Genomic DNA, 87,253 nt, shown 5'->3' on the forward strand with positions numbered 1-87,253 from the left:
GCTCCAGCCGAGCAGCGGGTACAGCGCGGACACCACGGCGTCCTCGGGGCCCGTCGCCCAGCCGCTCTGCTCGACCGGGGTGCCGGGCGGTGCGCCCACGACGCGGTGCAGCCGCAACTCGTGCCGCCCCCGTACGACGGTCACGCTCTCCACCCGCAGTCCGGGCACCATCGGCGGACCGGACGGGAAGACCGGCCGGTGCCAGGAGGCGGCCCAGCCCCAGCCCTCGCCGCCTCCGGCCCCCAGGGGGCGCACGCGCCGGCGCGTGCTGCGCACGCCGCCGGCCAGCACGCTCAGATGGTTGTCCGCGGCATTGGCGGCGGAGGTCGGACCCGTGCGCGTGGAGTAGGCCAGACGGCCGTAGAGCGGATCGGTGCCGGCCTCCGACTCGCCCTCGTGCGGGCGGACATGGTCGCTGCCGTGGTTGTGCAGCCGCACGATGCCGTCGGCGCCGGTGCTGTGGAGCAGCAGTCCCGGCGCGGGCAGCGCCAGCACCCGGTCGGGGCCCTCGCTCGGCGCGGCCTCCTCACGGGCTGTCCACAGCGGGTGGTCCGCCGGGGCGAGCAGGCAGACGAACGCCTTCGACGCCCAGTAGGGGGAGGCCGGGCCCGAGTAGCGCTGGAGCGTCGCCTCGTGCGGGCCGTGCCAGCCGAGGCCGAGCAGGCCGTCGTCACCGGCCGCGCCACGGTCCAGGAAGTAGCGCAGGCACCCGCTCAGCAGCCGCCGTGACACGCCCGGCGCGAGCGGGGTGTGACCGGTGACGGCCCCCAGTCCGACGGCCGCGCCGGCCGCGAAGCGGTAGGTGAGCGACCGGCCGAAGTACATCGGCGCGCCGTCGCCGCCGAACATCAGCGAGCCGCTCTCCAGGTGCTCCCGCAGCCGGGCGCCGTACGGGGTGTCCGGCGCCGTCACCCCCGTCGCCCCCGCCGGGCCCCGGAGCCCGTCGTCCCCGCCGGCCGGACCCCGGTCCCCGCCGGCGCCCGCCAGGTGCGCGTCCAGCACCGGATACAGGTGCAGGGCCCAGCCGTTGTAGTGGTCGAACGCGCGGCCGTCGCCGTCCGCGTACCAGCCCTGGCCGCGGTACCAGCTCTCCATCAGGTCGAGTGCGCGGCGGCGGGCGCGCGCCGTCTCCGCGTCGCCGCGGCCCACGGATTCCAGGAAACCGGCCACGGTGTACGGGAACAGGTACCAGTTGTTCGGCGAGGGGACGTGCCGCAGTGCTCCCCGCAGCCACTCCTCCGCCCGGTCCCGCACCCCGGCGTCCAGCCGGTCCCACAGCCAGGGGCGGGTGAGCCGCAGACCGAGCGCTACCGAGGCGGACTCCACCATGGGCTGGCCCCGCACGTCGTGCCCGAGGATCAGGGGCCACGACTCGGCGTCGTCGCGGCCGGGGGTGCGGGTGCCCGCCGCCAGCCCGTCCGCGTACCGGCCGAGCCAGCCGGCCGGGTCCTCGCCGCCCGCTCCCGCGGTGCGGAAGGCGGCGGCCAGGAACGTCCGCGCGTAGCCCTCCAGGCCGTCGGAGCGGACTCCGGACGCGGAGGGGCGGCCGGGCGGTCCAGCAGGGCGCCGTGCGGTCCGGCGTGACGCCAGGCGGCCCGCAGCAGCCCGTCCGCCGCGGCCTCCCAGTGGGCGCGGGTGTATCCGGTGCGGGGGCTGAGCTCACGGTCGTCCGGGGGCAGCCGGAGCGGTGCGGGCCGTGCGGACGACCCGGACTCTCCGGGAGGTACGGGCCGTGCGGACGGTCCGGGGCGGACGGGCGCGCTCATGCGAGGTGGGCCAGCCTTTCGCGTCGTACGGGATGGGCGAAGCCGTCGCCCGCGGCCCACCGCGCGACCTCACTCACGGCGAGTTCGGCCAGGCGGTCCCACTCGTTGCCCTGTGATCCGGCGAGGTGAGGGGTGATCAGGACGTTGTCGCAGTCCCACAGCGGATGCCCGGGGGGCAGGACCTCGGGGTCGGTGACGTCGAGGACGGCCCGCAGACGGCCTCCCACGACGGCCTCGGTGAGGGCCTCCTGATCCACCACCGCTCCCCGCGCGGTGTTGACGAGCAGGGCGTCCGGCCGCATCGCGGCGATCAGCCGGCGGCCGACCAGTCCACGGGTCGCGGGCAGCAGCGGGGTGTGGACGCTGACGACGTCGCAGCGGCCGAACAACGTGGCGAGGCCGACCGCCTCGACGCCCAGCGCGGCGGCCTCCTCGGGCGTGACGTACGGGTCGTGCAGGAGGACGTCCAGGTCGTGGGGGCGCAGGAGTTCGATGACGCGCCGGCCGATCAGCGAGGCGGAGAGGATGCCCACGGTGCGCCGGTAATTGCCGACGTCGTGGGAGGTGAGGAGCCAGTCGTCGCGGTGGCGCGTGGTCCGGTAGGCGCGGGCACGCTCCAGGGTCCGCTTCCCGGCCAGCAGGATCATGGCCACGGTGTACTCGGCGACGGGCAGCGCGTTGGCCGCGGCGGCGGAGGAGACCCGCACACCGCGGTCCCAGCAGGCCCGCGTGACGTGTCCGCGCACCGATCCGGCGGAGTGCACGACGGCGGCGAGCCGCGGCGCGCTCTCCAGCACGGACGCGGTGAGGGCGGGGCAGCCCCAGCCGGTCACCAGCACCTCCACGTCGCGCAGGACGGCCCGCGCGGGTGCGGTGCCGAGGTCGTGGAGCACGGGGGAGGGGACCAGGTCGCAGACGCGGCCGAGCGCTTCGAGGGCGGCCGGGGTGAACACGGCCGCTGCCGCGTCCGGTGCCATGGCCAGTGCGGTCCGCGGGAGAGTGCGGTCACCGGGGGAGACGTGCATGTCCCTCCAGACGGATGTCACCAGTGGACCGGCCCGCTGCCGCGGGGGCCTCACCGCCATCCTGATCGAGTGAGCGAGAGACGGTCAAGAGAGCGATCAGAGGAACACCAAACGCTCAAACGCTCATTCGGGCTTGCGTGGAGCCCCGCACCTTCAGCTCGGGCAGCAGTTCGACCCGGCGCGGCCGGCCCGCCCCGTGGACCGGCGGGACGGCGAGCCGGTCCAGCAGCAGCTCCGCCGCCACCCGTCCCACCTCGGCCTTCGGCGGGGCGACGGCGGTCAGCGGGGTGCTGCCGAGGCCCGCCACCACATCGTCGTACGCCACCACCGAGCAGTCCTGAGGAACCCTCAGCCCGCTGTCGGCCAACTGCTGCACCAGCATCAAGGCGTCCGCGTCCCCGTGCAGCACGGCGGCCGTGGCCCGGTGCGCCCGCAGGAGCGCGGCGAACGAGGCGGGCGCCCGCACCTCCTCCCTGCCGTCCGCGCCCGCGCCCGCGTCCGGCGAGCTGAGCACGACCGCGGAGTCCTCGATCTCGGGACGGGCGGCGACGATCCCGGCGAACGCCGCGCGCAGGACACGCGCCGTGGGGCTGTCGTTCCTCGCGGCCAGCACGATGCGCCGGTGCCCGAGCGAGGTCAGGTGCTCCACCGCCAGGTGCATGCCGTACCAGTGGTCGGAGCAGACCGAGTCGAGCGCGTACGCGGGGCCGCCCCGGCCGGGCCTGCGCTCCACGAGTACGGTGGGCACGCCCGTCGCGGCCAGCCAGCCGTGGTCGGCCTCCTCCTCGGCGGCGGTGCGCCAGCGCGGCGCGACGAGCAGAGCCCGCGCGCCGTCCGCCAGGGCGCGCCGCACGATACGGCGTTCGGCGCCGGGGGAACGGGGCGCGATGTGCAGGGTGACGCGGACGCCCGCCCGCTCCAGGGCGGTACGCGCGCCGTGCATGGCCTCGTGCAGATAGGCGTGCCGGTCGGGCACCACGAGCGCCACCGGTCCGCCGCTCGGGCCGGGCGGCCCCGGCGGGGGAGCGGCGGGCTCCTCGGCGGCCGTGACCGGGCGGGCCACGCCGTGTCCGCGCCGCAGTCTGCCGGCGCGGGCCAGTTCCTCGACGTCGCGCCGTGCGGTCACGACCGAGACGCCCAGTTCGGCGGCGAGGTCGTTGACCCGGACCGACCCCCGCGACTCCACCGCCGCGAGGATGCGCTGCCGTCTGGCGTCGCCTGGTTCCCGCATCCCTTGGTCCCCTCGCGGCGTGATCGCCTCATGTTCGTTTGACCGTTCGAGGGTGAGCCTATCGGGGGCGGGCGGCAGGCCGGGGGGGGGGGGGGGGGGGGGGGGGGGGGGGGGGGGGGGGGGGCGCCCCCCCCCCCCACGCCCGCCGGCGGTCTCAGCTGAACGGGTCGAGCGTGATGTACGCCTGCTGCGGGTTGCCCTCGTGGACGAGGGACTCGTGGTTGCCGACGTCGTCGAAGGCGAAGGCGTAGGCCTTGCCGTCCGCCATCTGCGCGTGGATCTTCCGCGCGTACTGGTTGGTCACGGCGTCCTGGTAGAAGCCCGCGGAGCTGGTGTCCGGCTGGTGAGGGTTGGTCAGCAGCGTGGAGCGGTTGAAGCCCGCGCACAGGGTGCGGGAGATGGGTCCGCGCACCAGGTCGTTCGGGGCGTCCAGACGTTTGTAGCAGCCGAAGACGCTGTCCGAGTCGGGCTTCTGGAAGCTGGTGACGACCGCGCCCGCGCCGTTGGTGAAGTTCATGACGCCGCCCGAGACGCGCCCGTAGTACTTGGTGCCGGGCTGGTCGCCGAACGGGGTCACCGTCAGCGTCTGCGAACCGTACTTCTGCCACACGCGGTTGATGTAGTCGTCCATGACGCCCGAGGGCAGCGCCCCTGCCTCGATGCCGTGGCCGGGGGCGAGCGCCCGCAGGACAGTGCCGTCGGAGCGGGTCTGGATCAGGTTGGCCCAGCCGCCCGGCTGCGCCCGCAGAGCGTTGAAGAAGCCGTTGTAGCCGCCCGGCTTGAGGTGCCCGGTGCTTCGCGTGGTGCCGTCGGGGAGCTTGACCCCGACGGCGTACGGGGCGGAGAACATGTCGACCTGCGTGCTGTTGATCCACAGCCCGGAGCCGTCGAGCGTGTACTCGGACCAGTTGAAGAGGATGTTGCGGTTCGGGTCGCTCGGGTTCTGCACGGCCGGCTGCACCAGGCCGCCCGTCGTCAGCCGGAAGTCGAGCTTCTGGCCGTACGAGAAGTAGAGGCGGCCGGAGAACTTGGGGATCCGGATCGTCTTCGTCTGGCCGTTCGCCGGTCCGACGATGGACGCGTCGGGCGCGGGGGTGGGCGGGTTGCCTCCCGCGGGCCAGGCGTGGAAGGTGCCGCTCGCGTCGGCCCAGCCCTGCCTGCCCGTCGACAGCTGGGTGCCGAGGTCGTAGATGTAGACCGTGTCGCCGCGGCCGGAGTTGTTGGTGAAGGTCAGCGGGACGGTGTCCGGGACGGCGGCGTCGGCCGGGGGCGGGGCGCCGAACGTCAGCAGGGCGGCGGCGAGGGTGGCGCCTGCCACGGTCAGGGCGCGCCATCTGATTCTCAGGAGCACTCTCTTCCTCCTTACGGGGGCCGTGCGTGGGGGGATGTGGGGGGTGCGGGGATGTGGGTGGGGAGTCGGCTGAGAGCGCTCTCAGAATCCCGCTAGGTTGCGTACATGTCAACCAATCGGCCATGTCGCAAGGCCCGCGGCACCTCGCGGCCACCGCCGGCGCCCGGATGCCGGGCCCTCCATTCGGCCCGGCGCCGCTCGCGGGTCCCCCCGGCCGCGCGGAGCATGAGGGCGAGCCGACACGAAGGGGACGAGACTCCATGAGCGGACACAGGAACGCCCGGCGCGGACGGGCACGACGGCGCACCCGCGGAGGTCTCCTCCTCGTGGCCCTGCTCGGCGCGGTCACGCTCGTCGCGTGCGGCTCGGACGACGACGGCGGCGGTTCCTCCGCCAGTCCGCGGCCCACCGCACCCGACACCTCCTCCTTCTCGGGCACGCCTCCGTCCGGCCTGGAGTCGGCGGCCTCCTCCGCCGTCGGGTCCGCCCGCGCCTCGGCCTCCGCCGCGGCCTCCTCGGCGTCCGCCGCCGCGTCGTCCTTCGCCGCGTCGGTCTCGGCCGACACGGCACGCGCCGCGGCTGCCGCGGAGGCGGAACTGAAGAAGGTCGAGGGCCGGGGAAACGCCGTCTCGGACGTCTCCATGACGGGCCTGCCCAGGGAGAAGACCGGCGGACTGCTCGCGGTGCTCGTCACCATCACCAACAGGACCGACAGCAAGGCCTCCTACGCCGTGCAGGTCGACTTCGAGGACTCCGACGGCAAGGTGGTGGACACCCGCTTCCTCGGAGCACCCGGTCTCGCGCCGGGCAAGCGCGCCCAGCCGGTCGCCGTGAGCCGGGAGCCCGCCGGCTCCGACCTGACCCCGCGCCTGACCAAGGCCCAGCGCTACTGACACCGGGCGCCCCGGCAGGGATCCAGCCGGCCCACCCCCTCGGGGGCGGACCGGCCGGGCCGGGGCACCTCAGGACTGCCGGGGCGCCTCAGGACTGGTCGGCCACGAAGGACGCCATCCACGCGAGCGCCGCGTTCCAGTTGATCGCGGTCTCGTTGGTGGAGTACGACTGGATGTCGTCGATGTAGCAGAACTGGCCCACGCAGCCCTGCAGTTTCCCCTGGGCGAACGGGTCCTCCAGACCCGAGTTGGCGCCGCCGGCCAGGGTCCCCTTCGGCGGGTTCGGCAGCCCGGGGTCCAGCTCGTGGGCGTACCAGCGGCTGTGCTGGTTGTGCGAACCGACCTCGCCGTAACCGGTGACGTACGACTGGTTCAGCGCGTTGCGGCCCAGGATGTAGTCGATGCTCTCCACCGCGGCGTCGCGGTAGGCGCGCCTGCCGGTGATGTCGAAGGCGCTCGCGACGACCACGGCGTTGTCGAGGATCTGGCTGTTGGAGCCCCAGTCGTACCTGTTCCCGGGCTGGGCGTAGGGGATGGCGTACGGGTGCGCCTCGGCGGTGGCGAGGTAGGCGTCGGCGGCCTCGACGACGGAGGCGCGGACCTTGTCGCGGCCCGGCAGCCTGTTCGGCACGGTCGCGAGGTCCAGGCGGCCCAGGGCCGCGGTGCTGGCCCAGTCGAAGCCGACGCCGCCGAAGACGTCCGCGGTGTGCAGCGGCGAGGCGAGCAGGTGGTCGGCGTACCGCTTCTGTCCGGTGGTGAGGTACAGCTCGGCGGCCGCCCAGTAGAACTCGTCGGTCGCCTTGTCGTCGGCGTAGGCACCACCTCCGATCGCGTCGTCCGGGGACGGGTAGGTGTCCGGGTGGGCCACCGCCGCCGACCAGGCCGCCTCGGCGGCCTTCAGGGCCTTGTCGGCGAACTCGGCGTCGTAGTGCCGGTACACGCGGGCCGCCTGGGCCGCCGTCGCGGCCAGGTTGAGCGTCGCCTGAGTGGTGGGAGCGTGCAACTCGCGCTTCTCGGAGTCCAGTTGAGGCAGCAGCGGAAGGCCCGTCCACTTCGCGTCGTGGACCTTGCTGTGTGCCATTCCGGCGAGCGGCTCGCCCGCGGGTACCTGCATCCTCAGCAGGAACTCCAGCTCCCAGCGCGCCTCGTCGAGGATGTCCGGCACGCCGTTGGCGCTCTCCGGGATGGCCAGGGTGCCGTCACCGAGCGCGGACGGATGTCCGGTCCGCGCGTGCCGCGAACGCTCGTACTCGCTGAGCAGCTGCCAGGTCGAGATGCCGCCGTTGACGACGTACTTGCCGTGGTCGCCCGCGTCGTACCAGCCGCCGGTGACGTCGAGGGTGTAGTCGCACACCCCGGGCACGCACGGCACGTCGTCGTCGCCGGTGTTCGGCGCGACGTTCAGATGCCCGGCCGGGCGCGCGTACCCGGGACGCAGCGAGTCGAGGATCTCGATGCCGCTGCGCTGCGTGTAGTAGTACTTCAGCGAGTCGGTCCGCAGCGAGGCGTAGGCGTCCGCGCCGATGTCGAACGGGTGGCTCGTCTCCCCGTCGGCGACCAGCGTGAAGTCCTTGCCGTGCCGGTGGTAGGCGCCGAAGTCGATCGAGTGGACGTTCTGTCCGGAGGACGCGTCGAGCCCGCGCGGCAGCGACCGGCCGTGGGCGACCGTTCTGCCCCGGGCGTCCCTCAGCCGCCAGGGCAGCGGGCCGGTCGCGTCGGTGACCAGGGTCGCGTTCTTCGGCCCGCGCGGCAGATACCCGACCTGGTTCACGCGGACCCGGGGGCCCGTGTCCGGCTCGTACACCTCAGGCGGCACCCCGCCGAGCAGGGAGACGTCGTCGACGCAGAAGCGCCACGGGTCGGCGCTGCCGCCGAGCTGGAAGGCCACCTGCCCCTGCGTGGTGTCGACCGGGGAGGTGAAGGTGTACGAGTAGGTGTTGCCGGAGACGCTCATCTCCGGACTCACCTCGAAGTAGGTGTCGTACGGCTCCACCGACAGGCCGACGACGGCGCGCAGCACGTGGCCCCCGGGGTTGCCCGACGCGGTGAAGCCGAGCCGGTACGACTCGCCCTTGACCAGGGTGATGTCGTTCTGTCCGATCGCGGCGTCCCACCGGTTGACGGTGCCTCCGGGCACGTCCCCGCAGAGTTTGCCCTCGGACACGCCCGACGTCACGCCGGCGCTCGACCACCACGGCTCGCTGCCGGTGTCGAACGTGCCGTTCCTGACCTGTTCCACCTCGTCGGCGGCCGCCGGACCGGCCGGCAGTGCGGTCAGCGTCGCCGCGGCGAGCACCGCCACGAGTAATTCGCTGATTCGGCGTCTGATCACGTTCGGGCTCCTCGGGGGTGCGTCGGACGAGCAGAAGGGCGAGCGGGTGAGCGGGGACGAGCGGTCGGGCGGGGACGAGCGGGCGAGCCGGGGGCGGAGCGGGAGCCGGCGTGGTGGAGCGCCCCGCGCGGGGGGAGAACGCGCCCCGCGCGGGGGGGTACGGGGCCGGAGGGGCGCGAATGGGAGCGCTCCCAACCGACGGCAAGTCAGTGTTGTGGCACGAGTGACGACCTGTCAACGGTGCGGCCGCCGGACGCGGTGCGCCGATCGCGCGTCGCCGGGGAAGAGGCGTCGAGGTGTGAGCACCGCTCACAAGCGAGACCGCTGCTCACGCAAGGGCCCGCCCGGCTCGTCCCGTGACACCCGCCCCGTTCACCCCGCCCCCGCCCCTGACATGCCGGAAAGTGTGGACTGCCGCAGCCTGGATACGCGGGTCGTCGAAGCACGCCCCGTCCGACGCCAGAGCACCCGCCTCCGCCCCACGCCCCTTCCGGGAGGTCACCGTGGACCCCGCACCCGCGAGCGGCACCGCCACGTCACCCGATCGCCATCACTCCGAGGTGACGCTCCAGGTGAACGGGAAGCCGCACACCCTCACCCTCGACAACCGTTCCGCGCTCCTCGACGTGCTGCGCGAACAGCTCGGCCTCACCGGCGCCAAGAAGGGCTGCGACCACGGCCAGTGCGGAGCCTGCACGGTCCTGGTCGACGGACGCAGGGCCAACAGCTGCCTCCTGCCCGCCGTGGCCCTCGACGGCAGCGACATCACCACCGTCGAAGGGCTCCAGGGCGCCGACGGCGAGGAACTCCACCACCTCCAGCAGGCCTTCCTGGAGCGCGACGCCTTCCAGTGCGGCTACTGCACCCCGGGGCAGATCTGCAGCGCGGTCGGTGCCCTCGCCGAGGCCGCCGCCGGCCACCCCTCCCACGTCACCGACCCGGACACGCCCTCCGGACAGCCGGTGCCGCTGGGCCGGGAGGAGATCAAGGAACGGCTGAGCGGCAACCTCTGCCGCTGCGGCGCCTATCCGCACATCGTCGAGGCCGTCGAGGACGTGATCCGGTGAAACCCTTCGCCTACCTGCGCGCCGACAGCGTCGACCAGGCCACCGCCGCGTACGCGTCCCGGCCCGGTCCCCGCTACCTGGGCGGCGGCACCAACCTCATGGACCTGATGAAGCTCGGCGTCGAGCGGCCCGCCACCCTCATCGACGTCAGCCGGCTGCCCCTGGACGGGGTCGAGGAACAGCCCGACGGCTCCCTGCGCGTCGGGGCCACCGTGCGCAACAGCGACCTCGCGGCCCACCCGCTGGTCCGCGACCGCTACCCGGTGCTCTCCCAGGCCCTCCTGGCCGGGGCCTCCGGTCAGCTCCGCAACATCGCCACCACCGGCGGCAACCTGCTCCAGCGCACCCGCTGCCCCTACTTCCAGGACGTCCACAAACCCTGCAACAAGCGGGAGCCCGGCAGCGGCTGCGGCGCCAGGGACGGCGTCCACCGCGACCACGCGGTGCTAGGACACTCCGAGCAGTGCATCGCCACGAACCCCTCCGACATGTCCGTGGCGCTCGCCGCCCTCGACGCGCGGGTCGAACTGCGCGGCACGGACGGCGAACGCACCGTCCCCGCGGCCGAGTTCCACCGCCTGCCCGGCGACCGTCCGGAACAGGACACGCACATCCGCCCCGGCGAGCTCATCACCGGCGTGCTGCTCCCGGCCGCCACCGCCGGGCTGCCGTCCCTGTACCGCAAGGCCCGCGACCGCGCCTCGTACACCTTCGCGCTCGCCTCCGTGGCCGTCGTGCTGAGGACCGGCGAGGGCGTCGTCCAGCACGCGGGGATCGCTTTCGGCGGGCTGGCCCACCGGCCCTGGAGGGCCCTGCGAGCGGAAGAGGCGCTGCGCGGCGCCGCCCCCACCACGGCGGCCTTCGAGCACGCCCTCGACCTCGAACTGGCCGCCGCCCGCCCCCTGCGCGACAACGCCTACAAAGTGCCCCTGGCCCGCAATCTGGCCCTCGACGTACTGGGCCGGCTGGCACCGCCGCACGCGGACTGAACCGGCACCGATCATCAGGAGGACCCACTCCATGGCAGCCACCGAAACCGCCGTGGGCGCACCCGCCGAGCGCCGTGAGGGCCGGGACAAGGTCTCCGGCACCGCCCGCTACGCCGCCGAGTACCACGCACCCGGCCGCGCCCACGCCTGGCCCGTCGCCGCCACCGTCGCCCGCGGAACCGTCCGTGCCGTCGACGCCGGCGCGGCCCTCGCCGTGCCGGGCGTCGCCGCGGTCCTCACCCACGAGAACGCGCCCCGTCTCGCGGAGCCGGACGACCCGACGCTGGCCCTGCTGCAGAACGGCCGGGTGCCGCACCGCGGCTGGATCGTCGCCCTCGTCGTCGCCGACACCCTGGAGGCCGCCCGCGCCGGGGCCGCCGCAGTCCGCGTCGACTACGAGACCGAGGACCACGACGTCACGCTGACCGCGGCACACCCCGGCGCGTACGTCCCCGAGAAGGCCAACGGGGGATACCCGGCGCACCAGGAGAAGGGCGCCCCGGACGAGGCGTTCGCCTCCGCGGCCGTACGCGTCGACGTCGGATACCGGATCCCGCCGCTGCACAACCACCCGATGGAACCGCACACGTCCACCGCCCGCTGGGAGGGGGACCGGCTCGTCGTGCAGACCTCGTCCCAGGGCGCCACGACGGTGCGGGGTGTCCTGGCCGCGCTGTTCGGGACGCCGGAGGACCGGGTCACCGTCGTCGCCGAACACGTCGGCGGCGGGTTCGGGTCGAAGGGCACGCCCCGGCCCGACGTGGTGCTCGCCGCGATGGCCGCCAGGGTGACCGGCCGGCCCGTCACGCTCGCGCTGCCCCGGCGCCTTCTGCCCGCCACCGTCGGCCATCGCGCGCCCACCCTGCACCGGCTGCGACTGGGTGCCGGGGCGGACGGCACGCTCGGCTCCGTCATTCACGAGGTCACCACGCACACCTCACGCGTCAAGGAGTTCGTCGAGCAGGCGGCCACGCCCGCGCGGGTCATGTACGGGACACCGCACCTGCGGACCAGCCACCGGGTGGTGCCGCTGGACGTGCCCAGCCCGTCCTGGATGCGCGCGCCCGGGGAGGCGCCGGGCATGTACGCGCTGGAGTCGGCCATGGACGAACTCGCCTTCGAACTCGGCATGGACCCGGTCGAGTTGAGGATCCTCAACGACCCGGACGCCGAACCGGAGAGCGGGAAGCCCTTCAGCAGCCGGCACCTGGCCGAGTGCCTGCGGGACGGCGCCCGCCGGTTCGGCTGGGAGCGCCGCGATCCCCGGCCGCGCTCCCGCCGGGCGGGTCCCCTGCTGATCGGGACGGGCGTGGCGGCCGCCACCTACCCCGTCCTGGTCGTCCCGTCCACCGCGACCGCGCAGGCCCTGCCCGACGGGACCTTCGTCGTGCGGATCAACGCGACGGACATCGGCACCGGGGCCCGTACGGTCCTCGCGCAGGTCGCCGCCGACGCGCTCGGCGTCCCGCTGGAGCGGGTCCGCAGCGAGGTGGGAAACAGCGATCTGCCGGCAGCCCCGCTGGCCGGCGGTTCCTCGGGCAGCGCCTCCTGGGGCTGGGCGGTCCACGAGGCGTGCGCGCGGCTGGCCGCCGTCCTCGCCCGGCACACCGGGGCGCTCCCGGCCGACGGGATCACCGCGAGCGCCGACACGGCGGGGACCGCCGACGCCGAGAGTGCCTACGCCCGGCACGCGTTCGGCGCGCACTTCGCCGAGGTGACCGTCGACACCGTCACCGGAGAGGTACGGGCCGCCCGCCTCCTCGGCGTCTTCGCGGCGGGCCGCATCCTCAACGCACGGACAGCGCGCTCCCAGTTCATCGGCGGCATGACGATGGGGCTCGGCATGGCACTCACCGAGGGCAGCACCATGGACGCCGCGTTCGGCGACTTCACCGAGTGCGACCTGGCGTCCTACCACGTCCCCGCGCACGCCGACGTCCCCGCGGCCGAGGCCCACTGGATCGACGAGGAGGACCCGCACCTCAACCCGATGGGCAGCAAGGGCATCGGGGAGATCGGCATCGTCGGTACGGCCGCCGCCGTCGGAAACGCCGTCCACCACGCCACGGGCGTACGGCTGCGTGAACTGCCGCTGACCCCGGACCGGGTACTCACCGCGCTGGCCGGCTGACGGACCGCCCGTGCCGCGCGGTCAGCCAAGGCCCCGGCCGCCGCGGCGGGTGGTGAGCAGCAGCGCGATGTCGTCGGGGCGGTCGCCGGTGTGCCGGGCCGTCGCGGTCAGCCGGTCCGCGACCCCCGCGAGTGAACGGCCGCCCGGACGGCTGGCGAGGGAACCGGCCTTGGCGAGTGCCACCCGCAGGGCGGTGATGCCGTCGTCGATGTCGATGCCCGGCCGCTCGACCAGCCCGTCCGTGTACAGGGCCAGGATGGCGCCGGGCTCCAGCTCCAGCTCCGTCACCGGGTACTCGGCCTCGGGGTCCACCCCGAGCACCACCCCGCCGGGCAGGTGGAGGATGTGGGTGCGGCCGTCCGGATACCGCATGAGCGGCGGCGGGTGGCCCGCGCGTGCCGCCCGGGCCACGCCGGTCACGGGATCCAGCCGGATGTAGCAGCAGCTGGCGAACTGGCCCGGGTCGAGGCCGATCAGCAGACGGTTGGTGAGGCTCATCACCTCGTCGGGCGGATGGTCTCCGAGCGTGAACGCCCGCACCGCGCTGCGCAGCTGCCCCATGGTGGCGGCGGCCTGGACGCCGTGGCCCTGGACGTCGCCGATGACCAGGGCCAGACCGTCGCCCGCCTCGACGACGTCGTACCAGTCGCCGCCGACCTCCATCCCCTGGGTGCCCGACAGATAGCGCCCCGCCGTGTCCACCTGCGGGTGCGCCGACAGCCGGTGCGGCAGCAGCGCCTCCTGCAGTCCCCGCGCCAGGGCCGCCTCGGTGTCGTAGCGCTGGGCCCGTTCCAGAGCCTGGGCGATCAGTCCGGCGAGCGCGGTGAGCGCGGTGCGTTCCTCCTGGCTGAAGTCGCGGGGCCGGTCGAAGCCGAGGATGCAGGAGCCGACCGGGCGTCCGGAGGCGATCAGCGGCAGGAAGGCGCGGGCCCCCGTCGTCGCGTCCAGCGCGATGCCCGGGTACTCGGTCTCCAGCTGCTGCATCGACTCGAAGAACAGGGGCCGGCCGCGGGTGAGGGTCTCGACACCCGGGATGTGGGCGTCGAGACCCACCCCGTCGAAGGGCGCGAGGAACCCCGGCGGGAAACCGGTCTCCCACGCCAGGTAGAGATGCCGCTCCTGGAGGAGGTAGATGGCCAGTTGCCGTCCGCCGAACGCGGGCAGCAGCTCGCGCATCACGACCGCCGAGACCTGCTGAGCGGTGACCGCCTCGGTCAGCGCGATGGCGAGGACGATGGGCCGGTACAGCGGCGACGTCGACGCGATGCTGCTCGTGTCGTCCTCGCCCGCGGCCGGAAGCGCACGAAGGAGAGCCGGGTCCGTCGGCGGGGCCTCGGCCGTCGTGTCCACGACCCGGCCCACGGGGGCGACCTTGCAGGTCAGCAGGTCGGGGCCGGGGTACACGGAGAGGGTGAGACCCCCGCTGTCGCGCCGGCCCCGCGTGTCCTCGGCGCCCGCGCGCGGGTCCTCCAGCTGGAAGTGCACCGGGTCCGCGGAGAGCATGGCGCCGCGCAGATGGTCCTCGTAGCCCGTCCCGACCAGCCACGGCACGGCCTCCCACAGGGCGCGTCCCACCAGCCGGTCGGGTGTGCTGCCGAGCAGCCGGGCGGCGCACGGGTTCACATAGGTGACCGTCCCCATCCGGTCGAGGCCGAACACACCCTCCGGGAGCAGATCCGCGGCCGCCTCCGCGGAGACACCGGGGCCCGGATCGAGGACCACCCCGCTCACCGGGTGGGCCTCGGGCCGGGGCGCGGGCGCCGCGTTGGCCGTCCAGAAGTCCATCAGACGCATACCGCCGTCGGCGGCACGCACCTGCAGCGGCTTGGGCGGCGGGCGTCCCGCCGCCGTGTCCCGCAGCGCCCGGACGACCTGATGGGCGTCCCCGGGGGCCACGGCCGCCGCGAGACTCTCCGGGCTCCGGCCGAACTCGTCCGGCGCCATGCCCAGCAGACCGCACAGGCCGTTGTCGGCGATGACGGTGGCCGATATCGGGTCCCAGGTGAAGCGGCCGATGCGGCCCGACGGCGGCGGCCCCACGGCCACCGGGCGCACACAGAGCGGCTCGGCGTCCCAGCGGACGGCGGGCCCACCGTCGCCCGCCGACTCCTCCAGCTCCAGCAGGGCGCTCCCGAGGTCCTCCGCGAGCTGCGTCATCCGGTCACGGTCGGGCAGCACCTCGGTGGCGTCCGTGACCGCCGGACGCAGCACCGTGAGCACCCCGAACGTCGTCGTCCCGCCCACCACCGGGATGTACATCGAACCGAACCGGAACGGCAGTCCCGCGGCGAGCTGCGGATAGCGGCGCATCGTCTCCGTGGCGTCGGCGAGCACCACCGGAACACCGAGCCGGTAGGAGTCCGCGACGGGGAACGGATGCTCCATGTGCAGCCGCCACCAGGGGCGGAACAGGGGCCCGGGCAGTCCGGAGAGCACCGCGAGCCGCAGCATCCCGGGCGCGCTGGAGCGCAGGTAGACACCTCCCGCGTAGCCGTCGGCCTCGCGAATCGCGTTCGTCGCGGCCTCGGCCAGCAGGGCGTCCAGCCGTCCGGGAGACGACGTCTCGCGTTCGGCGCTCCCAGTCATCGGTCTGTCCTCGTCGCACGCCGCCAGGTCGGGTAACACAGCAAGAATGCGCCACCAAGCCACCTGACCGCACCCGGACGGCATGGAATTTCTCGCCGCGGGGTCCCTCGGCGCCACCGCGCCCGCAGGCCTCGGGGCGCGTGGACCCGAGGCGGTGCGACCGCCCGTGCGTCCATCGGCGATAGTGGCTCCCTTGCCGAAAGATGTACCGAGCACTCAGGACGACGGTGGACACGAGCGAGAACAGCACCGACAGCGGCGTCGAGCCAAAGAAGGAGACACCGGGCCCGGCGCGGCCCGGCGGCGGATGGCGCCGGTGGACCATGGACACCCGCCCGCTGCGCCGCCCCGCCTACCGGCGCCTGTGGTCCTCCACCATCGTCACGGCCGTCGGCAGCCAGTTCACCGCCGTCGCCGTGCCCAAGCAGATCTACGACATCACCGGCTCCTCGGCCTGGGTCGGCTACGCGAGCCTCGCCGGACTGCTGCCGCTGGTCGTCTTCGCCCTGTGGGGCGGCGCCGTCGCCGACAGCGTGGACCGCCGCAGGCTGCTGCTGATCACCAACACCGGGATCGCCGTCACCTCGCTGCTCTTCTGGGCCCAGGCCGTCACCGGCCTCGGCTCGGTCTGGGTGCTGATGCTGCTGCTCGCCCTCCAGCAGGCGTTCTTCGGCCTGAACTCCCCGGCCCGCAACGCCTCCATCGCCCGGCTCGTCCCGGCGGAGGAACTCGCCGCGGCCAACGCGCTCGGCTCGACCGTCATGCAGACCGGCCTGGTGGCCGGGCCGCTGCTCGCCGGCGCGCTGATACCCGTCATCGGCCTGCCGGAGCTCTACCTCGTCGACGCCGTCGCCCTCTGCGTCACCGTGTGGGCGGTCTTCCGGCTGCCCGCGCTGCCGCCCCTGACGGCCGCGCCGTCCGGGCGGCGGGCCGGCCTGCGCGAGGTCGCGGCCGGGTTCCGCTACATGTCGACGCACAAGGTGCTGCTGCTGTCCTTCCTCGCCGACATCATCGCGATGGTCTTCGGCATGCCCCGCGCCCTGTTCCCGGAGCTCGCCTCGCGGACGTACGGCGCGTACGGCGAGGGACTCGCCCTGGGACTGCTGTTCGCGGCGATCCCCGTAGGCGCCATGCTCGGCGGGCTGCTGTCGGGCACGTTCTCCCGGGCCCGCCGCCATGGGCTGATGGTCATCGCCTCGGTGATCGCCTGGGGCGTCGCCGTCACGGGGTTCGGGCTGAGCGACAGCCTGTGGGTGGCGGTCGCGTTCCTCGCCGCCGCCGGAGTCGCCGACATGGTGTCCATGGTCTTCCGCGGGGCGATCCTGCTGTCCGCGGCCACGGACGACATGCGCGGCCGTATGCAGGGCGTGTTCACCGTGGTCGTCGCCGGCGGGCCGCGGCTCGCCGACGTCCTGCACGGCACGGCCGGTTCCGTCGTCGGCTCCCGCGTGGCCGTCGCGGGCGGCGGCCTGCTGGTCGTCGCCGGCACCCTCGTCCTGGCCGCCGCGACCCCGGCGCTGCGCGGCTACCGCACCTGACGCCGCCCCCCGGCGCCCGGCGTGCGGTGGTGTCACCGTGTGCCCGTGCGCTCCGGGGACTTCGGGCGCGAGGCCACGGTGACGCCGAGAGGACGCGCGAGCCCCACGACCTGCTCGTCCAGACGCTGCAGATGACGCAGCACGCGGTGGGTGATGCTGCCGTGGCGCACCTCCCGGGAACCGCCGGCCTCCAGCATGGAGGCGATGCTGGCGCCCGTCTCCAGCGCGCTGACGGCATCCTCGTCCTGGACGTGCGCGACGAGCACGCCGATGTTGTGGGCGATGCGCCTGCCCGCGGCCCGCAGCCGGGGGTCGGCGGCGATGGTCCTGCTGTACGGGACCAGCTCCGCGGTCGCCGCCAGGGAACGGGCGTGGTACGCGCACGTCTCCAGCAGCGCCACCACGTAGCGGGCGGTCTGCCGCCGGGCACGCAGCGGAGTGATCGGATGCGTCAGCGGCTTCGTCGAGGACCGTAGATCGTCCAGCGCCGTGTCGAGGTCGCGCGCCTTGTCCAGCAGATCGGCCGCCGGGCCGCCGCTGAGCTGCTCCACCGCCGCCGCCGTGACGTCGGACAACCGCATCAGCACCGTGGCGAGCAGCTCGTCCGTGCGGCGGTCCGTGTGCACGGGCAGGACCACGGCCGCGGCGATGATGCCGCACACCGCGCCGAGGGCGGTCTCCTCCACACGCAAAACCAGCACCGAGAAGCTGTAGGTGTTGAGCAGCGTGTACAGCAGTCCCAGCATCGCCGTGACGAAGAACGACATCAGGGCGTACGACAGCGGCGCGGTGAAGAACATCGCGAAGATGAACACCAGGACCAGGCCGAACGCGGTCCACGTGTGGTTGCCGACGACTCCCGCCAGGGCGACACCGGCGACGACACCGAGGACCGTGCCGAGCAGCCGCCGGTAGCCCTTGACGAGGATCTCGCCGGTGGACGACGTGTTCAGGAAGACCACCCAGCAGGTCAGCACCGCCCAGTACCAGCGCTGGCTGGACAGGAACTCGCCGCCGACGATGGCCAGCGCCGACCCCACCGACACCTGGACCGCCGCCCGGGTCGTGGGCCGTTCCAGCCCCGTACGGTCCTCCTCGGGCTCGTCCTCCTCCGCGCCGGCGATGGCGATGTCCTCGGCGTCCAGCTCCTCGCGGGAGCGGGTCGTCGCGGGCGTGTCGTCGGACTCGTCCTGCGGGCCGTCCAGGGCGAGGCGCAGTCCGAGGACGGCGCGCGCGGCCTCGCCGATACCGCGGAAGACGTCCTGCACGGCCATCGAGGCCTGCGGCAGATTGTCCTCGTCGCGGTAGCCGAGCAGCCGGTTGCGCACGTGGGCGACCGCCGTGCCCCCGCCGTCGGCGACCGGCCGGGACACGAGCAGCCGCAGTGCCGTCAGGTCGCGGCGCAGCGTGGCGGTGATGTCGTCGTGGGCGCGGAGCCTGCCGCCCGCCGGGGGCACCGGAGCGTTGGGCAGGTGCAGGGTCAGCGTGTCGGCCCGCTCGGCGCTGCGGGCGTTGAGCAGCAGGACGCCGAGCCGTTCGGCGGCGATCTCGGCGTCGGCGATGCGCCGCTGCACCAGCGCCGCCGTGGCGCTGTCCCGGGTTCCCTCCTCCAGCCTGTTCTGGATCATCAGGGCCGTCTCGTGCAGGCGGGCGGTGCGCCGCCGCACGTCCTCCAGCACCTTCTCCAGCTGCTCGGGTTCCGCGTCCAGCAGTTTCGTGTACACGGACACCAGCTGGGCCATCCGTACCCTGAAGGCCCCGCGCAGCCGCCCCAGCAGCCGTTCCGGGGTGTCCGGGACGGCGGCGAAGCGCACCACGGCGCTCGCGGCGAACGCCACGGCCAGGGTTCCGTACATCGGCGGCAGCCCGGACACGGAGGCGCCGACGAACAGTGAGACGAAGTAGACCTGGAACCCGATCAGTCCCAGGGCGGTGCCCCGGTCGCCGAAGCGGCGGCTGTAGACGGCGGCGAAGATCAGCGCGATGAAGAACAGGTCGCCCGCGACGACATGGCTGTGCAGCAGGGCGCCGAGCGACATGGCGACGAGAGCGACGGGAAACCCGCAGGCGAGGGTGACGGCCTGCGGGCGCCGCTCCTTCTCCCTGATCGCGAACGTGGCGACCATGGCCGTCATGGCACCGGCCACCAGACGGGTCACGCCGACGCCCAGGCTTCCGAGCACGACCAGGGTCAGCGCGATCGCGCCCACGGTCCGCAGCCCGGCCATGAGCCGCAGCAGCCCCGGATCGGAGGCCGCGAAACGGTCCCAGGTCATGGACCGGCCCGGCCGTTTCGCTGTCCTCACTCCGCCGTGCACCCCTGTTCGATCATGGTCCGTCCACCCAGCATGGCACGTCCCGTGGCTCCGCCGGGATCGGGTGCGGCGCCGGGGTCAGAACTCCTCGTGGCGCTCCGGGTCGCCGCCGATGCGCCGCTTCGGGCGGTCGGAGATGACCGCGAGCTCTCCGGGAGTCAGCTCGAAGTCGAAGACGGACAGGTTCTGGCGCTGGCGGCCGGCGTCGGACGACTTGGGGATCGGTACCGCGCCGAGCTGGGTGTGCCAGCGCAGGACCACCTGGCCGGGCGTCACGCCGTGGGCGTCGGCGATGGTCGCGAGATCGGGGTCGTCGAGCAGCCCGGAGCCGCCTCCCAGCGGGCTCCAGCTCTCCGTGACGATGCCCTTGCCGGCGTGGTAGGCCCGCAACTCGTCCTGCGGGAAGTCCGGATGGAGCTCGACCTGGTTGACGGCGGGCAGGACCCCGGTCTCCTTCTCCAGCCGCTCGATGTGTCCGGGGGTGAAGTTCGAGACGCCGATGGACCGGACGAGGCCGTCCTCGCGCAGCTTGATCATCGCCTTCCAGGAGTCGACGTACCTGTCGACGCGCGGCAGCGGCCAGTGGATGAGGTAGAGGTCCACGTGGTCGAGCCCCAGCCGCCGCCGGGACTCCTCGAAGGAGGCCAGCGTCTCCTCGTACCCGTGGTGCCGGCCCGGCAGCTTCGTCGTGACGACGACCTCGTGGCGGGGCACGCCGCTGCGGGCGATGCCCCGGCCCGTACCCGTCTCGTCGCGGTAGTTGGTGGCCGTGTCGACCAGCCGGTAGCCGAGTTCGAGGGCCCGGGAGACGGAGCGCTCCGCCTCGGCGTCGTCCATCGGGTAGGTGCCCAGGCCGAGGGCGGGGATCGTCGTGTCGTCGTTGAGTCCGTGCGTCGGGGTGCCGGTCACGGTCGCCTCTCTTCACTCGTCGTACGCCGAGCCCATTATGTCCATGAATGCCCGAACGGGGGACTGTGTGGGCGCGGGGGCCGGGCGCGGCGGGCGTGTCAGTCGGAGCCGTGCTCCCGATGGTGCGCGGCCGGCCGGAAGCAGGCGGTGACGGTCTTCCCGTGCCGCTGGCAGTACGTGTCCCAACTGTCCGCGAGCGAGCGCACGATGTTGATGCCACGCCCCGAGACGGCTCCGCTCGCCGGGCTCTTGGGCGTCGGCAGCGACGGGTCCTCGTCGTGGACGCTCACATGCAGGCAGTGCCCGTCCCAGGTCAGCATCAGACGGGCGTCGCTGCGGGCGTGCAGATGGGCGTTGGTCAGCAGCTCGGACACCGCGAGGACGATCGAGTCCACCGTCTCCGGCTCCTCGGCCGTCCACGGCAGGGACGACAACTGGCGGCGCGTCCACTCTCTGCCCGCCCGCACGCCGCCCGACATGGGGAACGAATGGGCCCACCCCATCGCGCTGACAGGCACTGTCACCCTCCGATGCCGTCGTCCGTGATCCGTCGGTCGCCGGACGGACGGCCGTGCAGCCGTCCGTCGCCGACAGCAGCCGGGTACCCGGCGAGACGCCCGGCAGACCCGAGGACGCCGGTCAGCCGAAGACGCTGTCCGACTCCTCCCACAGCGAGGGGTCCTGAGGCGGATACGATTTCGAGGCCCGCGGGGACGACTGGTACATGGCGTCGATCTCGACGGCGAACCGCTCGGCGATGGCGTCCCTGCGCAGCTTCATCGAGGGCGTCAGCAGGCCGCCCGCCAGATCGAAGGGCTCCGGCAGCACCCGGAACACCCGGATCGACTCGGAGCGCGACACCGTGCTGTTGGCCGCGGCGACCCCCCGTGCGATCTCCTCCCGCAGCGCGTTCTCCTCACGCGCCGCCCGGGCCGGCGTGTCCCCCTGCAGCGCGCGGGCGGTACGCCAGTGGGCGAGGAAGTCGGGGTCCAGGGTGATCAGCGCGCCCACGCAGGGACGGTTGTCGCCCACCACCACCGCCTGATGGACCAGTGGATGGACCCGCAGACGCTCTTCCAGGGCGGCGGGGTCCACACTCTTGCCGCCGCTCGTGACGATGATGTCCTTCTTGCGGCCCGTGATGGTCAGATAGCCCTCGGAGTCGAGCCGGCCGAGGTCTCCGGTGGCCAGCCAGCCGTTGCGCAGCGAAGCCTCGGTGGCCCGGCGGTCGTTGATGTACCCCTGGAAGACGGACGGCCCGCGCACCAGGATCTCGTCGTCCTCGGCGACGCGTACCTCCGTGCCCGGCAGCGGGCGGCCGACCGTGCCGAACTTCTCCCGCCCCACCGGCTGCGCCGTGATACCGCCGCCCGTCTCGGTCAGCCCGTACCCGTCGTGCAGCGGGATCCCGATCCCCGAGTAGAAGAGCGCGAGTTGACGGTTGAGCGGCGAGCCGCCCGATCCCGCGCCGCAGATCCTTCCGCCCAGGGCGGAGCGCAGCCTGCGGTACACCGCCTTCTCGTACAGGGCGTGCTGCAGCCGCAGATCGAGGCCGGGCCCCGGCCCCGCACCGAGCCGCTGTCGCTCCACGGCCGCGGCGAAGTCCCGTGCCGTACCGACGGCCCGCTCGAACAGGGCGCCTCGGCCCGCCTGTTGGGCCGCACGGAGGAAGTTCTTGTAGAGCCTCTCGAAGACGGACGGCACGGCGTACAGGTACGTCGGGCGGAACGACAGCAGGGACTCGGCGAGGGCCTCCGTGCGGAGTTCGGGTTCGTGCCCCAGCAGCATTCCGCCGCGCAGGCAGAGTTGCTGGATCATGAGGCCGTACACGTGCGAGAACGGCAGGAAGGCGAGGATGGCCGGCTGCTCACCGGGCGGCGCGGCCGTCTGCCGCCACCCCGCGAGCAGCGTGTCGCAGGGGCTCGCCAGGCCGCGGTGGGAGAGCGCGCAGCCCCGGGGGTGGCCGGTCGTGCCCGACGTGTAGGCGACGACCGCGGTGGAGTCCGGCAGCACGATCCGGCGCAGCGAGTCGACGGCCGCCTCCGGCACCGCCCGGCCGCGCTCGGCCAGTTGGGTCAGGGAACCCGAGTCCAGCTGCCAGACGTGGCGCATGCGCGGCAGCGACGCGCAGGCCGAGCCGACCGTCATGATGCCTTCCTCGTCCTCCACCACGACGCCCACGCAGTCGGCGTCGGAGAGGATCCAGGCGACCTGCTCGTGCGAGGACGTGGGGTAGATCGGGACGATCTCGGCGCCCACCGACCAGAGCGCCAGACTGAGCGCGGTCCACTCGGGGCTGGTGCGCGCCATGACGGCCACGCGGTTGCCCGGCTGGATGCCGGAGGCGACGAGCCCGCGGGCGAGGCCGACCACCTCGTCGCGCAACTCGGCCGCGGTCACCGGGGTCCAGGCCGTGCCCGCGCCCGTGGAGCGCCGGGCGATCTGCGGCAGGCCGGGGTCACGGCGCGCCGTGTCGAAGAGAGCGTCGGCGAGTCCTCCCTGCGTCGAGGGCACGCCGGGGAGAGAAACGTCGTACCGGTGCATGCGCCGCTCCAGACATCACCTCAACGTGAACCTCGCCGGGAATCACGGGAATCGAGAGATCTCGAATCTAGCCGACCCCGGTGCGGAGCGGGGGCGAAGTCCGTGCGCGGTCCGGCCCGTTTCCGATCCGTTGTCCGGGGCGATGCCAGGGCGATGTCCGGGCCGTTGTCCGGGGCGCGGCCGGCCCGGGCCGCTCCGCGTCCGTGAGGATCACGCGCGGGGCGTCACGCGGGGACGCGGGCATACGGAGGCCCGGGAACGGGGCGCTGCCGTTCCCGGGAGAAGGGACGGGGCGGGGCGTGGAGCGGTCAGCCGCCCTGCCCGTCCGGCGGGCGGGAGCCCGGGGCCACGATCTCGTCCAGCACCCTGCGCACGGTCTCGAAGGCGCATCCCCGTACCGAGGCCTCCTGCGCCCCGCCCGGATCGCCCTCCCCCAGCTCGTCGCTGCGGGCCCGCCACGCCCTCTCCTCCCGCACGGCGAAGGCCCGGGCGCGCTGGATGCGCCGCAACAGCTCATCGGAGTCCACGACGTCGGTCATACCGGCCGGGTACCCGGTCCGGACGCTTCGATGGCCCGCGGGCACGGCTTTCGGCCCGCCGTGCGGGACGCGTCGACCGCCGCCGACAGGGCACCCGCTTCCACGGGCGCCATCGCCCGACGCACGAAGAGGCACGAAGACGTAGGAAGACCGACCGGGGGCGGACGAAGGAGGAGATCCGGGCCGTGAGCACACTCACCGACTGGGAGCGAGCGCTGGAGGACTTCGGAAAGGGGCTGCTGGCACAGGTCAGGAACAAGGAACCGGTCGAGATCGTCGAAGCCCTGAGGCAGGAGTGCGACCGCCACGCCGTGGTGTGCAGCGAGAGCCGCGTCGTGGTCCCCAACGCCTACGACGTCGAGCTGGCCGAGTCCGTCCACGACGAACTCGGCCGCAGCCGCGGCCACGTCGGCCAGGTGCTCGCCGACAGCCTGGTGCGGCACGGGGAGCGCCACGACTACGAGTGGGCGGGGCCCCTCACGGTGCACGTCACCAAGGGCGACCGGGTGCCGAACGGCCGCTACCGGGTGGCGAGCAGCGTGATGCCGCACGTACGCGCCGATGCCTTCTGACCGGCGCACAGCGCCCCGGCGGGCCGGCTGCGCCATGCCCGGCAGGGCCGCACCGGCGCCGGGGAGCGGACCGGCACCGTCGTGCGACGGAGGGTGACCCGCATGTGCTGGAGTGCGCAGGCCGATCTGGTAGCGGGCGCCGCCGTGACCGCCGCGGGCGTGGCCTGTGTCGCCCGGGCCCGTGACCGCCGCGACGTTCCGCTCGCCGCGCTGCCCGTGCTGCTCGGCGCGCACCAGTTGGTGGAGGCGGCCGTCTGGCACGCGGGAGGCGGCCGCGGGCCCGCCACACTCCTGTGGACGGTGATCGCGCTGCCCCTGCTCGCCCTGTGGGTGCCGGCCGCCGTGATGTGCGCGGCACCCCGGCACGCCCGCCGCCGCCTGGCGGTGCCGCTCGCGGCCGGGGCGGCGACCGCGACGCTGCTCACCTGGGGACTCTCCACCCGCCCGGTGACCGCCGAGATCCGCGGGCACACCGTCGGCTACGCCATCGACGTGCCGTACGCGCAGGCGGCGATCGCCGGCTATCTCCTGGCCACGATCGGCTCGCTGCTGCTGGCCGGTGACCGCCGGCTGGTGCTGCTCGGCGTCCTGCTCGGCGTGGGCGCGCTGATCTGCTGGGCCCTGTGGCGTCTGGAGTTCGTCTCGACCTGGTGCGCGGTCGCGGCGCTGTGCTCGGTGGTCCTGTACGGCTGGACGCGCCGGGCCGACGACGGGCGGGGCAGCGGGCCCCGCCGGACCGACGCGCCCGCACACGCGGGCCGTTGACCCGGACGGCGCCGCCGCCGCGTCAGCCGCGAGGGCGTTCGAAGGTGATCAGCAGTCCCTCGACGGCGCCGGGGCCGATCCGGCCCTTCACGTCGGCGGAGGTGATCGCCTTGAGCGCCCAGCCGTCCTCGGCGTGCTTGTTGAGCAGCTTCTCCAGCTTTCCGCTGTCCAGGGCGTCACCGACCAGCGACTCCCGGAAGGTGACGACCTTGTACTCGTAGGTGGGGACAGTGCTCATGGCTGAAACGCTCCCGTTGCCGGATCGGACGGACGGGCACAGCCAATCACCGATCGGCGCCCGCGACCAGGGGCGGACGGGCTGGACGACCGGTCGTGGGCGCGGGTCAGCGGACGCCGGAGGCGACGGTTTCGGCCGATGAGGCAAGGAGACCGAAAAAACCTGTGTTCCGGCAGGCATGGGTTCCCCGAAGGGGGGCACCAGCACTTCCAAGCAGCTCGAGGGAGCCCTCCCCCCCCCCGGCACCCCCGAGCCCACAGCCCCGCCGCGGTCCAACCCCCCCCGAGACCGCCGGCGGGGCTGCTTTCTGCCCGGCGGCCCCGGCCGCCCGTGGACGCGTACGCCCGCTGACCGCGCGGAGACCGCGCGGAGCAGGCCGCCGACCATGCGGAGCGGCCCGCCGACCGGCCGGTGGACCGGCGGGGGAGCGGGACTCAGGACTCCTCGTCCGCCTGCGACAGACGCAGCGCGAGGTTCTGGAGGAGTTCGGCCGTCGTGATGTCGGTCCGTCCGGCGTCGTGCACCTCGGCGAGCTCGGAGAACAGGAACGCGAAGGCGCCGACGAGGGAGATGGTGGCCGGGAGGTAGGCGTCCGCGACGGCCTGCCCGGCCTCGGCGGGGCCGGCGTCCGCGGGCACCTCCACGGACGGGAAGACCTCCGTCACGAGCGAGCCGAGCTGGCTCTCGCCCGTGTCGATGTCGGAGCTCTCCTCCCGGGCGATCCTGCGTGTCATCGCGTTCGTCTCGGTCAGCACACCGATGGCTCGCAGAATGATCTCCGTGTGTTCCATGCCGAGAGCCTAATCCGGTCGATCAAGTCGCCGACGGGTGACCGGCGGCAACGCCGCGGACGCGCGTGATCCGGTAACGATCAGGCTGTACACCTTGTGCGACGGGGTGTCACTCATAGCATTCGGCCCATGCCCTTCCTCTCCAGCCGCCGCAACAAGGCACGCCTCGCCCCGGAGCTCGACGACGGGGAGCTGGGCAAAGTGCTGAAGTCCCTGCGGAGGACGGTCGGGTCGGGCCCGGTCGCCCCGACGGACGCGCGCGTGAGCGAACTCGCCCGGTTCATGGAGGCGCACCCCGCGGACTGGGACCGCCGCGCGCACCGCCTGTCCGTACTGGCCGACCAGCTGTCGGGGTCCCGGCTGCCGGCCGCCTGGGCGTCGCGCGACCCGCGGGACGCGACCGCGCTGGTCCTCGACGCCTGGTCCGCGCTGGTCCGGGGCCGTGCCGAGGGGGCGATGGAGGACGCCTCGTCCACGGCCAAGCAGTGCGTGCTCGCGGCGGAGCTGGCACCGGAGGACCCCGCGCCGTGGGTGGTCCTGCTCGGTGTGGCCCGCGTGGAGCGCTACCGGCAGTCCGACGTCTTCGGCCTGTGGAACGAGATCCTGGCGCGGGACCGCTGGCACCGCGAGGCGTACCTCGGCATGCTCGGCTACCTCTCGCCCGAGGAGGCCGGATCGCGCGTGCAGGTCCTCGACTTCGTCGACTCCGTACGCGCCCGGATGCCCGCGAACGCGCCGTGCGCGGCGGTCGAACTCACCGCCCAGGTGCGCCAGTACCACGCACTGATGACCCGGGGCGGCGTGGAGCCCATGGTCGCCCGCAACCACTGGACCGGAGCGCCGGCCACCGAGGCACTCGACCGGGTCTGGCACACCTGGCCGCAGCAGGCGTTCTTCCATCACGCGGGCGCCCTCGCCGACCTGAACCTGCTGGCCTACGCCCTGACCGCCGCCGACCGGCGCCAGCAGGCCGTCCCCGCCTTCGAGGCGCTCGGCAACACCGTCACCGCATGGCCCTGGAACCACGACGGTCCGGCCCTGACCGAGTTCGAGAGCGCCCGGGGCCGCCCGGCGATCTGACCCGGCCCCGGCCGCGCGGGCGCCTCAGGACACCCGGATGCCGACGATGCAGGTGTCGTCGTCGGTGTCCGACCGGCTGTACGTGAGCAGCCGGTCCAGATGGTGGTCCAGGGTCGAGGGAGCCGAGCGCGCGGTGGTCAGCAGCTGGGCCAGCGACTCCTCCACCGAACGGTCACGGCGCTCGATCAGGCCGTCCGTGTACATCAACAGGGTGTCGTCGGCCGCCAGCTGGACCTCGTCCTCCTCGTACGCGGCCTCGGGCACCGCCCCCAGCAGCATCCCCTTGACCAGCGGCAGCGCGCTCGCCTCCGCGTCGCGCACCAGGACCGGCGGCAGATGGCCGGCCCTCGCCCAGCGCAGCGTGCGCAGCTGAGGGTCGTACAGCCCGCAGACCGCCGTCGCGGTGACCGCGCCCGTCAGATGGTGCGCCACGATGTTGAGCCAGGACAGCAGCTGCCCGGGGCCCGCACCGGTCACCGCGAGACCCCGCAGCGCGTTGCGCAGGACGACCATGCTGGTCGCCGCCTCTATCCCGTGACCGGCCACGTCACCCACGCACAGCAGGACCAGACCGGACGGCAGGACCACGGCGTCGTACCAGTCGCCGCCGACCAGCTGCTCGGTCTCCGCCGGACGGTAGCGGACGGCCACCTCCAGGCGGGGGGCCTCCAGCGGAGCCCGCGTCGGGGGCATGATCGCGTGCTGCAACTGCAGGGTCAGCCGGGCCCGTTCATGGGCCTGCTGCTCGGTGTGGGCGAGCTGGTCGCGCGTGGCCGCCAGCGCGACCTCCGTCCAGTGCTGGGAGGAGATGTCCTGGCACGCACCGCGCACGGCGAACAGCCGGCTGTCCGCGTCGAGCACCGGTTCGGCGACGACACGGATGTGCCGGGTCACGCCGTCCGGGCGCAGCAGCCGGAAGGCGGCCGTGGCCGGACGGCGCTGGTGCAGCACCGTCCGCAGGAACCGGCCGATCATGACCGCGTCGTCCGGGTGGGCGTGCGCGGCCAGCTCCTCCAGCGGGACCGGGGCGCTGGACTGCGGACGCCCGTAGAGGCTGAACAGGGTGTCGTTCCAGGTGATCTCGCCGGTGAGGAGGTTCTCCTCGAAGCCGCCGACCCTGCCGAGCCGCTGTGCGTGCTGCAGCAGACTGGCGAGCCGGGCTGTCTCGTCCTCGATCCGCCAGATCAGCAGGACACTGTCGCCGTGCCGGCTGACGTTGATGTCGGCGACCGCAGCCACGGGCACCTGGTCGATCAGCGCCGTCAGGTCCATCCGGTGCGCCCGGAACGGCTCCCCGGTGGCGTAGACCCGTTCGACGCTCGAGAAGAGGTCGCCCTGCCCGGCCGCCATCGGGTACGCCTCCAGCAGCAGCGCCCCCTGGACGATGCCGCGCGGCCGGCCCGCCGGATCGAGGAACCGGCTGTTGACGTGGTGGATGCGGAAGTCGGCGAGCTGACCGTCGGCGGACAGGTGCGGCACGAGCACCAGTGCCGGATCGTGCAGCCCGTCGACGAGGTCGACCAGTTCCGAGACGTCGGCCGTGACCCGCGGTGTGCCCGTGTACGGGCCGTCGGCGGGCAGCGTGTGCGTCTCCAGGGTGTGCGCGCACAGCTCGGCCAGCGCCTCCACCTGGCGGACGACCTGCGGCGACTGCGGCTCCAGCGGGGAGGGCCAGGCGATCTCCAGGACGCCGTGCACGCGGCCGCCGGTCCCGGCGGGGACGGCGACCCGTCCGCCGTCGCGGTGCTGACCGTGGCCGATGGACGGGATGCCCGCGTCCGCCATCGAGCGGGTCCACTGCACGGCACGGCCGGACAGCGCGCGCCGCGCGACGGTGGCCACCCCCGGCGGCACATATCGCCAGCGTCCGGCCTCCGCCGCGGGGAAACCGGCGCTGCCCGCCAGGGTCAGCGAACCGTCCGCCCCCGCCGCCCAGATGGCCACCGCCACCGCCCCGAGCGGGGTGAGGGCGTGCTGCAGCAGGGAGTCGGCCACGGACTGGGTGTCGTCGGCGGCCAGGGCCCCGCTCTCGGCCTCCCGCAGACGCACGGCGGACGAGCCGTCCGAGCCGTCCTCGGAGCTCTCCGGCCGGCTGGTCGCGGCCAGGAAGGCCGTGGTCACCTCGGACAGCCGGTCGCGCGCCGCCTGGTTGATGACCTCGACGGCGAACTCGAGCGGAGTGACCTTCGACTGTTCCGCCAGTTCGGCGAGCTGGCGGGCCGCCTGTACGGGCCCGCAGTGCAGCCGCTCGATCAGGATGCCCTTGGCCAGTTCGACCAGGGCGCGCCCGTCGGCCTCGGCCTGGGCGGCCCTCACCTCGTTGCGCAGCCGCTCCACGGTGGCCGCGAGCCGGCCCACCGCCGACGTCGCCGCGGCGTCGGTGTCGGTATCGGTGTCCGTGCCGTCACCGTCCACGCCCGCGTCCGTGGCGCTCGGGCCGGCCGCGCCGGCCGGCGGATCGACGGCGGGCTGCTCACCGGGCTGCTCGGGAGTACTCACTGTGCGGTTGCTCCTCGGCTGGTACGCCCGAAGGCGCGGGGGAGAAGGGGCGGTGCCGAAGGGCGCCCGGCCGGCTGCTGGAACCGGCGGGCACCGTCCGTCCTCACGCGCCCAGCCAGCGGCGGACACAGGCGATCAGATCGTCCGTGTCGACCGGCTTCGTCACGTAGTCGCTGGCTCCCGACACCAGACTCTTCTCCCGGTCGCCCGGCATCGCCTTCGCGGTGACCGCGATGATGGGCAGCTGTGCGTACTGGGGCATCTTGCGGATCTCGGCCGTGGCCGTGTACCCGTCCATCTCCGGCATCATCACGTCCATCAGGATCAGCGCGATCTCCGGCCGGGCGATCAGCGTCTCGATGCCCTTCCTGCCGTTCTCCGCGTGCAGGACGTGGAAGCCGTGCAGCTCCAGGATCCCGCTGAGCGCGAAGAGGTTGCGGGCGTCGTCGTCGACCACGAGCACCGTGCGGCCGCGGAAGGCGTCGTCGACGACCGGTGGCGTCTGCCCCAGCGGCTCGTCGGCCCGGACCAGCGGAAGCACGTCGCCCGGCTCCTCCGCCGACAGGTGCAGCACGATGCGCTCGCGCAGCTCGTCCAGGCTCGACAGAAATTCCAGCGACCTGACGCCCGACCGGGACTGCAGCGCCTGCTCCTGCGCCAGATCGGCGCGGTTGCCGTTGTGGACGAGCACGGGCACGGTCGCCAGCGCCGAATCACCCTCCACGGCCTCCAGGAAACGGGCCGCCTGCCCGTCGGGCATACCGAGTTCGAGCACCACGCAGTGCGAGGGGTCGGCGGCCAGCGCACTCGCCGCCTCCTGCGCCCCGACGACCGTGATGACGTCCACGGCCTGCCGGGGGTCGCCCTCGTCCCGCCCGCGCGCGACGTCGGCCACCGCGCTCTCGGCGACCAGGGTCAGCAGGCCGCGCGGACGCTCCTCGACCACCAGCAGCCGGCGCCGGCGCTGCTGGGACCCGCCCGCCGGGACGGGCTCCGGGTGCTGGACCGCGACCAGTTCGGCGGCCTGCTTGTGCGGGGCGCTCTCCAGCGGACGGCCGCTGCTGAGCAGTTCCTCGAAGTCGGCGCGGGCCACCGGAAGGAAGAGCGTGAACGTGCTGCCCTGCTCGGGTGTGCTGTCCACGGTGACCGCGCCGCCCAGCAGATGGGCGATCTCCCGGGTGATCGACAGACCGAGCCCCGTGCCTCCGTACTTGCGGCTCGTGGTGCCGTCGGCCTGCTGGAACGCCCCGAAGATCGTCTCCAGCTGCTGTTCCGGGATGCCGATGCCGGAGTCCTTCACACGGAACGCGACGACGGTGCCGCCGCGCAGTACGCCCTCGGGCACCTCCGCGTCGGCCGCCGGTTCGATGCGCAGCTCGACACTGCCGCGCTCGGTGAACTTCACCGCGTTCGACAGCAGGTTGCGCAGCACCTGCCGCAGCCGGGAGTCGTCGGTGAGCAGGTCGGCGGGCGCCCCCGGGGCCGTACTGACGGTGAAGTCGAGGCTCTTCTGCGACGTCATGGGCCGGAACGTCGCCTCGACGTACTCCAGCAGCCGGCGCAGCGGCACCCGCTCCGGGGACACGTCCATCTTGCCCGCCTCGACCTTCGACAGGTCGAGGATGTCGTTGATCAGCTGCAGCAGGTCCGAGCCCGCCGAGTGGATGATGCCCGCGTACTCGACCTGCTTCGGCGTCAGGTTGCGCGAGGGGTTCTGCGCGAGCAGCTGGGCGAGGATGAGCAGGCTGTTGAGCGGGGTCCGCAGTTCGTGGCTCATGTTGGCCAGGAACTCCGACTTGTACTTCGAGGCCAGCGACAACTGCTGGGCGCGGGCCTCCAGTTCCTGCCGGGCCTGCTCGATCTGCAGGTTCTTCGCCTCGATGTCGCGGTTCTGCGTGGCCAGCAGCGACGCCTTGTCCTCCAGCTCCGCGTTGGAACGCTGGAGTTCGTCCTGCTGGACCTGCAGCTCCTCGGAGCGGGCCTGGAGTTCGGCGGTCAGACGCTGCGACTCGCCGAGCAGCTCGTCGGTGCGGGCATTGGCCACGATGGTGCTGACGTTGACCCCGATGGTCTCCATCAGCTGCTCGAGGAACGCCTGGTGGGCGTGGGTGAAGCGGGTGACCGAGGCCAGCTCGATGACACCGAGCACCTGCTCCTCGACCACGATGGGGAGGACGACCAGGGTCGCGGGGACCACGCTGCCCAGCCCCGAGGAGATGGTCACGTAGCCCGGCGGCAGCTCGTCGACCGTGATGGCGCGGCGGCTGCGCGCGACCTGCCCGACGAGCGAGCGGCCCATCGGGATACGGGCGGGCCGGCCGGTGTCGTCCGGGTACCCGTAGGAGCCGACGAGCCTGAGGACGGTCCCGCTCGCCGTGTCCTCCGCCAGGTAGAACGCGCCGTACTGCGCGCCGACCAGCGGAGCCAGCTCGTCCATGATCAGCTCGGCCACGATGTCCAGGTCGCGGTAGCCCTGCATCAGCCCCGAGACCCGGGCCAGGTTGGTCTTCAGCCAGTCCTGCTCCTGGTTGGCCCGCGTCGTCTCGCGCAGGGACTCGACCATGGAGTTGATGTTGTCCTTGAGCTCGGAGACCTCGCCGGAGGCCTCCACGGTGATCGAGCGCGTCAGGTCGCCCTCGGCCACGGCGCTCGCCACCTCGGCGATGGCCCGCACCTGGCGGGTCAGGTTGCCGGCGAGCTCGTTCACGTTCTCCGTGAGGCGCTTCCACGTGCCGGAGACGCCCTCGACCTCGGCCTGTCCGCCGAGGCGGCCCTCGCTGCCGACCTCGCGGGCGACGCGGGTGACCTCGGCGGCGAAGGCGGAGAGCTGGTCGACCATCGTGTTGATGGTCGTCTTGAGCTCCAGGATCTCCCCGCGCGCGTCCACGTCGATCTTCTTCGACAGGTCGCCCTTGGCCACGGCCGTCGTGACCAGGGCGATGTTGCGCACCTGGCCGGTGAGGTTGTTGGCCATCGAGTTGACGTTGTCGGTGAGGTCCTTCCAGGTGCCCGCCACGCCCGGCACGTGCGCCTGTCCGCCGAGGCGCCCCTCGGTGCCGACCTCGCGGGCCACACGGGTGACCTCGTCGGCGAACGCGGAGAGGGTGTCGACCATCGTGTTGATGACATCGGCGAGGGCGGCGACCTCGCCCTCGGCCTCGACCGTGATCTTCTGGGACAGGTCACCGCGCGCCACGGCCGTCGCCACCTGTGCGATCGAGCGGACCTGCCCGGTCAGGTTCGACGCCATGACGTTGACGTTGTCGGTGAGGTCCTTCCAGGTGCCCGAGACCCCGCGCACGGTGGCCTGGCCGCCCAGGTTGCCCGCCGTGCCCACCTCGCGGGCGACGCGGGTGACCTCGTCGGCGAAGGCGGACAGCTGCTCGACCATCGTGTTGATGGTCTCCTTGAGCTCCAGGATCTCGCCGCGGGCGTCCACGGTGATCTTCTGGGAGAGGTCGCCCTTCGCCACCGCTGTGGCCACCTGGGCGATGGAGCGGACCTGGGCGGTGAGGTTGCCCGCCATGAAGTTGACGGAGTCCGTGAGGTCGCGCCAGGTGCCCTTGACACCCTTGACGTCCGCCTGGCCGCCGAGCCGCCCGTCGGTGCCGACCTCGCGGGCGACGCGGGTGACCTCGTCGGCGAAGGCGGACAGCTGGTCGACCATCGTGTTGATCGTGTTCTTGAGTTCCAGGATCTCGCCGCGGGCGTCCACGGTGATCTTTTGGGAGAGGTCGCCGCGGGCCACCGCCGTGGTGACCTGCGCCACGTTGCGGACCTGGGCGGTGAGATTGCCGGCCATCAGGTTGACCGAGTCCGTCAGATCGCGCCACACGCCGCCGACGCCGGGCACCTGGGCCTGGCCGCCGAGGCGGCCCTCGCTGCCGACCTCGCGGGCGACGCGGGTGACCTCGTCGGCGAAGGCGGACAGCTGGTCGACCATCGTGTTGACGGTCTCCTTGAGCTGCAGGATCTCGCCGCGCGCCGGTACGTCGATCTTCTGGGAGAGGTCGCCCTTCGCCACGGCCGTGGCGACCTGGGCGATGTCGCGGACCTGCGTGGTGAGGTTGCCCGCCATGGCGTTGACGGAGTCGGTCAGATCGGCCCAGGTGCCGGAGACCCCGGGGACCTCCGCCTGCCCGCCGAGGGTCCCCTCCGTGCCCACCTCGCGCGCCACGCGCGTGACCTCGGAGGTGAAGACCGACAGCTGGTCGACCATGCCGTTGAACACGGTGGCGATGTCGCCGAGGAGGCCACCGGCCTCGTCGGGCAGTCGTGTGCCGAAGTCGCCGTCCCGAACGGCGGTCAGTCCGGCCAGCAGCTGCCGCAGCTCCTGCTCGCCCGGCGTGGCCCCGGAAGGCGCTTTCTTGGTCGTGGTCATGCCAACCCTCGTTCCGCTCCCCACGAGTCCCGGGAAAGGGACTCGGAACCCCGCCGGACATGCGAACGATCCCCCCGGCGTTCGCGGCGTTCCCGCAGATCAGGATCTGCCCGATGAGAAAAATACGTCGAAGGCTAACCCAGAATCGCGGCGGCCGACAAAGCCGTCGGCCGAATCACGGGTGAGGCGAAAAAAGTCGCGGAGAACAGGCATGACCGCGCCGAAGCTGGATACTCAGCAGGGTTTCGCCTGGTCGCGGACAGGCCCGGCGGGCAAAGCGAACCGCCCTGTCGCCGGCCGGTGAGCCGGTGACAGGGCGGTGGGGCGCGCGGTGTGCGGGCGAGGGGAGCGTCAGGCGACGGCCGGATCGAGAAGACCGGTACGCAGACGCTTGATGATCCGGCTGATCAGGCGGGAGACGTGCATCTGGGAGACGCCGAGCTCCTCGCCGATCTGGGCCTGGGTGCGCTCCTCGACGAAGCGGAGATGGATGATCAGCCGCTCGCGGTCGTCGAGCTGGGCGATGAGGGGTGCGAGCGAGTGGAAGTCGTCGACCAGTTCGAGAGCGGTGTCGTCCTCGCCGATGAAGTCCGCGAGGGCCGACTCGCCGTCGGAGTCGGGGTTGCCGGTGAGGGCGGCGTCGAGGGACGAGGAGGTGTAGGCGTTGGAGGCCTTGCGGGCCTCGATGACCTCTTCCTCGGAGAGCGACATGAGCTCCGAGAGCTCACGCGTCGTGGGCGTGCGGCCCAGACGGGTGCGCAGCTCCTCGGTGGCCTTGGCCAGCTCGACGCGGGCCTCCTGCAGACGCCGCGGAACGTGGACCGCCCAGCTGGTGTCGCGGAAGAAGCGCTTGATCTCGCCGACGATGTAGGGGACGGCGAACGAGGTGAACTCCACCTCGCGGGTGAGCTCGAACCGGTCGATGGCCTTGATCAGACCGATCGTGCCGACCTGGACGATGTCCTCCATCTCGCTGTTGCTGCGGCTGCGGAAGCGCGCGGCGGCGTAACGGACGAGTGAGAGGTTCATCTCGATCAGGGTGTTGCGGACGTACTGGTACTCGTGGGTGCCCTCTTCGAGGCTTCCCAGGCGGTCGAAGAACTGCCGGGAGAGGTCCCGGGCGTCCCTCGGCTTCACCTTCGACGGGTCCCCGATCTCCGGAAGCTCGGTCCAGCCGGTCGTCGCCTCCGCCGCCGCGACGGTCTCGTGCGCCTTGGCCGTTGCCCGCGCTGACGTCACGGTCGTCATGCCGCCCACCCCAATCGTCGAAAGTCGTGCTGACAAAGCCCGCATGCCCCGGCTCGAACCGCTCACTCCTCCCGATCCAGAAAAAATTTCGCGACGCCACTCCACCGGGGGCCGCGGCGGCGCCGTCGAACACGCGATCGGTACCGGTACCCTGGGCCGCGAGATGAGACGGGTGGACAGGGCGCACGGGGGCGGCGGGGCGTCGCGGCCGCGCCCGGCCGGGAGACGCCGGGGTACCGGGAATCCCGCTGGAAGCGATCCGTCCGCACCGACGCACGAGGGGGCGGCATGACCGGTACGGCACCCCCGGGCGAGCCCTTCGTCCATCCGGCTCTGTTCTACCGCGGCGACCGGGAGTACCTGGAGGGGACCGTGTGTTTCCTGCGGGACGGCATGGCCGCGGCGGAGCCGGTGGCGGTGGCCGCACCCCCCGCACGCCTGGAACTGATCCGGGCGGCGCTCGGCACGGACGCCGCCGAAGTCCACTTCGTCGACATGACGCGGGCCGGCCGCAACCCCGGCCGCATCATCTCCTCGGTGCTGCGCGCCTTCGCCGACCGCCGGACCGACCGCCATGTGCGGATCGTCGGCGAGCCGGTGTGGCCCGGCCGCACCGCGACGGAGTATCCGGCCTGCGTCCAGCACGAGGCGCTGATCAACACCGCGTTCCGCGGCCGGGACCTGACGATCCTCTGCCCCTACGACGCGGCCTCGCTGCCCCCGAACGCCATCACCGACGCCCACGCCACCCACCCCGTCGTCGTCGACGGGCAGGGCCCCCGGGCCAGCGCGGCCTACGACCCCGACCGCGTGCTGGCCCGCTGCAACGCACCGCTGCGGCACCCGCCCGGGGCGGCGACGGCCCGCTTCGGGGCCGAGAGCCTGCCGACCGTCCGCGACTTCGCCCTCCGCGAGTCCCGGGCTCTGGGCATGTCGGGAGTACGGCTGCAGGACCTCGGACTCGTCGTCGCGGAGCTGACGACCAACAGCGTGGTGCACGCGGGGGGCTCCGGGACGCTGCGGGTCTGGGCGGAGAGCGAGCAGATCGTGTGCGAGGTGCGGGACGAGGGGCACCTGACCGACCCGCTGGCCGGACGCCGCCCCGCGCGCCCCGAACAGATCGGAGGCCGCGGCCTCCTCCTCGTCCACCACGTCTCGGACCTCGTCCGCGTCCACACCGGCGAGGGCGGCACGACGATCCGCTGCTATCTGGACCGCGACTGACCCGCCGGAAAGCCGCGGCGGGAGCGGGCACGCGCGCGCACGGGCGGGGCCCGGACTCCGTGGGAGTCCGGGCCCCGCCCGTGCGTGACGACGGCGACCGACTACTCGCCGCCGTCCCCCGCGGACTCGGCCGCCTGGCGCTCGGTGTGCGCGTGCGCCGTGGCGAGCGTGCCACCGGAGCTCTCCAGGTGCGCGCGGACGAACCACTGGAACTGCTCCAGCGAGCGCAGATGCTCGATGAGAAGGTCCTCCGTCACCGGGTCGACCTTGCCGACCTCGGCTACCGCCGCACGGTGCTCCTCGATGATCCCGGTGTAGACGAGGTCGAGAGCGCCGAGGTGGGCGATGGCGTCGGCCCGGCCGACGCTGTAGTCGTCCCAGGTCCGCTGGGCGACCAGGGCGCCCGGGGTCCCCTCCGGCACCCCGCCCAGGGCGGAGATCCGCTCGGCGGCGTCGTCCGCCATGTCCCGTACGCGGTCCACCTGCGGGTCGAGCATCTCGTGCACGGCGATGAAATGCGGGCCGACCACGTTCCAGTGAATGTGCTTCAGCGTCAGCGAAAGGTCGTTGAGAGCGTGCAGGCGCATCCGGAGCAGATCGATCACCCTGCCGCCGTCCTGCGTGCTCAGGCCGGGAACGGTGTACTTCGGGCGGGCGGAAGACGACATCATCTCTCTCCTTCGTGCTTCGGATTCATAAAGCGAAGAGGTCCGGCGTGCCGGGGGAGAACACACCGCGGCCGCCGCCGGCCTCCAGGCCCTCAGGTGCCCCGCTTTCCGCGGACGATGCGGAGACGCGGGGTGGGAACGGGGGGGTGGGAACGCCCCCGCCGGCCGAGGAAACGGCCGGACGGCCCGAGTGACGGGGCGCGTCTCACGCATCGCCGCGGACGCCCTGCTCCTCCTGCTGCCGCTCCCGCTCCTGCTCCTCCTGCAACGTGTCCACCAGGGCGAGCGCCTCCTCGACGGTCTCCGACGTCGGCACCGTGAGGCTCACACCGGTCAGGTCCAGGACCCGCCGCACCGCGGGAGTCGGAGCGACGACATGCAGGCTCCCGGCCGTCCGCCGGGTCTCCTGATAGCCGCGCAGGACGATGTTCATACCGGACGAGTCCATGAAAGGCACGGCCGACAGGTCCAGAAGGAACCGTCGGCGCCCGTGGTGCAGCTGGTTCGCCAGGTGGTGCTGCAGTTCGGTCGCTGTATCGATGTCCAGGTAGCCCTCGACGGTGATGAGCGCGACGTCGTCCCGGGGCAGGGTCACCTCGACGGACAACGGATTCTGGACTCCGGACACAAGAACCTCCCATAAAAAACCACTGGTGGCAGGCCGGTTACCCCGGTGTCGGGCGTCGATGCACGGTCGATCCACGACGCGACGGACGTCACGTCGGCCCCCGTCGGCGAATCGGGTGAGAAAGCGGTGGACCGGGCCGTTTGCGGTTACTCGGTACCCATGAAACGGCTACCGAACGACGGGCGGACACAGGGCACGGACGGCGCCGGGCCGGCTCCCGAGGTGGAGGAGGAGGCCCCGGACACACCGACGGAGCTGCCCAAGAAGTCCTGGTCCGCGATTTTGCGCCGGACGCTCAAGGAGTTCAAGGACGACGAGCTCACCGACCGGGCGGCCGCGCTCACCTACTACGGGGTGCTGTCGCTCTTCCCCGCGCTCCTGGTCCTGGTCTCCCTCCTCGGTGTCGCCGGCGCGTCCACGACGACGAAGGTCCTGGACAATCTGAAGCAGCTCACCCCGGGCCCCGCCCGCGACGTGGTGACGGACGCGGTGCGGCAGCTGCAGGGAAACGGCGGAACCGGCTCCTTCCTGGCGGTGGTCGGACTGCTGGCCGCGGTGTGGTCGGCCTCCGGCTACGTCGCCGCGTTCATCCGCGCCGCCAACGCCGTCTACGACATCGAGGAGGGGCGGCCCGTCTGGAAGGTGCTGCCCGTCCGGCTGGGCGTGACGGTCCTGCTGATGCTGCTCGCGGTCGCCAGCGCGCTCATCGTCGTGTTCACCGGCGGCCTGGCCCGGCAGACCGGAAGGATCCTCGGCATCGGCGACAGCGTCGTCACGGTGTGGTCGTTCGCGAAATGGCCGGTCCTCGTGATTCTCGTGACCGCGATGATCGCCCTGCTGTACTGGGCCACGCCGAATGCCAAGGGCCGGGGGCTGCGCTGGATCTCGCCGGGCAGTTTCCTCGCCCTGGTGATCTGGATGGTCGCCTCCGTCGGCTTCGCCTTCTACGTGGCGAACTTCGGGTCGTACAACAAGACGTACGGAACCGTCGCGGGCGTCATCATCTTCCTGGTGTGGCTGTATCTCAGTAATCTCGCCATTCTGCTCGGCCTGGAATTCGACGCGGAAATGGCCCGGGAGCGCGCCATCCGGGGCGGACTCCCCGCCGACGAGGAGCCCTACGTCGAACCCCGCGACACCCGGGCCTGGGACGAGGAGGAGCGGGAGGAGGGCGAGCACCCCGACAGCGGCTGACCGGGCCCGGTCCGGCGGCGCGGGGCGCGGCCGGACCGGTGAGGCCCGGCTCGGCGGGGGGAGCGACACGGTGACAGGAATCGAACCATGGCACGTCCGAAGAACAGCGCGGTCGTCGTGATCGACATGATCAACACCTACGAGCACGAGGACGCCGAGCTCCTGCTGCCCGCGGTGACCGGCACGGTCCCGGTGATCGCCCGGCTGATCGAACGCGCGAGGCGGAGCGACGTCCCCGTCATCTACGTCAACGACAACTTCGGCGTGTGGAGGTCGCACCACGGCGAGGTGGTCGACACGGCGCTCGCGGGCCCGCACGCGGACCTCGTCGAGCCCCTGCGGCCGGACGAGGATTCCCTGTTCGTGCTGAAGGCACGCCACTCGATCTTCTTCGAGACGCCCCTGAACTACCTGCTGTCCCAACTGGACGTCCAGCACCTCGTCCTGTGCGGGCAGGTCACGGAGCAGTGCGTGCTGTACTCGGCGCTCGACGCGCACATCCGCCACCTCGGCATCTCGGTGCCGCGCGACGCCGTCGCCCACATCCACGCCGGCCTCGCGGAGGCGGCACTGGAGATGATGCGGCGCAACATGGGTGCCGTCATCTGCGACGCGGACGCCGTCGAATTCTGACCGTCGGCCGCCGGACACGCCGGCGCCCCACCTCGTTCCGGTGAGGTGGGGCGCCGGACGCTCAGGGGGAGCGGTGGACCGCCGGGCCCGAGGGCCCGTGGGCTCAGCCGGCTTCCCTGGCCTGCTTCGCCTCCCTGGCCTGCCGCAGGCTCACGCGGCGCTTGATCGCACGCCGCTCGTTCTCACTCGTACCGCCCCACACCCCCGTGGTCTGCCCCGTGGCCAGCGCCCATCGCAGGCACTCCTCCTGGACCGGGCAGCCGCGGCAGACGGCCTTCGCCTCCTGGATCTGCAGAAGCGAGGGGCCGGTGCTGCCGACGGGGAAGAACAGTTCGGGATCCTCGGTGCGGCATGCGGCAGAGTCCCGCCAGTCATCCATCAGAGCCTCCTGCGATCGACGTCGTTCTGCCGTGTGTCCTGTTCGTCCGTTCTCCGTTCGGTCTGCGGGTCACCATCAACGCCCCGCCGAAACAGGCGAGTCGTGAGGGAACGGGGGAGGGAATGAGAGGGACGGCGTGAGGGGAAGGTGCCCGGGCCGAGCCCCCGCGCGCGGGCGCACACGACCTGACCACAGAGGTGGGGCCCGACCGGATCCGGTCGGGCCCCACCCAGTGCCGATGCGGCTACCAGCGGTACCACCGGCCGCGCCGGCCGCCTCCGGCCGCGGGGCGGATGAGGAAACCGAGCAGCCACACGGCGAGCACGATCACGGCTATCCACCACAGTGCCTTCAGTGCGAATCCGGCGCCGAAAAGGATCAGCGCGAGAAGCAGAACGAGAATCAGGGGAACCATGGTTATCAACCTCCAGGACATCGGATTCCCCTGAGTTCCTGATGTATGTCCTCGAGTTCTCCACGGCTTTTCCCGGTTTTTCGCACGCATTCCTGTGTTCCCTCTCCGGCCCCCGGGAAAGAGGGCCTGTCTCCCGGCGGTGGCCGTGTTCGCCCGCGGAGATCGCGGCTCGGGTTTACGGAGGGACGCAGGGGTCATTCGAAGAGGTGAGCACGTGTTGTCGAGACGGCTTGGAGTGAGTTGCTGTGGCTGGGGACGAGAAGGCCAAGGCCAAGACCGAGCAGGCCAAGGGCAAGCTGAAGGAGGCCGCCGGCCGTGCGGTGGGCAACGAGCGGATGACCGCCGAGGGCCGCGCCGAGCAGACGAAGGGTGACGCGCGCCAGACGAAGGAGAAGGCGAAGGACACCTTCCGTCACTGAGAGAAGACCCGGCGTCACGCGTGACGCTCGTACCGGGGCCCGCCGCACGTGATTCCGTGCGGCGGGCCCCGCGTCTTTGTGTCGGCGGCAGCGGACCGTACCCGGCCGTCACCAGGCGTCACGCCTGCTGCTCAGAGGGAAGCAATTGCCCTGAAAGGGGTATATGTAGGACATGAACGCCATGAGCTATGAACTGGCTGCGTCACACACGGGACTCAATGTCGCCCTCGCCTTCATCGGCGGGCTCATCATCGTCGCCGCGCTCGTCTGGGCGGTCCGTCTCGGGATGTCCGTACGGAGCAGGGAGCCGGGCCCGCCGTCACCGGAGGAACAGCCCCATCTGCCGGCCGAGGGGGCGGTGCACGAGATACGGGAGGTGCGGGAACCCGACGAGATGCCGCACGCGACGCAGGAGAGTGAACGGCTCATGCCGTACGGCCTGCACCCCACCGGCACCAAGCGGAGCGAGGACCAGCGTCGCCACCGCTGGAGCGAGGGGTCGAGCGGCTCCTTCGGCGGCGGTGGCCCGGGCCGGACCTGACCGCCCGTACGGCTGCGGGCGTCCCGGCGCGGGCGGTGCGGCGGAAGGCGCGGAACGGGACGGGGGCGAGCGGTTCACACGGGGTGTGCCGCGCGTCCTCGAAGTGTTCCGCCGCACTCCCTGCCGGCGGACCGCCGAAGAGCACAGGATGAGCCGGGGGTGAGCAGGTTCCGTCCACCATCCGCACCGGGAGGGGGCCTGCTCACCTGCTCGGGTGCCTTCGGCGCACCGGCCGCCGGCCGTATCAGCCGTCGGCCGGGGCGGGCGTCCGGGCCTCCTTCTCGTGAGTGGCCACGTAGAACACGGAGCTGCCCTGCTTGCCGCGCTCCACGAGTCCCTTGGCGACCAGCCCCTCGACCGTGGTGCGGACGACGGTGGCCTTGACGGTCCGGTCCGGGTGGGCGCGGTCGAGAGCGGTGGCGATCTCGGCGGCGGAGCGGGGCTCGGACTGGCTGCGGAGATGGTCGTGGACCAGGGACACGAGCGTGGGCCGGTCGGCCGCGACGGCGTCCGGCTGCCGAGCGGCGTTCCGCGTCCCGGCCTCCTTCTTCGACTTGCCGCCGGCGCTGCGGCCGTTCTTCGCGGCGGCGGGCTGAGCGGCGGTGGGCTTCGTGTCAGCGGTCTTCGTGTCAGCGGCCTTCGCGACGGTGGTCTTCGCGACGGTGGGCGTCGTGGCGGGGCTCTTCGCTGCGGCGGGTTCCGCCGCGGCGGGCTTCGCCTCCGTCCTGGCGGCCGGCGCCGCGCCCGCCTTCCGGCCCGTCCTGGTCCCGGACGACGTGGCCGCCTTCGTGCCCGCCTTCTTCGCCCCGGCCGTCCGGCCCGTCTTCGCCCGCGTCCTCGGCTTCGCGCCGGCGGACTTCTTCCGCGCGGGCTTCGCCGCGGGTGCGGTGTCACCCGCGGCCTCGTCACCGGCCCGCCGGGGCGACGGCACCTCGGCGGCGCCCTTTCCGTCGTCCGCGCCCGACTCCGCCGCCGCTTGCGCCTCTTCGGCGTCCAGCGTCTGCCGGATGCTGAGCAGCAGTTCCCTGTCGTGCCGCAGCGCGTCCAACCGCTCCTGCAGTGCCGCCACTTCGGCGCCGAGGCGCTCCTGTTCACTGGCATTGCGCTCGAGGTCGGCCGTCACCTGAGTGGCGTACTGCGCCTTGAGCCCTGATGTCTCCAGCTGAGTTTCGGACATGACAGCCGCCTTCCTCACCGCTGCGAGATGTGGTGTTGGCGGCGAATGCTACCCCTACTCGCCGGTCATGATCCCCCCGCTGCCGGGCGGTGACCGAGCCTAGGGTTTGCGGGCGACGCCTCCGTGGACGTCGGTGGGCACCGGGGAGGTGCCCGGCGCGGGCCGCCACAGGGGGCAGGAGACGATGCCCGGGTCCAGCAGCTCCAGGCCCTCGTAGTAGGCGCTGATCTGCCCGGGACTGCGCAGGACGTACGGGACGGCGCCGGTGTCGTCGTATCCCTGCTGGGCCTGCTTGAGCGCGGCGTCGGTGTCGGTGCTGTCGTAGTGCACGAAGTAACTCCCGGAGGGGAGGGCGGCGTGCAGACGGCGGACGATCGACTTGGCTTCCTCGTAGTCCTGGACGTGGCCGAGAATGCCCATCAGCATCAGGGCGACCGGCCGGTCGAAGTCCAGGACGCGGCTCGCCGCTTCGACAATCTTTTCGGGGTCGTGCAGGTCCGCGTCGATGTAGTCCGTCACCCCTTCGGGGGTGCTGGTGAGCAGCGCCTGGGCGTGCCGGAGCACCAGAGGGTCGTTGTCGACGTAGACGATGCGGGACTCGGGGGCCACGCGCTGGGCGACCTGGTGCGTGTTGTCGTACGTGGGAAGGCCGGTGCCGATGTCGAGGAACTGCCGGATGCCCCGTTCCCCGGCGACGAGGGTCACCGTGCGGATCAGGTAGTCGCGGGAGGCGCGGGCCATGGTCTCGATGTTCGGCGCGACCTGGCGGTAGGCGTCACCGGCCTCCCGGTCGACCTCGTAGTTGTCCTTTCCGCCCATCCAGTAGTTCCAGATGCGGGCCGAGTGCGGCACCGTGGTGTCGATCTTGGCCAACGCTTCCTGGTCGGGGGTGGGCCGGCCGTCCGTCATGGTGAGTCTCCTGCCGTGCGTCACTCGGTCGACGTCCAAGCTACCGTCAACTCCCGTTTGACGTACGGAAGTCGGGACGGTCGCCGGTCACGCGGGGGCGGGGCCGGGCGAAGGGCGCCCGGTCGCGTCCGCCGGCTCAGTCGACGAGGAAGTCGGCCTGGCCGGACTTGGCGCCATCGAGGAACGAGATCATCTCGGCGCGGGTGTAGATGAGTGCGGGTCCGTCCGGGTCGGTGGACTGCCGCAGGGCGACGCTGCCGTCGGGCAGCCGCTTCGCCTCGACGCAGCTCCCGCCGTTGGTACCGCTCCAGGGCTTGTGCCAGCCCTCGGTGCCCAGGCCGGTGGCGGACATCCCGCTGTGGACGGGTCCGTTGGTCTCCATGGCTCACAACTCCTTGCGCAGTTCGCTCAGGATGGTCCTGGTCCGTGCGACCGGCTCCGCCTGTACGGACATCCGGTCCAGTACTTCGAGATAGGTGACGACGTCGGCCGGCTGGTCCACGTAGACCGCGCCGGCCAGGCTCTCGGTGTAGACGACGTCGGGGAGTTCGGAGAATCCGAAGCGGAAGTAGTGGAAGGGGCCGAAGGCGCCCGGGTGCGCACCGGCGCCGAAACGCATGATCTGGATGGTGACCTTCGGCAGGTCCAGCACGTCGTGCAGCCGGTCTATCTGGGCCCGCATCACCTCGGCCCCGCCGACCGGGCGGCGCAGCACCGTCTCGTCCAGAATGGCCCACAGGGCGGGGGAGTCCGGCTTGCCGAACAGGTCCTGGCGCCGGACGCGCAGCGAGACGCGGCGGGCGATGTCCTCCTCGGACGCGTTGGGAAATCCGACGCGCATGAGTGCGGTGACGTAGTCGGGCGTCTGCAACAGGCCGGGCACGTAGTGGGGTTCGTAGAGGCGGATGACGCTCGCCTCGCTCTCCAGGCTCACGTAGGCACGGAACCAGTCGGGCAGGACGTCGCGGTACTTGTACCACCACCCCGGCTTGTTGGCCTCCTTGGCCATGCCGAGGAAGTCGGTGACCTCCTCCGCCGGGACCCCGTAGGCGCGCAGCAGCTCCTTCACGTACGGGATGCGCAGCCCCACCTCGGCCTTCTCGATCCGGCGGACGGTCAGCGGGGTCACGTCGATGACCTGAGCCGCCTCCTCGAACGAGATTCCGGCCCGCTCCCGCAGGAACCTGAGCCGCTTGCCGAGAACCATCCGGAGAACGGTGGGTGCGCTGCCGCCGGAGCGGTTGTCGCTCACCTGCTACCTCCCACGACGACCGTCACGAGAAGCAGTGTGCCACGTGGCCGACGGCACGGGCAGAGTGATGCACGGCGTTCTGAAATTATCAGAACGCCGGTTGCGGGCTGAGTGTGTCGGACGCCATAGTGATCGAGTGACCTACCGCACAACCGAGGGTGACGACCAGTCAACTGCGGACGCCCGTACCGGAATCCGTCTCCCGGCCGGTACGGCGAAGGAGAACCGATGACGGTTTCCGGAGCGCCTCACCGTCTGCCGCCCCCTCTACCGGCCCACGGCGTCCACGGGCCGGACGGCCCGGCGCCGGCCCGGCGGGCGGGGGCCGCGGAGCCCGCCGGAGTCACCCCGGGCGAACCCCGCTTGCTGCGGGCCACCGTGCCCGCGCACCCCTCGCGTGCCGCGGGCGTGCGCCGTGACGTCGCCGCCTGCCTGGACCGTCTCCGGATGCCGCCCGACCGCCTGGACAGCGCCGTCCTCGTGACGGACGAACTCTTCGCCAACGCCGTCGGCCACGGCAGCGCCGGTCCCGACGACACCGTCACGCTCACCGTCGAGTGCTCCGGGCGGGTACTGCGCGTGACGGTCGCCGACCGCTCGCCCGTGCGGCCGCGGTCCCGGACCGCCGACCCGGCCGAGGAGTCGGGCCGCGGACTGGCCATCGTGGCCGCCCTGGCCGACGACTGGGGCGTCGGGCCGCCCGACACCGGCGTCACCGGCAAGCGCGTGTGGTTCACCCTGACCCTGCGGGAGAGCCCGTGAACGAGACCACCGGTACGACGCGGGCGAAGACCGCCCCGCCTCCCCCCACCGCGGCGACGAGACCCCTTCCCGCGCTCGCGGCCGCGCTCGGCCGCGAACTCACGCGCAGGGCCGACGACGAACGCCGGCTGATGAGACAGGAGCGGACCGATCCCGCCCCGCACCACCGGCACCGGCTCGCCGAGTGCAGGGCGGACAACGCGGCCGCCCTCGAAGCAGTCGTCCGCCGCCACTCCTGGCCGGACGCCGAACTGGTCGGACTGCCCGCGGCCACCGCCGCCCTGATGATCCTGCTCCACACCCCCGACCTGGACTTCCAGCTCCTGTGCCGCGATCTCATCGCCCAGGCCACGGCGGACGGGCGCTGCCCGGCCCTGCACCACGCCTACATCGCCGACCACTGCGCGGTCGAGCTCGGCGAACCGCAGTTCTACGCGACCCGCGTCGACCCCGTGACGCTGTGCCCGTACCCCGTCAGATGCCCGTCGACCCTCGACGAGCGCCGCCGCGACGTCGGTCTGGCCCCCCTCGACGAACAGCTGCACTCCCTGCGCCGGCTCTGAGCGGACCGGTCAGAGGCGGGTGCGGACCAGCAGCAGGGCCACGTCGTCGTCGGGTTCGGGGCGCAACGCGCTGAGCAGGGTGTCGCCGGTCTTCTCCAGCGTCTGCCGGCTGCCCCTCAGCAGTCTGGTCATCGTCTCCAGCCCGGTGTCGATCGGGTCGTTGCGGTTCTCGACCAGCCCGTCCGTGTAGAGCGCGAGCAGCGTGCCCGGAGCCAGCTCCCGCTCCATGGTGCCGAATTCCACGCCGCCGACCCCGAGGGGCACCCCGCCGGGGGCCTGGAGGAGTTCCGCACCGCCGTCGGGCCGGAGCATCACGGGCGGCAGATGACCGGCGCTGGAGATCTCGCAGCGGCCCCGGTTCAGGTCGCACACCGCGTACACACAGGTGGCGATCGCGTCCCCGAGCGACCCCGCGATGTCGTCGAGGTGGTGCAGCAGCTCGGCCGGAGGCAGGTCGAGACGGGCCAGCGCCCGGGTGGCGGTGCTCAGCTGCCCCATGATCGCGGCGGCCTGGACACCCTTTCCCATGACGTCACCCACGACCAGACCGGTCCGTCCCGGCCCCAGCGGCAGCACGTCGTACCAGTCGCCGCCGACCTCGCTCAGCGCCGGCAGATAGCGGGCGGCGATCTCCAGGCCCTCGTGCTCGGCGGGCGCGGCCGGCAGCAGACTGCGCTGCAGGGTCAGGGCCGCGGAACGCTCGCGCCCGTACAGCCGGGCGTTGTCCACGCAGATCGCGGCGCGCGCGGCCAGCTCCGTGGCCAGCAGACGGTCCTGCTGGTCGAACGGGTGGACGTTGATGGTCCGGTACAGGCTGAGCGTGCCCAGCACCTCGCCCCTGGCGACGAGGGGAACGGCCAGATAGGAGTGGACGCCCGCCTTGCGCAGGGCCTGGGCCGCGTGCCCGTCCCTGGCGATGCGCCGCATCATCGCCGGGTCCACGTGCTCCACGAGAACCGGCCGGGCCTCCCGTACGCACTCGGTGATGATGCGCGACGAGCCGTACGTGGCCAGCTCGCCCACCGGGTCCGCCGCGTGGATCGCGTCGGTGAGGTACCCGGCGGCGACCGCCAGGGCCCGGAACTCCGCGTAGCCGTTCGCGGCGATGTCGGCGGTCGTGCCGTGGGCGACCACCGTCTCCAGCACGTCGACGGCGGCCAGGTCGGACAGATACGGCACCGCCACCTCGGCCAGCTCGTGCGCGGTCTGCTGCAGGTCCAGCGTCGTACCGATGCGCACGCTGGCGTCCGCGATCACGGACAGCCGCTCGCGGGCCTGGGCGACCTCGGAGGCCGCCTGCTGCCGCTCGGTCACGTCCAGGACCGACATCGCGAGGCCCAGCACCCGGCCCTCGGCGTCGTCGATGCGGTGATAGGACTCCGAGTACGCACGGTCCTGGGCCTGCGCCGGCGTCCGGCCGACGCTCTGCTGGTCCAGCAGCGGCCTGCCGCTCGCCAGGACGTGCCGCGCGCGGGACTCGATGGCCTCCACGTCGAGGTCGGGAAGGACCTCGCCGAGCCTGCGCCCCCGGACCGCCTCCTCGGACAGGCCGTTGAGCCGCTGCAGGGCCGGATTGACGCTCACCCACCGCAGGTCGGTGTCGAGGACTCCTATGCCCACCGGCGTCTGGTTGACCAGGCTGTGGGAAAGCGCCAGATCGCGTTCCACCCCGCGCACCGTCGTGGCGTCCGCGGCCAGGCCCAGCAGGTGGATCCGCCCCTCCCGGTCGTGCAGGCGCATCGTGCGGAACTCGACCGGGACCTCCGTGCCGTCCCGGTGCAGCATGGGGAAGACCCCCGCCCAGCGGGCGCCCGACCGCACCTGTGCGAAGAGCTCACGGGCCTGGTGCATGTGGTCGAGGGAGACCAGCAGCCGGTCGGCGCCGCGGTCCAGGGCCTCGTCCGCCCGGTATCCGAGGAGAGCCTCCGCCTCCGGGCTCCACAGCACGATGCGTCCGTCGCCGTCCACCACCATGGCCGACACCTGCAGCAGATCGAGCAGGCCGCCCGGCGCCGCGGTGGCGCCCTCGTCGTCCTCGCCCGGGTGCGCTCGCATATCGGCCGCTCCTTCCGGCGCGGCGTCGACAGGATCCGCTCTGCGGCCCTTCGATTACGGCACGCCCCGGCCGGGCGGGCAACACGACAGCCGCCGGACAGGTACCGGTGGCCGCCACCGGATCCGGGCGTGCCGCGGTGCCGACCGGTCCCCCGCCCCGGTCGCGCCCCGGGCGGACGGAGGGGCGGAGGCGTCCGTCACCGGCCGCGCCCCCGCCCGGGTCCTGGCTCGCGGCGCGTCCGGGGCCGGTGTCCGGGGCTCAGTTCGAGCCCTCCGCCGTCGCCTTCTTCTCCTTGACGCGGGCCGCCTCCTTGCGGACCTCGGCCTGGGTGGCGCGTTCCTTGCGCAGCCACGCGGGCTCGTCCCGCTTCAGCGCGTCGATCTGCTCGGTGGTGAGGGGCTCGGTGACTCCGCCGCGGGCGAGACCCGCGATGGAGACGCCCAGCTTCGCGGCGACGACCGGGCGGGGGTGCGGGCCGTTGCGCCGCAGCTCCACCAGCCACGCGGGCGGGTCGGCCTGCAGCGCGTTGAACTCGCTGCGCGAGACGGAACCCTCCTGGAACTCGGCGGGGGTGGCCTCGAGGTACACACCCAGTTTCTTCGCCGCGGTGGCGGGCTTCATGGTCTGGGTGGTCTGGTGCGACGTCATGGGGTCCAGGGTATCGAGCGTGTGCGCGACCGCCGACCACGACCGGTAGCCTTGCGGCGTGACAGGCTCGGATGCAACCCCTTCGTTCCGGCTCGCCTACGTACCCGGGGTGACGCCCGGCAAGTGGGTGCGGATCTGGAACGAGCGGCTGCCCGGCGTTCCCCTCGCCCTTCTCACGGTGTCCGCCGCACAGGCCCCCGGCCTGCTGCGGGACAAGGGCGCCGACGCGGGACTCGTCCGGCTGCCGATCGACCGTACGGATCTCAGCGCTATCCCCCTCTACACCGAGACGACGGTCGTGGTGGTCCCGAAGGACCACGTGGTCGCGGCGGTCGACGAGGTCTGTGCCGACGACCTGGCCGACGACATCGTGCTGCACCCCCTGGACGACGCCCTCGGCTGGGACAACCCGCCGGGACGCCCCGCGATCGAGCGCCCCGCCACCACGGCCGACGCCGTCGACCTGGTCGCGGCCGGAGTGGGGCTCCTTGTGGTGCCCCAGTCGCTCGCGCGCCTCCACCACCGCAAGGACCTCACCTACCGCACCGTCACGGACGCCCCTCAGTCGCGGATCGCGCTGTCGTGGCGGGAGGACGGGACGACCGACCTGGTGGAGGACTTCATCGGGATCGTCCGCGGCCGGACCGTCAACAGCTCCCGCGGGCGCGCGGCGGCACCGGCCGCCGCGGAGCCGTCCGGGCGGGGGCGCTCCGGCGCCGGCGGCGCTTCGGGCAGGAAGCCGGCGGCCGGCGGTGCCAAGACCGGGGGCCGCAACCCCCGGAGCGGTTCCGGCGGCGCCAAGGGCACCACGGGGTCGAAGGGGGCCAAGGGGGCCAAGGGGCCGAGGGGCGCGAAGCGGGGGAAGCCGGGCCGCCGCTCATAGAGGGTGTCCGGGACATGCCCGCGGCGTCGCGGTGCCGGGTACACCCTGGCCGTGTCCGGCGGGTGACCGCCCGGCCCTGACGGAGGCGGCCCGTGCCGTGGCGCGCTGCGGGCGTTCCCGGGCACGCGGCCGGGACTCCGGGCCCCGTCCGGAGCGGAGACGGGGGCCGGCGGGACAGCGCGGGCGTACCCGGAGGTGTCGCACAGCCCACGCACAGGTGTGCATAGGGATAACCCTCGACTCACCTCTCCAACGGTGACATGTCACGGTCACGGTGTCACGCTTCGTGCACCTGAGCGCAGGGCCTCCCGAGGTCTGGCCACAGTAGCGGTCCCCACACCGCTCAGCTCTTCCCCGGACAGCACACCCCGTCTGCCCGGTCTGTCACCGGCCGCCGATCCGCGGTCGCAGCAGTAGGAGTACGAGTGAGACGAACCCCCCGGAGAGCGGCAGCAGCCGGAGCCCTTGTGGCCGGCGCCGCTCTGCTCACCGTAGGCATACAGCCCGTCCAGGCCGCCGAGGCCTCCTCCCACCCCAGCCCCCTGCGGAAGGGAGGAGTGGAGGCCGAACTCACCCCGGCCCAGCACACCTCCCTGATCAAGAGTGCGGAGAAGAAGACCGCGACGACGGCCGGCTCCCTCGGCCTCGGCGCCAAGGAGAAGCTGGTCGTCAAGGACGTCGTCAAGGACCGTGACGGCACCCTGCACACCCGCTACGAGCGCACCTACGCCGGACTGCCGGTGCTCGGTGGCGACCTGGTCGTGCACACCCCGCCGGCCTCCCAGGCCTCCGGCACGGTGAGCACCACCTTCAACAACAAGCACGCCATCAAGGTCGCCTCCACGACCGCGACCGCCTCCAAGGAGTCCGCGCGGACCAAGGCGCTGAAGGCCGCCAAGGCCCTCGACGCCGAGAAGCCGTCGGTCGGCAGCGCCCGCAAGGTGATCTGGGCCGGCACCGGCACTCCGAAGCTCGCCTGGGAGACCGTGGTCAGCGGCCTCCAGGACGACGGCACCCCCAGCAGGCTGCACGTCGTCACGGACGCCCGCACCGGCGAGAAGCTCCACGAGTACCAGGACATCAAGACCGGTACCGGCAACACCCAGTACAGCGGCACGGTCACCCTGGGCACCACCAAGTCCGGGACGACGTACCAGCTGTACGACACCACGCGCGGCGGCCACAAGACGTACAGCCTCAACGGCAGCACGTCCGGCACCGGCAGCCTGATGACGGACGCCGACGACGTCTGGGGCAACGGGTCGGGCTCCAACACCCAGACGGCCGGCGCCGACGCCGCCTACGGGGCCCAGGAGACCTGGGACTTCTACAAGAACACCTTCAACCGCAGCGGCATCAGGAACGACGGGGTCGCGGCCTACTCCCGCGTCCACTACAGCAGCGGCTACGTCAACGCCTTCTGGGACGACAGCTGCTTCTGCATGACCTACGGGGACGGCACCAGCAACACCCACGCGCTGACCTCCCTGGACGTCGCCGGCCACGAGATGAGCCACGGCGTCACGTCCAACACCGCGGGCCTCGAGTACTCGGGCGAGTCCGGCGGTCTGAACGAGGCGACCTCCGACATCTTCGGCACGGGCGTCGAGTTCTACTCGAACAACTCCTCCGACGTCGGTGACTACCTCATCGGCGAAGAGATCAACATCAACGGCGACGGCTCCCCGCTGCGCTACATGGACAAGCCGAGCAAGGACGGCGGGTCGAAGGACAGCTGGTACTCCGGTATCGGCAACCTGGACGTGCACTACTCCTCGGGTCCGGCGAACCACATGTTCTACCTGCTCTCCGAGGGCAGCGGCTCCAAGGTCATCAACGGCGTCACCTACAACAGCCCGACCTCCGACGGCGTGGCCGTCGCGGGCATCGGCCGGTCCGCCGCCCTGCAGATCTGGTACAAGGCGCTGACGTCGTACATGACGTCCAGCACCAACTACGCCGGAGCCCGCACCGCCGCGCTCAACGCCGCCGCGTCGCTGTACGGCACCAACTCCGCCCAGTACGCCGGGGTCGGCAACGCGTTCGCCGGCATCAACGTCGGCGGGCACATCAGCGTGCCGAGCGACGGCGTGACGGTCACCAACCCGGGCAGCCAGGCCTCCACGGTCAACTCCCCGGTCAGCCTGCAGATCTCCGCGTCCAGCAGCAACAGCGGCGCGCTGAGCTACTCGGCGACCGGCCTGCCCACCGGCCTGTCGATCAACAGCTCCACCGGCGTCATCTCCGGCACCCCGACGGCGGCCGGCACCTACAGCACCACCGTGACCGTGACCGACAGCGCCGGCAAGAAGGGCACCGCGTCCTTCAGCTGGACCGTCAGCACCGGTGGCGGCGGCGGCTGCACCTCGAGCCAGCTGCTGGGTAACAAGGGCTTCGAGTCGGGCAACACGAGCTGGACCGCCTCCAGCGGCGTCATCACCACCGACAGCGGCCAGGCCGCCCACAGCGGCTCCTACAAGGCCTGGCTGGACGGCTACGGCTCCAGCCACACCGACACCCTGTCCCAGTCGGTGAGCATCCCCAGCGGCTGCCACGCCACGCTCTCCTTCTACCTGCACGTCGACTCGGACGAGAGCACGACGAGCAGCCAGTACGACACGCTGAAGGTCACCGCCGGTTCGACCGCGCTGGCGACCTACTCCAACCTCAACGCCGCCTCCGGCTACGTGAAGAAGTCCTTCGACCTCTCCTCGTTCGCCGGTTCCACCGTCACCCTCAAGTTCAGCGGCACCGAGGACAGCTCGCTCCAGACCAGCTTCGTCATCGACGACACCGACCTGACGACCAGCTGATCCGCACCACCACGAACGCGGGGGCCGTCCATGGCGACGGCCCCCGCTTCGTCACGCCGTCACCGCACCCGTCCGCCCACCGCCGTCACCAGTGCCCCGGCCGCGTGCCCACGACCGGCGTCGAGGGCCTGCCGTCCACCCCCACCGGTACCTCCCCGGCGAGCATCACACGGTGCATGATCCGGGGGTGGCCGAGACCGGCGGTGTCGCCGGGCGCCAGATGGATGGTGGCCCGGTTGTCCCAGAACGCCACGCTGCCCGGCTCCCACCGGAAGCGGACGGTGTACTCGGGCCGGGTGGCCTGCCCCAGCAGCATCTCCAGCAGCGCGTCGCTCTCCGCGCGGGACACGTCCGCGATCTGCTCGACGTAGTAGCCGTTGACGAACAGCACCCGCTCGCCCGTCTCGGGATGCACCCGCACCAGCGGATGCTCGGATGCCGTCTGATGGTCCAGCAGATGGCGTACGTACGCGTCGTCGCCGGGCCGCGCCTGGTAGCCGACGCCCAGCCGGTGCTCGGCGCGCAGACCGTCGACGAAGTCCCGTACGGGACGTGACAGACCCGCGTAGGCGGCCGCCAGGTTGGACCAGGTCGTGTCACCGCCGTAGGGCGGCACGGTCTCGGCGCGCAGGATGGTCGCAGCCGGCGGGTCGACGCGGGCACCGTGGTCGCAGTGCCAGCCCCGCAGCAGCGAGTGACGGCGCCGGCGCAGCCACTCGTCGTGGTCCATGCCGTAGCGTCCGCCCAGTTCCAGCCGGTCGGCTGTCGTCTCGACCTCGGGGAAGTCCGGGGGCGAGGCGCTGCCGCGCGACTTGAGGCGCACCGGTTCGCCGAACCGCCGCGCGAGGGCGACGTGCGAGCCGTGGTCCAGCCGCTGCCCCCGGAAGAACACCACCTTCCAGCGCAGCACGGCGGCCCGGATCGCGGCGACCACCGCGTCGTCCAGGTCTCCGGCCAGGTCGACTCCGCCGATCTCGGCGCCGATGTGGCCGGCGGCCGGCCGCACGTCGACCGCCCCGGGACTCTCTGCCGTCATGGGACTCCGTCCGTGGCTCGTCGGGGTGCTCGCCGGCGCTGCCGACGGGCTCAGCATGACCGCTCACGGTCCTGTGCGGAAGATCGCCCCGCCAGCCCTCACCCGGTGCCGCGCGGGACGGCCAGACCGGTGTCGTAGGCCAGTGGTCAACTACCTCGTCGTCGGCGTGATCATCGCCTGCACCGCGGTCACCGTCGTCAACACCCTGGCGATGGCCACGGCCGCCCGGCGCCGCGAGTTCGCCCTGCTGCGGCTGACCGGGACGGCCCGCCGTCAGGCGGCGGGCATGATGCGCCGGGAGGCCCTCACCGTCATCGTGGCCGGAGTCGGCCTCGACACCCTGCTCGCCGCGTTCCCGCTCGCCCTGGTCTCCCTGGCGCTGAGCGGTGTGCCCTGGCCCGCCGTGCCCGCCACCGGCTACCTGGCGATCGCCGGCACCACGGCGGTGCTGGCCGCGGCGGGCGTGATGATCCCGACCCGGCTCCTGCCGCGCATCCCCCCGGTCGAGGCGATCGGCGCCCGCGAGTGAGCGCCGGACCTCCCACCGCCCCGCCCCGGGGCACCGGCGTCAGGACAGCGGGATGACGACCTCGTCCTCGACCGGCGGGTTCAGCTCCTGCTCGCGGTTGCCGGTGGCGGCGTAGCAGCGCAGGCGGACCGCGTCCGGGGTCACGTCGACGCGCAGGAAGCTCTTGAAGAAGGGCGGACTGTAGGTCGCCGAGCCGGGGGAGAAGAGCTGCGTGTACGTCTTGCGGACGGGCAGCCGCACTCGCGCGGTGCGGTCCGGACGGCGCGCCGCGCCGAGCAGGGTCGCGACGAGTCGCCCGCGCCGGGTGACCGGCGTGGGCGGGCCCCCGGTACGGGTGAGCGGGATGCCGAGGCGGCGTGCGACGACCGCGGCCGCCTCGGCCTCGGTGAGCCGGAACAGCCGGCGCAGCCGCGTGCGGCGCGCGTACAGCCCGCTGTAGAACGCGAGGGAGTCGCCGCGCAGCGGGTAGCAGCGGAAGTCGGCCTCGGTGACCCCGGCGACGTCGACACGGGGGATGGTGTGGGTGGCGTGCATGAACGCGCCGCCGCCGCCGCAGACCACGTACTGGACGGTGCGGCCGTCCACGTCCACCGGGTAGCGCTGGTAGTTGTGGATGTCCCCGCCGATCGCGGCGACGTAGTGGTTCTCCGGGTCGCGGACCACGTCGTCGACCGTGCCGCCGCCCTCGATGGGGCAGGGGTGGTGCTCCGCGTCCACGTACAGCGGTGAACCGGTGACCAGGATCTTGGGGACCGGCCCCTTGGAGACCTCACGCAGCCAGCGGCCCTGCGCGGCGTCGACGGTGCCCAGCAGCCCCGTGTCGATGCCGACGATCCGCACCGGGCCGGCGTCGATCGCCCAGTACGGGCCCGGCTGTACGCCCTGCTGGGCGGGGGAGGAGCGCAGCTCGCGCGCCTCGGCGAGGCCCTGCTCGTCGGGGGTGCGCGGGCGGTGCCACAGCAGCGTCCGCAGCCAGGCGCGGGTCAGCGGCCGGGGCCGCGGCGCGGGGGCGGGCGGCGCGGCGCCGCCGAAGGCCCGCATGAAGCCGTGCAGGTCGTCGTACCAGTCGTGGTTGCCGGGTATCGCGTATATGGGCGCCGGATAGTCCTGGTACGGGCGGTAGAACTTCGTCCCGTAGCCGTCGGCGCTGCCGACCGGGTAGACGACGTCGCTGGCCAGTACGGCGAAGTCCGTGTCCTTGGACATCTGGAGGAAGCCGGGCACGACCGCGTACTGGGGGCCGTCGCCCTCGCCGGTGTCACCGATCACCATGAAGGAGAAGCTGTCCGGCCCGTCGCGCCGGATGACCTTGTCGGCGGGCGCGCCCGCGGCCCGGGCCGTCTCGACCCAGCGGTCCCGTGTGGCGCCCGTGGGGTCCCCGAACCAGGAGGCGAGCACGCCGTTGCGGGCGGCCCAGAGCGTTCTCGGGTTGAGCCACGACAACTTCTCGACCTGACCCGGCATCAACTCCCGGTAGCTGCCCGGCTCTTTGCCGCCCCAGCCGGCGCCCTCGGCGGTATCGCGTGAAGAAGGTGACATCGCCGAACCGTAACAACGTCCCCTCCGGCGACGCGACGGGGGCTCGCGTCTCCTGTGCCGGTTCGGTGCGGAAGACGGATGACATCGGTTAAAGCGGGCACGCGGAATAACTGTTGTGGGATCACCGGCGGACGGCACGGCACCGTCCGCCTCCTCCGGTAGCCGCTCGTCAGGGGAGAGCAGATGTCAGTCCTCCAGGGGCCGTCGCGTGCGGACACCCGTCTTACGACCGTCGCGCTCTCCGGCCGCTACCGGCTGGACGCGCTGCTCGGCCGGGGCGGCGCCGCAGACGTCTACCGGGGTGTCGACCTGCGGCTGAGAAGGCCGGTGGCGGTGAAGGTGTTCCGGCCGGGAGGCGACGCGCAGACGGAGGACCGCTTCACCGAGGAGGCCGTCCTGGTGGCCGGGCTGCACCACCCGGGCCTGGTCACGGTGTACGACTCCGGACAGGCGGAGGAGGGCCCGTACCTCGTCATGCAGCTCATAGAGGGACGGACGCTGCGGCAGCGCATCGCCGCGACCCGTCTGGACCCCGCCGAGGCCTGCGCGCTGGCCACCGCGCTGGCCCACGCCCTCGCCCACGTCCACGAGGCGGGGATCGTGCACCGCGACGTCAAGCCCGGGAACATCCTCCTCGACGCGGAAGGCACCCCCTACCTGACGGACTTCGGCATCTCCCGGCTCATCGACAACGCCGCGCAGACCCGGACCGAGGCACTCGTGGGGACCGCCGCCTATCTGGCACCGGAGCAGGTCCTGGGCCGCCCGGCGGGCCCGGCGGCCGACATCTACGCCCTCGGCCTGGTCGTCCTGGAGTGCCTGAAGGGCGAACTCGAGTACGACGGCGCTCCGTTGGAGGCGGCGATCGCCCGGCTGCACCGGCCCCCCGCCCTTCCGGACACCGTCTCCGACGACCTGGCCCGGCTCCTGCGGGCCATGACCGCGCTGAAGGAGGGCGAGCGGCCGGACGCGCACACCTGCGCCGAGGCGTTCACCGCCCTGGCGGCGCACGCGGCCGCGGACGACGCCACCCGCACCGCCGTCCACGCCGTCCCCGCCGCTTCACGCGTCCCGGCTCCGCGCCGCCCCCGGGGACGGGCGCTCGCCTCCGCAGGCGCCGCGGTCGCCGCGCTCCTCGGCCTCACACTGACCGGGTCGGTCGGCGGCCCGTCCACGGGCGGCGCGCAGGCCGCCGGCCCCGCACGGGACACCCAGGGAGCGCCCGACGCGGACCCGCCGGTCACCGGGACCCAGCCGCCGGGCACGGGCGGCTCACGGACCGCCACGGCCACCACGGCCGGTACCGGGCACGGAGACCGTGCGGAGACGGTCGCCCGGGCTCGGACAGCCGTCGACCGAACCACTCCCGCGACACACGGGAGCGGCCCGGCGGGGACGAACGCGGACCACGCGGCGAAGGACGGGCCGCGGGGCCGCGCGAAGGGCGGGGCGGACGGCGACGCGGCGGGCAACCCCGCTTCCGAAGGGAAGCCCGCGCGCCACAGGGCCCCCGGGAAGCAGGGCAAGCACCGCTGAGCCCGGCACGATCCGAGCGCGAGGCCCGGGTTCAGTCCTTCAGCCGGTCGATCTGCCGGATCTTGTTCGTGGCGTCGAGTGCGGCGACCTTGTAGGACTCGGCGAGGGTCGGGTAGTTGAACACCGCGTCCACCAGGTAGTCGACGGTGCCGCCGCACCCCATGACGGACTGCCCGATGTGGATCAGCTCGGTGGCACCCGTGCCGAAGCAGTGCACGCCGAGGAGGGTGCGGTCGTCCGGCGAGACCAGCAGCTTCAGCATGCCGTGCGAGTCGCCGATGATCTGCCCTCGCGCCAGTTCGCGGTAGCGGGAGACGCCGACCTCGAACGGCACGCGGTCCTCGGTGAGCTGGTCCTCGGTCCGGCCGATGAAGCTGATCTCCGGGATGGTGTAGATGCCGATCGGCTGGAGGTCGTGCATCCGGTGCACCGGTTCCCCGCAGGCGTGGTACGCCGCCGTACGGCCCTGCTCCATGGACGTGGCGGCCAGCGCCGGGAATCCGATGACGTCGCCCACGGCGTAGATGTGCGGCACGGCGGTGCGGTAGTGCTCGTCGACCGTGATGCGGCCGCGCCGGTCGGCGGAGAGACCGGCCTTGTCCAGATCGAGTTCGTCGGTCAGGCCCTGCCGCCCCGCCGAGTACATGACGGCGTCCGCCGGGATCTTCTTGCCGCTCTCCAGGACGGTGAGGGTGCCCCGGGCGTGGCGCTCGACCGCGGCGACGGTCTCGCCGAAACGGAACGTGACCGCCAGCTCGCGCAGGTGGTACTTGAGCGACTCGATCACCTCGACGTCGCAGAAGTCGAGTATCCCGGCCCGCTGCTCCACCACCGTGACCTTGCTGCCGAGCGCGGCGAACATGGAGGCGTACTCCATGCCGATGACCCCGGCGCCGACGATGACCATGGACCGGGGGACGCGCTCCAGATCGAGGACGTTGTCGGAGTCCATGATCGTCCGCTCGTCGAACTCCACGCTCGCGGGCCGGGCGGGGCGCGTGCCGGTCGCGATCACGATGTGCTCGGCGCTCAGCAGCTTCTCGTGGCCGTTCGGCTCGGTGAGGGCGACGGTGTGGTCGTCGACGAAGCGGCCGGTGCCGGCGAAGAGGGAGACGTGGTTGCGGGAGAGCTGACTGCGGATGACGTCGACCTCCCGGCCGACCACGTGCTGGGTGCGCGCGATCAGGTCGGCGACGGTGATGTCCTCCTTGAGGCGGTAGCTCTGGCCGTAGAGATCGCGCTGGGTGAGGCCGGTGAGGTAGAGGACCGCCTCACGCAGCGTCTTGGAGGGGACGGTCCCGGTGTGCAGGGAGACCCCGCCCACCATGTCGGGACGGTCCACGACGGCGACCCGGCGGCCGAGCTTGGCCGCGGCGATGGCGGCCTTCTGTCCCCCGGGACCTGATCCGATGACGAGCATGTCGAAGTCGGGCACCACCGGAGTCTGTCATCAGGAGCCGTCCCCCGGAAGGGTGAACGGGAGATCGCCGCCCAGCCTGAACGCCGGGCGGCCTATTCATGTGCCGGTCCGCCGGCCGACGGGCTACTGTGGCGTCCGTTCAGGTGCGAAGGTTGCGGCTCCTTCTCCTCTCAAGAGAGCAACACGGGTTCGAATCCCGTCGCCGGCTCCGGCCGGTGTCGTCCAGCGGCCCAGGACATACGCCGCCACCGGTCTTGATCTCTGAACACCGACGCGCGGGCCGTCCGCCCGGGGGAACCGGGCGGACGGCCTCGTCGCGCCGACAGCCCGGTCCGCTCGTAGGCTGGCCTTCTCGGGGCACGTAGTGAAGGACTGCCATGCCCCGAACCATCTGGTCAGGTGCCATCAGCTTCGGCCTGGTCAACGTGCCGATCCACGTGCTCGGCGCCACCGAGGACCACTCCATCCACTTCCACCAGTTCCACCTGGAGGACATGGGCCGGGTCAGGGTGCGCAAGTACTGCGAGATCGAGGACCGGGAGGTCACCCAGGACGAGATCGGCAAGGGGTACGAGGTCGCCCGGGACCAGGTCGTCGCCGTGCTCGACGAGGAACTGCGGGAACTGCCCCTGCCGACGGCGAAGGCGATCGAGATCGAGGCGTTCGTGCCGGCCGACAGCATCGACCCCATCCGGGTGGGCGAGGGCTACTACCTCCAGCCCGACGGCCAGGTCGCGGCCAAGCCGTACACCCTGCTGCGCAAGGCCCTGGAGCGGAACGCCAAGGTCGCCGTCGCCAAGTTCGCCTGGAGCGGCCGCGAGCGGCTGGGGCTGCTGCGTGTGGTGGACGACGTGATCGTGCTGCACGCGATGAAGTGGCCCGACGAGATCCGCGACCCCGTCGAACTGGCGCCGCCCGAGGTGGAGTTGTCCGACTCGGAGATCGAGGAGGCGCAGCACCTCATCGACCGGATGACGCGCGACGACCTCGCGGGCGACGAGTTCACCGACCAGTACACCGAGGCCGTCGCGAAAATCATCGAGGCGAAGCGTACGGGGGAGCGGCCGCCGGAGACGGCCGAGGAGCCGGCACCGGAGGGCGGTCAGGTGGTCGACCTGATGGCGGCCCTGCAGGAGAGCGTCGCCAAGGCGCGGACCTCGCGGGGCGAGGATGCCGAGGCGCCGGAAGGAGCCTCCGCGAAGAGCGCGGCCGGGGAGACGGCGGCGAAGAAGACCGCGGCGAGGCCGGGCGCGGCGAAGAAGGACGGGGCGAAGAAGGCCGCGGGCAAGAAGGCGGCGGCCAAGAAGACGGCGGCGAAGAAGACCCGGCGCAGCGCCTGAGCGGTCCCGGCCCGCCGTCCTCCGTGTCTTGGCTTAAGAGCGGTTTAAAGATGCATTAAGTGATCCGGCCATTCCGTGTCGTGGTGCAATCACCGCAGGTCAGAGGCGAGTTGAGTACATCTCGGACACTTGGCCCGGCCATCCGTCGTGCGTAGCATCAGGGCCCTTCGGCGGAGACCGACGCAAGCGAGAGAGCGCTCTCAACGGATGCGCTCGGGGGTGTCGCCTGCCGGTCCCGTCGACGCAGAGCCCTGAAACTCCCCACAGACAAGGTGTGTTCAGCCCATGGCCGCTCATCGCGCACGCCGGTGGTCACTAGGCGGACTGGTGTTCCTGGTCACCGCCGCCGTGGTCACCGCGGTTCTCCTCACCACGTCCGGTCCCGGCACCCCCCGGGCCGACGCCGCCACCACCGCGCAGTCCTGGTCCGACGACTTCGACGGAGCCGCCGGCAGCGCCCCCGACTCCTCCAAGTGGACCCTGGAGACCGGCGGTTCGGGCAACGGGAACCATGAACTGCAGTACTACACGAAGAGTTCCGACGACGTTGCCCTCGACGGTGACGGGCACTTGGTGATCACCGCCCGGAAGAACGGCGACTCCGGCCTGAAGTGCTGGTACGGCACGTGCCAGTACACCTCGGCCCGCCTCAACACGGCCCGGACCTTCACCCAGGCACACGGCCACTTCGAGGCCAGGATCAAGATCCCGCGCGGGCAGGGCATGTGGCCGGCGTTCTGGATGCTGGGCGACGACCTCGGCAGCACCGGATGGCCGGGCAGCGGCGAGATCGACATCATGGAGAACGTCGGCAAGGAACCCGGCACCGTCCACGGCACGATCCACGGCCCCGGCTACTCCGGGGCGGGCGGCATCGGCGCGGCCCACACGCTTCCCGGTGGCAAGGCGTTCGCCGACGACTTCCATGTCTTCGCCGTCGACTGGAGCCCGTCCGCGATCAAGTGGTCGGTGGACGGCACGACCTACGAGACCCGCACGCCCGCCGACGTGAACGGCAACAAGTGGGTCTACGACCACCCCTTCTTCATGATCCTCAATCTGGCGGTCGGCGGTGACTGGCCCGGCAGCCCGGACTCGGCCACCTCCTTCCCGCAGAAGATGATCGTCGACTACGTCCACGTCTCCGGCTCGGACGGCACCGCGGGCTCCGGGAGCGGCACCGCAAGGAGCGGAGCCATCAAGGGGATCGGCGGGATGTGCGTCGACGTCGCCAACGCGTCGAGCGCCGACGGCACCCCGGTCCAGCTGCACGGCTGCAACCAGGCCGACGCCCAGAAGTGGACGTTCGCCGCCGACGGCACCGTACGCGCGCTCGGCAAGTGCCTTGACGTGAAGGGCGGCTCCACCGCCGACGGCGCCGCCGTCCAGCTCTACACGTGCAACGGGACCAAGGCCCAGCAGTGGGTCCACACCGACGCCCACGACCTGACGAACACCGGCGCGGACAAGTGCCTGGACGCCAAGGACAAGTCCTCGGCCGACGGGACCCGGCTGCAGATCTGGTCGTGCGGCGGCGGCGCCGACCAGAAGTGGACCGTCGGCTGATCCCACCCGGCCCGCACGCCTCCCCCTCACCGGCCCACCCCCACCCCATCCCTCTCCACCTCCCCCCATCCCCACCTCCCTCCATCCCCACCTCCCTCCATCCCCACCTCCCTCCATCCCCACCTCCGGCCCTGCCCCGCTGGTCCGGAGGACGAGCACCGAGGAGCATCCGCACATGACGCCCCGTCACCAGCGCAAACTGACCCGCCGCAAGGTCCTCACCGCCCTCGGCGGGGTGGCCGTCGCCGCCCCCGCCATCGCCGTGATCGCCCCGCACGCCCTGGCCGGGACCACGTCCGACAGCGACTCCACCAGGGCCGCCGGCTCGCTCCCGCTGACGATCGCCAACCACACCGGCTCGTTCGGCAACGGCTCGGTCCACCTGTACATCGTCGGCAACCAGGACGGGAAGCAGGTCCGGGTCACGCCGGACGGCACCCTGGCCCCGATCGCGCTCTCCGACAACGGCGCGGACGGATTCACCGACTACGCGATACCGCTGTCCGGCAGCGGCGACACCACGCTGTCGCTGCCGCGGATGTCGGGCCGCATCTACGTGGCGCTCGGCGAGAAGCTGAAGTTCAAGGCCGTCGCGGACGGCAACGGCAACCCGGCCCTGCAGTACCCGGCGGGCTGGGTGAAGTCGGACCCCAACTACTCCGTCCTGCACGACTGCGCCGAGTTCACCCACAACGCGGCGGGCATGTTCTGCAACACCACCATGGTCGACATGTTCAGCGTGCCGATGAACATCCGGCTCACCGGAGCCAAGGACCAGACCACGGGCACGGTGCGCGACGGCGGGCGCGCGGCCGCGTTCGCCGCGGTCAAGGCGGTCGCCGAGTTCGCCCCCCTCGTCGTGGACGACGTGCGGATCATCGCCCCGGGCCACGGCCTGGACGCCGGCCTCTTCGCCAAGGACTACTTCGCCCCGTACATCGACGAGGTGTGGAGCACCTACACCGGCAAGGACCTCAAGGTCACCACCAACGCCGGTACGTTCACCGGGCGGGTCCGCGGGGAGAAGCTCACCTTCACCGGCCCGGCCTCCGTGTCCTTCAGCAAGCCGTCCACCCGGGACGTGCTCTTCTGCGACGGCAACCTCGCCGCGCCCAACGACGGCACCACCGGTCCCGTCGCCGCCGTCCTCGGCGCCGGTTTCAACCGCTCCACGCTGATCAGCAACCCCGCCCAGCCGACCACCGAGGCCGCGGACTTCTACCGCGGCGCCCTGACCAACCACTACTCCAAGGCGATCCACGCGGCCACGAAGGACGGCAAGGCGTACGGCTTCGCCTTCGACGACGTCGCCGACTTCGCCTCGTACATCCAGGACACCGCGCCCACCGGCATCACGCTCACCTTGTCCGCGTTCTGAGCGGTCCGTCCCGGCAGCCCGCCCCCGGGCCCCGGTTCCCCGGCACACCCACGGGGCCAGGTCCGGGGGCGGGCCCGGGCCCGGGGAGGCGGTGGCGGACCGTCACCGGAGCTCGCCGTCCGTGCCCGCGTGCGCGTCACGCCGCCCCCACTGATCGATTCGCGCCGCCGTGGAGCCGGGCATAACGTCGACACAGTGACGCCGACGCCCAGACCGGCCGTCGAGCACACGCACAGCCCTCCGGGCGAATCCCATGACGGACGCGCACACGACATCCACCAAGACTGCCGAGTCCCCGCAGCGGAGCCGAGGCAGCGGTATCGCGCTCCTCGTCATCGCCTCCTGTCAGCTGATGGTGGTCCTCGACATCACCATCGTGAACATCGCCCTGCCGCACATCCAGAAGTCGCTCGGCTTCTCGACCGAGAACCTGTCGTGGGTGATCAACGCCTACACGCTGACCTTCGGCGGTCTGCTGCTGCTCGGCGGGCGGCTCGGCGACATCCTCGGCCGCCGCCGCGTGTTCATGTTCGGCGTGCTGCTCTTCGTGTTCGCCTCGCTGCTCGGCGGACTCTCCCAGGAGGCCTGGCAGTTGCTCGCCGCGCGCTCCCTGCAGGGGGTCGGCGGCGCCATCGCGTCCCCCACGGCGCTCTCGCTGATCACCACGACGTTCCGCGAGGGACCCGAACGCAACAGGGCGTTCGGTGTGTTCGCGGCCGTCTCGGCGGGCGGCAGCGCGATCGGTCTGCTGGCCGGCGGACTGCTCGTGGAATGGCTCGACTGGCGCTGGGTCCTGTTCGTCAACATCCCCATCGGCCTGATGATCGTGCTCGCGACCCCCCGCCACATCCGCGAGTCGGAGCGGCACCCCGGCCACTTCGACCTCCTCGGAGCGCTCACGTCGACGCTCGGCATGGTGCTGCTCGTCTACGGGTTCATCCGCGCCTCCAAGGACGGCTGGAGCGACCGCTGGACCGTCGCCGCCTTCGTGGCGGCCGTCGTCCTGCTCGCCCTCTTCATCGCCGTCGAGCGACGGTCCCGGCAGCCCATCACGCCCCTGTGGATGTTCCGCGACCGCAACCGCGCCGGTGTCTACGCGATGATGCTGAGCCTCGCGGCGGCGATGTTCGGGATGTTCTTCTTCCTGACCCTCTTCGTGCAGAACATCCTCGGCTTCAGCCCGCTGCGCGCCGGTCTCGGCTTCCTGCCGGTCAGCGCGATCATCGCGGTCACCGCGGGATTCGCCTCCCAGATGCTGCCCAAATGGGGCCCCAAACCGTTCATGGTGACGGGTGCCGTACTGGCCGCGGCCGGACTCGGCTGGCTGACCCTGACCGACGTCGACAGCACCTACCTGGGCAGCATCCTCGGACCGATCCTGGTCTTCGGCTCCGGCATGGGCATGCAGTTCGTGTCGCTGACGCTGATGGCCGTCTCCGGTGTCCGGCCGCAGGAGTCGGGCGCCGCCTCCGGAATCCTCAACACCACCCAGCAGGTGGGCGGATCGCTCGGACTCTCCGTCCTGGTCACCATGTTCGGCACGGCCAGCCGCAACGAGGCCACCGACCTTCTGCCCCGGTTCATGGCCGAGGCGACCCCCGCCGAGCGCCTCCAGTTCCGCAGGACCGGACAGCTGCCCGGCCACTGGGGCGACCAGGTGCTGACCTCCGGCATCTCGAGCGCGTTCGTCGTCGCCGCGCTGTTCGCCGTCGTGGCGGCGCTGGTCGCCGTGCTGGTCATCCAGGTGCGCCCCAGCGACCTGGAGCGCCTCCAGGGCGGAGGGGGCCTCGCCCCCGTACCGGCGGGTGCCGCTGAGGACGCGGGCGGTACCACAAGCGGCGGGGGCGGCGGGAAGTCTCCCGGCGCGCCACCGGGCCGGGCGTCGCGGGCCCGCGAGGGGCCGGGCGCGGACGACGGCTGAGCGGCGCGGGCCGTCACATCCCGGACGGCCTCAGTTCGGCCAGCAGCAGGGTCCGGTCGTCCGCGGTGTCCCCGCCCCGCACCTGGTGCAGCAGCAGGTCGCACAGGGACTGCAGGGAGTCCTGGTCGGCGCGGCACGTCAGCTTCTCGGAGCCCGCGTCGAGCGCCCCGGCGAGGCGGGCGATCCCCTCGTCGATGTCGAAGCCGCGCGTCTCCACCAGACCGTCGCTGTAGAGCAGCAGAAGCGTCGGCTCCCGCACGTCGAGCACGGTCGGCTCGCAGTTCCAGGAGCCGAGCCCGAGCGGCAGACCCGCACCGCGCAGCGCCACCGGCGCGCCCGGCGCGTTCGGGCCGCGGACGAGCGGTGGTGGGTGGCCCGCGCCGACGAGCGTGCAGGTGTGCCGCTCCGCGTCCCACTCCGCGTACATGCACGTGGCGAAGGAGGCTCCGGGGGTGTCGGCGGCCAGCGCGTCGAGACGCCGGATGAGATCGACCGGCCCGATGTCGAGCCCGGCGAGGGTCCGCACGGCCGTCCGCAGCTGGATCATGGCCACGGCCGACTCCGGGCCGTGACCCATGGCGTCGCCGACGATCAGCCCGACCCGCCGGCCCGGCCGCCGCAGGACGTCGAACCAGTCACCGCCGATGATGTTGTCCTCGCCCGCCGGAAGATAGCTGTGGGCGATCCGGCACCCCGCGAAGGACGCGCCGGTCGTGGGCAGCAGGCTCCGCCGGATCGCCAGCGCCGTACGCCGCTCGCGTTCGTAGCGGCGGGCGTTGTCCAGCGCGACACAGGACCGGACGGCGAGCGACTCGACGGCGGCGACGTCCCCGGGTGCGAACGGCGGCCGCTCAGGGCCCCGGGTGCAGGCGATGAACCCCACGGGGGTGCCCTGCAGCCGCATCGGGACGATCAGGAAGGAGGCCGAACGGAGCAGGGCGCCGATGCGGACGTCCTCGGCGGCCGTGGCGGCGAGCCGGTCGGAGGTGTGCGAGTCGACCGCGTCCAGGAGCTGACTGCCCCCGGTGGCCAGGGCGCGCGCGTACGGGGTGTCACGGGGGAAGACGACCACCTGGCCGACGGGTAAGGCGCCCTCCCCGTCCTCGTGGCCGTGCGCCCCCACGCGCAGGGCCAGCCGCCGCGCCTCTATCTGCGGAGGGTCGGCCGAGACGTGCGCGTTCTCCTCGACGAGCCACCGCTCCAGCAGATACACCGAGGCCGCGTCGGCGAAGTCGGGGGCGAGCGCGCGCACGACATGGCCGCCGGTCAGGGTCAGGTCGAGCTGCGAACCGATGGCGTCGGCGGCCAGGGAGGCCGGCCCGTCGCGCCGGGGCGCGTCCGCCGGGCCGTCCCCGCTCTCTTCGTGGGCGTCGCTGCGCAGGGTCGTGCCTTTCACTGGTCCGGTGCGGCTTTTCGGCCCGCATCCTGCCATCCGGAGGAGGCGCTCTCCGTCGTGTCCAAGTGCGCGGGATTATATGATGTTGTATCAAGTGCCTTTCAAGTGTGGGGAGTTGGGATGACGGAACCCGAGGCTGTCGAGCGGGGTGCCGATCCGGACAAGGCGAGCGTCGCCCGGATCTACGACGCGGCACTGGGCGGAGAGCACAATTTCGCCATAGACCGGGAGGCGCTGGCCGCCGTCACCGCGATCGACCCCCAGGTGCGCACCCTGGCCCGCGCCAACCGCGCCTTCCTCGGCCGTGCCGTCCAGCACCTCGTCCGCGCCGGCGTACGGCAGTTCATCGACCTCGGGTCGGGCATCCCCACCCAGGGCAACGTCCACGAGGTGGCCCGGACCGCCGCGCCCGGCTCACGGGTCGTCTACGTCGACAACGACCCGGTGGCCGTGGCGCACAGCTCGTCCCTGCTCGCCGACAACCCCGACGCCGCCATCGTCGGCGCCGACATCCGCCGGCCCGCCGACGTGCTCGGCTCGCCCCAGGTGCGGCGGCTGATCGACTTCGACCGGCCCGTCGCCCTCCTGATGATCACCATCCTGCACTTCATCACCCCCCAGGAAAACCCGGCCGGCCTGGTGGCCACCTTCCGCGACGCGCTCCCCGGGGGCAGCTGGCTCGCCCTCTCCCATGCCACGGACGAGGACCGCCCCGACACGGCCGCCGCCGTGAGCCAGCTGTACCGGTCGAAGGCGACCTCCCCGGTCACCCCGCGTTCCCGCGAGGAGATCACCGGCTTCTTCGACGGCTTCGAACTGCAGGAGCCGGGCCTGGTCCACCTGCCCCTGTGGCGCCCCGGCCCGGACGACGAGGTCCCGGACAACCCCTCCGAGTACTGGGCGTACGCGGGACTGGGCCGCAAGATGTCGTAGCCCGCCCTGCCGCCCTGCCGCCCTGCCGCCCTGCCGCCCTGTCGCCCTGCCGTCGGTCGGGCCGCCCTCCGCGTCCGGACCGGCCACAACCGCGCGCCGTCCGCCCCACCCGGCTGGAACCGGCCCGTCGCGGGATGTGAGGCTGAACCGCATGACGTCCCGTCCCGCGCTGCCCGTACGCCTCCTCTGCGCCGCCTGCGCCCTCCTCGTCCCGCTCACCGGATGCGGCGGCGGGGAGAGCGGTCACCGGCCGGTTCCCTCCCGTGCGGGCACCTCCGCGGCGCCGGAGCCCGGCGACCCCGCCGCGAGCCGCGCGCCCGCCCCGGGAAAGGGGTCGAGGGACCCCGACGACATCAACGGCGACGGGCACCGGGACCTCGTCGTGCCCGTCTTCGACGGCACCGACCCCGACTACCTCGCGGGCGACCAGCGGATCGCCGTGATCTACGGCTCGGCGAAGGGACTCGACCCCTCCACCCGCACGGTCCTGGGACGCCGTGACCTGGGCCTTCCCGAGCCGCCGAAGGACGTGGCGGGGCGGAGCCGCGACAGCGTCTCCGCGTACGCGCTGGAGACCGCCGACCTGGACGGCGACGGCTACCCCGACTTCGTCGACACCGTCACCGGCGAGGTCGCCCAGGACCGGCAGGTCTCCGCGCGGCGCACCGTCCCCTACGTGACCTGGGGCAGCGCGGAGGCGCCCACGGGCGAGACCCCCGCGACCCCGGTGACCCTGCCCTTCGGCGTCTCGGCTCTCGGTCTGGACTCCCTCGTACGGGGCGACTTCGACGGGGACGGCCACCACGACCTCGCGGGCCTCGCGCTCAACCGGTCGTCCATGGTGGTCCTCTACGGTCCCTTCACCCGATCAGGGGACCCCGCCCGCACCGACACCAGCCTTCCGTGGACGGACGGCCACCTCACGGCCGACGCCGTCGACCCCTCCGGGAAGACCCGTGCGACCTCCCTGCTGGTGCACCGGGCGAGCGACGGGGAGCAGTCCGGCAACACCCTCTACCGGGCGCGCCCGGGCTCCCCTCTCCCGGCCCACGGCACGGAACTGCGCCGCGGCGGCGCGCACGCCTTCGGTGACTTCGACGGCGACGGCCGGCGTGACGTGGCCGTGGGGGACGACGGCAGCCGCAACGACGAGCCCGGGTACGAGACGGAGCCCCCCGAGGTCGACGGATCGCTCGCCGTCTACCCGGGCAGCGGCGCCGAAGCGGTCACCCACCGGCTGCCGCGGGCACCGAAGGGCGCCGCCACCGACTACGGCCCCGGCGGGTTCGTGGCCGCCGACCCGGACGGCGACGGACGCGACGGCATCCTGGTCGCCACGTACGAGGGCGCCACCCTCATCGACGGGGACCGGCGCACCGACGTGCGGCGTGAGGGGCCGGCCCGCGCCGACGGCGGGAAGATCCGCGCGAGGTGGCGGCGCGCCCGCCCCGTGGACGCGGCCGACTTCGACGGCGACGGCCACGACGAACTGGTCCTCGCCTGGGCCGCCGACGCACTGTTCGGCTTCTACGGCGAGAACCCCACCCACTGGTGGATCACCGACGGCACGACGGACCGGGACCGGACGTCCTTCCGGACGACCGGATTCGCCGGGCCCGCGGGCTGAGCGCCGACCCGCCCGGGCGGAACCCGCCCGGGCATTGCCGCGCCCTCGGTCAGGGCTTCACCGCGACCGCGCCGAACTGCGGCACAACCACGGGGGAGGACTCCTCGGCACGCCACTGGGAGCACGCCACCAGACCGGGGTCCAGGAGGTCGAGGCCGTCGAGGAAGGAGGCGACCTCCGCCCGGCCGCGAGCGGTGATCGGCGGAGTGGCGTTCTCGTTCCAGAACCTCATCGCCTCGACGTTGCCCTCGCCGCCCAGATCGGCGTCCGTGGTGGGGTGGGTCAGCACGAGGTGACTGCCCGAGGGGACCGCCGCCATGACACGGCGGACGATGTCGCGGGCACGGTCGGTGTCCAGGACGAAGTTGAGGATGCCCAGCATCATCACGGCGACCGGCCGGCCGAAGTCCAGGGTCGTGGCCGCCTCCCGGACGATGGCGTCCGGGTCGTGCGCGTCGGCGTCGATGTAGTCGGTGGACCCCTCGGCGGTACTGGTCAGCAGGGTGCGGGCGTGCGCGAGCACGATGGGGTCGTTGTCCACGTACACGATCCGGGACTCGGGCGCGACCCGCTGGGCGATCTCGTGCGTGTTGTCCACGGTCGGCAGCCCCGTGCCGATGTCCAGGAACTGGCGGATCCCGCGCTCGTCGGCCAGCAGCCGCACCGCGCGCCCCAGGAAGTCCCGGTCGGCGCGGGCCACGTCCCGGATCACCGGGAACATCGACGCGACCTGCTCGCCGACCCGCTCGTCGACCTCGTAGTGGTCCTTGCCGCCCACCCAGAAGTTCCAGACCCGGGCGTTGTGCGCCACCGAGGTGTTCAGTCTCCCCGCCACGCCCGACGGCTGGTTGTCACTCACGTCTTTCCCCTCCCCGCGCCCCGGAGGGCGTCGTGGGTACAGCGGCCGCCGCGGCGGCACCGGATCATCCCCGTGATTCTGTCGGATCATCGTCACGGCCGCCGCCGATACGGCGTGATCCGGCGCCGCCGTTCCACCGCTGGAACGTCTGTGTCAGCCGGCGCAGCGGAGAACCCTCGCGTCCGGCGGCCCCGCCCAGCGCCGGGAGCGCCGCGCCGCCGCCCGACCTGCTCTCGGCCAGGGCGGCATGGGCGAGCTCCGCCGCCTCCCGGTAGAGGTCGCGCGACCTGGTCATGGCCTCCAGCGCCTCGGCGTACGCCTCCACCTGGGCGCGGGCGTGCGCCAGTTGCTCCTCCACCGTCCACAGATGCCAGTTGTCCCGCAGCGCCGTGACCGGCTCGCGGGCCCGGTCCGGCAGAGGACGGGGCAGCGCCGCGTACTCCACGATCTTGCCGAGCAGCTCCGCCGGCTCGGAGCCGTCCAGGAACACACTGCGTACGGTGAAGTCCTGCACGTCGAACCCGGACGGGGCGGGCGCGCACGGCAGGATGACGGCGCCACCGCGCGGCACCCGCACCCCCAGGTCGTACAGCGCCCAGTTGACGGCCTGGAAGCGCTCGGGGGCGGCCCGGTGCTCCACGACGCGGTGGCGGAGCCCCGGCGGCAGCAGCCGGGCCAGGGGGAGACGGCCGCGTTCGTCCGGAGTCATCGCCTCGTGGACGACGACGTTGATGCTCCAGCTCTGCTGGGCGCACTCCTTGAGCAGCCGGCGCAGTACCTTGTCGTCCTGCGGCAGCGCGTTGGTGTCGCGCAGCCGCAGACCGGCGACGGCGTCGTGGTCCCAGGACACGTCGGCCCTGTCGGGCCAGAAGACGGTGGCAGGCGAGGGCCACGACGGGTCCCAGGGCAGGTCCGCCTCGGCGGCCAGCACCCAGTCCCACTCGGCGTCCGCGCCGTCGTGCGCGTCGAGCGTGAGCCGGGCGCGCACCGTGATGCCGTCGACCGCCCGCCAGCGGGCCTCGAAGACATGGGCGTGCCGGTGGGTGGAGGGCTCCACCTCCAGGAAGCTCTCGATCGTCTCGCCGGCCCGCAGCGCCCGCAGGTGCTCCCTGAGGATGTCCTGCGGGGCGGGCCCGACGTGGCGCCCGCGCGTCAGCCAGACCGAGTCCGGGATCGTGTCGGGGGCGGTGGGGGGCTTGGCCATGGGTCACTCTGTCGGTGGGAGGCGGTGGACGTCGTCACCCCAGTATGGACAGTGCAGGTCGCGACCCGTGAACCGAGGTCGCCCGCGCGCCGCCGGGCGCCCCTCCCGCCCGGCCCGCGCCGGGCCGCGGTCATACCCCCGTGCGGCCGCCCGGGTTGACGCGAGCCGTCCGCCCAGAGGGCCGGGGAGCCCGCGCGACGCCGGGCCCCGTCAGCCGGCCGCCGGCGCTTGGCAGGTCGAGCCCGGCGGGCAGAACCAGAGCGCCGCCGTGTCCACGAGCTCCCGCTCGTCGTCGCCGCCGTCGTCGTCCGCGCCGTAGGCCACCAGCGCGTACCGCTCGCCGTCCGCGGCCTCGAAGCGGTGGTCGATCACGTGCCGGGTGGTGCCGGCGTTCTGCTCGCCCGCGACCTCGTCGGCCCGGTACTCGTGCTCGGCGGCCTGCCCAGGGTCGCCCGGCACCTCCTGGAGCGAGATCATCGCGTACCCGTCGAGCCGCTTCGCCTCCTTCTGCGCCGCCTGCAGCGAGGCGTAGGGGGAGGTCTCCATCAACTGGAACACCTGCAGCCGCCGGATGCCGCCCGGGTCGCGGTAGGAGACCACCCTGATGCCGTACTGCGACTTCAGGCTGTCGCGCTCCCAGCCGTCGGGCAGTGCGATACGGAAGCCCTCGGGGTCCTGGTACTCGTGGTAGCCGTCGGGGAGCGCGGCGGCCGACTCCCCCGACGTGTCCTCGTCGGCGCCGTCGGACATGTCGTCGGACGCGTCGCCCGACGGTGTCCCGCCGGGTGTGGCCGCCTCCCCGCCGCCGCCGTCGGCCGACGCGTCCTGCCCGCTGGTGGCCGGTTCGCGGTAGGGCTCCGGCTCGTCCTTCCAGCCCAGCGCCCAGACACCGAAGCAGAGACCGGCCGCGGCGAGCACCGCCGCCGCCCGCAGCCGGATGTCCCGCTGGCGCCGGACGTCGAGGTACTGGTCGACGGGGAAGACCCGCTCGTGCGGCGACCCGGCCCACTCCTGCCGCTCGCTGTCGAACACCTTCATGGCCGCGGGCCTCCGTGTCGCCGTACTGCGCTCGTCATCGACTGGTCGTTCCGTCCCTCGTCACAGAAGCTGGGCGATGCCCTGGACGACGGCCGTGGCCGAGGCGACCGCCCCCGCCGCCGCGGCCTGCGAACCGAGCCACCGCCGCACCCCTGCCAGCAGCCGGGTCAGCCGCGCCGGGGCCACGGCCCCGGCCCGGACGATCTCGGCCTCGGTGTCGGCCAGTTCACCGTCGAGAGCGGTGTCCTCGGTGCTGCGGTCCGCCGAGGGCAACTGCCCGCGCAGCGCGCGGATGGCCTCCAGCAGCTCGCGGTGCGCCGCGTCGGGTCCGGTCGAGGTGGTGTTGACGGAGTTCGCGACGCCGTGGTCACCGGTGGCGACGGAGCCGCCGCTCATCGAGCCGATGCTCACCCCGCCGTGTCCGGTGCCACCCCGGCCCTCGGTCTCGTGGCCGTCGTGTTCCGCGCTGCCGCTCATGGTGAGAAGCCCTTCGTGTCGGGTGCCGGATGGCCGGTGTCTAGTGGGAACCCGCGTGCGGGGGCCCGGGGTTGGTCGTGTGCGAGGCACTGCCGTGGCTGCCGGTGGAGACCGCGCCGCCCGACATGTCGTTGATGAACACGCCGCCCCCGCTGACCTGGTAGACGTGCTGCTCGAACTCGTCCGTCCGGTAGCCGTGTTCCTTGAGGGCCTGGCGCACGCCGTTGACGATGCGTTCCTCGACCGTCTTGATGTAGCGGTCGGCGTCCATGTTCTGGAACGGCGACAGGGCGGTCCCGGCGGCCAGTTGCCGCAGTGACATGCGGGGCACGTCCGGCGTCCGTTCGTCGGCGGCGTTCGCGGTGAAGGCGCTCGCGACCGTGGCCAGCGCGCCGATCCCCGTGCTCAGCCCGATGGCCGGTCCGTCGCGCAGGGCGCGCAGGGCGCCGCGGCCCCAGGTCTCGGGAAGCTTCTCCACCATGGCGTCGACGGCCTTGAAGTCCGCCCGGACAGGGCCGAGTACATGCGGCGCCACCTCCAGCACCAGCATTCCGCCCTGGGTGTGGACGCGGACCAGCACGGTCACCACGACCTGCTCGTGCCAGGCGCCGATCCTGATCCGCAGGAAGACGCGGCGGCCCTCGCCGCCCTCGTCGACGGCCTCCCGGAGGTGGGCGTCGACCTGGACGGGGTCGTACACGCAGGTGCCCGGGCCCGGGGGCGCGCTGCCCGGCGGCAGGGCCGGCGCGGAGTCCGCGCCGACGTGCAGTTCCTCGCCGCGGCCGACCCCGCCCGGCAGGTACACGAACCGGTCGGTCTCCAGCCGGCTGAGCCGGTCCTTGCCGGTGAGCGCGGCGGACTCGCGCAGCCGCATCAACTGCGGCTCGATCATGGCGAGGACGCCCGAGGCGGTGAGCTGCCCGGTCTTCTGACGTGGCAGCGGAGCGCCGTTCGCGTCCGGGCCGGGGGAGGGGACGCCGGGCTTCCCCGGGGGCAGCCTGCGCAGCTCCATCGCGAAGGACCAGGACTTGCGTCGGGTGCCCATCCCGACGAACGGGCTGTCCACGTCGTACAGGGTGAGCGCCGCCTCCTGCTCGCGGCGGATGTCACGGATCAGATCCTCGTACAGCGGTCCCGGCGGCAGGGCGGGCTGGGTGGCCTCGGGGAAGGTCCAGCGGGCCAGCCAGCGGCACAGCGCGCGCCGCTGCGTGGTCTGGTGCCACCAGGCGATCATGGCGATGAGCAGCGGGAAGATCAGGGGGTACGGGGTCTGCACATCGCCCCGGACGCCGCCGACCACGAACCAGTACCAGTACATCAGGGCGAACACCGTGGCGCCGAGGACGGCCATCCGGCCGACGCCGTCCGCCGCCTTCGCCACCGGGTCGGGCAGTCCCGCCTGCCATCCCCCGGAACCCGCGCCGCGCAGCGCGTTCGCGAACCAGAGGCAGAGGGTGACCAGGGCGTAGAGCAGCGACGGCGGCAGGGGCAGTCCGGCGGCGAGCTTCTCGTCGCCCTGGAAGAACGCGGTGAACACGTCGCCGAAGCCGACGTCCGCGCCGTCGCCCCAGCGGTCCGCGACGCCGTCCCAGAACATGACCACGTCGGACAGCACGAAACCGCACCAGGCGGCGAGCATCAGTGCGGCGGTCCGCGACTCCTGCCGGGTGACGCGCAGCGCGTGCGCGAGCACGGGCAGTACGTCGAAACCCAGCGGAGGGGCCACGGGCCGCTCCCTGTGCTCGACCAGTTCGTCGACGACCCGGCGCCGGAAGGCGGCGTCCTGGTAGACACCGGCGCACAGCAGCCGGGTCGCCTCCGTGAGGCTGAAGCGGTGCTCGGGGAGGCTCGAATCGGCCACGTCGCTCCCGTGTGTCGAAGTAGGGACACGGAAACTAACGGACCGTCAAACACTTGCGCTGGTTAAAACAGATCTGTCGCCCGAAAGGGTGAATTTATGGGCTTCACCGCCCTGCCGGGCTCCTCATGAAAGACAGCCGATGTGCGCGAGGGCCTGCTTGAGGAGCACGCCCCGCCCGCCGGGCATCTCGTTCTGGACCATCGGTGACGCGGCCTCCTGAGGGGTGACCCAGACCAGGTCGAGCGCGTCCTGCCGGGGACGGCAGTCACCGGCGACCGGCACGATGTAGGCGAGCGACACGGCGTGCTGGCGCGGGTCGTGGAACGGGGTGACGCCCTGCGTCGGGAAGTACTCGGCGATCGTGAACGGCTGCAGCGAGGCGGGCACCCGGGGCAGCGCCACCGGGCCCAGGTCCTTCTCCAGATGGCGCAGCAGGGCGTCCCTGACCCGCTCGTGGTGGAGCACACGGCCCGAGACGAGGGTCCGGCTGACCGTTCCGTCGGGCCCGATGCGGAGCAGCAGGCCGATACCGGTGACTTCGCCGGCGTCGTCGACACGCACGGGCACGGCTTCTACGTACAGGATCGGCAGGCGCGCGCGGCTCGACTCGAGTTCGTCGGAAGTCAGCCAGCCGGGCGTGGTTTCGGTCGCGTCAGACATTTGTTGATCGTACTTTCCGGCCCGGGCCGGCGGGAGCGGTGACCGGATGTCTGCCCCGTACGGGTCACCGTCCCCGCCCCGCCGCGCCCCGGGCCGTCCGGCATCAGCCCTTGTCAAGAACCGCCGAGAGCGCCTCCCGCAGCGCCGCCTCCGGGTCCTCCCGGGCACCCTCGGACCGCCACGCCACGAAGCCGTCGGGGCGCACCAGCACCGCGCCGTCCGCGGTCACACCGTGCGCCGCCGCCCAGTCCGCGCCGCCCTCGGGGGACAGCTCCGCGTCGGGGCCGCCGCCGATCCGGTACGCGTCGAGCGGTACCCGCATCCCGCGCGCGGCGCTCCGCGCGGCGGCGTGCCAGCCGCCCGCGCCGTCCGCCGAACTCAGCAGGACCATGGACCGCTCGTACAGGTCCAGCGTGGAGATCCGCGCGCCGGAGCTCTCCACCCACAGGTGGGGCGCCCTGCTCCCCGGTTCCCCGGTCAGCCGCATCGCGTCCGGCACCACCGGTGTCCGCGGGTCGGCCCCCACCACCGCGCCCCGCGGATACCGGTAGCCCAGCGCCACGTTCAGGATGCCGCCCCGCCGGCCCCCCGGGGTGAGCGCCGAAGGACCGGGCTCGTACCCGGGGTGACTGTGCTCGACCGACCGCGACGAGGCGCGGGCGCTGGTCGCCTCCGCCACGGGACGCCGTTCCGCGTCGTAGGAGTCCAGCAGTCCCGGGCCGGCCCAGCCGCCCAGCACGGCCGCCAGCTTCCACGCCAGGTTGTGCGCGTCCTGGATACCGGTGTTGGAGCCGAAAGCCCCCGTGGGGGACATCTCGTGGGCCGAGTCACCGGCGAGGAAGACCCTGCCGTCCGCGTACCGCTCGGCCACCCGCTCGGCGGCGTGCCAGGCGGCCCGGCCGGTGATCTCCACGTCCAGGTCCTCCACCCCCGTGGCCCGCCGGATGTGCTCGGCGCACCGCTCGTCGGTGAACTCCTCCAGCGTCTCGCCCCGCTCGGGGTGCCAGGGGGCGTGGAACACCCAGTGCTCCCGGTTGTCGACCGGCAGCAGGGCGCCGTCGGCGCCCTCACGTGTCAGATAGCAGACGATGAAGCGCCGGTCCCCGACCGTGTCCGCGAGCCTGCGGGAGGTGAAGGTGACGCTCACGTTGTGGAACAGGTCCCCGGGACCGGTCTGCCCGATGCCGAGCTGCTCGCGGACCGGGCTGCGCGGGCCGTCCGCCGCGACCAGGTAGTCCGCGCGCAGTGTCGTGTGCTCGCCGGTCTCGCGGCTCTTGACCCGGGCGGTGACCCCGTCCCGGTCCTGTTCGAACGACATCAGCTCCGTCGCGTAGCGCAGGTCCCCGCCCAGGGCGCGGGCGCTCTCCAGCAGCACCGGTTCCAGGTCGTTCTGGCTGCACAGGCACCACCCGCCCGGGCTGAACCGCGCCAGCCCGCCGCCCGGGTCGATCTCCTTGAACAGCCACTCGCCGGCGTCGCCCACCAGGCTCGGCGTCTGCAGGATGCCGTGGTTGTCCGCCAGGACCGAGGCGGCCTCCTCGATCCGCCGCCGGACCCCCGCCACCCGGAACAGCTCCATCGTGCGGACGTTGTTGCCGCGTCCCCGCGGATGGATCGACGTGCCCGCGTGTCGCTCGACGAGGACGTGCGGCACGCCGAGACGTCCGAGGAACAACGAGGTGGCCAGGCCCACCAGCGAGCCGCCGACGACGAGGACCGGCGTGTGGTGACCGGTCTCCTCGGCCTCTTCCGATCGGTTCATTGAATGCCTCCAGCGTCACCTGCGACGCGAGTCAGGGTCGGGATTCACATTGCATTCCCTTCGCGGACGGTTCGCGCGCCCGCGCACCCGAATGGCGCAGTTCACTCGTCCGCTCCACGGAACTCGCGGTCCCCGGCGCCCGCGTCGACGATCGGCTCATGGCGGCCCCCGGACCATCGGACTCGGCCCTCGCGCCCGCCTTCCCGTGAACGCGCAGTCAAGAAGAGGAGAGGTGCGCCGGATGACCACTTCGGGACGCATATCGCAGTCGGTGTTCGACGGCTCCAGGCTCCGGGTGATCCTGCTGCTCGACCTGTACGAAGGAGCCCAGCAGCAGTTCCTCGACGCCTACGAGCACATGCGCAACCAGGTCGCCTCCGTCCCCGGCCACATCAGCGACCAGCTGTGCCAGTCCATCGAGAACCCCTCGCAGTGGCTCATCACCAGCGAATGGGAGAGCGCCCCGCCCTTCCTCGCCTGGGTCAACAGCGAGGAGCACGTCGAGACCGTCAGGCCCATGCACAGCTGCGTCAGGGACACCCGGTCGATGCGCTACAGCATCCTGCGGGAGACCAGCCCCACCCATCCGCACACCGCCACGACCGCCCCCGAGGTGCCCGCCCGGGTCGGCGACGGCGTGGCGCGCCACGCCCTGACGTTCACCGTCAAGCCGGGCTCCGAGTCGAAGGTCGCGGAGCACCTGTCGAAGTACAAGTCGCCCGAGGCCCGCGTCGACGACAACACTCGGCTGCGCCGGACCTCGCTGTTCATGCACGGCAACCGTGTCGTACGGGCCGTGGAGGTGGAGGGCGACCTGCTCGCCGCGCTGCGCCACGTCGCGCGCCAGCCCGGGGTACGGGCGGTCGAGGAGGCCATCAACCCCTACCTCGAACAGGACCGGGACCTCACCGACCCGGACTCGGCGCGCGTCTTCTTCACCCGGGCCGCGCTGCCCGCGGTGCACCACGTGGTCGCCGACCGGCCCGAACCCGCCGGCCTGCGGCGTCACGCGCTGTACTTCCCGGCGAAGACGGGCCACGGGATGGAACTGGCCCGCTTCCTCGCCGACCAGGACGAGGCCGCGGCGGAGGACCCCGACAGCCCCGTGTACCGCAGCACCGTCTTCCAGCGCGACGACACCGTGATGCGGCTCATCGACCTGACGGGCGAGCTGGACACCGACCCGTTCGCCTCCCTCGGCATCAAGGGCCCGCGCAAGGCCGCCGAACTGGAGCGCCTCCTGGACGGCGCCGCGATCGGCGTCGAGGGCTCCCTGGAGACGGAACGCAACGTCAACCGTCTCCTGTCCCACACCGACATGATGCCCGTCACCGACCGCACCTCGGCGGACTCCTGACCGGCACCGGCGGCCCGCGCACACGGCCGCCGACCGGACGTCCCCGCCACCCTCGGAGGTAAACCAACCATGGCCAATCAGCAGCCACGCATCGTGGACCTGAGCGAGACGGAACCCAACCGCAGACGCGGAGGTGACCTGCGGGCCATGCTCACGCCCGCCACGGTGGGCTCCACCAGCGGATTCATGGGCCTGGCCATCGTCCAGCCCGGCGAGCGGATCGGTGAGCACTACCACCCGTACTCCGAGGAGTTCGTGTACGTGGTCACCGGCGCGCTCGAAGTGGACCTGGACGGCGAGACCCGCCGGCTCGGGACCGACCAGGGCCTGATGATCCCGAAGCACATGCGCCACCGCTTCCGCAACGTCGGCGACGCGGAGGCCCGCATGGTCTTCCACCTCGGCCCGCTCGCGCCCCGTCCGAGCCTCGGCCACGTCGACACGGAGGTCACCGACGGCGAGGAGTCGCTGAGCGGCACCGAACTGGCCGTCGGCGGACCCGGCACGTCCGTCGCGGACCACGGACGGTCGTCCGAGCGAAGTGGGGCCATAAAGTGACCCGGCGGGTGGCCGTCACCGGTATCGGTGTGGTCGCACCGGGCGGCATCGGCGCACCGGCGTTCTGGGACCTTCTCTCGAACGGCCGTACCGCGACCCGCGGCATCACCCTGTTCGACCCCGAGGGCCTGCGCTCGCGCATCGCCGCCGAATGCGACTTCGAGCCGCTCGCACACGGCCTGGACGCCGAGCTGAGCCTGCACGCCGACCGCTACATCCAGTTCGCCGTGGTCGCCGCCGGCGAGGCCGTGCGCGACTCGGGACTCGACACCGCCGCGGAGAACCCCTGGCGGATCGCGGTCTCCCTGGGCAGCGCGGTCGGCGGCACCACACGCCTGGAGCACGACTACGTCCTGGTCAGCGAGGGCGGGAAGCGCTGGGACGTCGACCACCGGGCCGCCGAGCCGCAGCTGCACATGGCGTTCGCGCCCAGCACCCTCGCCTCGGTCGTCGCCGAACGCTTCGGCGCGCAGGGACCGGTGCAGACCGTCTCCACGGGCTGCACCTCCGGGCTCGACGCGATCGGTTACGCCTTCCACGCCGTCGAGGAGGGCCGCGCCGACATCTGCATAGCCGGAGCGTCGGACTCGCCCATATCCCCGATCACCATGGCCTGCTTCGACGCCATCAAGGCGACCTCACCCAACAACGACGACCCCGCGCACGCCTCACGGCCCTTCGACGCCGACCGCAACGGCTTCGTGATGGGCGAGGGCGCGGCGGTGCTCGTCCTGGAGGAGTACGAGCACGCCCGTGCCCGCGGGGCCCACGTGTACTGCGAGATCAGCGGCTACGCCACCTACGGGAACGCCTACCACATGACCGGTCTGACCAGTGAGGGCCTGGAGATGGCCCGCGCCATCGACACGGCCCTGGACCAGGCGCGCCTCGACCCCGCGCTGATCGACTACGTCAACGCGCACGGCAGCGGCACCCGGCAGAACGACCGGCACGAGACCGCGGCGGTCAAGCGGTCCCTGGGCACCCACGCCTACGAGACGCCCATGAGCTCCATCAAGTCCATGGTGGGGCACTCCCTCGGCGCGATCGGCGCGATCGAGGTCGTCGCCTGCGTCCTCGCGCTCACCCACCAGGTGGTGCCGCCCACGGCGAACTACGAGACCCCCGACCCCGAGTGCGACCTGGACTACGTGCCCCGCACCGCCCGCCCGCGGAAGCTGGACAACGTGCTGTCCGTCGGCAGCGGATTCGGCGGCTTCCAGTCCGCGGTCCTGCTGACCGGGCCGGGCGGGAGGACACCATGAGTACACAGCGCCCCCGACGCGCGGCCGTCACCGGCATGGGCGTCGTCGCTCCCAACGGCCTTCGGGTCGACGCCTACTGGAAGTCGGTCCGGGAAGGCCTCGGCGTCCTGGACCGCATCACCCGCGAGGGCTGCGACCACCTGCCGTTGCGGGTCGCGGGCGAGGTCCGCGGCTTCGACGCCTCGGATCTCATCGAGGAACGCTTCCTCGTGCAGACCGACCGGTTCAGCCACTTCGCGATGGCGGCCGCCGCCCTCGCCCTCGACGACGCGGGCCTCGGAAACGGCGACCCCGCGGATCCGTACGCGATCGGCGTCGTCACCGCCGCCGGATCCGGCGGCGGCGAGTTCGGCCAGCGCGAACTGCAGAAACTCTGGGGCCAGGGCTCCAAGTACGTCGGCCCCTACCAGTCCATCGCCTGGTTCTACGCCGCCAGCACCGGCCAGATCTCCATCCGAGGCGGCTTCAAGGGACCCTGCGGGGTGGTCGCCAGCGACGAGGCGGGCGGCCTTGACTCCCTCGCGCACGCCGCCGGCGCCGTCCGGCGCGGCACCGGCGCGGTGGTCGTCGGCTCCGCCGAGGCGCCGCTCGCCCCGTACTCGATGGTCTGCCAGCTCGGCTACCCCGAGCTCAGCACCGTCGACGACCCCGACCGGGCCTACCGGCCCTTCACCGAGGCGGCCTGCGGCTTCGTACCCGCCGAGGGCGGCGCCATGCTCGTCGTCGAGGACGAGACCCGTGCCCGCGACCGCGGAGCCGCCGTGCGCGCCACCATCGCCGGCCACGGCGCCACGTTCACCGGGGCCTCCCGGTGGGAGCGGTCCAGGGAGGGGCTCGCCGAGGCGATCCGCCACGCCCTCGACGAGGCCGGCTGCGCCCCGGAGGAGATCGACGTCGTCTTCGCCGACGCCCTCGGCGTCCCGGAGGCCGACCGCGCCGAGGCCCTGGCCCTCGCCGACGCCCTCGGGGCCCACGGCACCCGGGTGCCCGTCACCGCGCCCAAGACCGGTACCGGACGCGCCTACTGCGGGGCGCCCGTCCTGGACACCGTCGCCGCCGTCCTCGCGATGGAACACGGCGTGGTCCCCCCCACCCCCAACGTGTTCGACATCTGCCACGACCTCGACCTGGTGAGAACGCAGGCTCGCCCCGCCGAGCTGCGCACGGCCCTGGTCCTCAGCAGGGGACTCATGGGCTCCAACGCGGCGCTGGTCCTGCGCCGCGGCGCCGACCACGCCCGGTAGCACCGGGCGGTAAGGAGAAGAACCGCATGATCACCACCGAAGTGACGCTCACCGAACTGGCCGCCCTCATGAAGAAGGCCGCCGGGATCACCGTCGACGCGGCGGAGCTGGAACGCTCGCCCGAGACGCCGTTCGAGAAGCTCGGCCTCGACTCCCTCGCGCTGCTCGGCATCGTCGGCGAGCTGGAGAACCGGTACAGCCGGCCGCTTCCCCCCGACTCGGAGCGCTGCAAGACCCCCCGCGAGTTCCTCGACCTCATCAACAGCACCCTCACGTCTGGAGCCTGAAGTGGCAGGACACACCGACAACAGCGTCACCATCGACGCTCCCCTCGACCTCGTCTGGGACATCACCAACGACATCGAGAACTGGCCGCGGCTGTTCAGCGAGTACGCGTCCCTCGAAGTCCTCTCCCGCGACGGCGACTCGACGACGTTCCGGCTCACCATGCACCCGGACGACAACGGCAAGGTCTGGAGCTGGGTGTCCGAGCGGACCATGGACCGCGACGCGCTCACCGTCAGGGCCCGCCGGGTCGAGACGGGTCCCTTCGCGCACATGGACATCCGGTGGGAGTACGCGGAGACACCCGACGGCACGCTGATGCGGTGGGTGCAGGACTTCGCGATGAAGCCCGACGCGCCGGTCGACGACGACTGGATGACGGACAACATCAACCGCAACTCCCGCACCCAGATGGCCCTCATCCGGGACCGGATCGAGCAGCTCGCCCGCGACCGTGCCACCGCGCCCGTCACGCCCGGCTGACCGCCGGCTCAGGAAGGACACCCATGCACCACGCCCTGATCGTCGCCCGCATGGCACCGCACGCGGCGCCCGCGATCGCCGACGTGTTCGCCGCCTCCGACAGCGGTGAACTCCCGCACCTGGTCGGTGTCACCCGGCGCAGCCTCTTCCAGTTCGGCGACGTCTACCTGCACTTCATGGAGGCGGAGCGGGATCCCGCGCCCGCCATCGCCAAGGTGGCCGGGCACCCCGAGTTCCGCGACGTCAGCGAGAGGCTGTCGGCGTACGTCAGCGCGTACGACCCCCAGACCTGGCGCAGCCCCAAGGACGCGATGGCACACTGCTTCTACCGCTGGGACCGGGACGCCGGCAGCTGACCGGACGAGCGCCCCACGAACGAGCCGCCGGCCCCGCGAATCCTCTCGCGGGGCCGGCGGCTCGTCGGTGTCCCGGTCAGCCCGGGACGGTGCACTCGAAGGCGTGCAGATAGGAGTTGACCGGGCGGATCTCGCCGATGACCAGGCCCGCGTCGGTCAGCCGGTCGACCATGCTCTGCCGGGTGTGCTTGGCACCGCCGACGTTGAGGAGGAGCAGCAGGTCCATGGCGGTCGTGAACCTCATGGACGGGGTGTCGTCCACGAGGTTCTCGATGACGACGACCCGGGCACCCGGGCGCGCCGCCGAGGTGACGTTCGCCAGCGCCCTGCGGGTGCTGTCGTCGTCCCACTCCAGGATGTTCTTGATGATGTACACGTCCGCCTGGACGGGGATGTCCTCACGGCAGTCTCCGGGCACGATGCTCACCCGGTCGGCGAGCGCGCCCCGGCCGCGCAGGCGCGGATCGGCGTTCTCCACCACTCCGGGCAGATCGAGGAGGGTGCCGTGCAGGGCGGGGTGCCGCTCCAGGAGGCTGGCCAGGACCTGGCCCTGACCGCCGCCGATGTCCGCGACCGAGGACGCGTCCCGCAGGTCGAGGAGGTCCGCGACGTCCCGCGCCGACTGCTCGCTGGACGTTGTCATCGCCTTGTTGAACACGTGCGCCGACTCGGGGGCGTCCTCGTTGAGGTAGGTGAAGAACTCCCTGCCGTACACGTCCTGGAAGACGTCGTGGCCGGAGCGCACCGCCTCGTCGAGCCGGGGCCACACGTTCCACGTCCACGGCTCGGTGCACCACAGGGCGATGTACCGCAGGCTGTGCGGGTCGTCCTCGCGCAGCAGCCGGGACATCGGCGTGTGCGCGAACGTGCCGTCCGGATGTTCCTCGAAGACCCCCTGGCAGGACAGCGCGCGCAGCAGCCGCCGCAGGGTGTGCGGTTGCGTCTTCACCGCGGCGGCCAGGTCCTCCACGCTCGTGGGGGTGTCCTCCAGGGCGTCGGCCACGCCCAGGCGGGCGGCCGCGCGCACGGCGGCGGCGCACGCCGCCCCGAAAACGAGCTCCCTCAGCCGCATGGGCGGCGGGGGAGCCGGATCAACGGTCGTCATGTAGTGCCTCGTTCTCGCTGTCGTGCCGTAGGGGGGTGTCCGGCGGGAGGCCGGTCAGCACATTCCGGCGGGCTCGGAGACCGCGCACTGGTTCCCGCGGAAGGTGTTGTTCCTTCCGGAGGTGTCCCGGTCGGCGACGTCGGCGGTCGAGTTGCGCCGTACGACGTTGTCGCGGATCTCGTTGCCCTGGTTGGGGGCGCCCACGAAGCTCTTGAACAGCACGATGCCGCCCGAGAGCGGGGACTTGCCCACGTTGCCCTCGACCCTGTTCCGGGTGACCAGGGAGTCCTCGGTGCCCGTGAGGACGATGCCGACGCCCTGGAGGAACGGCAGGCGGGGCGTCTTGGCGCAGTACTTGTTGTTCTCGTGGACGTAGTTGTCGCGCACGGTCAGCGCACCGGCGCGCGGCTTGGACTCGTCGCCGACGACGAACACGCCGGCGCAGTTGCCCACCGCCTCGTTGTCGGCGACGGTGAGGTTGCGCAGCCGCCTGACCGTGACGCCGATCCTGTTGCCGAGCAGCCGGTTGTGACTGATCACGGCCCTCTTGGAGTCGGTGGCCCCGGCCTCGGAGTCGACGGTGTTGGCCATGAACAGTCCGGCGTCCCCGTTCTTCTCGGCGATGTCGTGCCGGAAGACGCCGCGGACCGAGCGCTCCTGCGCGATGCCCCACCGGCCGTTCTTCTCGGCGGTCACGCCCTCCACGCGCAGCCGGTCGGTCCGGCTCGCCCACAGTCCGTCCATGGCGAAGCCCCGGAGGGTCAGTGAGCGCACGGTGACGTTCTCGACGGGGTGCGCGGCCGTCCCGGTCACGCAGACGCCGCTGCCGGCCTTCGCGCAGGCGTTCGTGCCGGCCTTCTTGCTCGGTGTGATCACGGTCCTGCGGGCGTCCGTGCCGCGCAGGGTGAGGCGGGAGGTGGTGATGCGGACGCTCTCGCGGTAGGTGCCGGGGGAGAGGACGATCGTGTCCCCCGGCTTCGCGGCGTCCACGGCCTTCTGAATGGATTCGCCGGGGCTCACCCGGTGGGTCCTGCCGTCGACGGGCGGGGCCGCGGCCAGTGCGGACGCCATGACGGCCGCGGCGCAGGCGAGGTAGGCGATGTGTCGTTGTGTCATGGGCCGACGCTAAGAGCGGCCCGGGTGGCCCGCCACCGGTGATCGCCCACCCGAGCGGGCTCCCCCGGGACGTACACCCGTCAGGGCAGCGGCTGTTCGGACCAGATGGTCTTGCCCGCCGGGGTGTACCGGGTCCCCCAGCGCTCGCTGAGCTGGGCGATCAGGAACAGGCCGCGCCCGCCCTCGTCGGTGATGGCGGCATGCCGCAGATGGGGCGTGGTGCTGCTGTTGTCGGAGACCTCGCAGATCAGATGCCGGTCCCGCAGCACCCGGACGTGGATCGGCCCCGTGCTGTACCGGATGGCGTTGGTGACCAGCTCGCTGAGGATCAGCTCCGTCGTGAAGGCCATGTCGTCCAGGTCCCACGCGGCCAGCTGCCGGGTCACCGAGGCGCGCACCCGGCCCACGGCCGCCGGGTCGCGCGGAACGTCCCACTCGGCGATGCGGTCGCGGCCGAGCGCGTGGGTGCGGGCGACCATCAGGGCGATGTCGTCGCCGGGACGGTCCGGCAGCAGGGCCTCCAGGGCCGCCCGGCACGTCTCCTCCGGCGACCGGTCGGCCCCGGACAGCGCGGAACGCAGCAGCTCGAGGCCCGCGTCGATGTCCCGCCCCCGGTCCTCGACGAGCCCGTCGGTGTACAGCACGAGCCGGGTGCCCTCCTCCAGCTCCAGGTCGACCGTCTCGTACGGCAGCCCGCCCAGGCCGAGCGGCGGGCCGGCCGGCACCTCGGGGAAGCCGACGCTCCCGTCGGGGCGGATCAGCGCGGGCGGCGGATGACCGGCGCGGGCCAGGGTGCAGCGCCGGGACGTCGGGTCGTAGACGGCGTACAGACAGGTGGCGCCGGTGATGGCCGCGCTGCTGTCCTCGGCCGCCTCGTACTGGTCGATGCGGCTGACCAGCTCGTCGAGGAGCCCGAGGAGTTCGTCGGGCGGCAGGTCGAGCGCGGAGAAGTTGTGGACCGCGGTGCGCAGCCGGCCCATGGTGGCCGCCGCGTGCAGTCCATGGCCGACGACGTCCCCGACGACCACGGCGACCCGCGCGCCGGACAGCGGGAGCACGTCGAACCAGTCACCGCCCACCCCCGCCTGCGCGGGAAGGTAGCGGTAGGCGATGTCCAGGGCGTTCTGCTCGGGCAGACTGCGCGGCAGCAGGCTGCGCTGCAGGGTGACCGCCATGCTGTGCTCGCGCGTGTAGCGCCGCGCGTTGTCGATCGCGACCGCCGCCCGGGCCACCAGCTCCTCGCCGAGGGCCAGGTCCTCCGAGTCGAACGGGACGGGTTTCTCGGAACGCCAGAAGTTGACCACGCCCATCACCGAGGTCCCCACCCGCACCGGGACGGTGATCAGGGAGTGGATCCCGTAGTCCATGATCCTCGCGGAGATCTCCAGGTCCTGCGCGTGCCAGCCGGGGGCCCTGCGCAGCTCCGGTTCCAGGACGGCCCGCCCCGTGGCGAGACCGCGGGCCTGCGGCGACGACTCGACGAACGTGAACCGCCGGCCCACCGGATAGAAGGGCGCGTCGTCGCGGATCCCGCTGTACGCGGTCCGGCACAGCGCGCTGACCGCCTGCGGTTCCTGCCCGTTCACCACTGCTTCCGACAGGTCGACGGTCACGAAGTCCGCGAACCGGGGCACGGCGACCCGCGCCAGGTTCTCGGCGGTCCCCGTCACGTCCAGACTCGTCCCGATGCCCACCCCGGCGTCGTACAGCAGCGACAGCCGCTCGCGCGCCACCTCGGCCCTGCCCGACAGCGCGCGCAGCTCGGTCGAGTCACGGAGCGTCGCGACACTGCCGGCCGGTCCGCCCCGTATGTCCGTGGGCCGCTGGTTGATGGCCAGCAGACGGTCGTTGACCAGGTGCACCTCGTCCGTGGCGACCCGCCCGGACGCCAGCAGGCGCGCGGTGTCCGCGTCCAGCCCCAGATCGAGGACCTGCTGCCCGTCGGCGTCGGCGGGCAGCTCCAGCAGCCGCTGCGCCTCGTCGTTGGCGAGCAGCAGCCGGCCCTCGCCGCCGACGATGATGACGCCCTCCCTGACGGAGTGCAGCACCGCGTCGTGGTGCTCGTACATCCGGGTCATCTCGTACGGGCCGAGGCCCCGGGTCTGGCGCAGCAGCCGTCTGCTGACGAGAGCCGTCCCCGCCGTGGCCAGGGCGAGCGCCGCGGCGGCCGCGGCGAGCAGCAGCGGCATCTGCCGGTTGGCGGCGCCGCCCACGTTCGCGGTGGTGATCCCGGCCGAGACGAGGCCCTCGACGGTGCCGTCGGGCGCCTTGACGGGCACCACGGCCTGCACCAGCGGACCGAGGGTGCCGTTGATCTCCTCGGTGAACGCGTGTCCCTTCAGCGCCGGTTCGATGGTCCCGACGAACTTCTTGCCGATCCGGTCCGGCTTGGGGTGCGTGTAGCGGATGCCGTCGGTGTTCGTCACGACGATGAAGTCCACCTTCGACAGCTCACGGGCGGCCTCGGCCCGCGGCTGGAGCACCGCCGTCGGATCGGGAGCCTTCAATGCCGCACGGGTGCCCGGGGCGTTGGCGAAGGTCTGGGCGACCGCGAGGGACCGGTTGCGGGCCTCCTGGGTGCTGTCGTGCTGCACCTGGAGCACCAGCGCCACGACGGCGGACACCACCAGCACCAGCACGATCACGACCTGCAGGAGGAAGACCTGGCCGGCCACGCTGCGACCGGAGAGCGCCGACCACAGCGCCGCGAACGACCGGCGCCGCGGCCCGTCCCCGTCCGGCGCGGGCCCCGTCGACGGTGTCTGCCCGGACCGCCGTCCCCGCTCCCGCGGGGCGCCGCCCCGGCGGCGCCGCTCGCGCGCACCACCGGGAAGCTGGGCCGGCTGAGCCCGGGATCGACCCAATAGTCGGACCATGTGCCCATGTCTACACTGCCGGGCGCCGGGAGGCGAGAGAGGTCACGGAGGGTTTCGCGGGCAGGAGCGGCGGCGTGGTACGCGTTCTGCCGCCCGCGTCATCCGGCCGCATGATGGAGGGAGGTGTTGTTCGCCCGCATCAGTGTCCCTCAGCGGGAGGTCGTCATGCAGACCCCGGACCACTACCGGCTCACCTTCACCCGGCGGCGCGCCGCCGCCGGCACCGTCACGACGGCTGACGCGGCCCCGGCGGACGAGGTGGTCGTCGACCGGACCGACGCCCTCGGACCGGGCGGGAACCCGGTGTACAGCGATCGGACCGGCATACTCCGCGCCGAGATCAGCCCGGCGGGCGAGGTACGGATGCTGGCGACCGGCGTCTACCAGTCCCCGCTGTACCCGTCCGCGGAACCGCTGCCCTGAGATCACCCGCACGCGAGGCCCCACGGCCGTGGGGGGGGGGCCCGCGGGGGGGGGCGGGGCCGGGGCCCCCCCCCCGGGGGGGGGGCGGGGGGGCCCCCCCGCGGCGGGGCGGGCGCCCGGGCCGCCCTGGGGGTGGGGGGGGCGGGCGG

At 72.5% G+C, this 87,253-nt stretch carries 73 protein-coding genes (1 of these 73 running past the window's edge); 33 read left to right on the plus strand and 40 right to left on the minus strand.

The features are described from left to right. From ACFY93_RS15775 to ACFY93_RS15790, 4 genes are all read right to left on the minus strand, one after another. Positions 1 to 1,641, minus strand: the 5' portion of a protein-coding gene (locus tag ACFY93_RS15775; protein WP_391358654.1) for a DUF2264 domain-containing protein. 351 nt of this gene lie to the left of the window's left edge; the window shows 1,641 of its 1,992 coding nt (coding positions 1-1,641); it begins with the start codon at positions 1,639 to 1,641; its stop codon lies off the left edge, out of view. Positions 1,642 to 1,762: 121 nt separating this feature from the next. After that, positions 1,763 to 2,791 carry an NAD(P)-dependent oxidoreductase gene (locus tag ACFY93_RS15780; RefSeq protein WP_391358428.1) on the minus strand — a complete coding sequence of 343 codons (1,029 nt, stop codon included), beginning with the start codon at positions 2,789 to 2,791 and terminating at the stop codon, positions 1,763 to 1,765. 115 nt (positions 2,792 to 2,906) lie between these two features. Continuing rightward, positions 2,907 to 4,022, minus strand: coding sequence for a substrate-binding domain-containing protein (locus tag ACFY93_RS15785; protein ID WP_391358431.1), 1,116 nt, complete (start codon positions 4,020 to 4,022; stop codon positions 2,907 to 2,909). 154 nt (positions 4,023 to 4,176) lie between these two features. Next, entirely contained in the window at positions 4,177 to 5,346 is a 1,170-nt protein-coding gene (locus tag ACFY93_RS15790; protein ID WP_391358657.1) for a beta-1,3-glucanase family protein, read from the minus strand. 287 nt (positions 5,347 to 5,633) lie between these two features. On the opposite strand from ACFY93_RS15790, the gene ACFY93_RS15795 reads away from it, so the two are divergent. Continuing rightward, positions 5,634 to 6,266, plus strand: coding sequence for a hypothetical protein (locus ACFY93_RS15795; RefSeq protein ID WP_391358434.1), 633 nt, complete (start codon positions 5,634 to 5,636; stop codon positions 6,264 to 6,266). An 88-nt stretch (positions 6,267 to 6,354) separates the two neighbouring features. On the opposite strand, the gene ACFY93_RS15800 is transcribed toward ACFY93_RS15795, so the two are convergent. Continuing rightward, the gene (locus tag ACFY93_RS15800; RefSeq protein WP_391358437.1) at positions 6,355 to 8,598 is read right to left on the minus strand and encodes a glycoside hydrolase family 9 protein; all 2,244 of its coding nucleotides are present in this window, start codon (positions 8,596 to 8,598) and stop codon (positions 6,355 to 6,357) included. 503 nt (positions 8,599 to 9,101) lie between these two features. Between ACFY93_RS15800 and ACFY93_RS15805 the strand changes: the two genes are divergently transcribed. Genes ACFY93_RS15805 through ACFY93_RS15815 form a run of 3 tightly spaced genes read left to right on the plus strand, consistent with a single transcriptional unit; the run spans position 9,102 to position 12,785 of the window. Then, the gene (locus tag ACFY93_RS15805; RefSeq protein ID WP_391358440.1) at positions 9,102 to 9,665 is read left to right on the plus strand and encodes a 2Fe-2S iron-sulfur cluster-binding protein; all 564 of its coding nucleotides are present in this window, start codon (positions 9,102 to 9,104) and stop codon (positions 9,663 to 9,665) included. Further along, positions 9,662 to 10,654, plus strand: a complete 993-nt coding sequence (locus ACFY93_RS15810; protein WP_391358443.1) for an FAD binding domain-containing protein — start codon at positions 9,662 to 9,664, stop codon at positions 10,652 to 10,654. Before ACFY93_RS15805 ends, ACFY93_RS15810 begins: the two co-directional genes overlap by 4 nt. A 31-nt stretch (positions 10,655 to 10,685) precedes the next feature. Continuing rightward, on the plus strand, positions 10,686 to 12,785 hold the full coding sequence (locus ACFY93_RS15815) for a molybdopterin cofactor-binding domain-containing protein (RefSeq protein ID WP_391358445.1): 2,100 nt from the start codon (positions 10,686 to 10,688) through the stop codon (positions 12,783 to 12,785). A gap of 21 nt (positions 12,786 to 12,806) precedes the next feature. On the opposite strand, the gene ACFY93_RS15820 is transcribed toward ACFY93_RS15815, so the two are convergent. Beyond that, the gene (locus ACFY93_RS15820) at positions 12,807 to 15,371 is read right to left on the minus strand and encodes a SpoIIE family protein phosphatase (protein ID WP_391358447.1); all 2,565 of its coding nucleotides are present in this window, start codon (positions 15,369 to 15,371) and stop codon (positions 12,807 to 12,809) included. A 203-nt stretch (positions 15,372 to 15,574) separates the two neighbouring features. Here ACFY93_RS15820 and ACFY93_RS15825 point away from each other — a divergent pair, with 203 nt between their 5' ends. After that, complete coding sequence (locus ACFY93_RS15825) at positions 15,575 to 16,909, plus strand: MFS transporter (RefSeq protein ID WP_391358449.1); 1,335 nt, start codon at positions 15,575 to 15,577, stop codon at positions 16,907 to 16,909. A gap of 32 nt (positions 16,910 to 16,941) precedes the next feature. Here ACFY93_RS15825 and ACFY93_RS15830 read toward each other — a convergent pair whose 3' ends face one another. From ACFY93_RS15830 to ACFY93_RS15850, 5 genes are all read right to left on the minus strand, one after another. After that, positions 16,942 to 19,185: an FUSC family protein gene (locus tag ACFY93_RS15830; RefSeq protein WP_391358452.1), complete on the minus strand. Its 2,244-nt coding sequence runs from the start codon at positions 19,183 to 19,185 to the stop codon at positions 16,942 to 16,944. 117 nt (positions 19,186 to 19,302) lie between these two features. Next, a complete protein-coding gene (locus tag ACFY93_RS15835; RefSeq protein ID WP_391358455.1) occupies positions 19,303 to 20,133 on the minus strand; it encodes an aldo/keto reductase in 831 nt (276 codons plus the stop codon). Between the two features lie 98 nt (positions 20,134 to 20,231). After that, positions 20,232 to 20,636 (minus strand): ATP-binding protein, encoded by a 405-nt coding sequence (locus tag ACFY93_RS15840; RefSeq protein WP_391358458.1) that lies wholly within the window; start codon positions 20,634 to 20,636, stop codon positions 20,232 to 20,234. 136 nt (positions 20,637 to 20,772) lie between these two features. Next, the gene (locus ACFY93_RS15845; RefSeq protein WP_391358461.1) at positions 20,773 to 22,677 is read right to left on the minus strand and encodes an AMP-binding protein; all 1,905 of its coding nucleotides are present in this window, start codon (positions 22,675 to 22,677) and stop codon (positions 20,773 to 20,775) included. 308 nt (positions 22,678 to 22,985) lie between these two features. Then, positions 22,986 to 23,216, minus strand: coding sequence for a hypothetical protein (locus tag ACFY93_RS15850; RefSeq protein ID WP_391358462.1), 231 nt, complete (start codon positions 23,214 to 23,216; stop codon positions 22,986 to 22,988). A gap of 185 nt (positions 23,217 to 23,401) precedes the next feature. Here ACFY93_RS15850 and ACFY93_RS15855 point away from each other — a divergent pair, with 185 nt between their 5' ends. Together ACFY93_RS15855 and ACFY93_RS15860 are read left to right on the plus strand one after the other, a co-directional pair. Next, the gene (locus tag ACFY93_RS15855; RefSeq protein ID WP_391358465.1) at positions 23,402 to 23,788 is read left to right on the plus strand and encodes an FhaA domain-containing protein; all 387 of its coding nucleotides are present in this window, start codon (positions 23,402 to 23,404) and stop codon (positions 23,786 to 23,788) included. A 102-nt stretch (positions 23,789 to 23,890) separates the two neighbouring features. Then, positions 23,891 to 24,553, plus strand: a complete 663-nt coding sequence (locus tag ACFY93_RS15860; RefSeq protein ID WP_391358467.1) for a DUF6629 family protein — start codon at positions 23,891 to 23,893, stop codon at positions 24,551 to 24,553. A 22-nt stretch (positions 24,554 to 24,575) separates the two neighbouring features. Here ACFY93_RS15860 and ACFY93_RS15865 read toward each other — a convergent pair whose 3' ends face one another. Both ACFY93_RS15865 and ACFY93_RS15870 read right to left on the minus strand, forming a co-directional pair. Further along, the gene (locus ACFY93_RS15865; RefSeq protein WP_391358470.1) at positions 24,576 to 24,791 is read right to left on the minus strand and encodes a DUF4177 domain-containing protein; all 216 of its coding nucleotides are present in this window, start codon (positions 24,789 to 24,791) and stop codon (positions 24,576 to 24,578) included. Between the two features lie 434 nt (positions 24,792 to 25,225). Continuing rightward, on the minus strand, positions 25,226 to 25,582 hold the full coding sequence (locus ACFY93_RS15870) for a hypothetical protein (RefSeq protein WP_391358471.1): 357 nt from the start codon (positions 25,580 to 25,582) through the stop codon (positions 25,226 to 25,228). Between the two features lie 129 nt (positions 25,583 to 25,711). Between ACFY93_RS15870 and ACFY93_RS15875 the strand changes: the two genes are divergently transcribed. Continuing rightward, complete coding sequence (locus tag ACFY93_RS15875) at positions 25,712 to 26,662, plus strand: hypothetical protein (RefSeq protein WP_391358473.1); 951 nt, start codon at positions 25,712 to 25,714, stop codon at positions 26,660 to 26,662. Between the two features lie 24 nt (positions 26,663 to 26,686). Here ACFY93_RS15875 and ACFY93_RS15880 read toward each other — a convergent pair whose 3' ends face one another. From ACFY93_RS15880 to ACFY93_RS15890, 3 genes are all read right to left on the minus strand, one after another. Beyond that, positions 26,687 to 29,161: a SpoIIE family protein phosphatase gene (locus ACFY93_RS15880; RefSeq protein ID WP_391358476.1), complete on the minus strand. Its 2,475-nt coding sequence runs from the start codon at positions 29,159 to 29,161 to the stop codon at positions 26,687 to 26,689. A gap of 103 nt (positions 29,162 to 29,264) precedes the next feature. After that, the gene (locus tag ACFY93_RS15885; protein ID WP_391358478.1) at positions 29,265 to 33,542 is read right to left on the minus strand and encodes a HAMP domain-containing protein; all 4,278 of its coding nucleotides are present in this window, start codon (positions 33,540 to 33,542) and stop codon (positions 29,265 to 29,267) included. 351 nt (positions 33,543 to 33,893) lie between these two features. Beyond that, the gene (locus ACFY93_RS15890) at positions 33,894 to 34,790 is read right to left on the minus strand and encodes a SigB/SigF/SigG family RNA polymerase sigma factor (protein WP_391358479.1); all 897 of its coding nucleotides are present in this window, start codon (positions 34,788 to 34,790) and stop codon (positions 33,894 to 33,896) included. Positions 34,791 to 35,078: 288 nt separating this feature from the next. Here ACFY93_RS15890 and ACFY93_RS15895 point away from each other — a divergent pair, with 288 nt between their 5' ends. Beyond that, complete coding sequence (locus tag ACFY93_RS15895) at positions 35,079 to 36,014, plus strand: anti-sigma factor RsbA family regulatory protein (protein ID WP_391358482.1); 936 nt, start codon at positions 35,079 to 35,081, stop codon at positions 36,012 to 36,014. 101 nt (positions 36,015 to 36,115) lie between these two features. Here the strand turns inward: ACFY93_RS15895 and ACFY93_RS15900 are convergent, their stop codons facing one another. Together ACFY93_RS15900 and ACFY93_RS15905 are read right to left on the minus strand one after the other, a co-directional pair. After that, on the minus strand, positions 36,116 to 36,682 hold the full coding sequence (locus tag ACFY93_RS15900; protein WP_391358659.1) for a ferritin-like domain-containing protein: 567 nt from the start codon (positions 36,680 to 36,682) through the stop codon (positions 36,116 to 36,118). Between the two features lie 205 nt (positions 36,683 to 36,887). Next, positions 36,888 to 37,310: an anti-sigma factor antagonist gene (locus tag ACFY93_RS15905; protein WP_391358484.1), complete on the minus strand. Its 423-nt coding sequence runs from the start codon at positions 37,308 to 37,310 to the stop codon at positions 36,888 to 36,890. A 159-nt stretch (positions 37,311 to 37,469) separates the two neighbouring features. Here ACFY93_RS15905 and ACFY93_RS15910 point away from each other — a divergent pair, with 159 nt between their 5' ends. Beyond that, on the plus strand, positions 37,470 to 38,504 hold the full coding sequence (locus ACFY93_RS15910; protein WP_391358487.1) for a YhjD/YihY/BrkB family envelope integrity protein: 1,035 nt from the start codon (positions 37,470 to 37,472) through the stop codon (positions 38,502 to 38,504). Between the two features lie 87 nt (positions 38,505 to 38,591). After that, positions 38,592 to 39,137: an isochorismatase family protein gene (locus ACFY93_RS15915; RefSeq protein ID WP_391358490.1), complete on the plus strand. Its 546-nt coding sequence runs from the start codon at positions 38,592 to 38,594 to the stop codon at positions 39,135 to 39,137. A 103-nt stretch (positions 39,138 to 39,240) separates the two neighbouring features. Here ACFY93_RS15915 and ACFY93_RS15920 read toward each other — a convergent pair whose 3' ends face one another. Together ACFY93_RS15920 and ACFY93_RS15925 are read right to left on the minus strand one after the other, a co-directional pair. Beyond that, a complete protein-coding gene (locus ACFY93_RS15920) occupies positions 39,241 to 39,516 on the minus strand; it encodes a WhiB family transcriptional regulator (protein ID WP_391358493.1) in 276 nt (91 codons plus the stop codon). 244 nt (positions 39,517 to 39,760) lie between these two features. Next, complete coding sequence (locus tag ACFY93_RS15925) at positions 39,761 to 39,931, minus strand: hydrophobic protein (RefSeq protein ID WP_391358496.1); 171 nt, start codon at positions 39,929 to 39,931, stop codon at positions 39,761 to 39,763. A 245-nt stretch (positions 39,932 to 40,176) separates the two neighbouring features. On the opposite strand from ACFY93_RS15925, the gene ACFY93_RS15930 reads away from it, so the two are divergent. Both ACFY93_RS15930 and ACFY93_RS15935 read left to right on the plus strand, forming a co-directional pair. Continuing rightward, complete coding sequence (locus ACFY93_RS15930) at positions 40,177 to 40,350, plus strand: CsbD family protein (RefSeq protein ID WP_391358497.1); 174 nt, start codon at positions 40,177 to 40,179, stop codon at positions 40,348 to 40,350. 172 nt (positions 40,351 to 40,522) lie between these two features. After that, positions 40,523 to 40,891, plus strand: coding sequence for a DUF6479 family protein (locus ACFY93_RS15935; RefSeq protein WP_391358500.1), 369 nt, complete (start codon positions 40,523 to 40,525; stop codon positions 40,889 to 40,891). A gap of 244 nt (positions 40,892 to 41,135) precedes the next feature. Here ACFY93_RS15935 and ACFY93_RS15940 read toward each other — a convergent pair whose 3' ends face one another. The 4 genes from ACFY93_RS15940 to ACFY93_RS15955 form a co-directional block, all read right to left on the minus strand. Then, entirely contained in the window at positions 41,136 to 42,068 is a 933-nt protein-coding gene (locus ACFY93_RS15940) for a BlaI/MecI/CopY family transcriptional regulator (RefSeq protein ID WP_391358503.1), read from the minus strand. Between the two features lie 99 nt (positions 42,069 to 42,167). Next, positions 42,168 to 42,977: an SAM-dependent methyltransferase gene (locus ACFY93_RS15945; RefSeq protein WP_391358506.1), complete on the minus strand. Its 810-nt coding sequence runs from the start codon at positions 42,975 to 42,977 to the stop codon at positions 42,168 to 42,170. Positions 42,978 to 43,113: 136 nt separating this feature from the next. Continuing rightward, positions 43,114 to 43,359, minus strand: a complete 246-nt coding sequence (locus tag ACFY93_RS15950; RefSeq protein WP_391358508.1) for a DUF397 domain-containing protein — start codon at positions 43,357 to 43,359, stop codon at positions 43,114 to 43,116. Positions 43,360 to 43,362: 3 nt separating this feature from the next. After that, the gene (locus ACFY93_RS15955) at positions 43,363 to 44,229 is read right to left on the minus strand and encodes a Scr1 family TA system antitoxin-like transcriptional regulator (protein ID WP_391358510.1); all 867 of its coding nucleotides are present in this window, start codon (positions 44,227 to 44,229) and stop codon (positions 43,363 to 43,365) included. 228 nt (positions 44,230 to 44,457) lie between these two features. Here ACFY93_RS15955 and ACFY93_RS15960 point away from each other — a divergent pair, with 228 nt between their 5' ends. After that, on the plus strand, positions 44,458 to 44,991 hold the full coding sequence (locus tag ACFY93_RS15960; RefSeq protein ID WP_391358512.1) for an ATP-binding protein: 534 nt from the start codon (positions 44,458 to 44,460) through the stop codon (positions 44,989 to 44,991). After that, positions 44,988 to 45,554, plus strand: a complete 567-nt coding sequence (locus tag ACFY93_RS15965) for a DUF6624 domain-containing protein (RefSeq protein ID WP_391358515.1) — start codon at positions 44,988 to 44,990, stop codon at positions 45,552 to 45,554. The genes ACFY93_RS15960 and ACFY93_RS15965 overlap by 4 nt, the downstream gene beginning before the upstream one ends. 9 nt (positions 45,555 to 45,563) lie before the next feature. On the opposite strand, the gene ACFY93_RS15970 is transcribed toward ACFY93_RS15965, so the two are convergent. Beyond that, on the minus strand, positions 45,564 to 47,609 hold the full coding sequence (locus tag ACFY93_RS15970) for a SpoIIE family protein phosphatase (RefSeq protein WP_391358518.1): 2,046 nt from the start codon (positions 47,607 to 47,609) through the stop codon (positions 45,564 to 45,566). Positions 47,610 to 47,868: 259 nt separating this feature from the next. Beyond that, a complete protein-coding gene (locus tag ACFY93_RS15975) occupies positions 47,869 to 48,258 on the minus strand; it encodes a DUF5997 family protein (RefSeq protein ID WP_391358520.1) in 390 nt (129 codons plus the stop codon). 58 nt (positions 48,259 to 48,316) lie between these two features. On the opposite strand from ACFY93_RS15975, the gene ACFY93_RS15980 reads away from it, so the two are divergent. Both ACFY93_RS15980 and ACFY93_RS15985 read left to right on the plus strand, forming a co-directional pair. Then, positions 48,317 to 49,141 carry a LysR substrate-binding domain-containing protein gene (locus tag ACFY93_RS15980; protein ID WP_391358523.1) on the plus strand — a complete coding sequence of 275 codons (825 nt, stop codon included), beginning with the start codon at positions 48,317 to 48,319 and terminating at the stop codon, positions 49,139 to 49,141. A gap of 425 nt (positions 49,142 to 49,566) precedes the next feature. Further along, complete coding sequence (locus ACFY93_RS15985) at positions 49,567 to 51,954, plus strand: M4 family metallopeptidase (RefSeq protein ID WP_391358525.1); 2,388 nt, start codon at positions 49,567 to 49,569, stop codon at positions 51,952 to 51,954. An 85-nt stretch (positions 51,955 to 52,039) separates the two neighbouring features. On the opposite strand, the gene ACFY93_RS15990 is transcribed toward ACFY93_RS15985, so the two are convergent. Further along, complete coding sequence (locus ACFY93_RS15990) at positions 52,040 to 52,990, minus strand: TauD/TfdA family dioxygenase (RefSeq protein WP_391358528.1); 951 nt, start codon at positions 52,988 to 52,990, stop codon at positions 52,040 to 52,042. 142 nt (positions 52,991 to 53,132) lie between these two features. Between ACFY93_RS15990 and ACFY93_RS15995 the strand changes: the two genes are divergently transcribed. Continuing rightward, the gene (locus ACFY93_RS15995; RefSeq protein WP_391358531.1) at positions 53,133 to 53,519 is read left to right on the plus strand and encodes an FtsX-like permease family protein; all 387 of its coding nucleotides are present in this window, start codon (positions 53,133 to 53,135) and stop codon (positions 53,517 to 53,519) included. Positions 53,520 to 53,558: 39 nt separating this feature from the next. Here ACFY93_RS15995 and ACFY93_RS16000 read toward each other — a convergent pair whose 3' ends face one another. Next, positions 53,559 to 55,058 (minus strand): metallophosphoesterase, encoded by a 1,500-nt coding sequence (locus ACFY93_RS16000; protein ID WP_391358533.1) that lies wholly within the window; start codon positions 55,056 to 55,058, stop codon positions 53,559 to 53,561. Positions 55,059 to 55,241: 183 nt separating this feature from the next. Between ACFY93_RS16000 and ACFY93_RS16005 the strand changes: the two genes are divergently transcribed. Beyond that, a complete protein-coding gene (locus ACFY93_RS16005) occupies positions 55,242 to 56,594 on the plus strand; it encodes a protein kinase (RefSeq protein ID WP_391358536.1) in 1,353 nt (450 codons plus the stop codon). Positions 56,595 to 56,625: 31 nt separating this feature from the next. Here the strand turns inward: ACFY93_RS16005 and sthA are convergent, their stop codons facing one another. Continuing rightward, the gene (sthA, locus tag ACFY93_RS16010; protein ID WP_391358539.1) at positions 56,626 to 58,029 is read right to left on the minus strand and encodes a Si-specific NAD(P)(+) transhydrogenase; all 1,404 of its coding nucleotides are present in this window, start codon (positions 58,027 to 58,029) and stop codon (positions 56,626 to 56,628) included. Positions 58,030 to 58,391: 362 nt separating this feature from the next. Here sthA and ACFY93_RS16015 point away from each other — a divergent pair, with 362 nt between their 5' ends. From ACFY93_RS16015 to ACFY93_RS16030, 4 genes are all read left to right on the plus strand, one after another. Next, the gene (locus ACFY93_RS16015; RefSeq protein ID WP_391358542.1) at positions 58,392 to 59,354 is read left to right on the plus strand and encodes a Ku protein; all 963 of its coding nucleotides are present in this window, start codon (positions 58,392 to 58,394) and stop codon (positions 59,352 to 59,354) included. Between the two features lie 285 nt (positions 59,355 to 59,639). Beyond that, positions 59,640 to 60,920 (plus strand): family 16 glycosylhydrolase, encoded by a 1,281-nt coding sequence (locus tag ACFY93_RS16020; RefSeq protein WP_391358545.1) that lies wholly within the window; start codon positions 59,640 to 59,642, stop codon positions 60,918 to 60,920. Between the two features lie 175 nt (positions 60,921 to 61,095). Then, positions 61,096 to 62,298, plus strand: coding sequence for a beta-1,3-glucanase family protein (locus ACFY93_RS16025; RefSeq protein ID WP_391358548.1), 1,203 nt, complete (start codon positions 61,096 to 61,098; stop codon positions 62,296 to 62,298). A gap of 253 nt (positions 62,299 to 62,551) precedes the next feature. After that, on the plus strand, positions 62,552 to 64,219 hold the full coding sequence (locus ACFY93_RS16030) for an MFS transporter (RefSeq protein ID WP_391358551.1): 1,668 nt from the start codon (positions 62,552 to 62,554) through the stop codon (positions 64,217 to 64,219). Between the two features lie 13 nt (positions 64,220 to 64,232). Here the strand turns inward: ACFY93_RS16030 and ACFY93_RS16035 are convergent, their stop codons facing one another. Next, positions 64,233 to 65,615: a SpoIIE family protein phosphatase gene (locus tag ACFY93_RS16035; RefSeq protein ID WP_391358554.1), complete on the minus strand. Its 1,383-nt coding sequence runs from the start codon at positions 65,613 to 65,615 to the stop codon at positions 64,233 to 64,235. A gap of 120 nt (positions 65,616 to 65,735) precedes the next feature. Between ACFY93_RS16035 and ACFY93_RS16040 the strand changes: the two genes are divergently transcribed. Beyond that, entirely contained in the window at positions 65,736 to 66,548 is an 813-nt protein-coding gene (locus tag ACFY93_RS16040) for an SAM-dependent methyltransferase (protein WP_391358556.1), read from the plus strand. 151 nt (positions 66,549 to 66,699) lie between these two features. Then, entirely contained in the window at positions 66,700 to 68,175 is a 1,476-nt protein-coding gene (locus ACFY93_RS16045) for an FG-GAP repeat domain-containing protein (RefSeq protein ID WP_391358559.1), read from the plus strand. Between the two features lie 49 nt (positions 68,176 to 68,224). Here the strand turns inward: ACFY93_RS16045 and ACFY93_RS16050 are convergent, their stop codons facing one another. The 7 genes from ACFY93_RS16050 to ACFY93_RS16080 all read right to left on the minus strand — a co-directional run bounded on the left by ACFY93_RS16050 (position 68,225) and on the right by ACFY93_RS16080 (position 76,036). Then, positions 68,225 to 69,034 (minus strand): SAM-dependent methyltransferase, encoded by an 810-nt coding sequence (locus ACFY93_RS16050; RefSeq protein WP_391358562.1) that lies wholly within the window; start codon positions 69,032 to 69,034, stop codon positions 68,225 to 68,227. Between the two features lie 64 nt (positions 69,035 to 69,098). Further along, the gene (locus ACFY93_RS16055) at positions 69,099 to 70,238 is read right to left on the minus strand and encodes a hypothetical protein (RefSeq protein ID WP_391358564.1); all 1,140 of its coding nucleotides are present in this window, start codon (positions 70,236 to 70,238) and stop codon (positions 69,099 to 69,101) included. 210 nt (positions 70,239 to 70,448) lie between these two features. Next, positions 70,449 to 71,276 carry a hypothetical protein gene (locus ACFY93_RS16060; protein ID WP_391358567.1) on the minus strand — a complete coding sequence of 276 codons (828 nt, stop codon included), beginning with the start codon at positions 71,274 to 71,276 and terminating at the stop codon, positions 70,449 to 70,451. Positions 71,277 to 71,336: 60 nt separating this feature from the next. Beyond that, on the minus strand, positions 71,337 to 71,753 hold the full coding sequence (locus tag ACFY93_RS16065; protein WP_391358568.1) for a hypothetical protein: 417 nt from the start codon (positions 71,751 to 71,753) through the stop codon (positions 71,337 to 71,339). Positions 71,754 to 71,793: 40 nt separating this feature from the next. After that, positions 71,794 to 73,614, minus strand: coding sequence for a hypothetical protein (locus tag ACFY93_RS16070; RefSeq protein WP_391358571.1), 1,821 nt, complete (start codon positions 73,612 to 73,614; stop codon positions 71,794 to 71,796). Positions 73,615 to 73,737: 123 nt separating this feature from the next. Beyond that, positions 73,738 to 74,274 (minus strand): DUF4916 domain-containing protein, encoded by a 537-nt coding sequence (locus ACFY93_RS16075; RefSeq protein WP_391358573.1) that lies wholly within the window; start codon positions 74,272 to 74,274, stop codon positions 73,738 to 73,740. 103 nt (positions 74,275 to 74,377) lie between these two features. Next, a complete protein-coding gene (locus tag ACFY93_RS16080) occupies positions 74,378 to 76,036 on the minus strand; it encodes an FAD-dependent monooxygenase (protein ID WP_391358576.1) in 1,659 nt (552 codons plus the stop codon). 241 nt (positions 76,037 to 76,277) lie between these two features. Here ACFY93_RS16080 and ACFY93_RS16085 point away from each other — a divergent pair, with 241 nt between their 5' ends. From ACFY93_RS16085 to ACFY93_RS16115, 7 genes are all read left to right on the plus strand, one after another. After that, positions 76,278 to 77,393: a SchA/CurD-like domain-containing protein gene (locus ACFY93_RS16085; RefSeq protein ID WP_391358579.1), complete on the plus strand. Its 1,116-nt coding sequence runs from the start codon at positions 76,278 to 76,280 to the stop codon at positions 77,391 to 77,393. 69 nt (positions 77,394 to 77,462) lie between these two features. After that, entirely contained in the window at positions 77,463 to 77,951 is a 489-nt protein-coding gene (locus ACFY93_RS16090) for a cupin domain-containing protein (RefSeq protein ID WP_391358581.1), read from the plus strand. Continuing rightward, entirely contained in the window at positions 77,948 to 79,216 is a 1,269-nt protein-coding gene (locus ACFY93_RS16095) for a beta-ketoacyl-ACP synthase II (RefSeq protein ID WP_391358584.1), read from the plus strand. The genes ACFY93_RS16090 and ACFY93_RS16095 overlap by 4 nt, the downstream gene beginning before the upstream one ends. Continuing rightward, on the plus strand, positions 79,213 to 80,460 hold the full coding sequence (locus ACFY93_RS16100) for a beta-ketoacyl synthase N-terminal-like domain-containing protein (RefSeq protein ID WP_391358586.1): 1,248 nt from the start codon (positions 79,213 to 79,215) through the stop codon (positions 80,458 to 80,460). Before ACFY93_RS16095 ends, ACFY93_RS16100 begins: the two co-directional genes overlap by 4 nt. A gap of 26 nt (positions 80,461 to 80,486) precedes the next feature. Beyond that, complete coding sequence (locus ACFY93_RS16105) at positions 80,487 to 80,747, plus strand: phosphopantetheine-binding protein (RefSeq protein WP_391358589.1); 261 nt, start codon at positions 80,487 to 80,489, stop codon at positions 80,745 to 80,747. 1 nt (position 80,748) lies between these two features. Continuing rightward, positions 80,749 to 81,228: an SRPBCC family protein gene (locus ACFY93_RS16110; protein WP_391358591.1), complete on the plus strand. Its 480-nt coding sequence runs from the start codon at positions 80,749 to 80,751 to the stop codon at positions 81,226 to 81,228. A gap of 23 nt (positions 81,229 to 81,251) precedes the next feature. Beyond that, on the plus strand, positions 81,252 to 81,584 hold the full coding sequence (locus tag ACFY93_RS16115) for a TcmI family type II polyketide cyclase (protein WP_391358592.1): 333 nt from the start codon (positions 81,252 to 81,254) through the stop codon (positions 81,582 to 81,584). 76 nt (positions 81,585 to 81,660) lie between these two features. Here the strand turns inward: ACFY93_RS16115 and ACFY93_RS16120 are convergent, their stop codons facing one another. The 3 genes from ACFY93_RS16120 to ACFY93_RS16130 all read right to left on the minus strand — a co-directional run bounded on the left by ACFY93_RS16120 (position 81,661) and on the right by ACFY93_RS16130 (position 86,681). Further along, positions 81,661 to 82,689 carry a methyltransferase gene (locus ACFY93_RS16120; RefSeq protein WP_391358594.1) on the minus strand — a complete coding sequence of 343 codons (1,029 nt, stop codon included), beginning with the start codon at positions 82,687 to 82,689 and terminating at the stop codon, positions 81,661 to 81,663. Positions 82,690 to 82,743: 54 nt separating this feature from the next. After that, positions 82,744 to 83,805 (minus strand): right-handed parallel beta-helix repeat-containing protein, encoded by a 1,062-nt coding sequence (locus tag ACFY93_RS16125; RefSeq protein ID WP_391358596.1) that lies wholly within the window; start codon positions 83,803 to 83,805, stop codon positions 82,744 to 82,746. A gap of 80 nt (positions 83,806 to 83,885) precedes the next feature. Then, positions 83,886 to 86,681, minus strand: coding sequence for a SpoIIE family protein phosphatase (locus tag ACFY93_RS16130; RefSeq protein ID WP_391358599.1), 2,796 nt, complete (start codon positions 86,679 to 86,681; stop codon positions 83,886 to 83,888). A 165-nt stretch (positions 86,682 to 86,846) separates the two neighbouring features. On the opposite strand from ACFY93_RS16130, the gene ACFY93_RS16135 reads away from it, so the two are divergent. Beyond that, positions 86,847 to 87,104 carry a DUF6296 family protein gene (locus ACFY93_RS16135; RefSeq protein ID WP_391358602.1) on the plus strand — a complete coding sequence of 86 codons (258 nt, stop codon included), beginning with the start codon at positions 86,847 to 86,849 and terminating at the stop codon, positions 87,102 to 87,104. The last annotated feature ends 149 nt before the right edge of the window (positions 87,105 to 87,253 follow it).

Origin of the sequence: Streptomyces sp. NPDC008313, assembly GCF_042956125.1 — a bacterium.
Taxonomy (GTDB): domain Bacteria; phylum Actinomycetota; class Actinomycetes; order Streptomycetales; family Streptomycetaceae; genus Streptomyces.

What these genes read in the sequence shown, in the direction of transcription:
- ACFY93_RS15780 (WP_391358428.1), bottom strand. Translation starts at nt 2,791, where the DNA reads ATGCACGTCTCCCCCGGTGACCGCACTCTCCCGCGGACCGCACTGGCC.
- ACFY93_RS15785 (WP_391358431.1), bottom strand. Translation starts at nt 4,022, where the DNA reads ATGCGGGAACCAGGCGACGCCAGACGGCAGCGCATCCTCGCGGCGGTG.
- ACFY93_RS15795 (WP_391358434.1), top strand. Translation starts at nt 5,634, where the DNA reads ATGAGCGGACACAGGAACGCCCGGCGCGGACGGGCACGACGGCGCACC.
- ACFY93_RS15815 (WP_391358445.1), top strand. Translation starts at nt 10,686, where the DNA reads ATGGCAGCCACCGAAACCGCCGTGGGCGCACCCGCCGAGCGCCGTGAG.
- ACFY93_RS15820 (WP_391358447.1), bottom strand. Translation starts at nt 15,371, where the DNA reads ATGACTGGGAGCGCCGAACGCGAGACGTCGTCTCCCGGACGGCTGGAC.
- ACFY93_RS15825 (WP_391358449.1), top strand. Translation starts at nt 15,575, where the DNA reads ATGTACCGAGCACTCAGGACGACGGTGGACACGAGCGAGAACAGCACC.
- ACFY93_RS15830 (WP_391358452.1), bottom strand. Translation starts at nt 19,185, where the DNA reads ATGACCTGGGACCGTTTCGCGGCCTCCGATCCGGGGCTGCTGCGGCTC.
- ACFY93_RS15840 (WP_391358458.1), bottom strand. Translation starts at nt 20,636, where the DNA reads ATGGGGTGGGCCCATTCGTTCCCCATGTCGGGCGGCGTGCGGGCGGGC.
- ACFY93_RS15845 (WP_391358461.1), bottom strand. Translation starts at nt 22,677, where the DNA reads ATGCACCGGTACGACGTTTCTCTCCCCGGCGTGCCCTCGACGCAGGGA.
- ACFY93_RS15850 (WP_391358462.1), bottom strand. Translation starts at nt 23,216, where the DNA reads ATGACCGACGTCGTGGACTCCGATGAGCTGTTGCGGCGCATCCAGCGC.
- ACFY93_RS15860 (WP_391358467.1), top strand. Translation starts at nt 23,891, where the DNA reads ATGTGCTGGAGTGCGCAGGCCGATCTGGTAGCGGGCGCCGCCGTGACC.
- ACFY93_RS15865 (WP_391358470.1), bottom strand. Translation starts at nt 24,791, where the DNA reads ATGAGCACTGTCCCCACCTACGAGTACAAGGTCGTCACCTTCCGGGAG.
- ACFY93_RS15870 (WP_391358471.1), bottom strand. Translation starts at nt 25,582, where the DNA reads ATGGAACACACGGAGATCATTCTGCGAGCCATCGGTGTGCTGACCGAG.
- ACFY93_RS15875 (WP_391358473.1), top strand. Translation starts at nt 25,712, where the DNA reads ATGCCCTTCCTCTCCAGCCGCCGCAACAAGGCACGCCTCGCCCCGGAG.
- ACFY93_RS15885 (WP_391358478.1), bottom strand. Translation starts at nt 33,542, where the DNA reads ATGACCACGACCAAGAAAGCGCCTTCCGGGGCCACGCCGGGCGAGCAG.
- ACFY93_RS15890 (WP_391358479.1), bottom strand. Translation starts at nt 34,790, where the DNA reads ATGACGACCGTGACGTCAGCGCGGGCAACGGCCAAGGCGCACGAGACC.
- ACFY93_RS15895 (WP_391358482.1), top strand. Translation starts at nt 35,079, where the DNA reads ATGACCGGTACGGCACCCCCGGGCGAGCCCTTCGTCCATCCGGCTCTG.
- ACFY93_RS15900 (WP_391358659.1), bottom strand. Translation starts at nt 36,682, where the DNA reads ATGTCGTCTTCCGCCCGCCCGAAGTACACCGTTCCCGGCCTGAGCACG.
- ACFY93_RS15910 (WP_391358487.1), top strand. Translation starts at nt 37,470, where the DNA reads ATGAAACGGCTACCGAACGACGGGCGGACACAGGGCACGGACGGCGCC.
- ACFY93_RS15915 (WP_391358490.1), top strand. Translation starts at nt 38,592, where the DNA reads ATGGCACGTCCGAAGAACAGCGCGGTCGTCGTGATCGACATGATCAAC.
- ACFY93_RS15920 (WP_391358493.1), bottom strand. Translation starts at nt 39,516, where the DNA reads ATGGATGACTGGCGGGACTCTGCCGCATGCCGCACCGAGGATCCCGAA.
- ACFY93_RS15925 (WP_391358496.1), bottom strand. Translation starts at nt 39,931, where the DNA reads ATGGTTCCCCTGATTCTCGTTCTGCTTCTCGCGCTGATCCTTTTCGGC.
- ACFY93_RS15935 (WP_391358500.1), top strand. Translation starts at nt 40,523, where the DNA reads ATGAACGCCATGAGCTATGAACTGGCTGCGTCACACACGGGACTCAAT.
- ACFY93_RS15940 (WP_391358503.1), bottom strand. Translation starts at nt 42,068, where the DNA reads ATGTCCGAAACTCAGCTGGAGACATCAGGGCTCAAGGCGCAGTACGCC.
- ACFY93_RS15945 (WP_391358506.1), bottom strand. Translation starts at nt 42,977, where the DNA reads ATGACGGACGGCCGGCCCACCCCCGACCAGGAAGCGTTGGCCAAGATC.
- ACFY93_RS15950 (WP_391358508.1), bottom strand. Translation starts at nt 43,359, where the DNA reads ATGGAGACCAACGGACCCGTCCACAGCGGGATGTCCGCCACCGGCCTG.
- ACFY93_RS15960 (WP_391358512.1), top strand. Translation starts at nt 44,458, where the DNA reads ATGACGGTTTCCGGAGCGCCTCACCGTCTGCCGCCCCCTCTACCGGCC.
- ACFY93_RS15970 (WP_391358518.1), bottom strand. Translation starts at nt 47,609, where the DNA reads ATGCGAGCGCACCCGGGCGAGGACGACGAGGGCGCCACCGCGGCGCCG.
- ACFY93_RS15975 (WP_391358520.1), bottom strand. Translation starts at nt 48,258, where the DNA reads ATGACGTCGCACCAGACCACCCAGACCATGAAGCCCGCCACCGCGGCG.
- ACFY93_RS15990 (WP_391358528.1), bottom strand. Translation starts at nt 52,990, where the DNA reads ATGACGGCAGAGAGTCCCGGGGCGGTCGACGTGCGGCCGGCCGCCGGC.
- ACFY93_RS16000 (WP_391358533.1), bottom strand. Translation starts at nt 55,058, where the DNA reads ATGTCACCTTCTTCACGCGATACCGCCGAGGGCGCCGGCTGGGGCGGC.
- ACFY93_RS16005 (WP_391358536.1), top strand. Translation starts at nt 55,242, where the DNA reads ATGTCAGTCCTCCAGGGGCCGTCGCGTGCGGACACCCGTCTTACGACC.
- ACFY93_RS16015 (WP_391358542.1), top strand. Translation starts at nt 58,392, where the DNA reads ATGCCCCGAACCATCTGGTCAGGTGCCATCAGCTTCGGCCTGGTCAAC.
- ACFY93_RS16020 (WP_391358545.1), top strand. Translation starts at nt 59,640, where the DNA reads ATGGCCGCTCATCGCGCACGCCGGTGGTCACTAGGCGGACTGGTGTTC.
- ACFY93_RS16025 (WP_391358548.1), top strand. Translation starts at nt 61,096, where the DNA reads ATGACGCCCCGTCACCAGCGCAAACTGACCCGCCGCAAGGTCCTCACC.
- ACFY93_RS16030 (WP_391358551.1), top strand. Translation starts at nt 62,552, where the DNA reads ATGACGGACGCGCACACGACATCCACCAAGACTGCCGAGTCCCCGCAG.
- ACFY93_RS16040 (WP_391358556.1), top strand. Translation starts at nt 65,736, where the DNA reads ATGACGGAACCCGAGGCTGTCGAGCGGGGTGCCGATCCGGACAAGGCG.
- ACFY93_RS16045 (WP_391358559.1), top strand. Translation starts at nt 66,700, where the DNA reads ATGACGTCCCGTCCCGCGCTGCCCGTACGCCTCCTCTGCGCCGCCTGC.
- ACFY93_RS16055 (WP_391358564.1), bottom strand. Translation starts at nt 70,238, where the DNA reads ATGGCCAAGCCCCCCACCGCCCCCGACACGATCCCGGACTCGGTCTGG.
- ACFY93_RS16060 (WP_391358567.1), bottom strand. Translation starts at nt 71,276, where the DNA reads ATGAAGGTGTTCGACAGCGAGCGGCAGGAGTGGGCCGGGTCGCCGCAC.
- ACFY93_RS16065 (WP_391358568.1), bottom strand. Translation starts at nt 71,753, where the DNA reads ATGAGCGGCAGCGCGGAACACGACGGCCACGAGACCGAGGGCCGGGGT.
- ACFY93_RS16075 (WP_391358573.1), bottom strand. Translation starts at nt 74,274, where the DNA reads ATGTCTGACGCGACCGAAACCACGCCCGGCTGGCTGACTTCCGACGAA.
- ACFY93_RS16080 (WP_391358576.1), bottom strand. Translation starts at nt 76,036, where the DNA reads ATGAACCGATCGGAAGAGGCCGAGGAGACCGGTCACCACACGCCGGTC.
- ACFY93_RS16085 (WP_391358579.1), top strand. Translation starts at nt 76,278, where the DNA reads ATGACCACTTCGGGACGCATATCGCAGTCGGTGTTCGACGGCTCCAGG.
- ACFY93_RS16090 (WP_391358581.1), top strand. Translation starts at nt 77,463, where the DNA reads ATGGCCAATCAGCAGCCACGCATCGTGGACCTGAGCGAGACGGAACCC.
- ACFY93_RS16100 (WP_391358586.1), top strand. Translation starts at nt 79,213, where the DNA reads ATGAGTACACAGCGCCCCCGACGCGCGGCCGTCACCGGCATGGGCGTC.
- ACFY93_RS16105 (WP_391358589.1), top strand. Translation starts at nt 80,487, where the DNA reads ATGATCACCACCGAAGTGACGCTCACCGAACTGGCCGCCCTCATGAAG.
- ACFY93_RS16115 (WP_391358592.1), top strand. Translation starts at nt 81,252, where the DNA reads ATGCACCACGCCCTGATCGTCGCCCGCATGGCACCGCACGCGGCGCCC.
- ACFY93_RS16120 (WP_391358594.1), bottom strand. Translation starts at nt 82,689, where the DNA reads ATGACGACCGTTGATCCGGCTCCCCCGCCGCCCATGCGGCTGAGGGAG.
- ACFY93_RS16125 (WP_391358596.1), bottom strand. Translation starts at nt 83,805, where the DNA reads ATGACACAACGACACATCGCCTACCTCGCCTGCGCCGCGGCCGTCATG.
- ACFY93_RS16130 (WP_391358599.1), bottom strand. Translation starts at nt 86,681, where the DNA reads ATGGTCCGACTATTGGGTCGATCCCGGGCTCAGCCGGCCCAGCTTCCC.
- ACFY93_RS16135 (WP_391358602.1), top strand. Translation starts at nt 86,847, where the DNA reads ATGCAGACCCCGGACCACTACCGGCTCACCTTCACCCGGCGGCGCGCC.